At 67.3% G+C, this 111,755-nt stretch carries 109 protein-coding genes; 62 read left to right on the forward strand and 47 right to left on the reverse strand.

The window, feature by feature from the left end; all coding sequences use genetic code 11:
- Nucleotides 1-341: 341 nt before the first annotated feature.
- From LZD57_RS20405 to LZD57_RS20425, 5 genes are all read right to left on the reverse strand, one after another.
- Nucleotides 342-1,250: a class II glutamine amidotransferase gene (locus LZD57_RS20405; RefSeq protein WP_233721429.1), complete on the reverse strand. Its 909-nt coding sequence runs from the start codon at nt 1,248-1,250 to the stop codon at nt 342-344.
- 244 nt (nt 1,251-1,494) lie between these two features.
- A complete protein-coding gene (gene coaE, locus LZD57_RS20410) occupies nt 1,495-2,121 on the reverse strand; it encodes a dephospho-CoA kinase (protein WP_233721430.1) in 627 nt (208 codons plus the stop codon).
- A complete protein-coding gene (locus LZD57_RS20415) occupies nt 2,118-2,546 on the reverse strand; it encodes a nuclear transport factor 2 family protein (RefSeq protein ID WP_233721431.1) in 429 nt (142 codons plus the stop codon). Before LZD57_RS20415 ends, coaE begins: the two co-directional genes overlap by 4 nt.
- 2 nt (nt 2,547-2,548) lie before the next feature.
- The gene (locus tag LZD57_RS20420; RefSeq protein WP_233721432.1) at nt 2,549-3,526 is read right to left on the reverse strand and encodes a shikimate dehydrogenase; all 978 of its coding nucleotides are present in this window, start codon (nt 3,524-3,526) and stop codon (nt 2,549-2,551) included.
- Complete coding sequence (locus tag LZD57_RS20425) at nt 3,519-4,118, reverse strand: Maf-like protein (RefSeq protein ID WP_233721433.1); 600 nt, start codon at nt 4,116-4,118, stop codon at nt 3,519-3,521. Before LZD57_RS20425 ends, LZD57_RS20420 begins: the two co-directional genes overlap by 8 nt.
- 535 nt (nt 4,119-4,653) lie before the next feature.
- Between LZD57_RS20425 and hemE the strand changes: the two genes are divergently transcribed.
- Nucleotides 4,654-5,676: a uroporphyrinogen decarboxylase gene (gene hemE, locus LZD57_RS20430; protein WP_338034726.1), complete on the forward strand. Its 1,023-nt coding sequence runs from the start codon at nt 4,654-4,656 to the stop codon at nt 5,674-5,676.
- Nucleotides 5,677-6,148: 472 nt separating this feature from the next.
- Nucleotides 6,149-6,640 carry a protoporphyrinogen oxidase HemJ gene (hemJ, locus tag LZD57_RS20435; RefSeq protein ID WP_233721434.1) on the forward strand — a complete coding sequence of 164 codons (492 nt, stop codon included), beginning with the start codon at nt 6,149-6,151 and terminating at the stop codon, nt 6,638-6,640.
- A gap of 36 nt (nt 6,641-6,676) precedes the next feature.
- Here the strand turns inward: hemJ and LZD57_RS20440 are convergent, their stop codons facing one another.
- The 11 genes from LZD57_RS20440 to LZD57_RS20490 all read right to left on the reverse strand — a co-directional run bounded on the left by LZD57_RS20440 (nt 6,677) and on the right by LZD57_RS20490 (nt 17,298).
- The gene (locus LZD57_RS20440; protein ID WP_233721435.1) at nt 6,677-7,678 is read right to left on the reverse strand and encodes a dihydrodipicolinate synthase family protein; all 1,002 of its coding nucleotides are present in this window, start codon (nt 7,676-7,678) and stop codon (nt 6,677-6,679) included.
- 661 nt (nt 7,679-8,339) lie between these two features.
- A complete protein-coding gene (locus LZD57_RS20445) occupies nt 8,340-8,819 on the reverse strand; it encodes a F0F1 ATP synthase subunit B (protein WP_233721436.1) in 480 nt (159 codons plus the stop codon).
- A gap of 10 nt (nt 8,820-8,829) precedes the next feature.
- The gene (locus tag LZD57_RS20450) at nt 8,830-9,435 is read right to left on the reverse strand and encodes a F0F1 ATP synthase subunit B (RefSeq protein ID WP_233721437.1); all 606 of its coding nucleotides are present in this window, start codon (nt 9,433-9,435) and stop codon (nt 8,830-8,832) included.
- Nucleotides 9,436-9,511: 76 nt separating this feature from the next.
- Complete coding sequence (locus LZD57_RS20455) at nt 9,512-9,739, reverse strand: F0F1 ATP synthase subunit C (RefSeq protein WP_209595740.1); 228 nt, start codon at nt 9,737-9,739, stop codon at nt 9,512-9,514.
- 104 nt (nt 9,740-9,843) lie between these two features.
- Nucleotides 9,844-10,602 (reverse strand): F0F1 ATP synthase subunit A, encoded by a 759-nt coding sequence (locus LZD57_RS20460; RefSeq protein WP_233721438.1) that lies wholly within the window; start codon nt 10,600-10,602, stop codon nt 9,844-9,846.
- 95 nt (nt 10,603-10,697) lie between these two features.
- On the reverse strand, nt 10,698-11,132 hold the full coding sequence (locus tag LZD57_RS20465; protein WP_233721439.1) for an AtpZ/AtpI family protein: 435 nt from the start codon (nt 11,130-11,132) through the stop codon (nt 10,698-10,700).
- Nucleotides 11,133-11,241: 109 nt separating this feature from the next.
- On the reverse strand, nt 11,242-12,243 hold the full coding sequence (locus LZD57_RS20470) for a TerC/Alx family metal homeostasis membrane protein (RefSeq protein WP_233721440.1): 1,002 nt from the start codon (nt 12,241-12,243) through the stop codon (nt 11,242-11,244).
- A gap of 205 nt (nt 12,244-12,448) precedes the next feature.
- On the reverse strand, nt 12,449-13,279 hold the full coding sequence (gene eutC, locus LZD57_RS20475) for an ethanolamine ammonia-lyase subunit EutC (protein WP_233721441.1): 831 nt from the start codon (nt 13,277-13,279) through the stop codon (nt 12,449-12,451).
- 452 nt (nt 13,280-13,731) lie between these two features.
- The gene (locus LZD57_RS20480; protein ID WP_233721442.1) at nt 13,732-15,099 is read right to left on the reverse strand and encodes an ethanolamine ammonia-lyase subunit EutB; all 1,368 of its coding nucleotides are present in this window, start codon (nt 15,097-15,099) and stop codon (nt 13,732-13,734) included.
- 159 nt (nt 15,100-15,258) lie between these two features.
- Nucleotides 15,259-16,119 carry a 3-hydroxyisobutyrate dehydrogenase gene (mmsB, locus tag LZD57_RS20485; RefSeq protein WP_233721443.1) on the reverse strand — a complete coding sequence of 287 codons (861 nt, stop codon included), beginning with the start codon at nt 16,117-16,119 and terminating at the stop codon, nt 15,259-15,261.
- A gap of 111 nt (nt 16,120-16,230) precedes the next feature.
- A complete protein-coding gene (locus LZD57_RS20490) occupies nt 16,231-17,298 on the reverse strand; it encodes an enoyl-CoA hydratase/isomerase family protein (RefSeq protein ID WP_233721444.1) in 1,068 nt (355 codons plus the stop codon).
- A gap of 223 nt (nt 17,299-17,521) precedes the next feature.
- Here LZD57_RS20490 and LZD57_RS20495 point away from each other — a divergent pair, with 223 nt between their 5' ends.
- The 16 genes from LZD57_RS20495 to LZD57_RS20570 all read left to right on the forward strand — a co-directional run bounded on the left by LZD57_RS20495 (nt 17,522) and on the right by LZD57_RS20570 (nt 33,958).
- A complete protein-coding gene (locus LZD57_RS20495; RefSeq protein WP_233721445.1) occupies nt 17,522-18,244 on the forward strand; it encodes a class I SAM-dependent methyltransferase in 723 nt (240 codons plus the stop codon).
- Between the two features lie 245 nt (nt 18,245-18,489).
- On the forward strand, nt 18,490-18,885 hold the full coding sequence (locus LZD57_RS20500; protein ID WP_233721446.1) for a DUF1761 domain-containing protein: 396 nt from the start codon (nt 18,490-18,492) through the stop codon (nt 18,883-18,885).
- Between the two features lie 306 nt (nt 18,886-19,191).
- Entirely contained in the window at nt 19,192-21,012 is a 1,821-nt protein-coding gene (locus LZD57_RS20505) for an IlvD/Edd family dehydratase (RefSeq protein ID WP_233721447.1), read from the forward strand.
- A gap of 110 nt (nt 21,013-21,122) precedes the next feature.
- Nucleotides 21,123-21,875: an SDR family oxidoreductase gene (locus tag LZD57_RS20510; RefSeq protein ID WP_233721448.1), complete on the forward strand. Its 753-nt coding sequence runs from the start codon at nt 21,123-21,125 to the stop codon at nt 21,873-21,875.
- A gap of 363 nt (nt 21,876-22,238) precedes the next feature.
- Entirely contained in the window at nt 22,239-23,213 is a 975-nt protein-coding gene (denD, locus tag LZD57_RS20515; protein ID WP_233721449.1) for a D-erythronate dehydrogenase, read from the forward strand.
- A 109-nt stretch (nt 23,214-23,322) separates the two neighbouring features.
- On the forward strand, nt 23,323-24,222 hold the full coding sequence (locus LZD57_RS20520; RefSeq protein ID WP_233721450.1) for an NAD(P)-dependent oxidoreductase: 900 nt from the start codon (nt 23,323-23,325) through the stop codon (nt 24,220-24,222).
- Nucleotides 24,223-24,259: 37 nt separating this feature from the next.
- Nucleotides 24,260-25,075: a GntR family transcriptional regulator gene (locus LZD57_RS20525; protein ID WP_233721451.1), complete on the forward strand. Its 816-nt coding sequence runs from the start codon at nt 24,260-24,262 to the stop codon at nt 25,073-25,075.
- Between the two features lie 108 nt (nt 25,076-25,183).
- Nucleotides 25,184-25,927, forward strand: coding sequence for an SDR family NAD(P)-dependent oxidoreductase (locus LZD57_RS20530; protein WP_233721452.1), 744 nt, complete (start codon nt 25,184-25,186; stop codon nt 25,925-25,927).
- A gap of 316 nt (nt 25,928-26,243) precedes the next feature.
- The gene (locus tag LZD57_RS20535; protein WP_233721453.1) at nt 26,244-27,092 is read left to right on the forward strand and encodes a fumarylacetoacetate hydrolase family protein; all 849 of its coding nucleotides are present in this window, start codon (nt 26,244-26,246) and stop codon (nt 27,090-27,092) included.
- A gap of 143 nt (nt 27,093-27,235) precedes the next feature.
- A complete protein-coding gene (locus LZD57_RS20540) occupies nt 27,236-27,508 on the forward strand; it encodes a ribbon-helix-helix domain-containing protein (protein WP_233721454.1) in 273 nt (90 codons plus the stop codon).
- A gap of 103 nt (nt 27,509-27,611) precedes the next feature.
- Nucleotides 27,612-27,794 carry a type II toxin-antitoxin system RelE/ParE family toxin gene (locus tag LZD57_RS20545; RefSeq protein WP_233721455.1) on the forward strand — a complete coding sequence of 61 codons (183 nt, stop codon included), beginning with the start codon at nt 27,612-27,614 and terminating at the stop codon, nt 27,792-27,794.
- 272 nt (nt 27,795-28,066) lie between these two features.
- On the forward strand, nt 28,067-29,053 hold the full coding sequence (locus LZD57_RS20550; RefSeq protein WP_233721456.1) for a Bug family tripartite tricarboxylate transporter substrate binding protein: 987 nt from the start codon (nt 28,067-28,069) through the stop codon (nt 29,051-29,053).
- 316 nt (nt 29,054-29,369) lie between these two features.
- The gene (locus LZD57_RS20555) at nt 29,370-29,843 is read left to right on the forward strand and encodes a tripartite tricarboxylate transporter TctB family protein (protein ID WP_233721457.1); all 474 of its coding nucleotides are present in this window, start codon (nt 29,370-29,372) and stop codon (nt 29,841-29,843) included.
- Nucleotides 29,844-29,846: 3 nt separating this feature from the next.
- The gene (locus tag LZD57_RS20560; protein ID WP_233721458.1) at nt 29,847-31,349 is read left to right on the forward strand and encodes a tripartite tricarboxylate transporter permease; all 1,503 of its coding nucleotides are present in this window, start codon (nt 29,847-29,849) and stop codon (nt 31,347-31,349) included.
- Between the two features lie 83 nt (nt 31,350-31,432).
- Nucleotides 31,433-32,377, forward strand: coding sequence for a 2-hydroxyacid dehydrogenase (locus LZD57_RS20565; protein WP_233721459.1), 945 nt, complete (start codon nt 31,433-31,435; stop codon nt 32,375-32,377).
- A gap of 423 nt (nt 32,378-32,800) precedes the next feature.
- Nucleotides 32,801-33,958 (forward strand): M12 family metallopeptidase, encoded by a 1,158-nt coding sequence (locus tag LZD57_RS20570; RefSeq protein WP_233721460.1) that lies wholly within the window; start codon nt 32,801-32,803, stop codon nt 33,956-33,958.
- A gap of 329 nt (nt 33,959-34,287) precedes the next feature.
- Here the strand turns inward: LZD57_RS20570 and mscL are convergent, their stop codons facing one another.
- Nucleotides 34,288-34,725 carry a large conductance mechanosensitive channel protein MscL gene (gene mscL, locus LZD57_RS20575; protein ID WP_233721461.1) on the reverse strand — a complete coding sequence of 146 codons (438 nt, stop codon included), beginning with the start codon at nt 34,723-34,725 and terminating at the stop codon, nt 34,288-34,290.
- Nucleotides 34,726-34,933: 208 nt separating this feature from the next.
- Here mscL and LZD57_RS20580 point away from each other — a divergent pair, with 208 nt between their 5' ends.
- From LZD57_RS20580 to LZD57_RS20600, 5 genes are all read left to right on the forward strand, one after another.
- Complete coding sequence (locus LZD57_RS20580) at nt 34,934-35,884, forward strand: TAXI family TRAP transporter solute-binding subunit (RefSeq protein ID WP_233721462.1); 951 nt, start codon at nt 34,934-34,936, stop codon at nt 35,882-35,884.
- A gap of 192 nt (nt 35,885-36,076) precedes the next feature.
- The gene (locus LZD57_RS20585; RefSeq protein ID WP_233721463.1) at nt 36,077-36,370 is read left to right on the forward strand and encodes a BrnT family toxin; all 294 of its coding nucleotides are present in this window, start codon (nt 36,077-36,079) and stop codon (nt 36,368-36,370) included.
- The gene (locus LZD57_RS20590) at nt 36,357-36,710 is read left to right on the forward strand and encodes a helix-turn-helix domain-containing protein (RefSeq protein ID WP_233721464.1); all 354 of its coding nucleotides are present in this window, start codon (nt 36,357-36,359) and stop codon (nt 36,708-36,710) included. Before LZD57_RS20585 ends, LZD57_RS20590 begins: the two co-directional genes overlap by 14 nt.
- A 60-nt stretch (nt 36,711-36,770) precedes the next feature.
- On the forward strand, nt 36,771-37,046 hold the full coding sequence (locus LZD57_RS20595; protein ID WP_233721465.1) for a toxin: 276 nt from the start codon (nt 36,771-36,773) through the stop codon (nt 37,044-37,046).
- A gap of 26 nt (nt 37,047-37,072) precedes the next feature.
- Nucleotides 37,073-37,327: a DNA-binding protein gene (locus LZD57_RS20600; RefSeq protein ID WP_233721466.1), complete on the forward strand. Its 255-nt coding sequence runs from the start codon at nt 37,073-37,075 to the stop codon at nt 37,325-37,327.
- A 272-nt stretch (nt 37,328-37,599) separates the two neighbouring features.
- Here LZD57_RS20600 and LZD57_RS20605 read toward each other — a convergent pair whose 3' ends face one another.
- Complete coding sequence (locus tag LZD57_RS20605) at nt 37,600-39,636, reverse strand: thioredoxin domain-containing protein (RefSeq protein ID WP_233721467.1); 2,037 nt, start codon at nt 39,634-39,636, stop codon at nt 37,600-37,602.
- A 519-nt stretch (nt 39,637-40,155) separates the two neighbouring features.
- Between LZD57_RS20605 and LZD57_RS20610 the strand changes: the two genes are divergently transcribed.
- The 3 genes from LZD57_RS20610 (at nt 40,156) to LZD57_RS20620 (ending at nt 42,872) form a co-directional block, all read left to right on the forward strand.
- The gene (locus LZD57_RS20610; protein ID WP_233721468.1) at nt 40,156-40,797 is read left to right on the forward strand and encodes a LysE family translocator; all 642 of its coding nucleotides are present in this window, start codon (nt 40,156-40,158) and stop codon (nt 40,795-40,797) included.
- A gap of 110 nt (nt 40,798-40,907) precedes the next feature.
- Nucleotides 40,908-42,347: a tRNA uridine-5-carboxymethylaminomethyl(34) synthesis GTPase MnmE gene (gene mnmE, locus LZD57_RS20615; protein WP_233721469.1), complete on the forward strand. Its 1,440-nt coding sequence runs from the start codon at nt 40,908-40,910 to the stop codon at nt 42,345-42,347.
- 12 nt (nt 42,348-42,359) lie between these two features.
- The gene (locus LZD57_RS20620) at nt 42,360-42,872 is read left to right on the forward strand and encodes a GNAT family N-acetyltransferase (RefSeq protein ID WP_233721470.1); all 513 of its coding nucleotides are present in this window, start codon (nt 42,360-42,362) and stop codon (nt 42,870-42,872) included.
- A 35-nt stretch (nt 42,873-42,907) separates the two neighbouring features.
- Here LZD57_RS20620 and LZD57_RS20625 read toward each other — a convergent pair whose 3' ends face one another.
- A complete protein-coding gene (locus tag LZD57_RS20625) occupies nt 42,908-43,630 on the reverse strand; it encodes a gamma-glutamylcyclotransferase (RefSeq protein ID WP_233721471.1) in 723 nt (240 codons plus the stop codon).
- Between the two features lie 207 nt (nt 43,631-43,837).
- On the reverse strand, nt 43,838-44,089 hold the full coding sequence (locus LZD57_RS20630) for a hypothetical protein (RefSeq protein WP_233721472.1): 252 nt from the start codon (nt 44,087-44,089) through the stop codon (nt 43,838-43,840).
- Between the two features lie 312 nt (nt 44,090-44,401).
- Here LZD57_RS20630 and mnmG point away from each other — a divergent pair, with 312 nt between their 5' ends.
- From mnmG to LZD57_RS20655, 5 genes are all read left to right on the forward strand, one after another.
- Entirely contained in the window at nt 44,402-46,294 is a 1,893-nt protein-coding gene (mnmG, locus tag LZD57_RS20635) for a tRNA uridine-5-carboxymethylaminomethyl(34) synthesis enzyme MnmG (protein WP_233721473.1), read from the forward strand.
- Nucleotides 46,295-46,493: 199 nt separating this feature from the next.
- Nucleotides 46,494-47,063, forward strand: coding sequence for a 16S rRNA (guanine(527)-N(7))-methyltransferase RsmG (rsmG, locus tag LZD57_RS20640; protein ID WP_233721474.1), 570 nt, complete (start codon nt 46,494-46,496; stop codon nt 47,061-47,063).
- 97 nt (nt 47,064-47,160) lie between these two features.
- On the forward strand, nt 47,161-47,946 hold the full coding sequence (locus tag LZD57_RS20645) for a ParA family protein (protein WP_420844841.1): 786 nt from the start codon (nt 47,161-47,163) through the stop codon (nt 47,944-47,946).
- A gap of 76 nt (nt 47,947-48,022) precedes the next feature.
- Nucleotides 48,023-49,012, forward strand: a complete 990-nt coding sequence (locus LZD57_RS20650; protein ID WP_233721475.1) for a ParB/RepB/Spo0J family partition protein — start codon at nt 48,023-48,025, stop codon at nt 49,010-49,012.
- Between the two features lie 176 nt (nt 49,013-49,188).
- Entirely contained in the window at nt 49,189-50,109 is a 921-nt protein-coding gene (locus LZD57_RS20655; protein ID WP_233721476.1) for an aldose 1-epimerase, read from the forward strand.
- A gap of 121 nt (nt 50,110-50,230) precedes the next feature.
- Here the strand turns inward: LZD57_RS20655 and holA are convergent, their stop codons facing one another.
- The 4 genes from holA to LZD57_RS20675 form a co-directional block, all read right to left on the reverse strand.
- The gene (gene holA, locus LZD57_RS20660; protein WP_233721477.1) at nt 50,231-51,277 is read right to left on the reverse strand and encodes a DNA polymerase III subunit delta; all 1,047 of its coding nucleotides are present in this window, start codon (nt 51,275-51,277) and stop codon (nt 50,231-50,233) included.
- Between the two features lie 127 nt (nt 51,278-51,404).
- Entirely contained in the window at nt 51,405-51,989 is a 585-nt protein-coding gene (locus tag LZD57_RS20665; RefSeq protein ID WP_233721478.1) for a hypothetical protein, read from the reverse strand.
- Nucleotides 51,976-54,597: a leucine--tRNA ligase gene (leuS, locus tag LZD57_RS20670; RefSeq protein ID WP_233721479.1), complete on the reverse strand. Its 2,622-nt coding sequence runs from the start codon at nt 54,595-54,597 to the stop codon at nt 51,976-51,978. The genes LZD57_RS20665 and leuS overlap by 14 nt, the downstream gene beginning before the upstream one ends.
- Before the next feature lie 82 nt (nt 54,598-54,679).
- The gene (locus LZD57_RS20675; RefSeq protein WP_233721480.1) at nt 54,680-55,015 is read right to left on the reverse strand and encodes a hypothetical protein; all 336 of its coding nucleotides are present in this window, start codon (nt 55,013-55,015) and stop codon (nt 54,680-54,682) included.
- On the opposite strand from LZD57_RS20675, the gene LZD57_RS20680 reads away from it, so the two are divergent.
- Nucleotides 55,014-55,706 carry a YggS family pyridoxal phosphate-dependent enzyme gene (locus tag LZD57_RS20680; RefSeq protein ID WP_233721481.1) on the forward strand — a complete coding sequence of 231 codons (693 nt, stop codon included), beginning with the start codon at nt 55,014-55,016 and terminating at the stop codon, nt 55,704-55,706. The genes LZD57_RS20675 and LZD57_RS20680 overlap by 2 nt on opposite strands.
- 34 nt (nt 55,707-55,740) lie before the next feature.
- Here the strand turns inward: LZD57_RS20680 and LZD57_RS20685 are convergent, their stop codons facing one another.
- Nucleotides 55,741-57,981, reverse strand: coding sequence for a TonB-dependent siderophore receptor (locus LZD57_RS20685; RefSeq protein ID WP_233721482.1), 2,241 nt, complete (start codon nt 57,979-57,981; stop codon nt 55,741-55,743).
- Between the two features lie 713 nt (nt 57,982-58,694).
- Between LZD57_RS20685 and LZD57_RS20690 the strand changes: the two genes are divergently transcribed.
- The 5 genes from LZD57_RS20690 to LZD57_RS20710 all read left to right on the forward strand — a co-directional run bounded on the left by LZD57_RS20690 (nt 58,695) and on the right by LZD57_RS20710 (nt 65,272).
- A complete protein-coding gene (locus tag LZD57_RS20690; RefSeq protein WP_233721483.1) occupies nt 58,695-59,603 on the forward strand; it encodes a helix-turn-helix domain-containing protein in 909 nt (302 codons plus the stop codon).
- Nucleotides 59,604-59,780: 177 nt separating this feature from the next.
- Nucleotides 59,781-60,887, forward strand: a complete 1,107-nt coding sequence (locus LZD57_RS20695) for an AI-2E family transporter (RefSeq protein ID WP_233721484.1) — start codon at nt 59,781-59,783, stop codon at nt 60,885-60,887.
- 202 nt (nt 60,888-61,089) lie between these two features.
- Complete coding sequence (locus LZD57_RS20700; protein ID WP_233721485.1) at nt 61,090-61,488, forward strand: DUF1761 domain-containing protein; 399 nt, start codon at nt 61,090-61,092, stop codon at nt 61,486-61,488.
- 150 nt (nt 61,489-61,638) lie between these two features.
- Nucleotides 61,639-63,588, forward strand: a complete 1,950-nt coding sequence (gene acs, locus LZD57_RS20705) for an acetate--CoA ligase (RefSeq protein WP_233721486.1) — start codon at nt 61,639-61,641, stop codon at nt 63,586-63,588.
- Between the two features lie 655 nt (nt 63,589-64,243).
- Entirely contained in the window at nt 64,244-65,272 is a 1,029-nt protein-coding gene (locus tag LZD57_RS20710; protein ID WP_233721487.1) for an MBL fold metallo-hydrolase, read from the forward strand.
- A gap of 816 nt (nt 65,273-66,088) precedes the next feature.
- Here LZD57_RS20710 and LZD57_RS20715 read toward each other — a convergent pair.
- A complete protein-coding gene (locus tag LZD57_RS20715; RefSeq protein ID WP_233721488.1) occupies nt 66,089-67,093 on the reverse strand; it encodes a PRC-barrel domain-containing protein in 1,005 nt (334 codons plus the stop codon).
- A gap of 533 nt (nt 67,094-67,626) precedes the next feature.
- Here LZD57_RS20715 and LZD57_RS20720 point away from each other — a divergent pair.
- Nucleotides 67,627-68,238 (forward strand): alpha-ketoglutarate-dependent dioxygenase AlkB family protein, encoded by a 612-nt coding sequence (locus LZD57_RS20720; protein WP_233721489.1) that lies wholly within the window; start codon nt 67,627-67,629, stop codon nt 68,236-68,238.
- 57 nt (nt 68,239-68,295) lie between these two features.
- Here LZD57_RS20720 and coaA read toward each other — a convergent pair whose 3' ends face one another.
- Genes coaA through hisF form a run of 3 tightly spaced genes read right to left on the reverse strand, consistent with a single transcriptional unit; the run spans nt 68,296 to nt 70,413 of the window.
- Nucleotides 68,296-69,255, reverse strand: a complete 960-nt coding sequence (gene coaA / locus LZD57_RS20725) for a type I pantothenate kinase (RefSeq protein ID WP_233721490.1) — start codon at nt 69,253-69,255, stop codon at nt 68,296-68,298.
- A 1-nt stretch (nt 69,256) separates the two neighbouring features.
- The gene (locus tag LZD57_RS20730) at nt 69,257-69,589 is read right to left on the reverse strand and encodes a phosphoribosyl-ATP diphosphatase (RefSeq protein ID WP_233721491.1); all 333 of its coding nucleotides are present in this window, start codon (nt 69,587-69,589) and stop codon (nt 69,257-69,259) included.
- A 38-nt stretch (nt 69,590-69,627) separates the two neighbouring features.
- On the reverse strand, nt 69,628-70,413 hold the full coding sequence (gene hisF / locus LZD57_RS20735) for an imidazole glycerol phosphate synthase subunit HisF (protein ID WP_233721492.1): 786 nt from the start codon (nt 70,411-70,413) through the stop codon (nt 69,628-69,630).
- 49 nt (nt 70,414-70,462) lie between these two features.
- Here hisF and LZD57_RS20740 point away from each other — a divergent pair, with 49 nt between their 5' ends.
- Entirely contained in the window at nt 70,463-71,227 is a 765-nt protein-coding gene (locus tag LZD57_RS20740; RefSeq protein WP_233721493.1) for a DUF3800 domain-containing protein, read from the forward strand.
- Nucleotides 71,228-71,389: 162 nt separating this feature from the next.
- On the opposite strand, the gene LZD57_RS20745 is transcribed toward LZD57_RS20740, so the two are convergent.
- Together LZD57_RS20745 and LZD57_RS20750 are read right to left on the reverse strand one after the other, a co-directional pair.
- Nucleotides 71,390-71,950, reverse strand: a complete 561-nt coding sequence (locus LZD57_RS20745; protein ID WP_233721494.1) for a Uma2 family endonuclease — start codon at nt 71,948-71,950, stop codon at nt 71,390-71,392.
- Nucleotides 71,951-72,002: 52 nt separating this feature from the next.
- Entirely contained in the window at nt 72,003-72,560 is a 558-nt protein-coding gene (locus LZD57_RS20750) for a Uma2 family endonuclease (protein ID WP_233721495.1), read from the reverse strand.
- Nucleotides 72,561-72,770: 210 nt separating this feature from the next.
- Here LZD57_RS20750 and dnaQ point away from each other — a divergent pair, with 210 nt between their 5' ends.
- Nucleotides 72,771-73,508 carry a DNA polymerase III subunit epsilon gene (dnaQ, locus tag LZD57_RS20755; protein WP_233721496.1) on the forward strand — a complete coding sequence of 246 codons (738 nt, stop codon included), beginning with the start codon at nt 72,771-72,773 and terminating at the stop codon, nt 73,506-73,508.
- Nucleotides 73,509-73,648: 140 nt separating this feature from the next.
- Here dnaQ and secB read toward each other — a convergent pair whose 3' ends face one another.
- From secB to LZD57_RS20770, 3 genes are all read right to left on the reverse strand, one after another.
- Nucleotides 73,649-74,158: a protein-export chaperone SecB gene (secB, locus tag LZD57_RS20760; protein WP_233721497.1), complete on the reverse strand. Its 510-nt coding sequence runs from the start codon at nt 74,156-74,158 to the stop codon at nt 73,649-73,651.
- 266 nt (nt 74,159-74,424) lie between these two features.
- Nucleotides 74,425-75,435, reverse strand: a complete 1,011-nt coding sequence (locus LZD57_RS20765) for a DM9 repeat-containing protein (protein WP_233721498.1) — start codon at nt 75,433-75,435, stop codon at nt 74,425-74,427.
- A gap of 412 nt (nt 75,436-75,847) precedes the next feature.
- Nucleotides 75,848-76,387, reverse strand: coding sequence for an FxsA family protein (locus LZD57_RS20770; protein ID WP_233721499.1), 540 nt, complete (start codon nt 76,385-76,387; stop codon nt 75,848-75,850).
- Nucleotides 76,388-76,573: 186 nt separating this feature from the next.
- On the opposite strand from LZD57_RS20770, the gene LZD57_RS20775 reads away from it, so the two are divergent.
- The 19 genes from LZD57_RS20775 (at nt 76,574) to lpdA (ending at nt 93,792) form a co-directional block, all read left to right on the forward strand.
- Entirely contained in the window at nt 76,574-77,281 is a 708-nt protein-coding gene (locus LZD57_RS20775) for a Tim44/TimA family putative adaptor protein (protein ID WP_233721500.1), read from the forward strand.
- 18 nt (nt 77,282-77,299) lie between these two features.
- The gene (gene mltA, locus LZD57_RS20780; RefSeq protein ID WP_233721501.1) at nt 77,300-78,397 is read left to right on the forward strand and encodes a murein transglycosylase A; all 1,098 of its coding nucleotides are present in this window, start codon (nt 77,300-77,302) and stop codon (nt 78,395-78,397) included.
- On the forward strand, nt 78,394-78,957 hold the full coding sequence (locus tag LZD57_RS20785; protein ID WP_233721502.1) for a Smr/MutS family protein: 564 nt from the start codon (nt 78,394-78,396) through the stop codon (nt 78,955-78,957). Before mltA ends, LZD57_RS20785 begins: the two co-directional genes overlap by 4 nt.
- Nucleotides 78,954-79,361 carry a helix-turn-helix domain-containing protein gene (locus tag LZD57_RS20790; protein WP_233721503.1) on the forward strand — a complete coding sequence of 136 codons (408 nt, stop codon included), beginning with the start codon at nt 78,954-78,956 and terminating at the stop codon, nt 79,359-79,361. Before LZD57_RS20785 ends, LZD57_RS20790 begins: the two co-directional genes overlap by 4 nt.
- A 368-nt stretch (nt 79,362-79,729) precedes the next feature.
- Nucleotides 79,730-80,692 carry a malate dehydrogenase gene (mdh, locus tag LZD57_RS20795; protein WP_233721504.1) on the forward strand — a complete coding sequence of 321 codons (963 nt, stop codon included), beginning with the start codon at nt 79,730-79,732 and terminating at the stop codon, nt 80,690-80,692.
- A gap of 85 nt (nt 80,693-80,777) precedes the next feature.
- The gene (sucC, locus tag LZD57_RS20800) at nt 80,778-81,968 is read left to right on the forward strand and encodes an ADP-forming succinate--CoA ligase subunit beta (RefSeq protein WP_233721505.1); all 1,191 of its coding nucleotides are present in this window, start codon (nt 80,778-80,780) and stop codon (nt 81,966-81,968) included.
- Nucleotides 81,969-81,999: 31 nt separating this feature from the next.
- Nucleotides 82,000-82,617 carry a hypothetical protein gene (locus tag LZD57_RS20805; RefSeq protein ID WP_233721506.1) on the forward strand — a complete coding sequence of 206 codons (618 nt, stop codon included), beginning with the start codon at nt 82,000-82,002 and terminating at the stop codon, nt 82,615-82,617.
- Between the two features lie 150 nt (nt 82,618-82,767).
- Entirely contained in the window at nt 82,768-83,271 is a 504-nt protein-coding gene (locus LZD57_RS24260) for an STM3941 family protein (RefSeq protein ID WP_420844842.1), read from the forward strand.
- Between the two features lie 66 nt (nt 83,272-83,337).
- On the forward strand, nt 83,338-83,595 hold the full coding sequence (locus LZD57_RS20810) for a DUF6364 family protein (protein WP_233721507.1): 258 nt from the start codon (nt 83,338-83,340) through the stop codon (nt 83,593-83,595).
- Nucleotides 83,579-83,995, forward strand: a complete 417-nt coding sequence (locus LZD57_RS20815) for a PIN domain-containing protein (protein ID WP_233721508.1) — start codon at nt 83,579-83,581, stop codon at nt 83,993-83,995. The genes LZD57_RS20810 and LZD57_RS20815 overlap by 17 nt, the downstream gene beginning before the upstream one ends.
- A 45-nt stretch (nt 83,996-84,040) precedes the next feature.
- The gene (sucD, locus tag LZD57_RS20820) at nt 84,041-84,961 is read left to right on the forward strand and encodes a succinate--CoA ligase subunit alpha (protein ID WP_233721509.1); all 921 of its coding nucleotides are present in this window, start codon (nt 84,041-84,043) and stop codon (nt 84,959-84,961) included.
- Nucleotides 84,962-85,138: 177 nt separating this feature from the next.
- Nucleotides 85,139-88,123 (forward strand): 2-oxoglutarate dehydrogenase E1 component, encoded by a 2,985-nt coding sequence (locus LZD57_RS20825; protein ID WP_233721510.1) that lies wholly within the window; start codon nt 85,139-85,141, stop codon nt 88,121-88,123.
- Between the two features lie 59 nt (nt 88,124-88,182).
- Nucleotides 88,183-89,817, forward strand: a complete 1,635-nt coding sequence (gene odhB, locus LZD57_RS20830; RefSeq protein WP_233721511.1) for a 2-oxoglutarate dehydrogenase complex dihydrolipoyllysine-residue succinyltransferase — start codon at nt 88,183-88,185, stop codon at nt 89,815-89,817.
- A 13-nt stretch (nt 89,818-89,830) separates the two neighbouring features.
- On the forward strand, nt 89,831-90,133 hold the full coding sequence (locus tag LZD57_RS20835) for a hypothetical protein (protein WP_233721512.1): 303 nt from the start codon (nt 89,831-89,833) through the stop codon (nt 90,131-90,133).
- A gap of 41 nt (nt 90,134-90,174) precedes the next feature.
- The gene (locus LZD57_RS20840; protein WP_233721513.1) at nt 90,175-90,579 is read left to right on the forward strand and encodes a hypothetical protein; all 405 of its coding nucleotides are present in this window, start codon (nt 90,175-90,177) and stop codon (nt 90,577-90,579) included.
- Nucleotides 90,563-90,880 carry a pentapeptide repeat-containing protein gene (locus LZD57_RS20845; RefSeq protein WP_233721514.1) on the forward strand — a complete coding sequence of 106 codons (318 nt, stop codon included), beginning with the start codon at nt 90,563-90,565 and terminating at the stop codon, nt 90,878-90,880. Before LZD57_RS20840 ends, LZD57_RS20845 begins: the two co-directional genes overlap by 17 nt.
- Nucleotides 90,881-90,920: 40 nt before the next feature.
- Nucleotides 90,921-91,676 (forward strand): SDR family oxidoreductase, encoded by a 756-nt coding sequence (locus LZD57_RS20850; protein WP_233721515.1) that lies wholly within the window; start codon nt 90,921-90,923, stop codon nt 91,674-91,676.
- On the forward strand, nt 91,673-92,233 hold the full coding sequence (locus tag LZD57_RS20855; RefSeq protein WP_233721516.1) for a hypothetical protein: 561 nt from the start codon (nt 91,673-91,675) through the stop codon (nt 92,231-92,233). The genes LZD57_RS20850 and LZD57_RS20855 overlap by 4 nt, the downstream gene beginning before the upstream one ends.
- Nucleotides 92,234-92,382: 149 nt before the next feature.
- A complete protein-coding gene (gene lpdA, locus LZD57_RS20860; protein ID WP_233721517.1) occupies nt 92,383-93,792 on the forward strand; it encodes a dihydrolipoyl dehydrogenase in 1,410 nt (469 codons plus the stop codon).
- A gap of 626 nt (nt 93,793-94,418) precedes the next feature.
- Here the strand turns inward: lpdA and LZD57_RS20865 are convergent.
- Nucleotides 94,419-97,568: an efflux RND transporter permease subunit gene (locus tag LZD57_RS20865; protein WP_233721518.1), complete on the reverse strand. Its 3,150-nt coding sequence runs from the start codon at nt 97,566-97,568 to the stop codon at nt 94,419-94,421.
- Nucleotides 97,565-98,728: an efflux RND transporter periplasmic adaptor subunit gene (locus tag LZD57_RS20870; RefSeq protein WP_233721519.1), complete on the reverse strand. Its 1,164-nt coding sequence runs from the start codon at nt 98,726-98,728 to the stop codon at nt 97,565-97,567. The genes LZD57_RS20865 and LZD57_RS20870 overlap by 4 nt, the downstream gene beginning before the upstream one ends.
- 93 nt (nt 98,729-98,821) lie before the next feature.
- On the opposite strand from LZD57_RS20870, the gene LZD57_RS20875 reads away from it, so the two are divergent.
- Nucleotides 98,822-99,478, forward strand: coding sequence for a TetR family transcriptional regulator (locus tag LZD57_RS20875; protein ID WP_233721520.1), 657 nt, complete (start codon nt 98,822-98,824; stop codon nt 99,476-99,478).
- Nucleotides 99,479-99,561: 83 nt separating this feature from the next.
- Here LZD57_RS20875 and LZD57_RS20880 read toward each other — a convergent pair whose 3' ends face one another.
- From LZD57_RS20880 to LZD57_RS20890, 3 genes are all read right to left on the reverse strand, one after another.
- Nucleotides 99,562-99,936, reverse strand: a complete 375-nt coding sequence (locus LZD57_RS20880) for a BLUF domain-containing protein (protein ID WP_233721521.1) — start codon at nt 99,934-99,936, stop codon at nt 99,562-99,564.
- Nucleotides 99,937-100,125: 189 nt separating this feature from the next.
- Entirely contained in the window at nt 100,126-100,572 is a 447-nt protein-coding gene (locus LZD57_RS20885; protein ID WP_338034727.1) for a DUF1850 domain-containing protein, read from the reverse strand.
- Nucleotides 100,569-102,746, reverse strand: coding sequence for a TRAP transporter permease (locus tag LZD57_RS20890; protein ID WP_233721522.1), 2,178 nt, complete (start codon nt 102,744-102,746; stop codon nt 100,569-100,571). The genes LZD57_RS20885 and LZD57_RS20890 overlap by 4 nt, the downstream gene beginning before the upstream one ends.
- Before the next feature lie 247 nt (nt 102,747-102,993).
- On the opposite strand from LZD57_RS20890, the gene LZD57_RS20895 reads away from it, so the two are divergent.
- A complete protein-coding gene (locus LZD57_RS20895; protein ID WP_233721523.1) occupies nt 102,994-103,857 on the forward strand; it encodes a universal stress protein in 864 nt (287 codons plus the stop codon).
- 66 nt (nt 103,858-103,923) lie between these two features.
- Here the strand turns inward: LZD57_RS20895 and LZD57_RS20900 are convergent, their stop codons facing one another.
- Together LZD57_RS20900 and LZD57_RS20905 are read right to left on the reverse strand one after the other, a co-directional pair.
- Nucleotides 103,924-104,328 carry a MerR family transcriptional regulator gene (locus LZD57_RS20900; RefSeq protein WP_233721524.1) on the reverse strand — a complete coding sequence of 135 codons (405 nt, stop codon included), beginning with the start codon at nt 104,326-104,328 and terminating at the stop codon, nt 103,924-103,926.
- 178 nt (nt 104,329-104,506) lie between these two features.
- Nucleotides 104,507-104,848 (reverse strand): hypothetical protein, encoded by a 342-nt coding sequence (locus LZD57_RS20905; protein ID WP_233721525.1) that lies wholly within the window; start codon nt 104,846-104,848, stop codon nt 104,507-104,509.
- Between the two features lie 236 nt (nt 104,849-105,084).
- Here LZD57_RS20905 and LZD57_RS20910 point away from each other — a divergent pair, with 236 nt between their 5' ends.
- On the forward strand, nt 105,085-106,026 hold the full coding sequence (locus LZD57_RS20910) for a nucleoside hydrolase (protein ID WP_233721538.1): 942 nt from the start codon (nt 105,085-105,087) through the stop codon (nt 106,024-106,026).
- A 58-nt stretch (nt 106,027-106,084) separates the two neighbouring features.
- Here the strand turns inward: LZD57_RS20910 and deoA are convergent, their stop codons facing one another.
- The 6 genes from deoA to LZD57_RS20940 all read right to left on the reverse strand — a co-directional run bounded on the left by deoA (nt 106,085) and on the right by LZD57_RS20940 (nt 111,618).
- Nucleotides 106,085-107,398: a thymidine phosphorylase gene (gene deoA / locus LZD57_RS20915; RefSeq protein ID WP_233721526.1), complete on the reverse strand. Its 1,314-nt coding sequence runs from the start codon at nt 107,396-107,398 to the stop codon at nt 106,085-106,087.
- Nucleotides 107,399-107,494: 96 nt separating this feature from the next.
- Nucleotides 107,495-108,256, reverse strand: a complete 762-nt coding sequence (gene deoC, locus LZD57_RS20920; RefSeq protein WP_233721527.1) for a deoxyribose-phosphate aldolase — start codon at nt 108,254-108,256, stop codon at nt 107,495-107,497.
- Nucleotides 108,257-108,276: 20 nt separating this feature from the next.
- Nucleotides 108,277-109,098 (reverse strand): purine-nucleoside phosphorylase, encoded by an 822-nt coding sequence (locus tag LZD57_RS20925; protein ID WP_233721528.1) that lies wholly within the window; start codon nt 109,096-109,098, stop codon nt 108,277-108,279.
- Nucleotides 109,095-109,508, reverse strand: coding sequence for a cytidine deaminase (locus tag LZD57_RS20930; RefSeq protein WP_233721529.1), 414 nt, complete (start codon nt 109,506-109,508; stop codon nt 109,095-109,097). The genes LZD57_RS20925 and LZD57_RS20930 overlap by 4 nt, the downstream gene beginning before the upstream one ends.
- Nucleotides 109,508-110,476 carry an ABC transporter permease gene (locus tag LZD57_RS20935; protein WP_233721530.1) on the reverse strand — a complete coding sequence of 323 codons (969 nt, stop codon included), beginning with the start codon at nt 110,474-110,476 and terminating at the stop codon, nt 109,508-109,510. The genes LZD57_RS20930 and LZD57_RS20935 overlap by 1 nt, the downstream gene beginning before the upstream one ends.
- Nucleotides 110,476-111,618: an ABC transporter permease gene (locus LZD57_RS20940; RefSeq protein ID WP_233721531.1), complete on the reverse strand. Its 1,143-nt coding sequence runs from the start codon at nt 111,616-111,618 to the stop codon at nt 110,476-110,478. The genes LZD57_RS20935 and LZD57_RS20940 overlap by 1 nt, the downstream gene beginning before the upstream one ends.
- Nucleotides 111,619-111,755 lie beyond the last annotated feature (137 nt).

Raw genomic sequence — 111,755 nt, forward strand, 5'->3', positions numbered from 1 at the left:
ACTGTTCAGGTTGAACGAGCGAAGCGGGAAGGGACCAGGCCATGCCACGATCTCCCGAAGGGCGATCCGGATCCCGTCGGTCTCCTTCCCGCACCCTTCATACACCAAGCCAAACACACAGGATCCCGGCTCCGGGGCCGGGATGACGAGGTTTCGAGGCTGCCACCCATTCTGCTAGGTCGATGAGCCGCGCAATCCGCGGATCGCCGGACTGGTATGAGATGTGGGAATGCAGCAGGGACCGGGGCCCGAGAATGGCGACGCGTCGGGGCTGGCGAGTGCCGCTCGACTTGGACGACCGGCATTCGGCCGCGACGGCGACCCCCTCGGCAAAGCAGCCGTCACGCGGACGCGACCGAAGGCAGGATGCTCGTGCCGCGACGGGTGACGACTGCCGGCTCGAAGGGCCGCACCGTCATCCGCCCGTCCGGCCAGGCGGTCAGGACCGAGGACGGCGGCACGAGGTTCCAGCCGTCGTCGATCTCGTCGAAGGGCTCGGAGGCGATGACCGTGCCGGGCGCCGCAGGGTCGCCGTGGCGGCGCCAGTAGAGCGAGGGCGGCCGGCCGTCGTCGGCCCAGCGATAGGCGCTGAGGCAGCCGCCGTCGGCATGGACGGCGGCAAAGCGGATCGCTCCCGTCTCGTCGGTGCCGCAGGGGCCGCGCTCAATCCCGCGGCGCTCGCCGGCCGGCTCGTCCCTCCATGGCGGCGGGCGGCCGATCGCGGCGTCGCGAATGGCGGCGATGTCGGCAAGCGTCGCCGCGATCGCCCCGGCCGCATCCGTGCCGGGCCGGCTGCGGCGCGACGCGAGGAAGATCGCCTCGGAATCCGTCGAGCCCTGCCTCAGATGATAGAGATCGTCCGGGATCAGCGCCTCGACGGCGCGGCGCATTCGTCCGTAATGGCCGATCTGGCCGTTGTGGGTGAAGATCGCGCGGCCGTCGGTGAAGGGATGGCAGTTCGCCGTCGAGACCTCGCCGCTGGTCGCCGCGCGGACATGGGCCATGAATAGCGGCGAGCGGATCTGCCGGCAGAGCGAGACCAGATTGGCATCCGACCAGGCCGGCACGATCGAGCGGTAGAGGCCGGGTTCGGCCCGCTCGCCGTACCAGCCGACACCGCTGCCGTCGCCATTCACCGCCGTGCGCGCCTGGCGGGCCGCCATCGACTGGGCGATCAGCGAGGCGCGCGGCTCGACGAGCAGCGCGTCGAGGAAGATCGGCGGTCCGGCATAGGCGAGAAGGCGGCACATGGCAGCGGCAAACCGTTGGAGACATCGAGACGCTGAGTGGAAGGCCGGGGCCTTTTTTCGAACTGTCCGCCGCGATCATGTCTCGAAGCTGACCTGACGGTCGGCACACGCCGCTCATGATGGTGCGGAAGACGCCGCGCCGGTCCCCCCGACCGAGGAGGCCGACGCACCTGCCAGTCGCACACGATCGCGATTTTCGATGCCGAGGCCCGACGAAATTCGCGCCCCGGAGCCGGAGCCAGGGTCAATGGCTCCCGGGATCGCGGCCCCTCTCGGCCCGCCCGTCGCCACCGGTCAGGATTTCATCGAGGATCGCCTTCACCTGGCGCCCGGCATCTTCGATGCCGCGCGAGGTATCGACGACATGGTCGGCCCGCCCGCGTTTCTCGGCGTCCGGCGTCTGCTTGGCGAGGATCGCCTGGAACTTCGCCTCGCTCATGCCGGGCCGGGCGAGGACGCGCGCGCGCTGCACCGCGAAGGGGGCGGAGACCACGACGATGCGGTCGCAGCGTTTCTCGGCGCCGGTCTCGAAGAGCAGCGGAATGTCGAGGATCGCGGCCGGTGCGCCGCTTGCCTCCGCGGCTTCTAGGAACTGCCGCTCCGCCTCGCGGACCAGCGGATGGACGATCGCCTCGAGCCGTTTCAGGGCCGCCGGGTCGCCGAGGACGCGGTCGGCCAACAGATCGCGATCGACGACGCCCTCCCGGACGCTGCCGGGAAATGCCGCCTCGATCGCCGGCGCGGCCGCGCCGCGATAGAGCTCGTGCACCGCCGCATCGGCCGAATGGACCGGCAGGCCGGCTTCGGCGAATAGACCGGCGGTGGTCGACTTTCCCATGCCGATCGAGCCGGTGAGGCCGATGACGATCACTGCAGCGCCACCTCTTCCTCGTTGATCACCAGCGCGATCAGCCAATGGCCGGACAGATCGTTGCGCCGGAGGGCATAGCGACAGCGAAACTCCATCTGGACCTCGCCGTCGCCCCGTTCCTGCCGCCATGCCAGCGTGACGAAGGCGGCGTTGCCAGAAGACTGGGCCTCGAGGACCTTGAAGTCGGAATGCGCGATCTCCTCGCTCTCGAAGACGTCGAACAGCGCTTCGACGTTTTCGGCGAGATCGTCGGCATCGGCGAAGACGGTGCCCTTGCCCGATTGCCAGATGGTCACCGGATAGGCGAAGCAGTCGATCACCCTCCGCAGGTCGAAATCGTCGAAGCCCTCGGCATAGGCGCGAAAGAGGCTCTCCACCGCCAGTTTGAAACCCAGCGACTGGCCGGGCGGCGTTTCGTCGGCCATCCTCACATCCCGCTGGAGAGATCGGCGACGAGTCGTTCGCGGAGCGCGGTCGACACGGTGGGCTTCTCGCCGAACCAGCGTTCGAAGCCGGGGACGGCCTGGTGGAGCAGCATGCCGAGCCCGTCGGCGAATCGCAGCCCGCGTGCCTCGGCCGCTCTCAGGATCGGCGTCATCAGCGGCGTATAGACGATGTCGGTCACCATCGCCTCGTCGGGCAAGGCCGACAGATCCGGCAGCTTTTCCGGAAACCAGTCGGGCGTCTCGTCGTCGGGATCCTTCTCCGGGACCGGCACGGTGTTGACCAGAAGATCGGCCCGCGCCAGCAATGTGGCCTGCATCTCCTCCCCATGGCCGGCGACCCGACCGGGAAACGGACGGTCGAAACGGCCGGCGAGGTCCGCGGCATTGGCGACGGTGCGGTTGACGATCTCGACCCGCTTCACTCCGCGCGACAGGAGCGCATGGACCACGGCCCGCGCCGCGCCGCCGGCGCCGAGCACGACCGCCGTCTCGGCCCCCGCCCAGCCGGCGAGCCGCTCGTCGAGATTGGCGGCAAATCCATGGGCGTCGGTGTTGCCGCCGACGAGCCGGCCGTCCTCGAACCACAGCATGTTGACCGCGCCGATCGCCTCGGCCTCACCATCCCGTCGCTCGGCGGCGCGGAAGGCGGCGAGCTTGTGCGGGATCGTCACGTTGCCGCCGACGAAGCTCTTGTCTGCGAGGGTTTCGAAGAACTCGGCGATCTCCTCCGGCGGCACGCCCATGCGGACATAGGAGCCGGGAAGGCCGAGTTCCCTCAGCCAGGTCGCATGGATCAGCGGCGAGCGGGAATGCCAGACCGGCCAGCCGGTGATGAAGGCTTTCGGTCCCTCGACCGTCACCGGACGGTGATTCGGATCGAAGATCGAGCCTTCGCCCCGCGGCCGCTCGGCGCCGCTGACATAGGGCGCCGGCGTCCATTCGCCGCTTTCGTCAGCCATCGATTTCCCCCCTCCTTCTCAGTTCCTTCAAGAGCGGCAGGATCGGCAGGCCGATGATGGTGAAATAGTCGCCATCGATCGCCTCCATCAGCTGCACGCCTTCCCGCTCGATCTGATAGGCACCGACGCTGGTCAAGGCCCGGCCTCCCACCCCGGCGAGATAGCGCCCGACGAAGCCGGGATCGAGGTCGCGCAGGGTGATCCGCGCCACCGCGACGTGCCGCCAGACGACGGTGCCGTTCTCGACCAGCACGACGGCGCTGTTCAGGGTGTGCGTCCGTCCCGACAGCGAGAGAAGCGTGCGACGCGCCTCCTCCATGTTGGCGGGTTTGTGAAACACCCGGTCGTCCAGCGCCAGGGTCTGGTCGGCACCGATGACGATCTCGCCCGGATGGCTCTCCGAAACGTTCGTCGCCTTCGCCTCGGCCAGAACCTGCGCGACGTCTTCGGGCGTCGCGCCGCTGCCGAGAAGCGGCGCCTCGACCGCCCGCTCGTCGAGTTCGGCGGGACGGACGGTGAAGTCGACGCCGGCATTCTTCAACAGTTCGCGGCGATGGACGCTGCCGGAGGCGAGGACGATGCCTTTGGCCATGGATGGGACCTTTTTAATAAAATTTTCATCGATCCGGTGCTTCATAGCGGCATGCCCCCTCCGACCCAAGTGGGGCCGGATTCGATTCGCGCGGCCGACACAAGCTGCGGCGGACGATTCGCCCGGGATTCTCCGCCCCCTGTGGGCAAGGCCGGGGTAACCTCGCATGCCTTTCGAAAGCGAAGCGGGGCCTGTTCATCGAACCGTCGTTTATCCACATTTCGAGGCGCGGCTCCCCCTGTGGACCGGCTCGAGCGAATCTGTGGCGAAACCCGGTCAAGTCCTCGCCGCAAACGAGTCGATCGTTCCGCCTGAACGCACAGCGTGCGTCGTCGGCAAGTGGTTTCGGGCACTGGCAAATCGCCGTTCGTCCCCGATTTTCGTCTTCTGCCGCCGCACGCCGCGGCGAGGCGGTTCGGCCGCGACCGTCCGGTCGGCCCCGAATTGGCGCGAGATGTGAATCCCGGCTATCCACCGAGTCATAGAATCATAAATCTCCTTTCGAAGAGATTCTTGAAGATTTGGGAGAAGGCCGGTGACGGAACGGCGCAAGCTGATGAGGGTACTCGAGGGGGAGACGGTGTTTCCTCCGCCGGTCTGGCTGATGCGTCAGGCGGGCCGCTATCTTCCCGAATATCGGGAAACCCGGGCGAAGGCCGGGGGCTTCCTCGAACTGTGCTACGACCCGGACTTCGCCACGGAGGTGACGCTGCAGCCGATCCGCCGGTTCGGCTTCGACGCGGCGATCCTGTTCTCCGACATCCTCGTCATTCCCGACGCGCTCGACCGCGGGCTGCACTTCGTCGCCGGCGAGGGGCCGAAGCTGACGCCGCTGCGCGAGGACGAGGTGGCGAGCCTCGATCCGAGCCGGGCCGAGACCCATCTCGCGCCGGTGATCGCCACCGTGGCGAGACTGCGCGAAGAGCTGCCGGAAGAGACGACGCTGATCGGTTTCTGCGGCGCGCCCTTCACGGTCGCGACCTACATGATCGCCGGCCACGGCACGCCCGACCAGGCGCCGGCGCGGCTGTTCGGCTATCGCCACCCCGAGGCGATGGAAAAGCTGCTCTACCTCCTCGCCGAGATGAGCGCCGACTATCTGATCCGCCAGCTCACCGCCGGGGCCGACTGCGTCCAGATCTTCGACAGCTGGGCGGGGGTCCTCGACGAGGCCTGTTTCGAAGCTTACGCGATCGGGCCGGTTCGCCGCATGGTCGAGAAGATCCGTGCCGCGAGGCCCGACGCGAAGATCATCGGTTTCGCCAAGGGGGCCGGGGCGTTCCTCTCGACCTACCGCGAAAAGACCGGCGTCGACGCCGTCGGCCTCGACTGGCAGATGCCGATGGACTTCGCCCGCAGCATCCAGACCGGCGGGGCGGTGCAGGGCAATCTCGATCCGCTGCGGCTGATCGCCGGCGGCAGGGCGCTCGACGAGGGCGTCGACCGGATCCTCGAACATCTGGGCGGGGGCTCGCTGATCTTCAATCTCGGCCACGGCATCACCCCCGACGCGCCGATCGAGCACGTCGAGGCGCTGCTGAAGCGGATTCGGGGGTGAATGCCCGGCGAATGCGCTTGGCGGCGAGGATCTTGCCAGGCGAGGGTCCGCCCCCTGCGGCGTCATCCTCGGGACGAGCCCGAGGATGACGCGGTTTCGATGGTTCGGCGAGTTGGAGCCATCGGTGCAGGCGAGAGACATTCCGAGCCGACGCAGCGCTTCAGATGAGGCGGAGACCTTGCGGAGCCGAGGTCGAGATCGAGCTGCAGTGGCGGGCACCGCTTCCCGGCGACGAGCGCCGACCCCCTCTGGAGGTCCGCTGGGGACCTCTCCACCAACAGCTTACCCACAGCCCCGACTGTATGAGCGGGGTTTCGTCGACGGAGTTCCGCAGGCGAATTGACTCGACGGCAGCGTCCGAGTCACCAACGGGGCCGGCGGCGATCGGGGGCGACTCGGCCGGTGCCGAGCCACAGACGACCCGGACCGCCGGCCATCCAAGGAACCGCCCGCAACCCCGATGAAAAACGCGATGATCGCCCTTGCCGTGACCTGCCTCATCGCGGCGCTGATGTTCCTTCTGCTGCCCGATTCGGCCTATCTGTGGGTGAAGTCGGTGCATGTCTTTTCCGTCATCGCCTGGATGGCGGGCATGCTCTATCTGCCGCGGCTGTTCGTCTATCACGCGGGCGCGGAGGTGGGTTCGGTGCAGTCGGAAACCTTCAAGGTGATGGAACGGCGGCTGCTCAAGGGGATCATCAATCCCTCGATGATCGGCACCTGGGTGGCAGGCCTGTGGCTCGCCGTCGCCGGCGGATGGCTGACCGGCGGCGACGTCTGGCTGCACGTGAAGATCCTCCTCGTCCTGGTCATGTCGGGGATCCACGGCATGCTGACGGGCGCGACGCGGCGCTTTGCCGAAGACCGCAACGAGAAGTCCGCGCGCTACTGGCGGGTGCTGAACGAGGTCCCCGCCCTCCTGCTCGTCGGGATCGTCGTCCTGGTGGTGGTGAAGCCGTTCTGAGGCCGCGTCGCCGGGCTCCGGCGACGCCGGTTCGGATCACCCGAGATAGCCTTTGCCCCCGACCGGCAGGAATTCCCCGGCGATCCCGGCCGCCGCCTCTATGAGGCTCGCCGACAGGGGATTGCCGTCGACCTTCAGCGGCGGCGGCGCCTCGCGCCAGCCGGCGCCATGGGCGGCGATGTGGTCCATCGCCCGGTTGGCGTTGGAAAAGGCGTTGGCGCCGCCCTCGCCCTGGGCCCTGGCGAAGATCGCGGCCACCGCGTCGGACAGTCGCGCCGACAGGGCCGCGGCGTCGGCCAGCCGGCCCTCGGCCTTGAGGGCGAGGAGCTGGCGCAGGGGCTCGCCGAGGACGTTGCCGGTCGACAGCAGCCAGCCGTCATAGGGCCCCTCCGGCTTCAACGCTTCGAGATAGCCGCCCTCGGCACCGCGCACGAGCGCGACCTGGCCGAAATCGAGCCGGCTTTCGGCCACCCGGTCCTCGCCGGAGGAATCCTTGAACAGCGGCACCCGCGGTGATCCGGAGAGCCTGGCGAGGGTTTCAGGAGCGATCCGGCAGCCGGTCACCTGCGGCAGCTGATAGACCGCGATCGGCAGCCGGCTCGCGTCGAAGACCGCCTCGTAATGGGCGAGGATCGTCTCCCGGCTGGCATCGGCGTCGACGGGCGGGCAGACGACGGCCGAACTCACCCGCGCCGCCAGGGCGGCATCCGCGTCGAGCCGCCGTTCGAGATGGGTCAGGCGGGCGATCACTGCGTCGGTCGAGGGGCGCAAGGCGCCGAAGATCAGCGAGACGTCGAGGTCGCCGACCGCGTCCGAGGCCGCGAGGTCGATCAGCGCGTCGAAGGTTTCGTCGCTCGCCTCCCAGCCGTCGCCGGTCGAGCCGGCGAGCATGATCTGCCGCACGCTCGGACGGATGGCGCGGATGTGGGCGAGCGTGCGGGCGGGATCGAGGGTGCCCGGGCCACCGGCGGCGTAATGGCTGAGGACCGGCACGAAGAGGGCGTCGGCGAGACGGCTGGCATGGGGCTCGGGGATCATGTCGGCAGGTTCCTTTCGGCTACGGCATCGGCCCGAAAATCGGCCTCGATATTCGGAAAGCACGATGCGTCGATTCAATGGCTTGGAGCGTCCATCGTGCGTCCGATCGGACGCACGGCGCTCCAAGCGCCATCGTGCTTTGCTGCAATGGAACATGGGCGGCAAGAGGCCGCAATCCACCGCCCGCACCGGACAGGGCGATCGCTTGAAGGCAAGTGCCATCGGTGACGCTTCGATCTCCCGCCTTGCGGTGGAGATGGGTGGCAACCCAGAGGGGGGTCTCGCGCCACCCTCCAGCAGTCCGGAGCGAGGTCACCCCCCTCTGCCTGCCGGCATCTACCCCGCAAGGGGGGAGATCAGGCCAACCGCCAGCCCGGGCCCGGCTTCGAGCGATCGCCCCGAGGCACCGGACCTGACGCGGCGGGATCGATGCGCCGGGCGTTCGCGAGACCCCCGCGGTCCGCCCTTCGACCATGGCCGATGTGGCAAGGGCATGATCCCGAACAGTGGGAACCGGTTTTCGGAAAAGATCATGCGGGAACAGGAAGATGGGGCGGGAGGATGGGCGAAGCCCATTTCATCCCGCCAAGTCCCGACACGAAAAAGCCGGACCAAAAGGCCCGGCTCGTTGCGTTCGATGCGTCGCCGAAAGGCGGGCGGGTCAGTTCAGCCGCTTGCGTACCTCGGCGATCGAATTGTCGATGAACAGGCCGCTGGAGCCGCCGGAATTGCGGTCGGCGATGACCTTGGCCGAGGCGGCGACCGCGATGTCGACGGCCGCGGCGCGCACCTCGGCGATGGCGTCGCTCTCGGCCTGGGCGATCTTCGTCTCGGCCATGGCGGTGCGGCGCTGGACGTATTCCTCGTTGCGCTGGCGGGTTTCCTTGAGCATCGCGTCGGCCTCGCGCTTGGCGGCGGCGACGATGTCCTTGGCTTCCTCTTCGGCCTCGCGGCGGCGGCGCTGATATTCGGCGAGCTGCTGCTTGGCCTCTTCCTTCAGTTCGCGCGCTTCCTCGATCTCCTTGCGGATGCGGGCGGCGCGCTCGTCGAGGTTCTTGCCCACCTTCGTCGGGGTCTTCACGTAAAAGACGACGGCGAAGAACAGGATGAGGCCGACGAATGTCCAGAATGTATTGTCCATGTCGTCCCCCTCAGCGTCCGGCGGCCTGGACGGCGCCGGCGATCTCGTCCTGGCTCGCTTCGATATTGGCGACTTCGCGCAGAATGGTGTCGGTGACGTCGCGGGCGATGCCGTCGACCTCGCCGAGCGCCGAGCGCTTGACCTCGCCGATGCGCGCCTGGGCGGCCTCGAGCTTCTCGTCGAGCTCCGCGTCGAGGCGCTTGCGCTCCTTCTCGGCGTCGGCCTTGGCCGATTCGCGCGCCTCGTGACCGATCGAATGGGCGCGATTGCGGGCTTCGGTAAGTTCCTGCTGATAGGCGGCCTGCGCCTCGTCGGCGTCGGAGCGCATCCGCTCGGCCGCTTCGAGATCGAGCGCGATGCGATCACGCCGATTTTCCAGGATTCCGCCGATCCGCGGCATGATCACGGTCTTCAGCAGCCAGTAGAAGATGCCGAAGGTGATCGCCAGCCACAGGAGCTGCGAAGGGAAATATTCCGGATTGAACGGGGGAAAGCCTCCCCCGTGCTCGGCCGTGGAGGTCGTGCCCTCGTGAAGGGGCTCGGCGGCGCCCTCGGCCGTCACCGGCTGGTGTACCGCCGTTTCCCCGTCCTGGGCGTAGGCTTGCGTCACGAACATCGCGGGTCTCCGGCAAGAACGACCGGCGGCTGTTGAGGCCGCCGGTCAGAAAGGTCGGGTCGGCTCTCGTCTCGCCTCAGACGGCGAAGAGCAGGAGCAGCGCGACGAGGAGCGAGAAGATGCCGAGCGCTTCCGTCACCGCGAAGCCGAAGATCAGGCGACCGAACTGGCCGTCGGCGGCCGAGGGGTTGCGCAGGGCGCCGGCGAGATACTGGCCGAAGATCGTGCCGAGGCCGATTCCGGCGCCGCCCATGCCGAGGCAGGCGAGACCGGCACCGATGAACTTTGCTGCATCCGCTTCCATGTGAGTACTCCTTTGAATGGGTTTGCCGAGCGGCGGTGATTTGGGCGCCCAGGCGCCCGGCGGAGAGATGGCCGGGCCGGCCACCCTCGAACGGTGTCGGGGGATCAGTGGCCCGGGTGAATGGCGTCGTTGAGATACATGCAGGTCAGCACCGCGAAGACGTAGGCCTGCAGGGCCGCGACCAGGAATTCCAGCGCCGTCAGGGCGACGACCATCAACAGCGGCAGGATCGAGCCGAGGATGCCGAGCGCGCCGAAGGCGCTGAGCGAGACGATGAAGCCCGCGAAGACCTTCAGCGTGATGTGGCCGGCCAGCATGTTGGCGAAGAGACGAACCGAGAGCGAGACCGGCCGGGACAGGAACGAGACGACCTCGATCAGCACCACCAGCGGCAGCAGGACACCCGGCACGCCTTCGGGAACGAAGAGTTTGAAGAAGTGCAGGCCGTGCTTCATCAGGCCGTAGCCGACGACCACCGCCATCACCAGCATGGCGAGGGCGAAGGTGACGATCAGATGGCTGGTGACCGTGAAGAAATACGGGACCATGCCGAACAGGTTCGCCACCAGGACGAAGGTGAAGATCGAGAAGACGAAGGGAAAGAACCGCATCCCCGCCGTGCCGGCGGCGTCGCGCAGCATGTTGGCGGTGAACTCGTAGGTCAGTTCGGTGATCGACTGGCCGCGCGAGGGAACGAGGCCGCGCCCGCGCGTGGTGTAATAGAGGAACGCGGCGGTGACCGCGACGGTCAGCACCATGAACAGGGCGGAATTCGTAAAGGAGAAATCCCAGTCGCCGATCTTGATCGGCACGATACGATTGATCTGGAACTGGTGAATCGGATCTGTCGGGTCGTGTTCCAAACGGCCTGGTCCTTCGTGGAATGCGTTCGCCCAAATTTGAGACGCTCAGCCCATAGCGTTCCCGAAGGCGCGAAGCAACACCTTATCGCCGAGTTTCACGCCCGTTTCGATCCGCTTTCCTCTTTGCGGGCCGAAGCTTCGTCCGGCTCTGCGGAAGCATCCGGCCGAGGGGGCGGGGCGGGCGAGACCGAGCGCAGCACGTTGCGCACGCCGGCGGCAAATCCGATCATCAGGAAAACCACGAGGCCGAGCGGCATCGTCCCGGCGAGACGGTCGATGCCATAGCCGATGGCGGCCCCGACGACGATGCCGGCGACGAATTCCGAGGCGAGCTTCAGCCCCTCGGCGATGCCCTGGGAGGTGCCGGGGCGGCGCCGCTTTTCGGCCTCGACGTCGCTGCGCGCGCGGTGCGAGGCGAGTTTGGCGTCGAGCGCGGCGCGCCGGGCATCCCAGGCGGCACGATCGGCCGGCGACGGCGCCTCGACCGCCCGCTGCCCGCCGTTCTCCGCCTGCCCGTCTTCCTCAGCCACGATCGTCACTTTCCTCGTCGGTCCGCGGCCCGTCGCCGCGCTCGGTCGGCCCGATGCCGCGTCTTGCACGTCAGCACTCGCAGGAGCGCCGCGGCGATGCAAGCCGTTCCTACTTCGAGGATTCCTCCGAAACGCCGCCCATCGAGCGGCTCTTCAAGAGGCTGGCGACCGTGGTGATCGCCAGAATGGCGACGATCACGCCGAGGGACAGCGGCGTCGAGATGTGCGGCAGGCCCTCGACCGCCTGGCCGCCATTGATGAAGGACAGGTCGTTCTCCTCCAGCGCATGGAAGATCAGCTTGACGCCGATGAAGCCGAGGACGAGGGCGAGCCCGAGGCCGAGATAGACCAGCCGGTCGAGCAGCCCGCCGAGCAGGAAGTAGAGCTGCAGCAGGCCGAGCAGGGCGAAGGCGTTGGCGGTGAAGACGATGTAGGGCGCGTCGGTGAGGCCGTAGATCGCCGGGATCGAGTCGAGGGCGAAGAGGATGTCGGTCATCCCGAGCGCGATGATGACGATGATCATCGGCGTATAGAACAGCTTGCCGTCGAGCCGCACGGTAAGAGCATTGCCGTGATAGTCCGAGGTGATCGGCAGGTGGCCCTGCACCCATTTCACCACCGCGTTCGGCTCGTATTCCTCGTCCGTCGACTTGTGCCCGACGAGACTTTCCTTGGCGAGCTTCCAGGCGGTCCACAGGAGGAACAGGCCGAAGATGTAGAACACCCAGGCGAAGCGCTCGATCGCCGCGGCGCCGATGCCGATGAAGATGCCGCGCATGATCAAAGCGAGCACGATGCCGATGAGCAGCGCCTTCTGCTGGTCCTCCCCCGGCACGCGGAACGACTTCATGATGATGACGAAGACGAAGAGATTGTCGACCGACAGGCTCTTCTCGGTGATGAAGCCGGCGAAGAATTCGACGCCGTGGACGTGGTCCCAGAACCAGAAGACGCCGCCGCCGAAGATGCAGGCGATGGCGACGTAGAAGACCGACCAGAAGGTCGCTTCCTTGAAGCTCGGCTCGTGGGCCTTCCTGACATGGGTGACGAAATCGAAGACGAAGAGGGCCGCAATGCCGCCGATGGTGGCGAGCCACACCCAAACCGGCACCGCGCCGGATCCGCCGCTTGCGGCGCCAACGTCCATCGCTTCCACTCAACTCTCCCAATTCTGACGCCGGAGCCATTTCGTCGCCCGTAGATGTGAAGGGCGCCGACGAATTGAAAGCCCCGGCAGCCGGTCCGGCGAAACGAGCGGTGTCGCATTGTCGTGTGGTCGGTGGAGAAAGGTCGCGCAGAGCCGCCGACGACCGGCGTCAGCTTTCGCGTTCCGCGCCGGCCGGCAGCGCCGCCGCCGGCGCGGCGAGCGCCGGCCGGTCGTCCGCGTCGTCCTTCAGCCTCGTCCCGGACAGGCCGAGTTCGGCCGCGCGGAGAACGAGGCCGGCGAGCTTTTCCCCGGCGATCTGCGGCGACAGGCCGCCCGGCCGGATGTTGGAGACGCAGTTGCGATCGGCGTCGGACCGGCCGGTCTTCGGGCCGAAGGTGAGATAGGCGCCGAGGCTGTTCGCCGCCGAAAGACCGGGCCGCTCGCCGATCAGCATCAGCGCGATCTTCGCGCCGAGGGCTTCGCCGATGGGATCCGACAGCGCCACCCGGGCGCCGGTCGCGACGACGACGGGGGCGAGGGTCCACTCCTTCGGCAGCGCCGAAAGGAGGCCGCCCGCGACCTCGGCGCCATGGGCGTTCACCGCCGTCGCCGACAGGCCGTCGCCGACGACGACGACGAGATCGAAGCGTGGGCCCGCCGCCGCCCGAAGCTTCTCCCGCGACGCCTCCGCCAGCCGCCGGCCGAGATCGGGGCGCCTCAGATAGGTGGCACGGTCCTGTGCCCGGCTCTCGACCGCAAGGGTTTCGAAACCGGCATCCGCCAGCGTCCTTGCGATCGCCTCGGCCCGAAATTCCGAATGCACGGCGTCGCGGGCCTTGGCGTGGGCCTCGGCGAAATCGAGACGGGCCGCCGTCGGCAGGCCCGCCCCGCGCCGGCCGAGGCCGATGCGCGCCTCGGTGAATTTGCTGAGGCGTTTCAGCGGGTGGTCGCTGCGCTCGACCGGGGCGAAGGACGGGTCACGTGGCTCGTCGACGGACATTCCGGTGCTTCCCATTCATGGTCGCATGAGGCTCAGGCGAGCGGCGAGCCGGACAGGGCTTCGACATCGGGCTTCCATGCCTTGCCATGCCAAGCAGAAGCTTCGCTGTGGAAGCGCGTGGAAGGATGGCCGCATCCCCCAAAACTTCGTCATCCCGGCCCCCGAGCCGGGATCCATTCCAAACCGTCGACACTGCCAAGCCGGTCGACCTCCAGCCAAGAGTGTTTTCTGCCCTGAGAGGGCGGTTTCAACGCGGAGGGATGGATCCCGGGTCAAGCCCGGGATGACGAGGTTTCGATGTTCCCGCCTCACCTGCCATGTCGATTCATCACGCGAGCCAGCGGCCGACGGAGCCTTGCACCAGAGGGGCAAATGACGTCGATGCCGAGCCCGAGGGCGACCGTAAGCAGGGGGCGGCGCCTCGAAATTCGCGTCCGGCCCCGCCCCGCCCGTCATTGTGCCGCCTCGAGCAGCTTCGACCGCGCGATGAGGCCGGCATCGCCGCGGCGCGTCTCGGGCAGGAGGTAACCCGCCTCGTCGAACACGCCGGCCTGCCTCAGCCACGCCTCGAATTCCGGCGCCGGCTTGAGGCCGAGCGCCCGGCGGACATAGGCGGCGTCGTGATAGGAGGTCGACTGGTAGTTCAGCATGACGTCGTCGGAGCCCGGCACGCCCATGACGAAATTGACCCCGGCGACGGCGAGCAGCGTCAACAGATTGTCCATGTCGTCCTGATCGGCCTCGGCATGGTTGGTGTAGCAGACGTCGACGCCCATCGGCACGCCGAGCAGCTTGCCGCAGAAATGGTCCTCGAGGCCGGCCCTCGTGATCTCCTTGCCGTCATAGAGATATTCCGGGCCGATGAAGCCGACGACGGTGTTGACCAGCAGCGGATCGAAAGCGCGCGCGACGGCATAGGCCCGCGCCTCCATGGTCTGCTGGTCGATGCCGAAATGGGCGTCGGCCGACAGAGCCGCCCCCTGCCCCGTTTCGAAATACATCACGTCCTCGCCGATCGTGCCGCGCTTCAGGGATTTCGCGGCGTCCTGGGCTTCCTTCAGCATGGCCAGCGAAATGCCGAAGGAGGCGTTGGCCTTTTCCGATCCGGCGATCGACTGGAAGACGAGATCCACCGGCGCACCGCGGGACATGCAGTCGATCGCCGTCGTGACGTGGGCGAGGACGCAGGACTGCACCGGACAATCGAGCCTGAGGCGCAGCTCCTCGATCAGTTCGAGCAGCCGGCGCATGGCCGACGGGCTGTCGGTCGCCGGATTGATGCCGATCACCGCGTCGCCGCAGCCGAAGGCGAGACCGTCGAGGATCGAAGCCGCAACGCCCTTGGCATCGTCGGTCGGATGGTTCGGCTGGATGCGCACCGAAAGCCGCCCCGGCAGGCCGACCGTGGTGCGGAACTTCGTCACCACCGGCCGTTTCCTCGCGATGGCGATCAGATCCTGGTTGCGGCAGATCTTCGAGACGGCCGCCACCATCTCCGGTGTCAGCGCCCATTTCAGCGCGCCGATCGCCTCGCTCGTCGCCTCGTCCGACAGGAGCCAGTCGCGGAATTCGCCGACGGAAAAGCCGGCGATCGGCCGGAAGGCCGCATCATCGTGCTGGTCGAGGATCAGCCGCTGAACCTCGTCGTCTTCCGGCTCGATCAGGGGGGTGGCGAGGATCTCGGCGAGGCCGGTGTCGGCCAGTCGCCGCTGCGCCTTCACCCGCGCTTCCTGGCTTTCCGCCGCGACACCGGCGAGGAAATCGCCGGAGCGGGCCGGCGAGGCCTCGGCGAGGAGGGTCCTGAGCTGTTCGGGGGCCATGGCGGAGCCTCGTCCTTGCAAAGCGCGGCAGAGCGCGCATCGGCGACCGCGCTCTGCCAGGAGAGGATCGGGCCGCCGGTAGTTGACCCATGGAACGGCATTTTTCGTCGGTGGTCAAACGCTGTGCAGGATCGAACGCCGGGTCTGCCGGCCGTCGCCTCACTCCGCGCTCAGCTTCTCCAGGATCGCCGAAAAGTCCCTGCCCTTGCCGCCGGCTTCGACGAAGGCCCTGTAGACGTCCCGTGCATGGCGGCCGAGTTCGGTGGAAGCGCCGTTCTTTTCGGCGGCGGTCTGGGAGAGGTCGAGGTCCTTCAGCATCAGCTCGGCGGCAAAGCCCGGCTTGTAGCCGCGGTCGGCGGGGCTTTCGGGACCGACGCCCGGCGCCGGGCAATAGGTGTTGAGCGACCAGCAGGAGCCCGACGAGGTGGAGGCGACGTCGAACATCGCCTGTCGGTCGAGGCCGAGCTTGTCGGCGAGGTGAAACGCCTCGCAGACGCCGATCATCGAAATTCCGAGGATCATGTTGTTGCAGATCTTCGCCGCCTGGCCGGCGCCGGCCTCGCCGCAATGGACGACCTTCGCCCCCATGATCTCGAACAGCGGCCGGCCCTTGGCGAAGGCTGCCTCGGACCCGCCGACCATGAAGGTCAGCGTGCCGGCGGCAGCGCCCCCGGTGCCGCCCGAGACCGGCGCGTCGAGGGACATCAGCCCTTTGGCGTCGGCGAGATCGTGGACGGCGCGGGCGCTCTCGACGTCGATGGTCGAGCAGTCGATGATCAGCGCCTCGGGCTCGGCCGCAGCGACGACGGCTTCATGCACCGTTCTGACGATCGCGCCGTTCGGCAGCATGGTGACGATCACCTCCTGCCCGGCCACGGCCGCTTCCATCGCCGCGGCGGGGGCCACCCCCTCGACCGTCACCCCGGCCGTGTCGAAGCCGGTGACCGCGTGGCCGGCCGCCGCGAGGTTCTTCGCCATCGGCGCGCCCATGTTGCCGAGACCGATAAATCCGATCTTCATGGCATCTCCTCCCCTGTTGTCCTGCGGCGGCGCCTTCGGCCGCCCACGCTGATACGAGTCGGGAAGCTAGCGCCTCCGTCCGCCCGACACATCATCGAAATTCGGCGCCGGTCAGAACGCCAGCTCGTCCTTTCCGAGCGGCGCCAGCATCGCCGCGACGCTTTCTTGCGGCAGATCCTCGACGCGATCGGCGGACCAACGGGGATTTTTGTCCTTGTCGATGACGACCGCGCGGGTGCCTTCGAGAAAGTCGCCCATCGACTGGGCGCGATGGGTGTAGCGGTATTCGCGCTGCAGCGCCGTCTCGATCGCCGGATCGGCTCTGGCCGCGCGCACGAGCTCCAGCGTCACCGCCACCGAAAGCGGCGAGCCGCGGCGGATGGTCTCGGCGGTCCGAAGCGCGAAGTCGCCGCCATCCGCCTCCAGCGCCGCGAGGATGCCCGGAGCGTCCGGCTTCCCGAAGAACCGGTCGATCTCGCCCATCCGGCTCTCCAATATGCCGGGTTCGGGCGCCTCGAAGAGATCGTCGAGGGCTCGCGGATCGCCGGTGGATTCCAGCCGGCCGATCGCCTCGCCGATCTTCGCCGAGGGCAGATACCGGTCGGCGAAGCCTGTGAGGATCGCGTCGGCGGCCTTCATGCGAAAGCCGGTGAGGCCGAGATATTCGCCGAGCCGGCCGGGCGCTCTCGCCAGGACCAGCGAGCCGCCGACGTCGGGGATGAGGCCGATGCCGCATTCGGGCATCGCCACCATCGAGCGCTCGGTGACGATCTTCAGGTCGCCATGGGCCGATAGGCCCACGCCGCCGCCCATGACGATGCCGTCCATCATCGCGACATAGGGCTTCGGGAAGCGGGCGATCGCCCGGTTCATCCGGTATTCGTCGGCAAAGAACCGCCGCGCCGGGTCGAACCGGCCGGCCTTGCCCTCGTGATAGAGCGCGGCGATGTCGCCGCCGGCCGAAAACGCCTTCTCGCCGACGGCATCGATGACCACCAGCTTCACCGTCTCGTCCTTCGCCCAGGCGTCGAGGGCCGCATGGATCGCCAGCGCCATGTCGTGGTCGAGGGCGTTCAGCGCCTTCGGCTTGGCGAGGGTGATACGCCCGGCCTGCCCGGCCTTCCGCAGGACGACGTTGCCGCTCGCCCCCATGCCAGCCTCTCCGACGCCTTGTGTCATGGCTCGATTCCCCGTTTGGCCTTCGTTTCGGCTTTCGTGCCAAGATGTCGTCTTCGCCCGGCTTGTCCAACCGAAAGGCCGCCGAGTCCTGCCCTGCGGCATCCACACGGCTCGGTCAGGCTCGTTCCGCGAACTGCGAAACGCGGCCGAGGGCGGTGACTGGCGGTGAGGACGCGTTGACGCGGCTGGGCGGCAGGGCGACACGAAGGACATGGAAGATCCCATGATCGACGACGATTCGCGTGCCGGAACGGAGACGCCGGCCGCCACAGGACGGCTCGACCCCCGCCGGGCCGAGGCCTTCATCCTGGCGAACACCTCGGTCTCCAGCCCGCCGCACGTTCCGGAAATCCGGCTTCGGCTCGCCTCGGAAGCCCACGAGATCTGGCTGAAGAGCGAGGCGGAGCTGGAGGCGATCGGCCTGCCGCCGCCCTTCTGGGCCTTCGCCTGGGCGGGCGGCCAGGGGCTCGCGCGCTTTCTCCTCGATCATCCCGAGCGGGTGCGCGGTCGCACCGTCCTCGACTTCGCCTCGGGCTCCGGCCTCGTCGCCATCGCCGCCGCGGTGGCCGGCGCGAAAGCGGTGACGGCCGCCGACATCGACCCGTTCGCCCAGGCGGCGCTCGCATCCAATCTCGCGCTCAACTTCGAAGACGGCACGGCGAAGGTGCGGTTTCTTCGCGGCGACCTCGTCGGCCATCAGGTCGAAGCCGACCTCGTCCTTGCCGGCGACGTCTTCTACGACCGCGGGATGGCCGAACGGCTGGTCCCCTGGTTCGATCGGCTGGCGGCCGGCGGAACCGGCGTCCTCGTCGGCGATCCCGGACGGGCCTACCTGCCGCACGGGCGCCTCGACCGGCTGGCGGAATACAGCGTGCCGGTCAGCCGGGCGCTGGAGGACCAGGAGATCAAACGCGTCGCGGTCTGGCGATGGATCGGGCAGGCGTGACGACGACGAGCGAGGCGGCGACGCTTCGATTTCCAACCCAGAGGGGCTACCGCGCTATCGTTTGATGGTCCGGCGCGAGGCCACCCCCCTCTGCCTGCCGGCATCTTCGCCCTTGTGGGGAAATCGGACCAATCGCCGGCCCGGGCCCCGGCTTCGACCGCCCGTACCGAATGGTAATGTTCGGTTGACGAAACGACCATGGAATCGCAAGCTCTCTTCCGGGGAAACGAGGGGTTGGACGACCGATGTCGCTGGCGACGGTCGATTATTTTGCCGTCGTCCTGGCGACGGTGGTCTCGATGATCGTCGGAACGATCTGGTACACGGCGCTCGCCCGCAACTGGCGGCGCGCGGCGCGCCTCGAATTGCTCGGCGGTATGGAACGCCCCGGCAATTTCGCCCTCGCCGCCTTGTCCGAACTGGTCATGGCGACGGTCTTCGCCCTGCTTCTCGCTCATTTTCAGGCGGTGACGCTCGGCGGCGCCCTGCTGGCGGCGTTCTATCTCTGGCTCGGCTTCGTCGCGACCACCATCGTCGTCAACCGCCGCTTCCAGCGCTTCGGCTGGGATCTGGCGTTGATCGACGCCGGCCACTGGCTGTTGGTCCTGCTCGGCCAGGGCCTGGTCTTCGGAAGCGTCTGAGCCTCACATTCCCGGTTCGGTCCCGGCGCTCTTCGGACGAGGCGCCTTCGCGTCTGGGGTCTGCCGGCGCCGGCGACAGCGTATTCGCTATCGCCGAATGCATCCTCCGTCGCGACTGGCAGAAAAGGCCGCCTTTCTCGCGAGCATTCGGGCCCGTCCACCCCGAGCGCGCCTCATTCCTGTGCGATCCATGGTCGGGGAATCGTCCGGGCGCCAAGGAAGGCTTTGCGCTTGCCGGCGCTTATTGTATACGTCGTTTCATGAAAAATGAGGCCTCCGCCAGCGGCGGACGTGCCGGGAGCCGCAATGACCGATTCGAATTTCCCCAAGATCCCGCTCAGGTCCCGTGCGTGGTTCGACAATCCCGACAATCCGGACATGACGGCGCTCTATCTCGAGCGCTATCTGAATTTCGGTCTCAGCCAGGACGAGCTCCAGTCCGGCAAGCCGATCATCGGCATCGCCCAGACCGGCTCTGACCTGTCGCCCTGCAACCGGCATCATCTGGAGCTGGCCAAGCGCGTGCGCGAGGGCATCCGCGAGGCCGGCGGCATCGCCATCGAGTTCCCGGTCCATCCGATCCAGGAGACCGGCAAGCGGCCGACCGCCTCGCTCGACCGCAACCTCGCCTATCTCGGCCTCGTCGAGTTGCTCTACGGCTATCCGCTCGACGGCGTCGTGCTGACCATCGGCTGCGACAAGACCACGCCCGCCTGCCTGATGGCGGCGGCGACGGTGAACATTCCGGCCATCGCGCTCTCGGTCGGGCCGATGCTGAACGGCTGGTTCCGCGGCGAGCGCACCGGCTCCGGCACCATCGTCTGGAAGGCCCGCGAGCTGATGGCCGCCGGCGAGATCGACTATCCGGGCTTCGTCAAGCTGGTCGCCTCCTCGGCGCCCTCCACCGGCTACTGCAACACCATGGGCACGGCCTCGACGATGAACTCGCTGGCCGAGGCGCTGGGCATGCAGCTTCCGGGCTCGGCGGCGATCCCGGCGCCCTATCGCGACCGCCAGGAGATCTCGTATCTCACCGGCAAGCGCATCGTCGAAATGGTCCACGAGGACCTGAAGCCGACCGACATCCTGACCAAGGACGCATTCGTCAACGCCATCCGCGTCAATTCGGCGATCGGCGGCTCGACCAATGCGCCGATCCATCTCAACGCCCTCGCCCGCCATGTCGGCGTCGAGCTGTCGATCGACGACTGGCAGACCTATGGCGAGGAGATCCCGCTGCTCGTCAACCTGCAGCCGGCCGGCGAGTATCTCGGCGAGGACTACTATCATGCCGGCGGCGTGCCGGCGGTGGTCAACCAGCTGATGGAACAGGGCCTCATCAAGGAGGACGCCCTGACCGTCAACGGCAGGTCGATCGGCGACAACTGCCGCGGCGCCGTCATCGAGGACGAGAAGGTCATCCGCCGCTTCGACGATCCGCTGAAGCCGCATGCCGGCTTCCGGGTGCTGAAGGGCAACCTGTTCTCCTCGGCGATCATGAAGCTGTCGGTCATCTCGCCCAAGTTCCGCAAGACCTATCTGGAGAGCCCCGAGGACCCGATGGCCTTCGAGGGCAAGGCGGTGGTGTTCGACGGGCCGGAGGACTATCACCACCGGATCGACGACCCGGCCCTCGACATCGACGAGAATTCCGTCCTGTTCATGCGCGGCGCCGGCCCCATCGGCTATCCGGGCGGCGCGGAGGTCGTGAACATGCGCGCGCCCGACTATCTGATCAAGCGCGGCATCACCGAGCTGCCCTGCATCGGCGACGGCCGCCAGTCCGGCACCTCGGGCTCGCCGTCGATCCTCAACGCCTCGCCCGAGGCGGCGGCCGGCGGCGGCCTGGCGCTGCTTCGGACCGGCGACCGGGTGCGCATCGATCTCGGCCGCGGCACGGCGGACATCCTCGTTTCGGACGAGGAACTGGCGACCCGGCGCAAGGACCTCGAGGCGAACGGCGGCTACCACTTCCCCGCCCATCAGACGCCCTGGCAGGAGATCCAGCGCGGCATCGTCTCGCAGTTCGAGACCGGCATGGTGCTGCAGCCGGCCGTCACCTACCAGCGTCTCGCCCAGGGCGGCGCGAGCGGCGACATGCCGAAGGTGCCGCGCGACAACCACTGAGCGGCAAACGAGCCGGTCGGTCCGCGACCCTCCGGCCCGCCGCAGACCGGTTTTCCGCCCGGCCCGGGTGTGGCCGGGCACCGGACAGATGACATGAAGGAATGCCGACCATGACAGGACGCCTCGAGGGCAAGGTCGCCGTCTGCACCGCCGCCGGGCAGGGCATCGGCCGCGCCGTCGCCGAAGCCTTCGTCGCCGAGGGCGCGACGGTCTACGCCACCGATCTCGACGCCCAGAAGCTGACCGGCCTCGACCACGCCGGCAACGCCCATCTCGCCGCCCTCGACGTCACCGATTCGGCGGCGGTGAAGGCCTATCTCGACACCGTCGAGACGCCCGACATCCTGTTCAACTGTGCCGGCTACGTCCATCACGGCACGGTGCTCGACTGCGACGAGGCGGCCTGGGACTTCTCCTTCGACCTCAACGTCAAGGCGATGCACCGGACGATCGCGGCGCTGCTTCCGCGCATGCTCGAAAACGGCGGGGGCTCGATCATCAACGTCGCTTCGGCCGCGTCCTCGATCAAGGCCGTGCCGAACCGCTACGTCTACATGGCCAGCAAGGCGGCGGTGGTCGGCCTGACGCGATCGGTCGCCATCGACTTCGTCAAGCGCGGCATCCGCTGCAACGCCATCTGCCCCGGCACGATCGAATCCCCCTCGCTGGACGGGCGCATCGCCGACCTCGGCCAGTCGGTCGGCGGCGTCGACAAGGCGCGGGCGGCCTTCGTCGAGCGCCAGCCGATGGGCCGCATCGGCCGGGCGGCGGAAATCGCCCATCTCGCGGTCTATCTCGCCTCGGACGAAAGCGCCTTCACCACGGGCACGACGCAGGTGATCGACGGCGGGTTTTCGCTGTAGGACGTAAGAGGGATCGGGACACGGAAGCGACGACGGTCGGACGATGTCAGGATGGGCGAGGGCATAACCACTTTCGTCATACCGGCTCGGTGGCCGGGATGACGAAGCGTTGGAGTCTTCGGCTTCTTCGGAATGGGCAGCCGTTCGCATCGAAGTTGGCGCCGCGCAGTCGCTGGCAAAAGGGCAAAGGCGCCGAACACGGTTCAATTCCCCCTCGTGGGGAGATGTCCGCCGTAGGGCGGGCTCAGGAGGACGGACGGGGGCACGCCGGCCGCGGACGCTTCCGACGATCCGGCCGGCCAGGCGAAACGAATGCGCGTCCAGGCGAAGGCCGGCGCGCCGAATGCATAAGGGAGGAAGAACATGCGGATCCTGGTACTCGGCGCGGCCGGCATGGTGGGGCGGCGGCTGATCGACCGGCTGCTTGCCGAAAAGACCATCGCCGGCGAGACGATCGGGGCGATCGACGCCTTCGACGTGGTCGAGCCGCAGATCGCGGCGCCGGAGGGCGTCGAAATCCATTCCAGCGCCGGCGACATCGCCGATGCGGCGACGGTGAAGGCGCTGGTCGCAAAGCGGCCCGACATGATCTTCCATCTCGCCGCCATCGTCTCCGGCGAGGCCGAGGCCGATTTCGACAAGGGCTACCGGATCAACCAGGAGGGCATGTCGCATCTCCTGGAGGCGATCCGCGCCGAGGGCGAGAACTACCGGCCGCGCCTCGTCTTCACCTCCTCGATCGCGGTGTTCGGTGCGCCCTTCGAGGAGAAGATCACCGACACCTTCCTCGCGGCGCCCTTGACCAGCTACGGCACCCAGAAGGCGATCTGCGAGCTTCTGCTGAACGACTACAGCCGCAAGGGCTTCGTCGACGGCGTCGGCATCCGGCTTCCCACGATCGTGGTTCGCCCCGGCAAGCCGAACAAGGCGGCGTCGAGCTTCTTTTCCGGCATCATCCGCGAACCGCTGGCCGGCGAGGAGGCGATCCTGCCCGTCGCCGACGACGTCCGCCACTGGGTGGCGAGCCCGGCCTCGGCGGTGGGTTTCCTGATGCATGCGGCGACGATGGACACCGACGTCCTCGGCGCGCGGCGCTGCCTGACGATGCCCGGCCTGTCGGTCACCATCGCCGAGATGATCGAGGCGCTGCGCGAGGTCGCGGGCGACGCGGTGGCCAACCGCATCCGCCGCGAGCCGGACGCGGTGATCGAGAAGATCGTCGCCGGCTGGCCGCGCGACTTCGACGCCGGCCGCGCCGAGAGCGTCGGCTTCTCCGCCGACAAGAGCTTTTCCGACATCATCCGCGCCCACATCGCCGACGAGGCGGCGCGGGGGTGACAGATCGTCGGATGGTGCCGGCATACCCCGCGCTGCCTTCAGAATGCGGACACCCGATACCAGACCGCACGAAAACAAGCCGACTAATCAAATCCGGGAGAACCGATCCATGACCGACAAACCGCATATCGGCTTCATCGGCGCCGGGCTGATGGGCCACGGCATGGCGAAGAACCTCGTCGAGGCCGGCCATCCCCTCTCCGTCCTCGCCCATCGCAACCGCGAGCCGATCGAGGACCTCGTTTCACGTGGAGCAAGCGAGGCCAAGAGCATCGCGGCCATCGCCGAGACGGCCGACCTCGTCTTTCTCTGCCTGCCCGGCAGCCCGGAAGTCGAGGCGGCGGTCGATGCGATCCTCGGCGCGAAGGGCACGGTGCGGACGATCGTCGACAGTTCCACCGCCAATCCGGTGTCGACCTTCAAGGTGGCCGAGCGCTGCGAGGCGGAAGGCGTCACCTTCGTCGACGCGCCCCTGTCGCGGACGCCGAAGGAGGCGTGGGAGGGCAATCTCGACCTCATGGTCGGGGCGAGCGAACAGGTGTTCGAGCGGATCAAGCCGATCCTCGACGTCGTCGGCGGCAAGGTCGTGCGGGTCGGCGCGGTCGGCGCCGGCCACACGATGAAGCTCCTCAACAACTTCCTGTCGCTCGGCTATGCGTCGATCTACGCGGAAGCCCTCGCCATCGGCGCCAAGAGCGGCGTTTCCGCCGAGGTCTTCCATTCGGTCATCGGCGGCGGCCGGATGGATTGCGGCTTCTACCAGACCTTCATGGACTATGTCGTCGGCGGCAATCCGAACGCCCACAAGTTCACGCTGAGGAACGCCCACAAGGACATGCGCTATCTGGTGTCGCTGGCCAACGAAAGCGGCATTGCCAGCAACGTCTCCTCGGCGGTGAAGAACGGGCTCGCCACCGCCGAGTCGATCGGCCACGGCGGCAACTACCTGCCGACGCTCGCCGACACCGTCGCCGAGCTCAACGGCGTGGCGAAGACGAAGGGATCGTGACCTCGGGTGCCCGAGGCGAAGGGGACGTGACGATGCGATGGCGGAGATGACGCCCGACGATCGGCAGAAGACGACGCCGCGACCTGAGATCGCGCCGGGCGAACCGGACCGGGCGAAGAAGGCCCGTCCGGGTCCAAGCCCGGCGCATGGCGGCTCGCGCCCGCGGCCGACGCTGGCCGGCGTCGCCCGCATGCCGGCCCGCGACCGGGCCTATCACGACCTGAAGTTCCGCATCCTGGAAGGCCGGCTGCCGCCCGGCACGAAGCTCCTCGAGGCCGAGGTCGCCAGCCTCCTCGGCCTCTCCCGCACGCCGGTGCGCGAGGCGCTGATCCGACTGGAGGAGGAGGACCTCGTCGAGGTCCGGCCCCGCCACGGCATCACCGTCAAGTCCCAGTCGCTCGACGACCTCGCCCAGATCTACGACGTTCTCTCGCCGCTGGAGGTGCGGGCCGCGGCGCGGCTCGCCCGGCGCGGCCTCGACGACGAGGAGGCGCGCCGCCTCTCCGCCCTGCTCGACCAGATGGAGCGCGAGACCGAGCGAGGCGACATCGTCCAGTGGTCGCATCTCGACAACGTCTTCCATTCCGAACTCGTCGGCCTGTGCGGAAACCGGCGCCTGCAGGCCGCGCTGCGGCTGTGCTGGGACCAGCAGTACAGGGCGCATATGGCGATCGTGAAGCTGAGGCCCCGGCCGACCCAGTCGGACCGCGAGCACCGGGCGATCTTCGAGGCGATCCGCGCCGGCGACGAGCGCCTCGCCTCGCATCTGCACGCCCAGCACCGGGAACGGGCCGACCGCATGGCGCTGTCCATCCTGCGGCGACAGGCGGGGGAGTTTTCCGGCCAGGGCTGAGCGGAAGAACGCGGGCCTGGTCTCGACGTATACGTTGATTGCGATCGCCCGATATGCCATGGCGGGCCGCATCGCGGCGGAGGCGACCGCGACAGGGAGTGAACGAAAATGAACCGCATCGACCTTTCCGGCCGCAGGGCCGTGATCACCGGCGGGGCGCGGGGCATCGGCCTCGCCACGGCCGAGCGGATGATCGCCAGCGGCGCCGCCGTGACCCTGTGGGACGTCGACGCCGCGGCGATCGACGAGGCGCTCGCCAGGCTCGGGGCCAAGGCGAGCGGCCAGATCGTCGAACTCACCGACGAGACGTCCGTCGACACGGCGGCGGCCGCGGCGCTCGCCGCCGGAGCGGTCGACATCCTCGTCAACAATGCCGGCATCACCGGCGGCAACGGCAAGACCTGGGAGCTCGATCCGGCGATCTGGCGCAAGACCCTCGAGGTCAATCTCGTCGGGCCCTATCTGACCGCCCGGGCGCTCGTGCCGTCGATGATCGCCGCCGGCTACGGCCGCATCGTCAACGTCGCCTCGATCGCCGGCAAGGAGGGCAATCCCAACGCCTCGCATTATTCCGCCTCGAAGGCCGGGCTGATCGGCCTCACCAAGTCGCTCGGCAAGGAACTCGCCGGCGCCGGCGTCCTCGTCAACTGCATCACCCCGGCCGCGGCCCGCACCGCCATCTTCGACCAGATGAGCCAGGAGCACATCGACTACATGCTGTCGAAGATCCCCCTCGCCCGCTTCGTCGAGCCATCCGAGGTCGCCGCGATGATCGCCTGGCTGTCGTCGGAAGACTGCTCGTTTTCCACCGGGGCGGTCTTCGACATCTCCGGCGGGCGGGCGGTGTATTGAGGCGATGGGGGAGGCAGGGCGGCGTGTCCTGGTCTTTCGACCATTCCGCGGCAACGACCCTGCCGCATCAGGCGCCAGCGATTGCAGCGTCGTCATCCTCGGGCTTGTCCCGAGGATCTACCGCCGTCACCAAGACCTCTTGGTCTCGCGACGATATGCCTGCCTGTGAGGATTCTATCGCGGGGGTGACAGTAGATCCTCGGGACAAGCCCGAGGATGACGGCGCGTTGGGGTGGCAGTCTTTTCGGCTACGTCCGAGCCGCTTCAAACTCGGGCCCGACATCATCCACCAACGTTCACATCTCGAAAGGACACCATGAAACTCGTTCGTTACGGCCCGCTCGGCCAGGAAAAGCCCGGCATGATCGACGCCGATGGCAAGCTGCGCGATCTCTCCGGCCATGTCGCCGACATCGCCGGCGACGTGCTCTCCCAGAAGGGCCTCGCGGCCCTGAAGGCGATCGACCCGGCGTCGCTGCCCGTGGTCGAGGGCAGCCCGCGCTTTGGCTCGCCGGTCGGCGGCGTCTCGAAGATCCTGTGTATCGGCCTCAACTATTCCGACCACGCCGCCGAGACCGGCGCCGAGCCGCCGACCGAGCCGATCATCTTCACCAAGCAGATCAACGCGCTCTGCGGCCCGAACGACGACGTCGAGATGCCGCGCGGCTCCGACGCCCTCGACTGGGAGGTCGAGCTCGCCGTGATCATCGGCTCCAGAGCGAAATATGTCAGCGAATCCGACGCGATGGATTATGTCGCCGGCTTCGCGGTGATGAACGACATGTCCGAGCGCAGCTTCCAGATCAAGCGCCAGGGCCAGTGGACCAAGGGCAAGAGCCACGACACCTTCGGCCCGCTCGGCCCGTGGCTGGTGACGAAGGACGAAATGTCCGATCCCCACGACCTCGACATGTGGCTCGACGTCAATGGCGAGCGCCGCCAGACCGGCAACACCAACACGCTGATCTTCAACGTGCCGCATGTCGTCTCCTACGTCTCGCAATTCATGACGCTGATGCCCGGCGACGTCATCACCACCGGCACGCCTCCCGGCGTCGGCATGGGCATGAAGCCGCCGCAATATCTGAAGGTCGGCGACGTCATGACGCTGGGCATCGCCGGTCTCGGCGAGCAGAAGCAGACGGTGATCGCCGCGCGGGACTGAGCCGGGCCGAGGCTTCGTCGGCTTCCGCCGACACCGGCGAGGCGCCCCGCGGCGCCTCGCCGGCGTTTCGGGCTGAGGCGCCGCTGGCGCGATATGAGAACATATGTGAATATTCCTTGTGTTCGCCCTCCAGGAGCAATGCCGTGGCATCCGTGACCCCATCCATGCCCGACGCCATGAAGGAATGGATCGACCGCCGGATCGTCGACGGCGAATATGCCAGCACCAGCGACTACATCCGTGATCTCGTGCGCCGCGACCGGGAGCGCCGCTCGCATCCCGACCTGACGCTCGACGATCTGCGTCTGATGGTCGAGGAGGCCCGTGCCAGCGGGATCAGTGACCGTTCGATGGAGGACATCAAGGCTGAGGCGCGCCGCCGCGCCGCGGCGAGACGGGGCACGGCTGCCGAGTGAGGCGTTTTCGTCTTTCACGTCGCGCCGAAGACGACGTCACGGAGATCTTCGCTTTCGGTTCCGAATTGTTCGGGGAGACCCGGGCGGACCGCTATACGGTGGGATGTTCGAGGTCTTTGCTCTGCTTGCGCGGAATCCGCGGCTGGGACGTCCGGCGGAGGCGATTGCACCGGGCGTCCGGCGTCACGAATATCGTTCGCACGTGATCCTCTACGAAGAGATGCCCGATGGCGTTCTCATCCTCGCCGTCGTTCACGGGAGAAGCGTTCGACGCCTTTCGCTTTGACGCCCGCGCCTGCTCATGGGGCGGGGCGGCGTCTGGCCTCGCCTCGTTCTGTGATGGCCCGGGGGACGGGAGCTCCCCCGTGGACCGTTAAATCACGCCGATGGATTTTCCACGTATACGTTGACACCTGCCGGCGCGGGCTGAATAGTGCGCAGCGAATGCGACCGTCGTATCCGGCGGCCCGATCGTCCGGCACTGGGAGGTGCGGGCGGTCGTCAGGGGCCGCGAGGGGGATGAAGCGGCGGTCCATCGACCTCGGGAGGAAAATCGACATGCAGAGACGTTCGCTTCTCGCCGCCGCGGCGGCCATCACGCTCGCCGGCAGCTTCGCCATGCCCGCTGCCCAAGCGGCCGACGACTATCCGAGCCGGCCGATCCAGATGATCGTGCCCTGGGGCGCCGGCGGCGGCACCGATGCGGTCGGCCGCGTCATCGCCTCGCTGCTGCAGGAAGAGCTCGGCCAGCCGGTGACCGTCGTCAACCGCACCGGCGGTTCGGGCGTCGTCGGCCACAGCGCCATCGCCAATGCCGAGCCCGACGGCTACACCCTCGGCATCATGACGATCGAGATCGACATGATGCACTGGCAGGGCCTGACGGACCTCACCTACGAGGATTACGACATCCTCGCCCTCGTCAACGCCGATCCGGGCGGCGTCATGGTCTCGGCCGATTCCGGCTACGACAACGTCCAGGGGCTGCTCGACAAGATCAAGTCCGAGCCGAAGGGCACCTTCAAGGCGTCGGGCACCGGCCAGGGCGGCATCTGGCATCTCGGCCTCGCCGGCTGGCTCCTCTCGGAGGGCCTCGAGCCCGACTACGTCACCTTCGTGCCGAGCCAGGGCGCGGCCGCCGGCATTACGGATATGGTCGCCGGCGGCGTCGACATCGTCCCCTCCTCCCTCGCCGAGGGCCGCTCGATGATCGAGGCCGGGCGGGTGAAGCCGCTGGCTTCCATGTCGGACGAGCGCCAGGCGCTGTTCCCGGACGTGCCGACCCTCAAGGAAGGCACCGGCTCCGACTGGACGCTCGCCGTCTGGCGCGCCGTGGTGGCGCCGGACGGGCTGCCCGACGACGTCGAGGCCAAGCTCGAGGCCGCCGTCGAGAAGGCCTACAATTCCGAGGAATACCAGAGCTTCATGAAGGAGCGCGGCTTCGGCCTCCGCTGGGCCAAGGGCGAGGAGGCGACCAAGATCGTCGCCGAGGACGACAAGTCGCTCGGCGAGGTGATGAAGAAGGCGGGGCTGGCGAAGCAATAAGACAGGCAAGCGGAGGCCTTGCGCCTCCCCGTATAGGCTTCGCCTCCGCCTCTTCATCCGCGATGTGGCGGCGAGGCACCCCCCTCTGCCTGCCGGCATCTCCCCCTCAAGGGGGGAGATCAGTCTCTCGGCCGCTGCCTGTGCTCTTTGATCCATCGTTCGTTCCCACTCAGACACGTAAATCATGAACGGCGCATGGCGGAAGGGTCGATCTCCCCCCTTGAGGGGGAGATGTCCGGCAGGACAGAGGGGGGTGCCTCGCGCCCACCCTGAACGACCCGTCTGCAGCCGCGCCTCGCCGCCACGGACAAACCCGATGAAATTCAACGATCTCCTTCTCGGCATCCTCGTGCTTCTCGGCGGGATCGCGATCTACGTTTCGGCCCTCGGCTTCACCGACATTCCCGGCCAGGCCTATGGCGCCGGGACGATGCCGCGGGCGATCGCGATCTTTGCCGGCTGTCTCGGCCTGTTCATGATCGCCAAGGCAGCGATCGCCGGCACGCGCATGCCCCGGCTGGAGCTTTCCGGCTGGGTCCGCTCGCGCCGCTCGGTCCTGTCGGTCGTCGTCGCGCTTGTCCTCATCGTCTTCTACATCGTCGCCGCGCCCTCGATCGGCTTCGTGCCGGCCTCGCTCGTCGTCATGGCCGTCCTGATGCTGACCCTGAAGACCCGCCCGCTGACGGCGATCGCCGTCTCGGTGCTCGCCTGCGTCGTCATCCAGCAGGCCTTCGGCCGGCTGTTGCTCGTGCCGCTGCCGCGCAGCGAATTCCTCGAGTTTCTCTGGTAGCCGATGTCCATTCTCGCGGAGGCCTTCGGCCTCGTCCTCCAGCCCTATGTGCTGCTGGTGATCCTCGCCTCCGCCGCCTTCGGCATGTTCGTCGGCGCGATCCCCGGGCTGACGGCGACCATGGCGACGGCGCTGCTCGTGCCGGTCACCTTCTTCATGGACCCCGTGCCGGCGATCGCCGCGATCGTCACGGCGACGGCGATGGCGATCTTCGCCGGCGACATTCCCGGCACGCTCCTGAGGATGCCCGGAACGCCGGCGAGCGCCGCCTATGTCGAGGACGCCTACCGGATGACCCGCTCCGGCCGGGCCGAGGAGGCGCTCGGCGCCTCGCTGGTGTTTTCGGCGATCGGCGGTATCTTCGGCACGATCGTCCTCGTCACGGCCGCCCCCGTGCTTGCCGAAGTGGCGCTGAAATTCTCCTCCTTCGAATATTTCTGGCTGGTCGTCCTCGGCCTTTCCTGCGCGATCTTCGTCTCGCCGGGCTCGGTGCCGCGGGGCATGATCTCGCTGGTCATCGGCCTCTTCGCCGCCACCATCGGCATCGACAATCCGGCCGGCCAGCCGCGCTACACCTTCGGCAGCGTCGAGCTTCTCGCCGGGGTCCAGTTCATCCCGGCGATGATCGGCCTCTTCGCCGTCTCGGAGGTGCTGCGCTCCGTCGCCTCCGGGGCTGACATGCCGGCGGTCGAAAAGGGCGGCCGGACCGGCGTCTTCAGCCGCCAATGGGGCAATCTGAAGCGCTATCCGGTGCAGGCGCTGCGCGGCTCGGTCACCGGCACGGCGATCGGCGCCCTGCCCGGCGCCGGCGCCGACATCGCCGCCTGGATCTCCTACGCGATCTCGAAGAAGTTTTCCCGGCAGAAGGAGAAGTTCGGCACCGGCCACGTCGAGGGCCTCGTCGAGGCAGGCGCCTCGAACAACGGCGCCGTCAGCGGCGCCTGGATTCCCGCCCTCGTCTTCGGCATTCCGGGCGATTCGATCACCGCGATCGTCATCGGCGTCCTCTACATCAAGGGGCTGAACCCCGGCCCGACGATCTTCATCAACCAGCCGCAGCTGATCTACGCCGTCTTCATCGTCTTCTTCCTCGCCAACATCATCATGCTGCCGATGGGCTGGGTGGCGATCAAGGCGGCGCGCACGATCCTGTCGATCCCCGCCCGGGTGCTGATGCCGATCATCCTGATGTTCTGCATCGTCGGCTCCTTCGCCATCAACAACTCGCCCTTCGGCATCCTGTTGATGCTGATCTTCGGCGTCGTCGGCTTCCTGATGGAGGAGAACGACATCCCGATCGCCCCGGCGATCCTCGGCCTCGTCCTCGGTCCGATGCTGGAGCAGAACTTCGTCACCTCGATGATCAAGGCCGACGGCAGCTTCCTCGCCTTCTTCGAGCGGCCGATCGCCGCCGGCCTCGGCCTCTTCACCATCGCCATCTGGTGCATCCCGCTGGTTCTGGCGGCGCTGCGTCGGCGCCGCCGCGCCAGCCCGGCCGGCGCCTGACCGCGCCACTTTGCACTTTCGTTGCGGGTGTGTTCTGTCCAAGTGGGAATCGCCCGCGGTATTCAGCCCATCAAGGACCGACCATGGCCAAGCCCGATCTTTTGCAAATCTGCCCCTTCGCCGCGCCCGTCGAGGCAGCGTTGGCCGAGGACTTCACCTGCCACCGCTATTTCGAGGCCGACGACAAAGAGGCTCTTCTGGCGAAGCTCGCGCCGACGACGCGCTTCGTCGCGACCGGCGGCCATCACGGCGCCTCGCGGGAGATGATCGCGGCGCTGCCGAATCTGGAGATCGTCTCCTCCTTCGGCGTCGGCTACGACGCGGTCGACGTCGCGGCGGCGAAGGAGCACGGCGTTTCCGTCACCAACACGCCGGACGTGCTCAACGACTGCGTCGCCGAGACGACGCTCGCCCTGATGCTGGCGCTCTGCCACCGGGTGCCCCAGGCGGACGCATACGTGCGCGCCGGCCGCTGGGAAACAGACGGCACCTTCGGCCTGACGGACGAACTGACCGGCACCCGTGTGGGCATTCTCGGCCTCGGCCGCATCGGCAAGACCATCGCGAAGCTCTGCCAGGCTTTCAACATGGAGGTGGTCTATCACGGGCGGCACCGCCAGGAGCACCAGCCCTATCCCTATTACGCCGACCTCGCCGAGATGGCGAAGGCGGTCGACTGGCTGGTCGTCATCGCCCCCGGCACCGAGGAGACCAGGGGCATCGTCAGCCGCAAGGTGATGGAGGCCCTCGGCCCCAAGGGCAAGCTCGTCAATATGGGCCGCGGCACGCTGGTCGACGAAACGGCGCTGATCGAGCTTCTGGAATCCGGCGCCCTCGGCGGCGCCGCCCTCGACGTCTTCGAAAAGGAGCCGCATGTGCCCGAACGGCTGCGGGCGCTCCAGAACGTCGTGCTCCTGCCGCATCAGGGCTCGGCGACGCACAAGACCCGGGCCGCCATGGGCCAGATGGTGGTGCGGAACCTCAAAGCGCATCTGAGGGGCGAGCCGCTGATCAGCCCGGTGGTTTGAGGAGCGGGGGTCGGCGGCGCGCTCGTCCGGAAGCTCCCATCAAGACGCCGCGCCGCCGCCACATCGCAATTGCCGTCCGGATTTTACCTCGACCGCACGGCGGCTTTCGACCCAGTGCGGTCATTCAGGCCCCACTCGGCGAATGTCCGCTCCGAGCCCACATTGACCGATGCTGCACTTCGCGCGAACGTCTGCTCTTTGGAGGCAGGTCAAAAAACGCGACAAAATCAAAGATGGCTTTGCTACGAGTTTGTGGCACATAGTTTTTCTATGATCGCGGGCACTGGACACCTCATGCCGAAAACGACCGTTTTTGGCGCAAGGGTTCTGATCTAAGGTTTTTGCCACATTCTTTGGCTGTTGCCCAAGCATGCACTCAACGCTTAACATCCAAACAAGAGCAATGCTTGTTTGGTGCCCGTCATGGATGCAGAAGATCTGAAGCTTCTTTCCAATGAGAAAATCCCGGAAAGTGTGCGAACCACAATAGCCGAGAAAATATTGGGGGCGTCGGACCGTGCGGCTGAGCGGGACATAGAGACTAAGCGCCTAGCACAAGAAAAGCAGAAACTACTGTGGAACACACCATTAGTCGCTGCTTTGGCGGGACTTCTGACCTTATCCGCGACATTTATTTTTAATCGCATCACTGCAAGCGACGAAACAGATAGAACGATAACTGTTGATCAAGTACGAGCCGAGCTTAAAAAGAGCGAGGCGCGACTAACGCAAGAGTTAGAGGTCGCAGCCAGCGAAAATCTCGCCAAGCTTGAGGCTAAAGCTAGAGAACGCGAATTCCAATATGAAATAGTTCGCTCAGAGCTTGAGAAACAGGGAAAGACGAATGCCGAGCGCGCGGCAGTGTTGCTCTTCCTGGTGCGAGCTGGTGTTCTCAACGCCTTGGATCGTGACGAGCTAGTAATTATGGCCAGAGAACAGCAGGAAAACCCTGAGAAGACAATCATCCCAGAGCTTTCGGTCGGTGGACCTGGTCGAGTTGGTCGCCAACTATTATTTGAAAATGGCTCAACGCTAACCTATTCTTTCCTGGCGGAACCCACGGAAGCAACTCGAGAGGCGGTCGAGGCGGCTGCGAACGAGTGGTCCCAGCATATGAACCTCACCATTGTCTCCACTGACGACCCTAGCGATGCTGTCATTCGAATAATGCCTAGGAGCAATAGAAATTCGGCGATGGTCGGACGAAATGCTCTTAACGTGCCCTCCGATAATCCTACTATGTGGTTGCAGACAAATGTTCCCCAAAGAACTGCCCTCCACGAATTTGGCCATGCGTTGGGACTTGTGCATGAGCATCAAAATCCACGTAGCCGCATATCCTGGAACTACGAGACTACTTATGATTTTCTCCGTAGTAGGTATGGCTGGACTAGGGCAATGATTGACAGCGAACTACTGTCAAAAAGTAACTCTTACCCATGTGTTCGAGATTTTGATCCACACTCTATTATGATGTTCAGTATACCATCCGAGATAACGACAGATGGCGCTTCGTACAGGCAAGCGAACACGTTATCCGAATCTGATAAACTATGCGCTTCGCAGATGTATCCAAAATGAATTCGAGTTGAACTCATTCAGGTTGGTCAAAAATAGTACGTTTTTGTTACTGCCGGAAACGACCGTTTTGGCAATCACAGATTTCCGGAAGCGGACCTTGGCACAGCCGCAGCGAATTGGGGCTGTGTCCGCATAGCCGCCATTCCCTCGCCGTTTTGCGAACGGCAGCTTACCACCCCAAGTCGCCGCTCGCCGCAGACACAGCGGTCACATCTCGGCCGGCGGAGAAGGCCGGCATTCCTGCCGGCGTTTGCCTGCAAAAAAGCGGCTCCGTATCGATGGCTGGCACAGGACACGCAAATCGGAGGCGGGGGAGCCCAATTCCCGCCCTACACCCGCCGCTCTGCCCCGGCGCTCGTCGCCAGGATGTCGCGGATCTCCTCCAGGAGCTTCTCCTCCCGCGGCACTTCGGCGACCGGGGCCGGCTTTTCCTCCTCCTTGCGCTTCAGCCGGTTCATCATCTTGACGACGAGGAACAGGATGAAGGCGACGATGACGAAGTTGATCGCCAGGGTGATGAAGCGGCCATAGGCGAAGACGGGGCCCTGTTTGCGGGCCTCCTCCAGCCCCGCGGCGGTGACGCTGCCGGAGAGGGCGACGAACTTGTTGGAGAAGTCGACGCCGCCGGTGATCACCGCGACCAGCGGCATGAAGAGATCGGAGACGATGGAGTTGACGAGGCCGGAAAAGGCCGCGCCGATGATGATGCCGATGGCGAGATCGACCATGTTGCCCTTCAGGGCGAATTCGCGGAATTCCTTCAGCATCGCGGCTCCGGCAAAAGCGTTCGTTTTCCGGCCATCTAGGGGAGGCCGGTGGATTTGCCGCATGGCGACGCGGCGTTTCACGTGAAATCGGCCATCGCCTCCTCGCGCCCATCAGACGAAGGTCGGGCAGAGGCGGGGTTGAGCTTTCGCCTTCGGCTGTGAGAAGCTCCGCCCATGGGCCGCCCTTGGCCCGAACGGGAGGAAATCCATGAGACTTTTCACGCGCCTCGCGGCGTCCGCCGTCGTTGCCGGCCTCGCCCTTGCGCCCGCCGCCGCCTCGGCCCAGCAGTTCATCAACGTTTTGACCGGCGGCACCTCCGGCGTCTACTATCCGCTCGGCGTCGCGCTGGCCAAGGTCTACAGCGACAACATCGAGGGCGTGAAGACGCAGGTCCAGTCGACCAAGGCCTCGGTGGAGAACATCAAGCTCGTCACCCAGGGGCGCGGCGAGATCGGCTTCGCGCTCGGCGATTCGGTCAAGGCGGCGGCCGAAGGCGACGCCGAGGCGGGATTCCCGGAAAAGGTCGAGAAGCTGCGGGCGATCGCGGCGATCTATCCGAACTACGTCCAGATCGTCGCCTCGAAGGATTCCGGCATCACCGATCTCGAAGGCCTGAAGGGCAAGGCCCTGTCGGTCGGCGCGCCGGCTTCGGGGACGGAGCTGAACGCCCGGGCGATCTTCGAGGCCGCGGGCATGAGCTATGACGATCTCGGCAAGACCGAATATCTGCCCTTTGCCGAGTCGGTCGAGCTGATCAAGAACCGCCAGCTCGACGCGACGCTCCAGTCCGCCGGCCTCGGCGTCGCCTCGATCCGCGACCTCGCCGCCTCGCTGCCGATCACCGTCGTCGCCGTTCCCGCCGCGATCGCCGAAAAGCTCGGCGCGCCGTTCCAGGCCGTCGAGATCCCGGCCGGCACCTATGACGGCCAGGACCAGGCGGTGCCGACGCTCGCCATCACCAACATCCTCGTCACCTCTTCGGACGTCGACGAGGAACTCGCCTATCAGATGACCAAGCAGCTCTTCGAGCACCTGCCGGAGCTCGTCGCCGCCCACAATGCTGCCAAGGCCATCGACCCCAAGACGGCCGCGAAGAACCTGCCCGTGCCGCTGCATCCCGGCGCCGAGCGCTACTACAAGGAAGCGGGGCTGCTGTAAGGCGCAGTCAAGTGAAAAGCAAAGGGTGGCGAGGCTTTTCTCGCCGCCCCTTTCGTCTGGTACGGGCCGCTCACGGTCGCAACTCGACCATTGATCGAAGCGGGACGAACGGGTGGGCGCGCCCCTATGTGCGTACTCACCTAAAGCCCGGGATACATCGGTGAGTTGCCATAAATACGGCATTGCCGTACGATGTCCATCGTAAGAACTCCGCGCTATTTCGAGTGGGACGACGACAAAGCCGCGCAGGTCGAAGCGCTGCGCGGTATTGCTTTTCAGTTGGCTGCCGGAGTCTTCCTCGATCCCAATCGCCTCGACATGATCGACGACAGGCGGGACTACGGTGAGGAGAGGCGTATCACCATTGGTAGCGCTTCGGGTATCGTTCTCGCCGTTGTCTATACGATGCGGGGCGACACCTGCCGGATCGTCACGGCTTGGCCCGCCAGCCGGAAGCAGAGGAAAGCCTACCATGGCGACGTTTGAACTCGATCCTTTGGATCCACCGCGCCCCTCGGCAGAAGCCAGTCGTCGCCTTGCCGGGCTGACCGAGGAAGCCATCGATGCACTGCAGGCGTCTGACACCGACGCGGCCCCTCCCTCGGACGCCATGCTCGAGCGCGCCGTCGTCGCCCGCCGCCTGAAGCGGCTCCGTGAACGGCTCAATTTCAACCAGGTCGAATTCGCCACCCGCTATCGAATCCCGGTTGCCACCCTGCGCGATTGGGAACAGGCGCGCCGCTCGCCGGATGCGCCGGCACTCGCCTACCTCGCCGTCATCGAGGCGGAGCCCGAGGCCGTCGATCGCGCTCTCGGCGGTGCATGAAGGCAGCACTGGCGTGCTGCTCGGCTTGCTCGTAGCACTGGTCGAGCGCATACTTGCGCCATGAAGATCGCATGGAGCGACGAGAAGGACGCCATCCTCAAACAACAGTATGGCTTTGGTTTCGATCGCGTCCTGGTCGCCCTGTCGATGGAGCGCTTTCTCGATGAAAGAGCGCATCCGAACCCCGTCCGATATCCACATCAGTATCAGTGGATCGTCGAAATCGACGGATATGCTTGGGTCGTTCCCTTTGTTCGCCGCCCGGATGGCGTGTTTTTCAAGACGATGTATCCCAGCCGAAAGGCGACGAAACAATATCTGGAGAGCCGGAAATGAACCCCCGAGAGGAACCGGTACCGGTTTTGGAGACCGACGAGGAACGGGCCGAATACGTGTTCAATGAAGCCGGCGGCTGGGTCTCGACCGGCGGCATCGAAGAAAAACGTGCAATCCTGAAACATGCCGCGCTTCGGATGCTCGACGATACGGCACGCCGGCAAATCTCGATCTCGCTCTCCGAGGGCGATCTTGCCCGTCTCAAGACGAAGGCGGCGGAACGCGGGGTGCATTATGAGACGCTGATCGATACGATCCTGCACGAATACGCAAAGGGATAGAGCGCGGCCACACGGCTTCGGTGTGAAAGCGCGGTCCGACCGCCGCAGGATAATCGCTCGAAGCCGGGCTGGCGATTGGCCTGATCTCCCCCCTTGCGGGGGAGATGCCGGCAGGCAGAGGGGGACGAATTCGCGCCGGACTTCTCGAAGATGGCGCGACACCCCCCTCTGGGTTGCCACCCATCTCCCCCGCAAGGGGGGAGATCGAAGCGTTGCAGATGGCACTCGTCTTCAAGCGATAGCCCTGCCGCCCTCCCCGATTGCAGCGCAACTCATGCGTCCGGCTCGAGCAGCCCCGCCAGTTCTTCTGCCGAGAACACCGGCGCCCTGCACACCCGCGCCTCGCACAGAAGCGCCGCAGGCAGGCGCTCGGGCTTGATGCCGGCGATGGCGAGTTCAGGCGGCAGTTCGTCCGGCGAGGCGGCGAGAAGGTCCAGCCGGTCGAGGTCGACGCTTTTTAAAGCCGTCCTCCACAGGCCCTCCCGGGTCGCGTCGCCCTCGGCGCCGAAGATCGCCAGTTCGGAGCCGCGCACCAGCCGTCGTGCAGCCGCGAGGATGCCCGGATGGCCGAAGACGTTTTCGCCGAGCCGGCCTGCCGCCCGTTCGGCGGCGCGCTCGCCCGCTTCGGTGACGGCAATGCGGCCGCTCGCCTGGCCGAGCATGGCGAGGCCCTCGATGACGAGGGCCGTGGCGCTCGGCACCGCCTCGTCCTGATCGCCGCGCAGGCGGAACAGGACGTCGGCGGAATCCTTGGCGTTCAGCGTATGACAGCCCTCCCCGTCGCCGTGCCAGCGCTCCAGCTCATCGGCGAGCCACAGGCCGCGGTCGAGATAGCCGCCGTCGAGCGTTGCGGCAAACAGCGCGGCGGCAGCCGACATCAGCGCGCCGTAATCCGACGACAGCGCCAGCCCCGCCGTCCGACCGTCGCGGGCCGCATGGCGGAGCCGGCCGTTTTCGACCATCTCGCCCGTCACGAAGGCGAAGGCGTCCCTGGCCATGGCAAGCGCGCGCTTGTCGCCGAGGATCTGCGAGACCTCGCACAGCGCCCGGATGGCGAGGCCGTTCCAGTCGGCCAGCACCTTGTCGTCGCGGCCCGGCCGGGACCGTGTCTCGCGCGCTGCCAGAAGCTTCGCCTTGGCCTCGTCGAAGTCCGGATCGTCGCTGCGGGCGCCGGGATGCAGGCGGTGGAGGATCGTCTTGCCCTCCCAGTTGCCGCCGGCCGCAACGTCGTAGGCGCGCTTGAAGGCCTCGGCGTCGGCGCCGAGAAGGCCGCCCACCTCCGCTTCCCGCCAGACATAGAAGGCGCCCTCCTCCGGATGGCCGTCGGCATCGAGGCTGTCGGCATCGAGCGAGGCGGCGAGACCGCCTCCATCGAGCCGCATCTCGCGGTCGAGCCAGCCGACGGTCTCTTCGATCCGCCGGCGGAAGAGGTCGTCGCCGGTGGCGCGGTAGGCCCAGGTCAGATGCCGCAGGAACTGGGCGTTGTCGTAGAGCATCTTTTCGAAATGCGGCACCAGCCAGCGATCGTCGGTGGAATAGCGATGCAGCCCGCCGCCGAGATGATCGTAGATGCCGCCCTCGGCGAGGGCTCGGGTTGTGCCGAGGAAGGCCGAACGATGCGCCGCCTCGCCGGTCTCGAAGCCGGCCCGGGCGAGGACCTCCATGAAGGGCGCGTTGGGGAATTTCGGCGCGCCCTTCATACCGCCGCGGGTGGGATCGATCAGCCCGCCGATGCGCGCGGCGGCAGCCGCGAGGTCCAGCTTGGCCAGTCCCCCCGACGGTACGGTTCCTGCCTCGAGCGTTCCGCCGATCACCGACTGGAGGTGGCCGGCGATCGTCCCGGCGCTTTGTTCGATTTCCTCGCGCCGCTCGGCCCAAGCTTTGGCGATCGCCTCCATCACCTGGACGAAGCCCGGCCGGCCGTAGCGCGGCTCTTTCGGAAAGTAGGTGCCACCGAAGAAGGGGCGCCCGTCCGGCGTCAGGAACATCGTCATCGGCCAGCCGCCCTGCTCGCCCATGGCATGCAGCGCCGACATGTAGAGGTGGTCGATGTCCGGCCGCTCCTCGCGGTCGACCTTCACATTGACGAACAGCCGGTTCATCACGCCCGCCACGGCCTCGTCCTCGAAGCTCTCATGGGCCATGACGTGGCACCAGTGGCAGGCGGCATAGCCGACGGACAGAAGGATCGGGCAGTCCCGCGCCTTCGCCTCGTCAAGGGCCCCGGGAGACCATTGCCGCCAGTCGACGGGATTGTGCTCGTGCTGCAGCAGATACGGGCTGACCGCATCGCCAAGCTGGTTGCTCATCTCGTTCGCTCCGGCTCGGGTTTCGCGTGTGTCTCGCCACATTCGACCCCCGAAGCTAGGCGAAGCCTGGCGGTCTTCGAGGGGTGGAAGGGTATTCGACCGTCTGCCGGAGTTTCGCTCCCACGGGCGACGCGGCCGCTCGGCGGAGGCAGAATGGCGACCGCCGGGTCGCCGCGCCGCCGGGAGAGGCTTTGGATCGAGATCGGCAAAGGCGGCGTCCGGTCCGCGGTGCGGTCGCTCGAAGCCGGGTCGGTCGGCGGTTGGCCTGATCTCTTGCGGGGGAGATGCCGACAGGCAGAGGGGGGCGACGTCGCGCCGGACTGCTGGTGGGTGGCGCGGCACCCCCCTCTGTGTTGCCACCCATCTCCACCGCAAGGGGGGGAGATCGAAGCGTCGGCGATGGCGCTTGCCTTCGAGCGATTGGCCTGTTCGCTCCGGCCGGGGACGGACGATTTTCGGGCTGCGCTCGGCGCGGCGCAGGTCTATGGATCGGGGATCGGACAGCCTCACGAGGACGACATGACCGCGATTGCTCCCTATCTCGCTTACGCCGCGGCGCTCGGCGTTGCCGCCTTCATCCCCGGCCCGGGCGTCGCCGGCCTCGTCGGCCAGTCGCTCGGCAACGGGCTGAGAGCCTCGCTGTTTTTCCTCGCGGGGCTGGCGCTGGGCGATCTCGTCTATCTCGCCGTTGCCGTCGCCGGCCTCGCCGCGCTCGTGGAAATCTTCGCCGAAGCGCTGCTCGTCGTGAAGATCCTCGGCGGGGCTTATCTGGTCTATCTCGGCGTCGTCTTTTGGAACAACCGGGGCGGCCTGGCGAACCTCAGGGCGGCGAAGGCGCGCAGCGGTCTCAAGGCCTTTCTGGCCGGATTCACCCTCACCCTCGGCAACCCGAAGACCATCGTCTTTTATCTCGCCTTGCTGCCGACGGTCCTCGACCTCCACGCCGTCGGCGTCTCCGAATGGTCAGTGCTCTCGATCCTCACCGTCCTCGTCCTCTTTGCCGTGCTGTCGCCCTATGCCCTCGTTGCCGCCAAGGGCCGCGCACTGATGACGCAGCCGGCGGCGCTGCGCCGGCTCAATCGGATCGCTGGCGGCATCATCGGCGGTGCCGGTGCGCTGATCCTCGGCGAGGCGGCGGTCTCGACGATGAGGCGGGTGTAGGGGGCCGCGGGTGGCCCGCGACCTCCCGACGAAGGACCCGGTCGCGCGTTCCGCTCCGATCGCGTAAGGTTGGCCGAAACCCACCACCGACGCGATTCAAGGACGCCGGGATGCATTCCGACACCATCGCCGCCTTGTCATCCGGCGCGCTGCCCTCCGGCGTCGCGGTCGTCAGGGTCAGCGGGCCGGACGCGGCGGGCGCGCTGACGCGGCTTTGCGGCGCGGTTCCGCCCGAGCGCCGGGCCAGCCTTCGCACCTTCCGGGACTCGGCCGGCGCCGTCATCGATCGCGGCATCGCGATCTTCTTTGCCGGGCCGAACACCGTCACCGGCGAGGACATCGCGGAGTTCCACCTGCATGGCGGTCCGGCCGTCGTCGCCGCCTGTCTGGAAGCGATAACCGCGACCGTCGGCACACGGCTGGCCGAGCCCGGGGAGTTCACCCGGCGGGCCTTCGAGAACGGCCGCATCGATCTCACCGAGGCGGAAGGCCTCGGCGATCTCATCGCCGCCGAGACCGAGGGCCAGCACCGGGCGGCGATCCTCCAGGCGGGCGGCGCGCTGCGGGCGCTCTACGAGGGCTGGATGGCCCGGCTCACCGAGGCGCGGGCGCATCTCGAAGCCTCCTTCGACTTCTCCGACGAGGGCGACGTCGGCGACGACGTCGCGGCGACGGTGCACGAGCGGGTGGCCGAAATCGTCGCCGAGATCCGCGACCATCTCTCCCGCGCCGATCGCGGCGAGATCCTGCGCTCCGGCTACAAGGTCGCCATCGTCGGGGCGCCCAATGCCGGCAAGTCGAGCCTCCTCAATGCCCTGGCCGACCGGGAGGTGGCGATCGTCACGGAGGTTCCCGGCACCACCCGCGACGTCATCGAGGCGACGCTCGATCTCGGCGGCATCCCGGTGCGGTTTTCCGACACGGCCGGGATTCGCGAGACTTCCGACAAGGTCGAGGCGATCGGCGTCGAGCGGGCGCGCGAGGTGATGGCGAAGGCCGATCTCGTCCTCGCTCTGGTCGACACCCAGCAGGGGCACGGCCCCCTCGCCCGCTTCACCGAGCTTCTGTCTCACGTGAAACATCCGATGATGCTGGCCGCCGACGCCTCGCTCGAAGACCTCGCCGAAGGCACCGCCAGGGGCCGGCGCCGCATCCTCACCGTGCGCACCAAGGCCGACCAGCCGGCGCCGAGCGGCCTCGCCGCCCGCTTCGGCAACGAATGGACCGACTTCCGCTTCGACTTCGTCGTTTCGGCGAAGACCGGGGCGGGACTCGACGCTCTGACGGACAGGATCGCCGAACTCGCCGCGGCGGCCGCAGGTCTCGAAGGCGGCGGCGAGGCGGCGATCCCGCTGCGCACCCGGCAGCGCGACCTCGTCACCGAAACCCGCGCCATCCTCGAAGAATTCATCGGCAATTCGGCCCTGCCCGCGGAAGTCGGCGCCGAAACCCTGCGCCGGGCCTCCGACACGCTGGGACGGCTCACCGGCACGGTCGGCGTCGAAGACCTCCTCGACGTGATCTTCTCGCAGTTCTGCATCGGCAAGTGAGGGAGGGGCTCCTTGGCGGACCTACACGTCACCATCCGCTCCGCCCGAGAGACGGATCTCAACGGCGTTAACGCGCTGATGAATATGCCGAACTATCGCCGTGGCACGCTGCGCCTGCCCCATGAGAGCCTTGCGACGACGAAACGCCGCCTGCTCGAACCGGCACCGAACGTGACACTCCTAGTCGCGGAAGAAGCTGGCGCGATTCTTGGCACGGCGAATCTCACTCGACTGACCAACCGGCGCTCCCATGTCGGTCAGGTCGGCATCGGGGTGCATGACGGCCATCTGCGCCGGGGCATCGCTGCGGCGCTGCTCTGCGAGCTCCTGTCGCTCGCCGACGATTGGCTTGGCCTTGTCCGGCTCGAACTCGATGTGATGGCAGACAACCTTCCTGCGATCGCGCTCTACGAAAAGCACGGCTTTGCAGTGGAAGGTCGGCTGAGGGCTACTGTGCTGCGAGAAGGCGACTTCGTCGACACGCTATCGATGGCACGGCTGAGGGAGCCGCCGCGCCGGGTCTGATCGATATGGCGACCGCGATTTACCGCTACGCCCCGTCAAGCCGCCCGGCTGTGGATCGCCCGGATCTCCTCGGCGACGAGCTGTTGCAGACGCCAGAGATTGCGGTCGCGGATGCCGAAGTCTTCGAGGTGACGGACGGTGTTGTGCAGATATTCGGCGCAGGAGCCGGCGTGGCCGCAGGCTCTGGCGAGGATGGGCGCGACGTCCTCGAGCGGCAGCCGGCTGGCGATCCGCTCGCCCTTCGGCCCGGCCCAGAAGGTCAGCGCCCTCAGCCTGCCCTCGCTGGTGCGCACGGGCACCCAGCGGGCCATCGAGGCGGCCTGATGGAAGCGGATTTCGCGATAGAGGACGCGCCGCAGCTGCGCCCGGCGGTCGGCATCCCTCAGCCGATAGATCACGCCGTTGCAGCGGCCGCCCCGCTCCAGCGCCATCATCAGCCCGGGCTGCTCGGGCGAACCGCGCCAGCGGGTCATCTTCAGGCAGAAGGACCGATGCCAGCCGTAGGCGGTGGCGAGCTTGTGATCGACGGCGTCGAAATCCGGCTTCCAGATCAGCGATCCGTAGGCGAAGACCCAGACGGGCTCGCCGCCGCTCTCCTCGTCGTAGCGCTCGGCCAGCGCGTCCAGCTCCCCGTCGCTCAACAGGGTCCAGCCCGGCTCATGTCCGCGCTCCGGTTCCGGCCGGATCGTCAACGCGACGAGTTCGGGGGTGAGGGAAAGGGAGGAGGACGAGATGGTCGGGTCGGGTTGGTCGGTCATGAAGTCCTGTCGCCCGGTGATGGTTTCGCAGCCACTCGACAGGTCTGCCGCGAAAACAGGCGGAACTGCCTGGAGGAACACTAACGCGACGGGTCCGCCGGTCCACGCTCTTTCTGTTCGACGGTGCGTTTCCGATCACCGGCCGAAGTCGCCGGATCGCAGATCCGCGCCGCCCGGAAATGCGCCGGGAGGAAGCGGTCGCCGGCCTCAGGCTTCGAAGCTCGGCCGATCGTAGAGTTCGGCGAGCGTGGGAACGAAGCCGACGACAAAGACGATCACGAGAAGGCTGAACCACTGGCCGGTATAATGGCATTCGACAGGCGCCCCGATCACCGTCTTGATGCAGGCATAAAACTCGTCCTGCGGATTTTGGGCGAGCGCAATCTTGCCGATGATGGTGGCGAGGCCCACCCCCGCGAGAGCTGCAATGGCCGACGAGATCAGAACGAGACGCTTCATCTTTCCCCCGTGCTGCCGCTCGGGCCGCGGCGTCGATGCCCAGGGCAATCGCTTGAAGGCAAGCGCCGTCTGCGGCGCCTCGATCTCCCCCGCATGGCGGGAGATCAGGCCAACCGCCAGCCCGGGCCCGGCTTCGAGCGATCGCCATGCATCGATGCCGCAAACGTTGTTCCGGTCTGCATCTTATCCTATAGCAGAGCACGAAACGGGCCCACCTTTGCTGCAACTTGAACGACGTCGGCCGCGGCCGACGGCCTCGTTCCCGGCGGTGACCCCGACGCAACCCGAATAGTCCGGATCGATCCCGCTGTCATGACCGAACGAGCCCAGACCCCCTTCCCATCCGCCTGCGACGTCGTCGTCGTCGGCGGCGGGCATGCCGGCTGCGAGGCGGCGAGCGCCGCGGCGCGGGCCGGCGCGGCCACCGTTCTCGTCACCCATCGCTTCGACACGATCGGCGCGATGAGCTGCAATCCCGCCATCGGCGGCATCGGCAAGGGGCATCTGGTGCGCGAGATCGACGCGCTCGGCGGGCTGATGGGGATCGCCGCCGATCGCGGCGGCATCCAGTTCCGCATGCTGAATCGCCGCAAGGGGCCTGCCGTCTGGGGCCCGCGCACCCAGGCCGACCGCAAGCTCTATCGCGCCGCCATGCAGGGCCTGATCCGCGAGACGGAGGGGCTGACCGTCGTCGAAGGCGACGTCTTCGACCTGTCGCTCGATGCGAGCGGCGCCGTCAGGGCCGTGGTTTTCGCCGATGGGCGGGAGATCGCCTGCCGGGCCATGGTGCTGACCACCGGCACGTTCCTCGGCGGGCTGATCCATATCGGCGACCGGCAGATCCCGGCCGGCCGTATGGGCGAGGATCCCTCGCTGGGGCTTTCGGGAACACTGAAGCGCCTCGGTCTGTCGCTCGGACGGCTGAAGACCGGCACGCCGGCGCGGCTCGACGGCAGGACCATCGACTGGGCGAGCCTCGACAGCCAGAAGCCGGACGAAGATCCGGTGCCCTTTTCCTTCCTGACGGAGCGGATCGACAATCCGCAGATCGATTGCGGCATCACGCGGACGACGCCCGAGACCCACGCAATCATCCGCGACAATCTTTCCCGCTCGGCGCTCTATTCGGGCAAGATCGAGGGCGTCGGCCCGCGCTACTGCCCGTCGATCGAAGACAAGATCGTCAAGTTCGGCGACCGGGACGGCCATCAGATCTTCCTCGAGCCCGAGGGCCTCGACGACGACACGGTCTATCCGAACGGCCTGTCGACCTCGCTGCCGGAGGATGTGCAGGACGCCTTCCTGCGCTCGATCCCGGGGCTGGAAAAGGTCCAGATCCTCAAGCCCGGATACGCCATCGAATACGACCACGTCGACCCGCGCGAACTCGACCGGTCGCTCGCCGTCCGCAAGGCGCCCGGCCTGTTTCTCGCCGGCCAGATCAACGGCACCACCGGCTACGAGGAGGCGGGCGCGCAGGGGCTCGTCGCCGGGCTGAACGCGGCGCGGCTTGCGGGCTGGTCCGAGCCGGTCGTCCTCGGCCGGGCCGACGCCTATATCGGCGTGATGATCGACGACCTCACCCGCACCGGCGTCACCGAGCCCTATCGGATGTTCACCTCGCGCGCCGAATTCCGGCTGTCGCTGAGGGCCGACAACGCCGACCGGCGGCTGACGCCGCTGGCGATGGACCTCGGCATCGTCTCCGGCGAGCGGGCAGCCCGCTTCTCGCAAGGGGAAGCCGCCTTCCTGGCAGCGCGCGCGGCGCTGGAAGCGGCGAGCCTGACGCCGGCCGAGGCGGGCCGGCACGGCATCGCCGTCAACCAGGACGGCCGGCGGCGCAGCGCCTGGCAGCTGCTTGCCCAGAGCGCGGTCGAGCCCGACCGGCTCCTCACGGTGTTTCCCGACCTCGCCGCCATCGACGACAAGACCTTCGCGCGGGCGCGGATCGAGGCGGCCTACGACGTCTATCTCGACCGCCAGAAGAAGGATCAGGAGCGGCTGCGAAAGGACGAGGGCCGGGCGATCCCGGGCGATCTCGACTATGCGGCGATCCCGGGGCTCTCCAACGAGCTGCGGCACAAGCTCATGGCGCGGCGGCCGGGCAGCGTCGCCGAGGCCGAACGCATCGACGGCATGACCCCGGCGGCGCTCGCGCTGGTCCTTCTCGCCATCCGCCGGAGTTCGCTCGCCGATGCGGCGTAATCGTCCCGGCCGCTCGCGCGCCGGAACGGGGGAGCGAACCACGCGACCCGCGGGGAACGGCGACCTCTCCTCCCGTCTCGCCGCTTCATCCGGCACGGGCGAGCGACCGCCGAAACCGCTCGATCTGGCCGATATTGCGCTGCAGCAGGCGGCCGGGCGCACCTGGCTTCGCGAGCATTTCGCCGTTTCACGTGAAACAATGGAGCGGCTGGACGTCTACGTCGCCATGCTGACGGATTGGCAGACGCGGATGAACCTCGTGGCGCCCTCGACGCTGGGCGACGTCTGGCGGCGGCACGTCGCCGACTCGCTCAGCCTCGAACGGCTGCTTCCGGAGTTCGCCCGATCGGTCGATCTCGGCTCCGGCGGCGGCCTGCCTGCTCTGGTGATCGCCGCCTGCCGGCCGGACCGCGCGGTGGACATGGTGGAATCGAGCCGCAAGAAGGCGGCCTTCCTGGCTGCGGCCTGCGCTGAGATGGGCGTTACCGGCTCGGTCCATCCGATCCGGATCGAGACCGCCGGCGCGGTTCTGGGCCGCGCCGAGGTCGTGACCGCCCGCGCATTGGCGTCGCTGGACGATCTTCTCGCCATGGTGGCCCCGCATATTTCACGTGAAACACCCTGCTTCTTCCAGAAGGGGCGCAGTCATGAACAGGAAATCGCGGCGGCGACTGCCAATTGGAAATTCACCATGGTAATTCATGAATCACAGGTGGAGGCTGATTCGGTCATCCTCGAAGTCGCCGGGATCACGCGGCGCCAAGGCTGAGACGCCCCGATCGACGGGCGATGGCGCGATCTGCGGCCTGCGGCGCGACCGACACCTCGAAAGACATGGAATGCAGCCGATGGACGTGGCGGAGCCTATGCGGATCATCACGATCGCCAACCAGAAGGGCGGTGTCGGCAAGACGACCACCGCCATCAATCTCGCCACGGCCCTCGCGGCGATCGACAAGCGCGCCCTCCTGATCGATCTCGATCCTCAGGGCAATGCCTCGACCGGGCTCGGCATCGACAAGGAAGATCGCGACCTCTCCTCCTACGACGTCCTGAAGGAAGACGCCTCGATCAGCCAGGCGGCGATGCGCACGGCCGTTCCCAACCTGTCGATCATTCCCTCGACCATGGATCTTCTCGGCCTGGAAACGGAGATATCCGGCGTCCATGGCCGGGCCTACCGGCTGCGCGACGCCCTGCATTTCCACCAGCAGGCGGGCGCCGACTACGATTTCGTGCTGGTCGACTGCCCGCCGTCCCTCAACATCCTGACGATCAACGCCATGGCCGCCGCCGACGCCGTGCTGGTGCCGCTGCAATGCGAGTTCTTCGCTCTGGAGGGTCTGTCGCAGCTCCTGCAGACGGTCGAGCAGGTGCGCGACAGCCTCAACCCGATGCTCGGCCTGCACGGCATCGTCCTGACCATGTATGACAGCCGCAACAATCTCGCCGCCCAGGTGGTCCGCGACGTACGCTCCTATATGGGCGAGCACGTCTACGACACGGTCATCCCCCGCAACGTCCGGATCTCCGAGGCGCCCTCCTACGGCAAGCCGGCGATCCTCTACGACCTCAAATGCCCCGGCAGCCAGGCCTATATCCAGCTCGCCTCGGAGGTGATCCGGCGCGAGGAAAGGCTCGTCGCCGCATGAGGCGGTCGGGCGTGACGGACGGGACGGCGGAAGCGCAGCGAGCGCGGCCGGCGAGACGGAAGATGGGAAGAGGCCAATGACCGAAGACAGATCGCGCCAGAGACTGGGACGGGGCCTCGCCTCGCTGATCGGCGGCGGCGCCTCCGGCCCGTCCCGCCCGGTGCCGGGCTTCGATCCGCAGCCGGCCGCCCCCTCGGTCGCGCCCGAGCGCTCGGTCCCGACCGCCAGCATCGCCCCCAATCCGCACAATCCGCGGCGCCATTTCCGCGAGGAGGAACTCTCAGAACTCGCCGCCTCGATCCGCCAGCACGGCGTCGTCCAGCCGCTTCTGGTGCGCCCGCTCGGCGGCGATCGCAGCCGGTTCGAGCTCGTCGCCGGCGAACGCCGCCTGCGTGCGGCGATCCTCGCCGGGCTGGCGGAGGTGCCGGTCGTCCTGCGCGAACTCAACGATCGCCAGTCGCTCGAAATCGCCATCATCGAGAACGTCCAGCGCGCCGATCTCAACGCCATCGAGGAGGCGCTGGGCTATCAGTCGCTGATCGACGAGCATGGCTATACCCAGGCCGATCTCGCCGAAATCCTCGCCAAGAGCCGCAGTCATGTCGCCAACACCTTGCGGCTGTTGAAGCTGCCGCCCGAAGTGCGCGCGATGGTCGAGGAGGGCACCCTTTCGGCCGGTGCCGCCCGCACGGTCGTGACCGCCGATGATCCGGTCGCTCTCGCAAGGCGGATCGCCTCCGAGAACCTTTCGGTGCGCGAGGCCGAGGCCCTCGCCCGCGATCCGGCAGCGGCCGAAGAGGCGGCCTTGCCGAAGCCCGGAACCCGCCGCCGCGGCCGCAGACCGGCCGAGGCTGCCGACGAGGCGAAGAGCGATGCGATCCTCGCCTATGAGCGTCGGCTGCGCGAGGCGACCGGCTTCGACGTCTCGATCGCCGTGTCCGGTGGGCGGCCGATGGTCCAGTTCGACCTCGATCGCGAGGCCGATCTGGAGGCCCTCCTCCAGCGCCTCGAGCACCATGGCGGTTATACGGCGGCATTCACGGGTCCGCGTCTGCGCTCGCTTTGAGGGCGGGATTGCGGCCGAGGGTGGGGACCACGGGATGACACCTGAACGCACCGTGACGCCTCGTGCGAGCCAGAACGTCTCACGGGCTTCGACGTCATACGGATCAGTATCCGTTTGTTCGGTCTCTGCAGAGACCCGGTTGCTCGGCCTTGGAAGCTGCATGACGGCCGGCTGACATGGCGGGTGCGACCGCAGCGGACGGCACCCTCGCTCTGGCGGCCGGCGATCTGAGCCTGCGTGTCGCGCCGGCCGTCGGCGGCGCCATCGCGGCCTTCGCAGCGGGGGACGTGCCCCTCCTCCGCCAGACGCCGTCGCATGCCCTGGCCGAGCGACGGGCGGGCCTTTGCGGCTCCTATGTGATGATCCCCTATTCCAACCGCATTGCCGACGCCGCCTTCGAATTCGGCGGCGCGCGGCATCGCCTGGCGAGAAATTTCGGCGAGAACCCGCACTGCCTGCACGGCAATGGCTGGCAGCGCGCCTGGCGGGTGGTCTCGGCGACGCGGTCGGAGGCCGTGCTGGGGCTCGACCACGATCCCGCCGAAAGCGCTGCAAGGGCGACCGAATGGCCCTTCGCCTATCGCGCCGAACAGCGCTTTTCGCTGACGCCGGAGGGGCTTGCCGTCACGCTCCGCCTCGAAAACCGCGACGACCGGCCGGCGCCCGCAGGCTTCGGCCTCCACCCCTATTTCGACCGGGCGGGCGCGCATCTGCGCTTTGAGGCGGATCGTGTCTGGCAGAGCGACGCGCGCGTTCTGCCGACCGTTCGCACGAAAGTCCCCGCCGGCTGGGACTGTCGGACGATGCGGCCGGTGGATGGCGTCGGCGCGGTGGACCACTGTTTCGAAAAATGGGACGGGACGGCCGAGATCGCCTATCCGGATCGTCGGATACTGATCCGTATCGAGGCCGACCCGGTGTTCGGCAAGGTCGTCGTCTTCCGCGCCGACGAGCGCGACTTCTTTGCCGTCGAGCCGGTGAGCCACATGGTCGACGCCGTCAATCGGATGGCGACGGACGATCACGGGTTGAGGGTGCTGGCGCCCGGGGAGCGGATGGAGGGCACCGTGCGGTTCGGGATCGAGCGAGTCTCCTGATCCCGTCATCACCTGATCGGTGATGATCGAGCCTCTCGGCCGATCGTGCCCGCGGAGGACGTTTCCCCATCCGCCGGCATGTCGAAACGTCCGACCGCGCCGCTTCGGGCCTTCGTCTCCCTCATCGCCGCCCGCGGGCCCGCAGCCGCGCCGCCTCCACCGCCGTATCCATCAGCGTCTTGTGGGTGATCGTCAGGGCCAGGCCGGAATCCTTGCGGCTTGCCAGGATGTCCGCCTCGATCGCCTGGACGCGCCGGTCGATCGCCGCCAGCGGCCAGGCGGTGAGGGCGGCTTCGAGGGCCGGCTTGCGGCGGAAATGCGGGCGGCGGCGCTCCACCGCGCGGGCCACCGGCTCGCCGTGCTTCTCGACGCTGTTCCGCAGCGCCTGAAGCTGCTGGAAATAGCGCAGCAGCGCCTGATGGAGCTGAAACGTCGCCGTGCCGGCCGTCGTCAGCCGGTCGATCAGATGCGGCAGGCGCTTCACTTCCCCCGCGGCGGCCGCGTCGATCGCCTCGTCGAGCGCGTCGGCCGAGACGTCGCCGACGATCGCCGCGACGTCCTCTTCGGTCACGCTCGCCGTCCCGAGGGCATAGAGGCAGAGCTTCTTCACCTCGCCGCGCGAGGCGATGCGGTCCGCCCCGAGCCGGGCTTTCAGCGCTTCGCGGGCCTCCTTATCCATCGACAGGCCCGCGGCGGAGAGCTCCTCGTCGATCATCAGATCGAGCGCCCGGCCCTCGTCCTGATAGCAGGGGAGGGCCATGGCATGGCGCCCGCGCTCGACATTCGTGCGAAGGCCGGCGCTCTTCTTCAGATCGCCCGCCTCGACCACGATCAGCGTCTCGGCGAGCCGCATCGCCGCCAGTTCGCCGATCGCATCCGAAAGGGCCCGGCCGGCGCCGGCGCCGCGCACCCGGACGAGCCGCTTGCCGCCGAGGAGCGACAGCGTGTTCGCCTCGTCATAGAGCCGGCCGATGTCCTTCTCTATGTCGTCGGCCGCCAGCGTGACGGCCGAGAACGGATCGATCGGATCGACGCCGAAGGCCTTAGCGAGCTTGGCCGAGCGCTCCGCGACGAGGCCGGTGTCGGGCCCGTAGAAGAGCACGACCGAGAAGGCGAAGTCCGGCCGGTTGAGAAAGGCTTCGACTTCGCCGGCTTTTTTCTGGGCCAAGGGTCGGCTCTCCGTATGGGAATGCGGAAGGGCGGTTTCGCCTCGCATTCTATCCCGTCAGGGGAGGGCGAAGTGTCGAGGTCTCGGCGGCGCCGGCACGCGGTTCGCGCCCATGCCGGCTCCGAACTCACCCCGTCGTGCGCGACAGCGACGCGGCGATGGCGATCTCAAGCTGGGCGGCGAGCTGTTTGCTGGCTTCCTCGCGGGCGTTCTTCAGCGCGCGCTGGCTGGCATAGAGCTGCACCGTCTGATCGTAGGGAACCGTCGCAGAGCGCTCGCCCGAGGCGACCACCACCTTGTCCGAAAGACGGACGAGCTGGTATTTCGCCGTTTCGATGTAGATCACCGAGCGCGACACGCCGTTGCTCTGCACCACCACGCCGCGGGCCTTGCCGTCCACTGCGAGACGAAGCTCGTAGAGCGGATCGGCGACCGGCGCGCCGCGGTTGAGGCGGAACAGCAGCTCGTTGCGCACCAGCTGATCGGTGCGGGTGTCGGCTTCGGTGATGGCGATGCGCCCGGCATAGGGCAGCCGCATGGCGCCGGCGCCGACATCGGTTCCGCCGACCCCGTAGGTGCCGTAGAGCGGGCCCGCCGTGCAGCCGGCGAGGAGGGCGGCGCCCAGCATCGCGGCGGCGAATGCTCTCAGCGGAGCGGGGACGGATCGGCCGGCCTTCGGGGCGGCGCGCCCGGCGCGGTCAGACGACGACATTGACGATTCTCCCCGGCACCACCACCAGGCGTCTGGGCGCCTGGCCGGCCAGCGCGGCGACGACGAAATCGAGCGCCAGCACGGCCTTCTCGATGTCAGCTTTGCCGGCGTCCGCGGGCAGGGTCAAGTCGCCTCGCTTCTTGCCGTTGATCTGCACCGGGAGTGTGACCTGATCGTCAGCCAGAAGGCTCTCGTCGACCTGCGGCCAGGGCGCGGAGGCGGCGAGGCCGGCGCCGCCGATCGCCGCCCACAGGCTCTCGGCGAGATGCGGCATCATCGGCGCGACGATGCGGGCGAGCATCGACATGGCTTCGCGGGCGGCTCCGGCCTCGCCCCGGTCGGACGGGTTCACCCTCGCGAAGGACGCCGCCAGCTCGTTGACGAGTTCGTGGACCCTTGCGATCGCCTTGTTGAAGGCGAGGCGCTCGATGTCGTCGGAAACGCCGGCGACGGTGCGATGGGCGGCCTTGCGGATGTCGAGGGCGAGACCTTCGCCGCCCGGCACCGGGCCGTTGCCCTCCGCCGGACCGAGCCGCGCGGCGGTCTCGGTGACGAGCCGCCACAGCCGCTGGACGAAGCGATGGGCGGCCTCGACGCCGGCTTCCGACCAGATCACGTCGCGATCGGGCGGCGAGTCGGACAGGACGAACCAGCGGGCGGTATCGGCGCCGTAGGAGGCGATGATGTCGTCGGGATCGACGACGTTCTTCTTCGACTTCGACATTTTCTCGATGCCGCCGATCTCGACCGTGGCACCGGTCGACAGGCGGGTCGCGACGCGCCTGCCGTCGGCTTCCTCGATCCGCACGTCTTCCGGCGGCAGCCATTCGCGGCCGTCGCGATAGGTCTCGTGGACGACCATCCCTTGCGTGAACAGGCCCTTGAACGGCTCGTCGAGGTCGAGATGCCCGCATTCGCGCATCGCCCGCACGAAGAAGCGCGAATAGAGCAGATGCAGGATCGCATGCTCGATGCCGCCGATATACTGGTCGACCGGCAGCCAGGCGTTCGCGGCCTGCGGGTCGGTCGGCTCGTCGGCACGCGGCGCGGTGAATCGCGCGAAATACCACGAGGAATCGACGAAGGTGTCCATCGTGTCCGTTTCACGTGAAGCATCGCCGCCGCATTGCGGGCAGGTGGCCTTTCGCCAGGTCGGGTGTCGGTCGAGGGGATTGCCGGGCTTGTCGAAGTCGATGTCGTCCGGCAGCCTGACGGGGAGGTTCTCGCGCTTCTCCGGCACGACGCCGCAGGCCGCGCAATGCAGAACCGGGATCGGGCAGCCCCAATAGCGCTGGCGCGAGATGCCCCAGTCGCGCAGGCGATAGTTTACCTTGCGGCTCGCCTGCGGCGCGCCGAAGAGATCGGCTTTCTCCAGCTTTTCGGCGACGGCGTCGAAGGCCTCGTCCGGCATCTTGCCGTCGAGAAACTGCGAATTGTAGATGACGCCGTCGTCGACATAGGCCTTGTCGGCGACCGAGAAGCCGACCGGATCCTCATGCGGCGGCAGCACCACGGGGCGGACCGGCAGGCCGTATTTGCGGGCGAAGTCGAGGTCGCGCTGGTCGTGGGCAGGGCAGCCGAAGACCGCGCCGGTGCCGTATTCCATCAGCACGAAGTTCGCCACGTAGACCGGCACGCGCCAGCTCTCGTCGAGGGGATGCACCGCCTCGATCGCCGTCCGGTAACCTTTCTTCTCCGCCGTCTCGATGGCTTCGGCGGTGGTGCCGGTCCTGCGGGTCTCGGCGATGAACGCCTCGAGTTCGGGATCGGTCTCGGCGGCCTTTTTCGCCAGCGGGTGATCGGGCGCCACCGCGACGAAGGACGCGCCGAACAGCGTGTCCGGCCGGGTGGTGAACACCGTGACGTCGTCGATGCCCTCGGGGGCGGTGTCCCTGGCCAATGCCCAGCGCAGCATCAGGCCTTCCGACCTGCCGATCCAGTTCCGCTGCATCAGCCGGACCTTTTCCGGCCATTCCGGCAGACGGTCGAGGGCGGCGGCGAGATCCTCGGCGAAATCGGTGATCTTGAAGAACCACTGGACGAGCTCGCGGCTCTCCACCTCGGCGCCCGAGCGCCAGCCCTTGCCGTCGATCACCTGCTCGTTGGCGAGCACCGTCATGTCGACGGGATCCCAGTTGACCTTCGACTTCTTGCGATAGGCGAGGCCTTTGTCCAGCATGTCGAGGAAGAGCATCTGCTGGCGGTGGTAGTATTCGACGTCGCAGGTGGCGAATTCGCGCGACCAGTCGAGCGACAGGCCCATCGACTTCAGCTGCTTCCGCATCGTGTCGATGTTCTGGTAGGTCCATTTCGCCGGATGGACCTTGTTCTGCATCGCGGCGTTCTCAGCCGGCATGCCGAAGGCGTCCCAGCCCATCGGATGCAGGACGTTGAAACCCTTCGCCCGCCTGTAGCGCGCCACCACGTCGCCGAGCGCATAGTTGCGCACGTGGCCCATGTGGATGCGGCCCGACGGATAGGGGAACATCTCGAGGACGTAGTATTTCTCGCCCGCAGCCTCGGTCTTCGTCTCGAAGAGCTTCGCCTCGGCCCAGGCGGACTGCCATTTCGGCTCGGCGGTGCGGGGATTGTAGCGTTCGGTGGTCATGTCGGGCATCTCGTCGGAAAAGTCGGCGCGGGAGCAGAATTGGCCCCGTCAAAATCTCCGCAAGGGGTTATCCGCGCGCGCGTCAAAGCGCAACGCCGGCCTTCCCAACACGCCTTCGACTGCGCATAAATGATTTCATCGAGGGCAGAAGCAGATGCGCCGAGGCCAGCCGGCGCTGCTGCGGAGGATGAGCCGCCGCAGCCTTGGCAAGGGCTTTGCCTTCATTCGGAGTGACAACGATGTGGATGATTCCGCTAAGTGTCACGCTTAAGGTGAAACGGACCCGGAGCGGCAGGCTGGTCGAACTCCGGGTCCAGATCATCACTTGAGCGACGGGCGTCGGAGCAATCGCTTCGGCGTCCACTCCGACAAGATAGTCCGGAAATCCTTCCGCATCAAGAAAGCGTCCCCCAAGCATGACGACGACAGATCGACTCAACGGCTACCGCGGCGTCCGCCAGCGCATCGCCAAGGCCGCCGCCGACGCCGGCCGCTCCGCCGACGCCGTCACCCTCGTCGCCGTCTCCAAGACCCACGGCGAGGAGGCGATCCTGCCGGTCATCGAGGCGGGGCAGCGGGTTTTCGGCGAGAACAAGGTGCAGGAATCGCAGGCCAAGTGGCCGGCGCTGAAGGAGCGGTTTCCCGACATCGAATTGCGGCTGATCGGGCCGCTGCAGTCGAACAAGACGGCGGATGCCGTGGCGCTGTTCGACGTGATCGAGAGCGTCGACCGGGAGAAGATCGCGCGGGAAATCGCCAAGGAGATGAAGAAGCAGGGGAGGGCGCCCCGGCTCTACGTCCAGGTGAACACCGGCGAGGAACCGCAGAAGGCGGGAATCCTGCCGACCGAGGCGGTCGCCTTCGTCGAGCGCTGCCGCAGCGAACACGGCCTTTCCATCGAAGGGCTGATGTGTATCCCGCCGGCGGAGGAAAATTCCGGCCCGCATTTCGCGCTGCTCAGGAAATTAGCCGGCGAAGTAAACGTCGATAAGCTCTCCATGGGCATGAGCGGCGACTTCGAGATCGCCGTCGAGATGGGCGCCACCTCGGTGCGCGTCGGCTCGGCGATTTTCGGCGCGCGGAACTACGGCAGCGACGAGGCCAGATAGGGCCGCCGGCCCTGCGGGACCGGGCTTTCCCCCTTCACCACGTGTAGCGCAGCGTGCCGCGGACGGTGCGGCCGTCGTTGTAATAGGCGGTGTCGCTGAAGGTATCGACGTGGGCGACGTAGCGCTTGTCGAAGATGTTGGTGGCGTTGACCTGCAGCGCGGCGTTGTCGGTGATCTTGTAGGTCAGCGCCGCGTCGACGGTGGTCCGGGCGTCGAGGTCGATGGTGTTGGCATCGTCGGCATAGCTCGGGCCGAAATAGCGGACGCCGGCGCCGATCGTCAGGTCGCCGATCCTGCCCTCGCCGGGGATCGTGTAGTCGGCCCAGATCGAGGCGATGTGCTCGGGCACGAGCTGCGGGCGATGACCGGCATTGCCGAGGACGTCCTCCTTGATCTCGGCGTCCCAGTAGGAATAGCCGAGGGTGAGGTCGAGGCGGTCGTCGAGCGCCATCTTGCCTTCCAGCTCGACGCCCCGGACGTTGACTTCGCCGAGCTGATACTGCGCCGTGTAGTTCGGGTCCCACTGGGTGACGTTCGACTGGGTCAGATCGAACAGCGCCAGCGTGAACAGGGCATCGACGCCCGCCGGCGCATATTTCGCGCCGACCTCGTACTGGGTGCCTTCCTGCGGCTCGGCCGGCTCGGCCAGCGAGGAGCGGCTGGTGCCGATCGGCTGGAAGGATTCGGAGTAGTTGGCGTAGAGCGAGACCTCGTCGGTGGCCTTGTAGGTCAGGCCGAGGCGGGAGGTGAAGGCTTCGTCGGTGACGGCGTCCGTCCCTTTCGAGACGAAGCCGCCGCCATAGTCGTAATCGTAGTCGTCGATCTGCCTGACGTGATCGTAGCGGCCGCCGAAGGTGAGGATCCAGCGATCGTCGATGGTCAGCTCCTCCTGCGCGTAGAGGCCGACGATCTCGATCTCGGTGTCGTCGATCAGCTGCCGGTAGGGGACGACGCAGCCGCGGCCGCAGTCGGCGGGGCTGGCGATGTCGATCGGGCTCGCGGTGCCGTCCTTGCGGGTCTCGGTGATGTCGTAGTGCGAATAGTCGATGCCGACGAGGGTGCGGGTGTCGAAGAGGCCCAGCGACGCGTCGTATTGCAGCTGGTTGTCGATCAGAAAGCTTTCGCTCTTGCCGTAGATTCCGAGAGAGGAGCGGGCGAGGCTGGTCGTGCCCGGGCCGAGCGGCGCGCCGGGATAGACCGACTCGTAGGTGAGGTCGAGATTGGTATAGCGGGCGTTCGAGCGAAACTGCAGGCCGTTGTCGAAATCGTGGCTGAACAGCCAGCCGAGGTTGAACTCCTCGGTGTCCATGTTGTCGTAGTCCCTCACGCCGAGGAACGTGTCCGGATCGAGGCCCGAGCCGTAGGGGATGCCGTGCGAGGTGTTGCCCTTGCGCTTGTCGTAGTCGCCGAGGATGGTCAGGCTGGTGGCGGCATCCGGGCTCCAGGTGAGAGCCGGAGCGACGTAGAGCCGGTCGTCCTGCGTGAAGTCCGCGCCGTTGTTGCCGTCCTGCCATTTGGCGGTCATCCGGTAGGACCAGTCGCCGGTGGCCGTCAGCGGCGCGCCGAAATCCGTCCCGGTCTCGATGTGGCGGTCGCCGAAGCTGGTGTAGACTTCGCCGAACGGCTGGTCCTGGGGCCGCTTGGTGATCGCGTTGACGAGGCCGCCCGGCCCGTTCAGCCCGAACAGCGTCGAGGTCGAGCCTTTGAGGACCTCGAAGCGCTGGGCGCCGTAAGGCTCGATCCGGCTGCCGGTGAAGTTCCAGGTCCGGTTCGGCAGGCCGTCGCGATAGGATCCGTAGTTGGATTGATAGAAGCCGCGGATGAGATAGAAATCGTAGCGGTCGTCGGACCCGTAGATGTCCGAGGACACGCCCGGGGTGTAGGCGAGCACTTCGTCGAGATCGTCGACGTCGCGCTGGCGCATCTCCTCTTCGGTCACGACCGAGACGGCGGCCGGCAGATCGAGGATGGGCGTGTCGGTCTTCGAGCCGACGGCGGTGTTTCTGGCGACGATGCCGGTGTCGGGGCCGACGGCACCGCCCGTCCCGCCGTCGATGACGACGGTGTCGAGATCGATCGTTGGACCATCGGAGGCGGCAGACTGGGCGAAGGCGTAGGACGGCTGGATCAGGGCGAGCGCCGATCCGCAGAGGAGAAGCGCCGCCGTCGGCCGGCTGCGCTTGCACGGTCTCTCCCAGCGGGCGGCGGCGCCCGGCGTCTTCGGATCGCTATGGGTCCCATTGCCTGCGCGGCTCAGCCCGTCCTTGGCGTCCATGATCAGATCCAATCTCGTCGCCCGGCAGGCGCGGAGGATGCGCCGCGTCGCCGGGAGGGTTTCGTCGGGCCGATGCCGGCCGATGCCCGTCGATCGGGCCGCCGGCGGCGATTGCTGCGCCTTCGCAGCATCCGATCCGGTAACTTGACCGAATTCATCCGGTATTGAAGAATCCGCAAGGTTTGTAGGAATCGCCGCTCACTTTCCATCGGTGCGGGTCGGGTGTGTCCTTCAGGACACGGTTCGTCCGATCCCCTTGGCCCCGACGCGCCTTGAAACGGCATCGCGCGCCCGGATGGCGAACAGTGGCTTCACGTGAAACCTTCGGACGATTTCGCCGCTCCGACGCGACGACTGAGGGCCGACCGGCGAGGGATGCAGGGCAATCGCTTGAAGGCACGCGCCGTCGGCGACGCTCCGATCTTCTCCTTGCGGAGGAGATGGGTGGCAACCCGGAGGGGTGTTGCGCCATCTTCGAGAAGCCCGGCGCGAGGCGAACCCCCCTCTGCCTGCCGGCATCTCCCCCGCAAGGGGGGAGATCAGGCCAATCGCCGGCCCGGCTTCGAGCGATTGCCATGGGAGCACGGCTTGACTCGGAATTTGAACATGATGATAACGATCATGTTTTATCGGGGACCGCGCGGCGGCGCCGGTTGGGCCCACGCTCGGCCGGCGATCCGGCCCGATACCATCAGCGCAGGCGGCTTGCGACGTTGAGCTTCAGTCACTCCATGCTCACCCGGACCGAGGGGATCCGCGCGACCGAGCCGGTCCGGTGGCGCGGCCTCGACGGCATGGCGGGGGTGTTCTGGGTCGCGGAGGGGCAGAAGCGGGCGACCGGCTACTACGTCTCCCCGGATCCGCGGATCGTCGTGTTCTTCAACGAGGTCGCCTCACATGTCCGGATGTGCGACCGGAAGGGCAGCCCGCGCTCCGGCTACCGCCCGATGCGTCGGGCGATCTACGTTCCGGCCGGTATGCCGCTGTGGACCGAATTCGAGGCGACGCATCGCTTCTCCCATCTCGATCTCCACATCCATCGCGACCGGATGCTGAAGCTCCTCGCGCCGTCGCTCGGCAGCTCGGCAGCCGAGGCAGCCCTCAGGCGACCGGCCGAATCCGAGGAGGTCGGGGCGATCGACGACCTCGCGCGGCTGCTCGTCGAAGAACTCTCCGCCCCGTCGAGACCGGCGATCTATTCCGAATGCCTGGTCGGCGGCATCGCGGCGGCGCTCCTCGACCTCTCCGGGCCGGAATGCGACGCGACGACCCTCGGCCGTCTCGGCCGGGCGCAGATGGACGCGCTGGTCGCGCGGTTCGACGAGGCCGGCGACCGGCGCCTCCCGGTCGCCGAGATGGCTGCGACGGTCGGCCTGTCGGAGACCTGGTTCTCCGTGCTGTTCAAGCGGACGACGGGTCAGACGCCGCTGCAATGGCAACTGACGCGGCGCATCGCTGCCGCCAAGACCCTGCTGCTCGACGGCGATCTCACCGTCGCAGGAGTCGCCTCGCAGCTCGGATTTGCCGACCAGGCGCATTTCACCCGGGTGTTCCGACAGGTCACCGGGGAGACGCCGGCGGCCTGGCGGCTGGCGCACCGGGCCCTGGCGCGGGGCGGCTGACCGCTTCTCCCGATGACGACCCGGCAGCGGCGAGCGACGGGTCTTGCGAAGCCGCGGCCGGCCGGCCGAAGGCCGGTCGGGCATTCGATCCGGCATGCGAAGCGCGAGCCGCCGGCCCGCGGCTTCACGTCGTGACCAAGCTCTTTCGGGCCTGTCGCACCCGGACGCGAGCGCCATATGGCGGGCAAACGGACGCGAGGACGCCGGGGGGAGCGGGTGAAGGACAAGGTCGAGGCGGAGCTGACGAAGCGGGCGACCGTCGTCACGGCGGTGGTCATCGCCATGACGGCGACGGTGGCCCTCGCCTGGGTTGCGTCGGGCGCGCTGCTTCTGATCTTCGGCGGGCTCCTGCTCGCGGCGATCATCGGCGCGCTCGCCCGGCCGCTGCAATGGGCCGGGCTGAAGCGCGGCTGGGCCTTCTCGATCGTCATCCTGTTCCTGTTCGCGGCCATCGGCGGCGGGCTGTTCTACGGCGGCGTAACCCTCGTCAGCCAGTTCAACGACCTGTGGCACCAGCTGCGCGAGCAGCTTCAGGCGCTGGCGAAGACGATGTCGGAGATGGGCGTCGGCCCGGATGCCTCGGGGGGCGGGGAGGCCGGCGAGGAGATCGGCCTCGATACCCTGCTGCCCAATCCCTCCGGCATCTTCTCCTCGGCCTCCAAAGCGATGTTCTCGGTGCTCGGCACGCTCGGCAACGTCTTCATCGTCGTGTTCATCGCGATCTTCGTGGTGATCCAGCCCGAACTCTATCGCCGCGGCCTCGTCAGCCTGGTTCCACCGTCGAAGCGGGCGCGCGTCGACGAGACGCTCGGCGACGCTGCCGAGGAGCTGGTGCTCTGGGTCTGCGGCACCGGCATCTCGATGGTGACGGTGTTCGTCGTCACCTGGATCGGGCTGATGATCGTCGAGATGCCGAACGCCTTCGTGCTGGCGCTGCAGGCCGGCCTCCTCGCCTTCATCCCGACGCTCGGCCCTTTCATCGCCGGCATTCCGATCGTCCTCGTCGGCCTGTCGGAATCGATGTCGCTGGCGCTGTGGGGGCTCGGCGTCTACGTGCTCGTCCAGGCGGTGGAGAGCAACGTCTCCCAGCCCGTCGCCCAGCGCTACACCAGCGCCCTGCCGCCGGCGCTGACGCTCGCCGCCCAGGCGGTGTTCGGTGTCCTGTTCGGCACGCTCGGCATCGCGCTGGCGGTGCCGCTCGTCGCCGTCCTGATGGTTTTCGTGCGCGAGCTCTACGTCAACGACACCCTCGGCGGGCCGCATGACGAACCGGCCTCGACATAGGCCGCCTGCCGGGTCTCGCGTCTGAGGCGGCACCGCGGCACATCGACCAAAGCTGCCGGCGGCGGCCGGGCCGAGGAGACGGAAGGCGGGTCGGCCGCTTAAGCCGCATCGCTCGAGCCCGTCGGTCCAGAGGGGGAAACGAAGCTCCGGCTGGCGCGTTGCGAGGGCAGTCACGCAATCATCCGACGATGAGGACATCTTCATGGGCTTTGCCGCCGCGGCCAATCCGCTGACCTGCCTTCTCGCCGCCGCTCTCGCCTTCGGCTTCGGCTTCCTCTGGCACCGGCTGTTCGAGAAGCGCTGGATGACCGCGCCGGGCTATCGGGGCAAGCCGGCCCTGAAGCTCGCCCCGCTCGTCGTCGTCTTCATCGCCTATTTCGTCGTCGCCGAGATGCTCTCCGGCATCACCGCCCATATCGGCGGGATCACGCTCGGCAACGCGCTGACCAACGCGCTTCTCGTGTGGGCCGGCTTCGTCCTGGCGACGATGGTCGTCGACCACTCCTTCGAGGCGCGGCCGCGCAAGCTGACGCTCGTCAATGCCGGCCACTGGCTCGGCGCCTTCGTCATCATGGCGGTGGTCATCGGCCTCGGCGGATAGGTGCGACCGGGAGGAGGAATGGCGCGGCGGTCGAAGCCGGGCACGGCGAAAGTCTAACCTTTCGTCAACTGGACCTTTGCCGCCCCTTCGTCCTAAATCTCGCGAGGAGACCGCCGTCAGGCGGCGAGGCAGGCAAACGGGAGGAAAGCCATGACCACCATCCCCGTCAAGGACGAGTGGAAACAGCGCGCCAAGATCGACGACGACACCTATCGCGCCTGGTACGAGAAGAGCGTTGCCGACCCGGACGGCTTCTGGGCCGAGCACGGCAAGCGCGTCGACTGGATCAAGCCTTATTCCACGGTGAAGAACACCTCGTTTGCGCCCGGCAACGTCGACATCCGCTGGTTCGAGGACGGCACGCTGAACGTCGCCGCCAACTGCATCGACCGGCATCTCGCAAAGCGCGGCGATCAGGTGGCGATCCTCTGGGAAGGCGACGACCCGAAGGATTCCCGCGAGATCACCTATCGCGAGCTTCACGAGGAAGTCTGCCGCATGGCGAACGTCCTCAAGGAGCGCGGCGTCAAGAAGGGTGACCGCGTCACCATCTACATGCCGATGATCCCCGAGGCGGCCTATGCGATGCTCGCCTCGGCGCGGATCGGCGCCATCCATTCCGTCGTCTTCGGCGGCTTTTCGCCGGATGCGCTGGCCGGCCGGCTCGAAGGCGCGCAGTCGAGCGTGCTCATCACCGCCGACGAGGGCCTTCGCGGCGGCAAGAAGGTGCCGCTGAAGAAGAACGCCGACAAGGCCTGCGAGATTGCCGCCAAGGCCGGGCAGACGGTGGAGACCGTCCTCGTCGTCAAGCGCACCGGCGGCGACGTGCAGTGGTCCGACGGCCGCGACGTCTGGTGGCACGAGGCGCGCGAGAACGCGGCGACCGACTGTCCGCCGGAAGAGATGAAGGCCGAGGATCCGCTGTTCATCCTCTACACCTCCGGTTCCACGGGCAAGCCGAAGGGCGTCGTCCACACCTCCGGCGGCTATCTCGTCTATGCCGCGATGACCCACGAATACGTCTTCGACTGGCACGAGGGCGACATCTACTGGTGCACCGCCGACGTCGGCTGGGTCACCGGCCACAGCTACATCGTCTACGGCCCGCTCGCCAACGGGGCGACGACGCTGATGTTCGAGGGCGTGCCGAACTATCCCGATGCCGGCCGCATGTGGGAGGTGGTCGACAAGCACAAGGTCAACATCTTCTACACCGCGCCGACGGCGATCCGGGCGCTGATGGGCGCCGGCGACGACAAGGTCACGCGTGCTTCACGTGAAACGCTGAAGGTTCTGGGCTCGGTCGGCGAGCCGATCAATCCGGAAGCCTGGAACTGGTACTACCGGGTGGTCGGCGACGAGCGCTGCCCGATCGTCGACACCTGGTGGCAGACCGAGACCGGCGGCATCCTGATCACCCCGCTGCCCGGCGCCACGGACCTCAAGCCCGGCTCGGCCACGCGGCCGTTCTTCGGCGTCAAGCCGCAGCTCGTCGACAACGAGGGTGCGGTGCTCGACGGCGCCACCGAGGGCAATCTGTGCATCACCGATTCCTGGCCCGGCCAGATGCGCACCGTCTACGGCGACCACGAGCGCTTCGAGCAGACCTATTTCTCGACCTACAAGGACAAGTACTTCACCGGCGACGGCGCCAAGCGCGACGAGGACGGCTACTGGTGGATCACCGGCCGGGTCGACGACGTGATCAACGTTTCGGGCCACCGCATGGGCACGGCCGAGGTCGAATCGGCGCTGGTCTCCCACGCCAAGGTCTCGGAAGCGGCCGTCGTCGGCTATCCGCACGACATGAAGGGGCAGGGCATCTATTGCTACGTCACCCTCATGGAGGGCGAGGAGGGCTCGGACGAGTTGCGCAAGGAACTCGTCGCCCATGTGAGGAACGAGATCGGACCGATCGCCTCGCCGGACAAGATCCAGTTTGCCCCCAGCCTGCCGAAGACCCGCTCGGGCAAGATCATGCGGCGCATCCTCAGAAAGATCGCCGAGGACGATTTCGGCGCGCTCGGCGACACCTCGACGCTGGCCGATCCCGGCGTCGTCGACGATCTGATCGAAAGCCGGCAGAACAAGAAGGGGTGAGGGAAAGCGCGCCCGGAATTGGATGACCGGCCGCCCGTGGCTGCCGGTCCTGCGCGGGATGACAGCCGAGGAAAAGCGCTGCCGTCCGGCGTGAAGCCGCGACGACTTTCGGCGCGGCCTCCCCGAGGCGCCATGGCTTGGGCGCGGGCCGCGTCCTCACGAGATCGCCATACGGCCCAAGCCAGCACGGCGCCGCTCAATGGCTTCGACCGCTGCCCCGAATGACGCGGTTTCCATGGTTCGCCTCGACCCGTCCACGGAGACGTGGGAACGCACGGCGATCGCCTGAAGGCCATCGGCGACGCTTCGATCTCCCCCCTTGAGGGGGAGATGGGTGGCAACCCAGAGGGGGGGTGCCGCGCCATCGTCCCATTGGTTCGGCGCGGGGAACCCCCCTCTGCCTGCCGGCATCTCCCCCGCAAGGGGGGAGATCAGGCCAATGGCCAGCCCGGCACGGGCTTCGAGCGATTGCCTCGTCTTGGACTGCCGCCGGGGCGGGCGCCATTCGCACGAACCCGTGTCGAAGCCCGTTTCGTCCGATGATCGGGGCGGGCGGTCTTGCCGTTTCTCCCCCGCCTGCCGACATGGTCCAGTCTCGGTGATCGCTCAGTTGCGGACGTCGCTGCCACCCTCCGCATTCGGATGAGTTTCCCTTTTGGCCAAGAACCCCTACCACTCCGGTCCCGTGACCGACCATTTCGACGGGACCCGCTTCCACAATCTCGGGCAGCGGGCGCCGGATCGCTCCTTCCGGGACCTCCTCAAATGGCAGTTCGCCGGCGAGCGGGCGAAGTGGCCGGATCATGTGCCGGTCGAGCCCGCCATTCCCGAGCCCCGCGTCGACGGCCTCAGGGTGACCATGGTGGGCCATGCGAGCGTCCTGATTCAGGTCGCCGGGCTCGCCGTGCTCACCGATCCGGTCTGGTCGGAGCGCGTCAGTCCTTTCACCTTCGCCGGGCCGAAGCGGGTGGCCGAACCGGGCATCCGCTTCGAGGACCTGCCGCCGATCGACCTCGTGCTTCTGTCGCACAATCACTACGACCACTGTGACGTCGCGACCCTGCGGCGGCTTCACGAACATCATCGGCCGCAGGTGGTGACGGCGCTCGGCAACGACGTCCTGCTGAAGCGGGCGATCGCGGACATCGACGTCGTCGCCGGCGACTGGGGCGACGAGATCGCCGTCGGCGAGCGGCCGGGCGTCGGGGAGGGGAACGGCCGGGCGGGGGGCGGCCCCGCGTCGGTCGCCATCGTGCCGGCCAACCACTGGTCCCGCCGGGGGTTCGGCGATACGCGGCAGTGTCTGTGGTGCGGCTTCGTGCTGAAAGCCGGCGGCTGGACCGTCTATTTCGCCGGCGACAGCGGCTATGGCGGCGGCGAAATCTTCCGCGCCATCGGTGAACGGTACGGTGCGCCGGACCTCGCGCTGATCCCGATCGGCGCCTATGCGCCCCGCTGGTTCATGGAGCCCCAGCACATGAACCCCGAGGAGGCGGTGAGGACCTTCGCCGACGTCGGTGCGCGGCAGGCGGTCGCCATCCACTGGGGAACGGTGCAGCTGACCGACGAACCATTTGATGAGCCGGCTCACTTATTGGGTCGCAGCCTGTCGGAGGCCGGAATTTCGAGCGAACGCTTTCGTCCCTTGGCGCCCGGCGAAAGCCTTCATGTGCGTAGGCCGTAACAACCGGCGACGAGGAGAGGGCGGGCAGGCCTGGCCTCGATCATCGGCCCGAATTTTGAACGTTGCCCGAAGCTGACGAAAATTTCGGCAGCCACTTGCATTGCCCGAATCCGCGCACCATACTCTCTCTCGTGTTCAACGAAGCGAAAGGAGGTGATCCAATGTCGAGTGATTGTCTGAAGCCGGTTGGGTCTTTGATTCTCGGTGTCCCGATGGAGCAGTCTCCTCGCTTCGCCTGAGAATTGCAGACGCCGTTCAGCGGTCTCTGACGACCGCCGGCTGACGCCCATCACGGGGCCGCTATCCTCTCCAGGGAAGCGGCCTTTCGTTTGTCCGTCTCCTGTCTTCCGTCCGCAGGCGAGCCGTCCGCTTGCGAAAACCGGCGCGCCGTTCAAATGCCCGCCACACCCTCCCGCGCCGGATTGCCGGGACGGTTCGGTCGGCCCGTCATCCTGCCGGGTGGAACCGCGCCCATGTCACCACGCGACAGCCGGCCGCGACGGGGATTCGCCGATATCGTGAAAACCTCCGCGGGACAGCCCTGACGGCGCGATCCGGTGAGGCTCCGTGGCTGCGGCAGCTCTTCGGTCGTGAGACGCGCCGTCGAAGTGGAGGCCGGCTTTCCCGCGGTCTCCGACGCAAAGACGATCATGCCCGGTCCAAAGATGCCTCTGCTCCAATCTCGGACCGGCTCGGTGTTCATGGGCCATCGTGCAGGGCCCCCGTGGCCGGACGACGCGAGAAGGCCCGCCCCGTTGCCGGAGCGGGCCTGTTTCCTGAAGCCGCGTGGCCGATCTTTCGGATCGGCCTCGACCGTCAGTTCGCCGGGGCGGTGCCGCCCGCGGCAGGCTGCGACGCCTCGCCGGCGGCCGGATCGGTCGGCGCGGCGTCGTCGGCCGCGTCGTCTTCGCCCTCGGGCTCGCCATAGGCCGGCGCGTTCTCGAGCTGCTCACGCGAGACGTTGAGCACGATGCGGTCGGGCAAGTTGTCCTCGCCGACGACCGGCTCCTCCGGCTCGGCCGATGCCGCGGGCGCCGGGGCTGCGCCACCACCGGCGGTGCCACCGGCCATGCCGGTTCCACCGGCCGTGCCGCCGGCCATTCCGGTGCCGCCGGCCGTGCCCGAAGCGGCGCTCGCCTCGGCGTTGGCCTCTTCCTCGGTCTTCAGGCCTTCGGTCTTGCCCGGGCCGAATTCGAGGGCGCTCATCGAGACGGCGACGTCCTTTTCGCCGATCCCGAGGAAGCCGCCGACGCCGACAAGCACGGCGATGACCTTGCCGTCCTCGGAGACGAGCACGTCGGTGATTTCGCCGATGCTCTCACCCTGGGTGTCGTAGACGTCCTTGCCGTCGAGATCCGTGGCGCGCCAGGCGCCGCTCGGCGGAACCGTCACGAAGGGGCCGCTGTCGGCCATGGCGCTGTCGGAGGAAGCGGCGCCATCGGTCGCGGCGCCGTCTGCGGGAGCGGCACTGTCGGATGACGCGTTATCTGCGGGAGCCGCTGCACCGTCCGCTGGAGCCGCTGCACCGTCGGCCGGCGCCATGCCGCCGCTGCCGTCCGCGGCACCGGACGAGCCCGTCGAATCCGACGAGGCGCCGGAATCCGGCGTGTCGCTCATCGTCCCGGCGTCGCTGCCGCCCGCGGTGCCGGCTCCGGAATCGCTTGCGGGCGCGGTGTCCGAAGACTGGGGAGACGTGCCGTCGGAGGCTGCAGGCGGCGTGGTTTCACCGCCGGCCGGCGGGGTCGTGCCGGAGTCCTGAGCATAGGCCGAAAGCGGCAGGGCAACGCCGGCGAGCAGGCTGATGAAAATTGACTTGCGCATGTCGAAGTCTCCCGATTGGTTATCGAACGAGAGAATTTCCCGGCCACCGATCCCGTTCCTTCACGCTTTGTATGAGATCGTTACAAAGCCTCGCGAGAAGCGGCCGTTCTTTCGTTGCTGCTCGGCACTCGCGTATCCTTCGCAGCTGCGGAAAGGCTTTGGAAATGCTTGTCGGCGTTATGGTTGCGCTGCACAACCGATGCGGCGCCCACGACGAACGGCGCGCAGCCGTTTCGATCACGAAGCCTCTTGCGGCCCGGGGCACGGGGCATACCGGCTCCGGCATGCCGTCGGGGCGCGGCGCCGTCGCCCTCGCTCCCACGCGCGCGGAACCGAGTGGCGCCGCCGATGGCGCCTAACCGAAGCGCCTCGATATCGTGTCGGGCGATCCCACCTGGTAGGGCACCCGCGAGATCGTATCGAGGAGCCTTTCCGAGCGTCATGACCATATCGCCTGCCGACAGCACGACAGACCTTACGCTCCGGCCGCCGGGTCTGGCCTCGCCGGGCTGCGTATGGCCGGGGAGCGGGACATGACGGGCCTGCCCGAGGATGCGCGGCATCTGCCCGGCCATTTCGATCGCGCGGCCCAGGAGGCGCTGGTCGAGGATGTCCGCGCCGTCGTCGCCGCAGCGCCGCTCTATCGGCCGGTAATGCCGCGATGGGGCCGGCCGTTCTCCGTCCGGATGACCAATTGCGGCACGCTCGGCTGGGTCTCCGACAAGTCGGGCTATCGCTACCAGCCGCAGCACCCGGTGACCGGCGAAGCCTGGCCGACGATCCCCGGGGCGTTGCTCGAGCTTTGGGACGAGGTCGCCGGCTATCCGCACCCGCCGGAGGCCTGCCTCGTCAACTTCTACGACGACGCGGCGAAGATGGGCCTGCATCAGGACCGGGACGAAGCCGATCTCGGCGCGCCCGTAGTCTCGGTGTCGCTCGGCGACGACTGCCGGTTCCGCGTGGGCGGAACGGAGCGGGGCGGTCCGACGGCCTCGATCCGCCTCGCTTCGGGCGACGTCTTCGTCCTCGGCGGCGCGGCGCGCCTCGCCTATCACGGCGTCGACCGGATCTATCCGCAGAGTTCGACGCTCCTGAAGAACGGCGGGCGGATCAATCTCACGCTGAGGCGGGTGACGCGGGCGTGAGGGGGTGATGGAGCGGGATCGCCCGGCAGCATTGCCGCAGCCGCGGCGAGGCGCGCCTCACAGCTTGCGGAGCGCCACCTGCTCGATCAGGTGATCCTTGCCCTTGCGCAGGATGAGGTCGGCGCGCGGCCGGGTCGGCAGGATGTTCTCGTGGAGGTTCTTGGCGTTGATCTCGGCCCACAGATCCTCGGCGATCCGCAGCGCCTCCTCGTCGGAGACCTGGGAATAGCGGTGGAAGAAGGAGCCCTCCTGGCGGAAGGCGGTCTCGCGCAGCCGCATGAAGCGGTCGATGTACCAGCGGTGGATGTCCGCCTCGTCGGCATCGATATAGATCGAGATGTCGAAGAAGTCGGAGACGAAGGGGATCGCCTTGCCGTCCTTCGGCATCTCGCGCACCTGCAGGACGTTGAGCCCCTCGAAGATCAGGATGTCGGGGCGGTCGACCACGACCTTCTTGCCCGGCATCACGTCATAGACGAAATGCGAATAGACCGGCGCCTCGACCTTCGGCCGGCCGGCCTTGATGTCGGAGAGGAAGCGCAGGATCTTGCCGACGTCGTAGCTCTCCGGGAAACCCTTGCGGCGCATCAGCCCGCCGGCCTCGAGCACGGCGTTCGGATAGAGAAAGCCGTCGGTGGTGACGAGATCGACCTTCGGCGAGGAGGTCCAGCGGGCGAGAAGCTCCTTCAGGATGCGGGCCGTGGTCGACTTGCCGACGGCGACCGAGCCGGCGATGCCGATGATGAACGGCGTCTTGCGGCCCGGCTGGTCGCCGAACAGGAAGCGCTGGCGCTGGCGGAACAACAGCTGCGTCGCCTCGACATGCGCGTAGATCAGCCGCGAGACGGCGAGATAGATGCGCGCCACCTCGTCGAGATCGATCGGATCGCCGAGCGAGCGCAGCCGCGTGACCTCGTCCTCCGTCAGCGTCAGCGGCGCGTCGGCGCGAAACCGCGCCCATTCTTCGGCGGTGAAGGAACGGTATGGCGAATATTTCGCCGGCGCGAGCTGGTCCATGTCAGTGGCCCGGATCGCTCGGGCGGCGCGCCTTTTCCTCGAGCCCGGTCATCGCCGTGCGGCGTGCGAGTTCGGCCGTCACCGCCGAGAGCGGCACGTGCTTGAGGTGGAGAAGCACCAGGAGATGATAGAGAAGGTCGGCGGCTTCCGAGGTCAGCCGGCCGTCGTCCTCGGAGACGGCGGCGATGATCGTCTCGACCGCCTCCTCGCCGAGCTTCTTGGCCGTGTGCGAGACGCCCTTCGCGGCGAGGGTCGCGGTATAGGAGGACGCGTCCTGCGACGACGCGCGCGCCGCGACGATCGTCTCGAGATCCTTCAGGGTGAACTCGCTCATGCCTTCCCTTTCCTCACGTCCATGCGCGCATGCCAGCTTCAGCCGGCCTTGTCGAGGCGCATCGGAATGCCGGCGGCGGCCATGTGGGCCTTCGCCTCGGCGATCGTGTGGGTGCCGAAATGGAAGATCGAGGCGGCGAGCACCGCCCCGGCATGGCCGTCGCGCACCCCCGCGACGAGGTGATCGAGGGTGCCGACGCCTCCCGACGCGATGACCGGCACGTGGACCGCATCGGCGACGGCCCGCGTCAGATCGACGTCGAAGCCGGCCTTGGTGCCGTCCCGGTCCATCGAGGTGAGGAGGATCTCGCCGGCGCCGTTTTCGACGACCAGCCGGGCGAAGTCGACGGCGTCGATGCCGGTCGCCTGGCGCCCGCCATGGGTGAAGATCTCCCAGCGGGGCGTCTCGCCGCCATCCGTGACGCGGCGCGCGTCGATGGCGACGACGATGCACTGGTCGCCGAACTTGTCGGCGGCTTCCTTGACGAAATCGGGGTTCTTCACCGCCGCGGTGTTGATCGAGACCTTGTCGGCACCGGCGAGCAGCAGCTTGCGGACGTCGCCGACCGTCCTGACGCCGCCGCCGACCGTGACCGGCATGAAGCACTCTTCGGCGGTCTTAGCGACGACGTCGAAGATCGTGTCGCGCTCGTCGGAGGAGGCGGTGATGTCGAGGAAGCAGAGTTCGTCGGCGCCGGCCGCGTCGTAGGCCCTGGCGGCCTCGACCGGATCGCCGGCATCGACCAGCCCTTCGAAATTGACGCCCTTGACGACGCGGCCGTCCTTGACGTCGAGACAGGGGATGATGCGGGCCTTGAGGGTCATGGATCCGGTGTTAAGCTGATATCGACGCCAGTTCATAAAGGCACATCGATTGGACCGCGAGGACTTTTCCGATTTCGTCTTCTATGCCGACGAGAGCGGCGATCATTCGCTGACGTCAATCGATCGCGGCTATCCGATCTTTTGCCTCGCCGTCTGTGCCTTTGACAAGCGGATCTATTCGAGGTCGATCGTCCCGGGGTTTCAGTCCCTGAAGTTTCGTTACTTCGGCCATGACGCCGTCATTCTTCACGAGCGGGACATCCGAAAGCAGATCAACGATTTCACGATTTTGATCGATAGAGAGGTCGAGACGCAATTTCACGCCGAACTGGCGCGGTTGGTCGAACGATCGCCATTTCGGATCTTTGCCTGCGTGATCGAGAAAGAGCGCATCAGCGCGGACATGTTTCCCGAGCACCCGTATCACGTCTCTCTGAAAATGTGCCTGCAATGCGCTGATCGATTCCTGGAGATGCGCTCCCAGCAAGGCCGCATCTCGCATTTCATCTTCGAACGGCGTGGTGCCAGGGAAGACAAGGAACTGGAACTCGAATTTCTGCGCATCGTTTCCGGTCAGAACGACTTCGAACGCCGTTTCGACGGATTTCGCCTGGTTTTCGTCGACAAAAAGGCAAATTCCACGGGGCTTCAGATCGCCGATCTCGTGGCGCGCCCGACCGGAGTGCATGTCCTGAGACCGGGGCAGGGGAGCCGGGCATTTGCCGCGTTTCGATCCAAGTTCCAGGGAATGCCTGCGAACGCCTACGGAAAACGCGGAATTCATGTCGTGAAAAAAGCGAAAGGCCCCGGATAGCTCCAAGGCCTGACGCCGACCGGGAACCCCCAATCCACTTCGGATCGAAAGTAGAGCCGACGGCGATAAATGTCAATTTTGCTCTTGACTTTTTCGAAAAATCGAGTCCGTGGAATCACTTGTTGGCAATGCTGCCCAAGCGAATCGTCGAGACGGCCAAGTTCAGGCGATATCCCGGTAGAGCGAGGCGAGGGCGAGCGTGACGCCGAGGCCGGTCAGTTCGACGCTCTCCTCTCGTCCCGCAATCATCTCCGGCTTGCCGAAGGCCCCGTCCTCTCCGCGCGACCAGAGCCAGACGCGCGGCTCCTCCTCGGAGAGGACGAGATAGTGCTTGAGACTGTCGAGCGCGGTGTATTCCTCGGCTTTTTCGCTGAAGTCGGTGGCGAGGGAGGAGGGCGAGAGGATTTCGGCGAGGAGGAGCGAATCCGTGGTTGCGAGGCTGGCGGAGGTTCCATCTGTCCTTGGCTTTACAAGGACGTCTGGATAGCGCACGCCCCACGGCGTCTTCACGGCATAGTCGGACGCCGTCACCACGTAATCGTCGGCCGCAAGACGCGATCTCATTGCCATCGCCAGTAGCAGCATCAATTCGGCGTGGCGCTCGGTGCCGCCGGTCACCATCTCGACGATCCTCCCGTTCACGAACTCGCGCTTGCCCTCGCGCCCCTCGTTCCAGCGCAGGAAGTCTTCGACGGTGCGGATGGCGGGAGCCTGGATGTTCATGTGGTCCATCCTTTCTGATCCGGCCCGGGGTCGTGCAGTGATCGTTCGCCTGTCAGGCAATGTCCCGGTAGATTTCGGCAAGCGCGAGGGTGATGCCGAGGCCTTTCAGCTCGACCGTCTCCTCTTCTCCCGCGATCATGTCCGGCTTCATGAAACCGCCGTCCTCGCCGCGGGACCACAGCCAGACCCGGGGCTCGTCCTGGGCGAGGACGAGATAGTGCTGGAGGCTGTCGAGCGCGGTGTATTCCTCGACCTTCTCGCCGAAGTCGGTTGCGAGCGAGGAGGGCGAGAGGATCTCGGCAACGAGGAGCGGCTGGTCCGTGGCGAGACTGTCGCCGGCGCTTGCCCGGGATGGTTCGACGAGCACGTCGGGATAGCGGATGCCGAGGGGCGTTCGGACCGCATAGTCGGAAGGGGTGACGGAAAAGCCCTGCGGAAGCGCGGATTCCAGCGCCGCTGCCAGGCGCAGCATCAATCTGGCGTGGCGCTTCGTTCCCCCTGTCATCATGCCGGTGACCCTCCCGCGAACGAACTCATACCGACCTTCGCGCCCCTCGTTCCAGCGCAGGAAGTCGTCGGCTGTGCGGATGGCGGGTGCCTGGATGGTCATGGGCGCCTCCGTTGTGTTCGACAGGCCCTTGCTCGGGTGACGTGCCGGCGCGGCCTTGCGGACCTCGCGCCAAGCCTCGTCGCTTGCCCGAAGTTCATAGTCGCATGCTATCCGAAATCGATCCCCTGTGGAATGAAAGGGCAATCTGCAGCGGACCATTGCCCCTCTCGCGGCTTTTTGCGACGGAAGGACGAGCGGGGAGCCAGAACCATGCGCGAGATCGTCTTCGATACGGAAACGACCGGCCTCGACCCTTCGGTCGAGCGGGTGATCGAGATCGGCGGCGTCGAACTGTGGAACCACATTCCGACGGGCCGCGAATTCCACGTCTTCATCCGGCCGGAAGGGCGCAAGGTCGATCCCGCCGCCTTCGACGTCCATGGCATCTCCGACGAGTTCCTGCTCGACAAGCCGGTGTTTTCCGAGGTTCTGGAGGAGTTTCTCGACTTCTTTTCCGAAGGCCGGCTGATCGCCCACAACGCCACCTTCGACATCCGCTTCCTGAATGCCGAGCTGCAGCGGCTCGGCCAGCCGCCGATCGGGCCGGAGCGCGTGCTCGACACCCTGCCGATGGCGCGGCGCAAGTTCCCGATGGCGCCTGCCACCCTCGACGCGCTCTGCTCGCGCTTTTCGATCGACACTTCGCGCCGCGACAAGCACGGGGCGCTGCTCGATTCCCAGCTTCTCGCCGACGTCTATATCGAGCTGATCGGCGGCCGGCAGGCGGCGCTCGGCCTGACCTTCGGCGCCGACCAGGGCGTCGGGGCCGAGAGCGGCGGCGGGACCGCCCGTCAGGTTGCGCAGCGGCCGACGCCGCTGGCGCCGCGGCTCAGCGACGCGGAGGCGGCGCGCCATCTCGCCTTCGTCGAAAGCCTCGGCGCGGAGGCGATCTGGTGGCGCTATCTCGAACGCCCGGAAAAGGCGGAAGTGGCGGCCACGGCCGGTTGAGACGACATCCGTTCGCTCGCGCCGCGATCGCGGGGGGCCCGGCACGCCCGGTCGTCCGAAAGAAAACGCCGGCGCGAGCGATCGGCCGGCGTTTCGCTGTGTCGGATCTGCGTCGCCCCCGGCTGGAGGCGGCAGGGCGATCAGGCGGTCTGGACCTGCTGGCGGGCGCGCTCTTCGGCCATGCGCTGCTGGAACAGCTTGGCGAAATCGATCGGGTCGATCATCAGCGGTGGGAAGCCGCCATTGCGGGTGACGTCGGCGACGACCTGCCGGGCGAAGGGGAAGAGCAGCCGCGGGCACTCGATGAAGAGCAGCGGCAGGAGGTGCTCCTGCGGGAAGTTCGCCAAGCGGAACACGCCGCCATATTCCAGTTCGACGGCGAACAGCATCTCGGCGCCTTCGCCCGCCTTGGCATTCAGCGTCAGCCGCACGTCGAACTCGTTCTGGCTGCCTTCGATCTGGTTGGCGCCGACATTGACGCCGATGTTGATCGCCGGACCGCGCGCCTGCGAGCGAAGGATGGCCGGTGCGTTGGGGCTCTCGAAGGAGAGGTCCTTGATGTACTGGGTGAGGATGTTGAGGGCCGGCGGCGTGCCTTCCTGGCCCGTGGCCGCGCCCTGGGTGCCGTTGGCGTCGCTCGTCTGAGACATGTCTGACCTTTCTTTCTCGGTTCCTCTCGGCGCGCGGCAAAGCCACGACGCCGGGCATGGTCGGGCCGATATTTGGGGAAACGACCCGACCGGGAATTCGTTCGAGCCGAGCGCTATCACGCAGAGTTGGTGATCTCAAGCAGCGGGCGCGGTGCAATTGCGCTGCGTAAGATCTTGAAGCGCCATGGGGCCGCCCGCCATCGCAGACGGCCCGAATCCCTCGCGGCCGATGGTGCCGGGACCGGCCCGATCGGCCGCCGCGGCCCTCAGCGCGTCAGCACCTCGTAGAAATACTCGGTCCGCTCGACGCCTCCGTAGGTGACGTTGCAGCCGCCCGTCGAGGCGCCGACCTTGCCGGGATGGACGCCGTTGTTGAAGTCGGCCCGGCAGACGTAGAGCGGACTGCCGTTCGCTTCCTCGCCGCCATTCACTCCGATCCTGTCCAGCCGGTCGGTCGGCACGCCGCTCTGCCAGCGACCATGGCCGATCAGCGTCGAATACTGCCCGACGGTGTATTCCTTGCCGCCATAGCCGACGACGCAGCCGCCGAAGCCCTGGCGCAGCTTGCCCGGATGGACGCCGCCGTTGAAGCTCGCCGCGCAGACGTAGAGCGGCTCGCCGTTCGCCTCCTGGCCGGCGCGCTCGGCCCGCCGGTCGATGCGGCCGCCGGACTGATTGACCCAATCGAGGTCGGCCGGGCGGGGCGGACGCGGTCCGCCGCGGGGGGAGGGAGGCGGATCGGGCGAAACGACCGGCGCCGGCGAGGCGTAGCCCCCCGCATCGACCCGGCCTTCGGCGCATTCCTCGACCATCAGCGTCGCCGCCGTGACCCCGGAAAGGGAAAAATCGACGTCGAACTTGCCGACGGACAGGATCGCGGTGTGGCCGGCGCGCATGGCGTCGAGTTCCGGCAGGCCAATCCAGGCGAAGGTCCAGCCGCGACGGGCCGTGCCGCTCGCGCCGATCGTCCGGCCGTCGATCTCGAGCTGCCCGTACCAGTCGGGCCGGGTCCGGACGGGGACGGCGATCTGCCACTGGCCGGAGCCGTAGCCGATCCTGACGTCGTCGCCATTGCCGTCCCGGTCGACGGCGGCGTAGCAGTAGCGGACCCGGCCGCGCTCCCGACCGGAGACGATCTCCCAGCCCCGGACGCTGCCGTAATGGGTGTTGCGCACCCCCGGCGCCGCGCCGATGTCGTAGACTTCCTGGCCGGCGGCGATTGCCGGTGCCAGCGTGAGGCCGAGGCAGAGGAGCCCCGCGCCGAACCATGGATGCATGATCGTTCCCCTGCGTCGCCCGGCCGCCCGTTTCGGCCGGCCCGTCGTCATCGCCCTCGGGTGACGTAACGGAAGAAAGTCACCCGGTCGCCTGTTCTGCACACAAATGCGTGAATGGCAATGCGAAACTTCGGGGAACGACAAGCGCGATCGGCGATGCTTCGAATTCCGCCCAGCGGGGGAGATGGGGGGCAACCCAGAGGGGGGCGCTATCGTTCAATGGTCCGGCGCGAGGTCACCCCCTCGGCCTGCCGGTCTCTCCGCCGCAAGGGGGGAGATCAGGCCAATCGCCTGGCCGGCGCAAGGCTTCGAGCGGTTGCCTTGCCTTAAGAAGGAGGATGCTTCGTCTCGACGGCGGCCCAGTCGGCGGGACGACCGCGGGCCGGAAAGCCGCCGGCCCGCGAAGGCGGAATCAGTGGATCGTGCGGTTGGCCGGCCCGTCGTCCCGTTCCCCGCCACGCCAGGGCGAGTCCGGGTCGGGGCGGCGGTGGTAATCCTCGCCGGAAAGATCGACCACGTCCGGCGCACGGCGGCGCTGCCACTCCTGCCCGCCGCCACCGCGCCCGAAACCGTGCGACCCGCTGCTCTGCGCCATGACGACGACCCGCTTGGCGAAGAAGCTGCGGATCTGGCCGCGAATGCCGGGTACGAACAGGAGGAAGCCGATCGTGTCGGTCACGAGGCCCGGCGTCAAAAGCAGGATGCCGGCCGCCATGATCATCGCCCCGTCGACGAGTTCGCGGCCGGGAACGCGGCCGGCGCTGGTCTCGGCCTGGATGCGCCGCAGTGTGCTCAGCCCCTGGCGCTTCAGGAGGAACGAGCCGACGATCGCCGTCAGGACGACGAGACCCAGCGTCGGCCAGAGGCCGATGAGATTGCCGACCAGGATGAACACGGCGATTTCCATCACCGGGATGATCAGCAGAAGAAACGGAATGATCGCGAAAGGCATGATGGTCGTTCCTTGCGGCCTTAGGGCCGGCGATGGACGGGTCGGGCCCGTCGTCCGGGAGAGATCGGCGGTCTGCCGCCTGTTCCGATCGCGAAGATAGGAAACCGGAACGACGATTTGAATGCATGGCCCGTCGTCTCTATATGAGGCGAGTTCTGACAGGCGGAAACGAGGTGACGGCGCGCAATGAGCTTTGGGACGATTTTTTTCATAGTGCTTGCGGCGATCGTCCTGTTTCAGCTGCGCAACGTGCTGGGCCGCAGGACGGGCAACGAGAGGCCGCCCTTCGATCCCTATACGCGCACCGAGGCCCGGCGGGAGGAGGCGGCGTCGAACGGCAACGTCGTGACGCTGCCGAATCGTCGTTCGGAAGAGGCCGAGGGCATGCCGCCCCGCATTCTCTACGAAAAGGTCGACAAGGTCGCGACGCCCGGCTCGCCGCTCAACGGCGAACTGCGGAAGATGCGCGACGCGGACCCGGAATTCGATCCCGCCGAGTTCCTCGACGGTGCTAAGATCGCCTATGAGATGATCGTCAACGGGTTTGCCGACGGCGACCGCCGCGTGCTCAAGGGACTTCTGTCGGCGGACGTCTATGCCGATTTCGAAAAGGCGATCACCGAGCGCGAGACCGCCGGCCAGAAGATGAATTCCTCCTTCGTCGGCATCGACGACGCCAAGATCGTCGCTGCCGAGATGAAGGAGCGCGACGCGCACATCACCGTACGCTTCGTCTCGCAGCTCATCAGCGCCACCCTCGGCCCGAACGGCGAGGTCGTCGACGGCGACCCGGAATCGGTCGTGGAAGTCCGCGACGTCTGGACCTTCGCCCGCGACATCCGGTCGCGCGATCCGAACTGGAAACTCGTCGGCACCGAATCCGACGAAGTCTGACGTTTCGGAGGGCGGGCGATGGCCACCTTCCTGCGCCGCAGCTTCGCCGACCTGCAAGGCTTTGCGTCCGGCGATCACGGAGCGGCCTTCGGCGCGTTCCGCGCCAGTGCCGGCCGGCTTCTCGAGGGTGCATTCCCGACGGGCGCCCTGCGCCTTCGAACCGAGGCCTATCACGGGGCGGCGCAGGCCGCGCTCGACGCCGGCGCGATCACCGATCCCGAGGCCGCGCGGCGCTTCTTCGAGACCCATTTCGTGCCGCTGGCGATCGTTCCCGACGCGGGCGCGGGATTCCTCACCGGCTATTACGAGCCGGTCGTCGAAGCCGCCGCCGCGCCCGACGCGCGCTTCCGCTTTCCCCTCTACGGCCGGCCGGACGATCTCGTCGCCATCGACGACGTCAATCGGCCGCCGGGTTTCGATCCGGAGTTCCGCTTCGGCCAGCGGCTGCCCTGCGGCATGATCGGCGAGTATTTCGATCGCGCGGCGATCGAGGCCGGTGCGCTGAAGGGCCGGGGGCTGGAGATCGCCTGGCTCGCGGACAAGGTCGAGGCGTTCTTCATCCACGTCCAGGGATCGGCGCGTCTCGTCATGCGGGACGGGCGGCAGATGCGCGTCGGTTATGCCGGCAAGAGCGGCCATCCCTTCACCGCCGTCGGTCGCAGCCTCGTCGAGGCCGGCGAGCTGACCCTCGCCGAAGCCGACATGGCCGGCATCAGGGCGTGGTTCGCCCGGAACCCGGCGCGGGTCGACGAGGTGCTCGACCGCAACCGCTCCTTCATCTTCTTTGGAGAGTTCCCCGTCGAGGACCCGACGCTGGGGCCGGTCGGCGCCGCCAAGGTGCCGCTGACGCCGCTCGCCTCGATCGCCGTCGACCGGCTGCTCTCGACCTACGGGATTCCCTATTTCATCGCCTCGGACAGTCTGGCGATCGGCGGCGAGCCGTTCCGGCGGGTGATGATCGCCCAGGATACCGGCTCGGCAATCCTCGGGCCGGCTAGGGCCGACATCTTCGTCGGCACCGGCGACGCCGCCGGGGCCATCGCCGGGACGATCCGGCACGAGGCGGACTTCTTCGTTCTCGTTCCGCACGATCTGGCAGGCGAGCTGACGCGATGAGGCGTCGGCGCATCCTCAGCGAGGAGGACCGGCGGCTGTGGGCGAGCGTCGCGCGCCAGGCGGTGCCGCTGAAGGGGCGGGCCGGCCTCGATGCGGACGAACCGGTCGCGACGTCGGCGGCGAAGATCGCCTCCTTGCCGACCGTCCCGGCACCGGCGGAGGCGAAATCCGCGACGCTCCTGAAGGCTGCGAGCGAGCCGAGGAAGCCTGCCCTCCCGCCGCCACCCTCCCAGCATCCGATCGAGCGGCCGACCCGGCGCAAGCTCGCCAAGGGCCGGCTTCCCATCGAGGCGCGGCTCGACCTCCACGAAATGACCCAGCTCGCCGCCCATGCGGCGCTCGCGCGCTTTCTCGCCCAAGCCCAGTCGATGGGTCTTCGCCACGTCCTCGTCATCACCGGACGGGGCATGCCCGGCGGCTCGCGCGGGATCCTGCGCCGGGTCGTGCCGCAATGGTTCGCCAGCCCGCAGTTCCGCGGCCTCGTCTCCGGCTTCGAGAGCGCCGAACGCCACCATGGCGGCGACGGGGCGCTCTATGTCCGGGTGAGGCGGATCCGATGACCCCGTTCGGCGAGCGCGTTCGCGAGCTTCGGCGCGAACGCGGCGTCACCCAGCAGGACATGGCGCGCGCCCTCGGCGTCTCCTCGGCCTATCTTTCGGCGCTGGAGCACGGCCGCCGCGGCCGCCCGACCTGGGCGATGCTGCAGCGGATCATCGGTTATCTCGGCGTCATCTGGGACGATGCCGAGGAGCTCGAGCGTCTCGCCGAACTCTCCCATCCGAAGATCGTCGTCGAGACCGCCGGGCTGTCGGCCGAGGCGACGCGACTGGCCAATCGCTTGGCGGAGACGATTACCTCGCTAGATCGTCCGGAAGTGGAGCGCGTGCTGGCCGAACTCGAACGCGTCGCCGAAGACGCCGAGGCGCGTCGAAAGGCGAAGCGGACGGCGCGGCGGGGCCGCTGAGCCGCGTGCCTCCGGGGCCCGCGGCCGCCGGCGCGCCGAGGGAGAACCGACAGCCACCGCTGGTCGCGCACCGGCACGGCATCATCGTGGAATCGCGCTAATTCTTACTTTTACGTAAGCCGCGATCAATCTAACCGATTGTATTTCCTCTAGGTCGATTTTGCGTGTTGCAACCCGCTGCCGAGAGGGCTAAGCGTGCGCTCCGACGGGGGCACCGTTGCATTGCAGCATCGTGGTTCGGCCTTGCCGGCCGACCGACGGGCTGGGTCTCGATGCCCGAGGCGCGGAGGATCGTCCGCCCGCGCGAGGCTTCAGGCGGCGGACCGGTCGAGACGACCGGCCGTCCCGACAAGGAAGGGATATCGGACTTGGCCCGCAACAAGATCGCACTCATCGGTTCCGGCATGATCGGCGGCACGCTCGCCCATCTGGCGAGCCTCAAGGAACTCGGCGACATCGTCCTGTTCGACATTTCCGAGGGCACGCCCCAGGGCAAGGCGCTCGACATCGCCGAGAGCGGCCCCGTCGAGGGCTTCGATGCGCATCTGTCGGGCGCCAACGACTATGCCGCCATCGAGGGCGCGGACGTCTGCATCGTCACCGCCGGCGTTCCGAGGAAGCCCGGCATGAGCCGCGACGACCTCCTCGGCATCAACCTGAAGGTCATGGAGCAGGTCGGCGCCGGCATCGCCAAATACGCGCCGAACGCCTTCGTCATCTGCATCACCAACCCGCTCGACGCGATGGTGTGGGCGCTGCAGAAGTTCTCCGGCCTGCCGAAGGAAAAGGTCGTCGGCATGGCCGGCGTCCTCGACTCCGGACGCTTCCGCACCTTCCTCGCCGAGGAATTCAAGGTCTCCGTCGAGGACGTGACGGCCTTCGTGCTGGGCGGCCACGGCGACACCATGGTGCCGCTGCCGCGCTATTCGACGGTCGCCGGCATTCCGCTGACCGACCTCGTCAAGATGGGCTGGTGCTCGAACGAGCGGCTGGAAGAGATCATCCAGCGCACCCGCGACGGCGGCGCCGAGATCGTCGGCCTGCTCAAGACCGGCTCGGCCTATTACGCCCCGGCGGCCTCCGCCATCCAGATGGCCGAATCCTATCTGAAGGACAAGAAGCGCGTGCTGCCCTGCGCCGCCGCGCTGAGCGGCCAGTACGGCCTCTCCGACATGTATGTCGGCGTTCCCTGCGTGATCGGCGCTGGCGGCATCGAGCGGGTCATCGAGATCGACCTCGACGGCGACGAGAAGGCGCAGTTCGACAAGTCGGTTAATTCGGTGAAGGGCCTCATGGAGGCCTGCCAGGGCATCGCCCCGAACCTCAAGTGACGTTTTCGAAAAGCCGGGACGCAAGTTCCGGCTTTCTTCCATTTTCTCCGCCATCGAGGCTCAACGAGAGGCCGGACGCTTTCCCATGAACATCCACGAATATCAGGCCAAGGAAGTCCTCAAGGGCTATGGCGCCCCCGTCGCAGAAGGCGTTGCGATCACCTCCGCCGACGAGGCCGAGGCCGCGGCGAAGCAGCTTCCCGGCCCGCTCTACGTCGTGAAGAGCCAGATCCACGCCGGCGGCCGGGGCAAGGGCAAGTTCAAGGAGCTCTCGCCCGACGCCAAGGGCGGCGTGCGCCTCGCCAAGTCGATCGAGGAGGTGGTTTCCAACGCCAAGGAAATGCTCGGCAACACCCTCGTCACCAAGCAGACGGGCGAGGCCGGCAAGGTCGTCAACCGGCTCTATATCGAGGACGGCGCCGACATCGACCGCGAGCTCTATCTCTCGCTGCTCGTCGACCGCTCGGTCGGGCAGATCGCCTTCGTCGCCTCGACCGAGGGCGGCATGGACATCGAGACCGTCGCCGAAAAGACGCCGGAGAAGATCGTCACCGTGCCGATCGACCCGATTTCGGGCGTGACGGCGGCCGATGCCGAAAAGCTCTGCACCGCGCTGAAGCTCGGCGGGGCCGCCAAGGTCGACGGGATGCAGCTCTTCCCGATCCTCTACAAGGCCTTCACCGAGAAGGACATGAGCCTTCTGGAGATCAACCCGCTGATCGTCATGACCGACGGCCACCTGCGGGTTCTCGACGCCAAGGTCTCCTTCGACGGCAACGCGCTGTTCCGCCACGACGACATCAAGGCGCTGCGCGACGAGAGCGAAGAGGACGCCAAGGAGATCGAGGCCTCGAAATACGATCTCGCCTATGTGGCGCTCGAGGGCGACATCGGCTGCATGGTCAACGGCGCGGGCCTCGCCATGGCGACGATGGACATCATCAAGCTCTACGGAAAAGAGCCGGCCAACTTCCTCGACGTCGGCGGCGGCGCCAACAAGGAGAAGGTCACCGCGGCGTTCAAGATCATCACGGCCGATCCGAACGTGAAGGGCATTCTCGTCAACATCTTCGGCGGCATCATGCGCTGCGACGTCATCGCCGAGGGCGTCGTCGCCGCGGTGAAGGAAGTGGGCCTGAAGGTGCCGCTGGTGGTGCGCCTCGAAGGCACGAACGTCGAGAAGGGCAAGGCGATCCTCAACGAGAGCGGCCTCGCCATCACGGCGGCCGACGACCTCGACGACGCGGCGAAGAAGATCGTCGCGGCGGTGGGGTGAGCCCGTCGCGTGTTCTTGAGAGGAAAATGACATGACCGATCGGCGGTCGCTGGCGACGGCCCGGGGTGCTTCCCGGGCCGTTCTGGCATTCGGATTTTCGCTGACATTGACGGCAGAGGCGCTCGCCGCCGGCCCGAAGCTGCCGCTGACGCCGCCCGAGGGCGCGTCGAAGACGCTGGCCGACTACATCGAGATCTGCTCGACGGGGATGACCAACATTCCCGCCGCGGGCAGTCTTGCCCTCGAACGCGGGTGGAAGTCGATGGACGCGAACGGCGGCGGGCTCGCCGCCGGGATGGCCGCCGCCGCGGGCCTGTTTTCCGCAACCAAGGACGACGGCAGCTTCCTGACGATCAGCCGGGTGCAGTTCCCGCATGTCGTCGCATCGAGCTGCCAGATGGTTCTGGCGGCCAAGCCCGAGGATCTCGATACCGGCAAGCTCGGCGCGATCGAGGGGATCGAGGGCGGTGGCGGCGTCGTCGGCATCGCGCAGCCCGGCGCCGGCTTCTGGAGCCTCGTCGACGATCGGGGTGAGGTCGTGACCATCACCGCAATCCCCGCCGGCGGCAGCGGGCGGTTCGTGCTCAACATGGGCCGGGCGGAGCTGACGGAGCTGGGCAAGAAGGCCGGGGCCGAGCCGGCGGGTTAGGCGACGAAGCGCTGATTCCCGGGCATCAGGCTTCTCAGCACAATTGTTCGCTTGCGGATGGACCTGTGAGGAGGCCCGAGAACGGTGTCGCAGGAAGAAAATGCCGGAGCCCCGGCTGTGGTCGATACCGCCCGAGCCACCGAAATTGAGATGTCGCTGACGAGATTACGTTTGTTTGCGGTCGGGTGTTTCTTAGCCTCGCTTGGCTCGCTTGCCCTGGTTCTAACCTGGGATGAGCCACCTTCGGAGGATTTCAAGTATTGGATGATATGGCTTGGGGTTCCATTTTTCGGGTTTGGAGCCTGCGTTTTATTCTCGCGGATGACATGGTCCGGACCGGTGGTCGTGCTGTCTCCGGAGGGCCTTCGGGACCGGCGTATGTCGCCGGCGATCATCCCCTGGACCGCCATTCGATCGCTTAAGCCCCGGTCGTACAGAGGCGCAAAGCTTCTGGTTCTGGAAATTGACCGCGACCTTGAACGCCGTGTGCCTTGGTCACTCACTTTCAGGATGAACAGATGGCCAAACGCGATTTTGGGCGCGAAAGGACCATGGATCGTGTGCTCCGACCTTCAAATAACCCACGAACGTATGGTGGAGGTTGTCGAGGCATATTGGCACACGTTTGGTCCGATGAGGCAGGATAACGGTTGAATTCAAATCGAACACAGGATATGTGCTCCACATAACCCGTGTGGACGCTGATCGGCTCGAAACGCCATGGCCAAGAACATCACCCTCGCCATCGACGAAGACCTTCTCGACAAGATGCGCGTCCTCGCCGCGATGCGGCGGACGAGCGTCAACGAGATGGTGCGCAGCTATTTTCAGAAGCTGGTGGAGCAGGAGCAGGAGCGCGACGAGGTCACCGAAGAGCTGTTGAAGCTGTCGCGCGAGAGCAAGGCCGGCATGGGGGATTGGCGCCCCAGCCGCGAGGACACCTACTCCGGAGAGCCGCGGTTTGATCGCTGGCGCTGATGTCTTTCTCGACACCAACATTCTCATCTATGCCGCCACCGGGCACGCCGACGAGCCGGCCAAATGGGAGGTTGCCCACGGCCTCCTCACCGCGCCGTTCGGAACGAGCGGGCAGGTTCTCGCCGAGTTCTACGCCAACGCGACCCGGAAGGCGAAGCCTCCGTTGCCTCCGGATGAAGCGCGCCGCTGGGTGTCGCTGCTCGGGCGAAAACCCTTCGTCACGGTGGACGAGCGTCTGGTCCTTGCCGGCATCGACATCTCCCAGCGCTACCAGATTTCCTACTGGGACGGCGCCATCGTCGCCGCCGCCGAGCGCCTGGGAGCGAAGACGCTCTACACCGAAGACCTCAGCCACGGTCAGGCCTACGGGTCGGTGACCGCGATCAATCCGTTTCTGTAACGCCCTTCTCCCGCAGTCGGGTGACCTTCAAGGAGTAGCAACACCATGTCCATTCTGGTCGACAAGAACACCAAGGTCATCGTGCAGGGGCTGACCGGCAAGACCGGGACCTTCCACACCGAGCAGGCGCTGGCCTATTTCGGCACCAAGATGGTCGCCGGCATCCATCCGAAGAAGGGCGGCGAGCGCTGGACGGCGGGCGAGGGCGCCAGGGAGAAGGCCGGCACCGAACTGCCGATCTTCGCCACCGTCGGCGAAGCGAAAGAGGCGACCGGCGCCACGGCTTCGGTGATCTACGTCCCGCCTTCGGGCGCTGCCGCCGCCATCGAGGAGGCGATCGACGCCGGCATCGATCTCATCACCTGCATCACCGAGGGCATCCCGGTCTCCGACATGGTGCGGGTCAAGGCCAAGCTCGACAAGTCGAAGTCGCGGCTGATCGGCCCGAACTGCCCGGGCGTGCTGACGCCGGAAGAGTGCAAGATCGGCATCATGCCGGGGTCGATCTTCAAGAAGGGGAACGTCGGGATCGTATCGCGTTCGGGAACGCTTACATACGAAGCGGTCTTCCAGACGACCAACGAGGGTCTCGGCCAGACGACGGCCGTCGGCATCGGCGGCGATCCGGTCAAGGGCACCGAGTTCATCGACGTCCTCGAGATGTTCCTCGCCGACGAGGCGACGAAGTCGATCATCATGATCGGCGAGATCGGCGGTTCGGCGGAGGAGGACGCGGCGCAGTTCCTCGCCGACGAGGCGAAGAAGGGCCGCAAGAAGCCGATGGTCGGCTTCATCGCCGGCGTCACGGCCCCTCCGGGGCGCACCATGGGCCATGCCGGCGCGGTCGTCGCGGGCGGCAAGGGCGACGCCAAGTCGAAGATCGCGGCGATGGAAGCGGCCGGGATCAAGGTGTCGCCGTCGCCGGCACGGCTCGGCAAGACGCTGGCCGAGGTTCTGAAGGGCTGAGCGCGCTCCGCTTGCCCACGGAAACCAAAACTGAAGGCCTTGCCGCTATCAGCCTCGGCAAGGCCGCATTCGCGGTGTCGATACCGCGGCGTTCGTAACCGGCAGAATGGGGATTCGCCCGGGCCGGATTTGGAAATTCGATAGGAGGCGGCGCCGGCACGCGCCGCGAACTTGACCATGTCACGCAGCCAAGCGAACGACCATTTCGCTCTCACCTCCTTCCTCTATGGCGGCAATGCCGACTATATCGAGGAGCTCTATGCGGCCTATGAGGCGGACCCGTCTTCCGTCGATGCTGAGTGGGGCGCGTTCTTCAAGGAACTCGGCGATCCGCGCGAGGACGTGAAGAAGAACGCCGACGGCCCGTCCTGGGCGCGTGACAACTGGCCGATTCCGCTGAACGGCGAGCTGGTCTCGGCTCTCGACGGCAATTGGGGCCCGGTCGAAAAGCGCATCGAGACCAAGGTCAAGGAAAAGGCCCAGGCTGGCGGCGCCGAGCTTTCGCCCGAGGCGGTCAACCGGGCGACGCGCGATTCCGTCCGCGCGCTGATGCTGATCCGCGCCTACCGGGTGCGCGGCCATCTCCACGCCAAGCTCGATCCGCTCGGCATCGCCAAGCCCGCCGACGACGACTACAACGAATTGTCGCCCAAGGCCTACGGCTTCACCGAGGCGGACTACGACCGCAAGATCTTCATCGACAACGTGCTCGGCATGGAGTTCGCGACCATCCGCCAGATGGTCGACATCCTGGAGCGCACCTACTGCTCGACCTTCGGCATCGAGTTCATGCACATCTCCAACCCGGACGAGAAGGCCTGGCTGCAGGAGCGCATCGAGGGTCCGGACAAGGGCGTCGCCTTCACCGAGCAGGGCAAGCGAGCGATCCTCAACAAGCTGATCGAGGCGGAGGGCTTCGAGAAGTTCCTCGACGTCAAGTACAAGGGCACCAAGCGCTTCGGCCTCGACGGTTCGGAAGCGCTCATCCCGGCTCTCGAACAGATCATCAAGCGCGGCGGCCAATTGGGCCTGAAGGAAATCGTCCTCGGCATGGCTCACCGGGGCCGGCTGAACGTTCTCGCCCAGGTCATGGCCAAGCCGCACCGGGCGATCTTCCACGAGTTCAAGGGCGGTTCGTTCAAGCCGGACGACGTCGAGGGCTCGGGCGACGTCAAGTACCATCTCGGCGCCTCGTCCGACCGGGAATTCGATCAGAACAAGGTGCATCTGTCGCTGACCGCCAACCCGTCGCATCTCGAGATCGTCGATCCGGTGGTGATGGGCAAGGCGCGCGCCAAGCAGGACGCGCTCGCCGGCCGTTCGCGCAACGAGGTCGTCCCGCTGGAGACCCGCGCCCAGGTGCTGCCGCTGCTTCTCCACGGCGACGCGGCCTTCGCCGGCCAGGGCGTCGTCGCCGAATGCTTCGGCCTCTCGGCGCTGCGCGGCCACAGGGTCGCCGGCACGGTGCATTTCATCATCAACAACCAGATCGGCTTCACCACCAATCCGCGCTTTTCGCGCTCCTCGCCCTATCCCTCGGACGTCGCCAAGATGGTCGAGGCGCCGATCTTCCACGTCAATGGCGACGATCCGGAAGCGGTGGTCTATGCGGCGAAGATCGCCACGGAATTTCGCATGAAGTTCCACAAGCCGGTGGTGGTCGACATGATCTGCTACCGGCGCTTCGGCCACAACGAAGGCGACGAGCCCGCCTTCACCCAGCCGATCATGTACAAGACCATCCGCAACCACGCTTCGACGCTCGAGATCTACTCGAAGAAGCTGGTCGACGAGGGGCTCTTGACGGCCGAGGACATCGAGGCCCGCAAGGCGGAATGGCGCAAGAGCCTCGACGAGGAGTTCGAGGCCGGACAGAGCTATCTGCCCAACAAGGCGGACTGGCTGGACGGCGCCTGGTCGGGCCTCAGGAAGGCGGAAAAGGAAGACGAGCCGCGGCGCGGCATCACCGGCGTTCCGACGAAGACGCTGAAGGAGATGGGTGCCAAGCTGAGCGCCGTGCCGGAGGGCTTCAACGTCCACCGCACCGTCAAGCGTTTCCTCGACAACCGCGCCCAGATCATCGACACCGGCGAGGGCATCGACTGGGCGACGGCCGAGGCGCTCGCCTTCGGCACCCTCGTCACCGAAGGCCATCCGGTGCGGCTTTCCGGCCAGGACGTCGAGCGCGGCACCTTCTCCCAGCGCCATTCGGTGCTCTACGACCAGGAAGACGAGAGCCGCTATATTCCGCTCGCCAACCTCGCCAAGGGCCAGGCGGTCTACGAGGTCATCAACTCGATGCTCTCGGAAGAGGCCGTGCTCGGCTACGAATACGGCTACTCCCTCGCCGAGCCGAACGCCCTGACGCTCTGGGAAGCCCAGTTCGGCGACTTCGCCAACGGCGCCCAGGTGGTGATCGATCAGTTCATCTCGTCGGGCGAGCGCAAGTGGCTGCGCATGTCCGGCCTCGTCCTGCTCCTGCCGCATGGCTACGAGGGGCAGGGACCGGAGCATTCCTCGGCCCGCCTCGAGCGCTTCCTGCAGATGTGCGCCGAGGACAACATGCAGGTCGCCAACTGCACGACGCCGGCGAACTACTTCCACGTCCTCAGGCGGCAGATGAAGCGCGACTTCCGCAAGCCGCTCGTGCTGATGACGCCGAAATCGCTGCTGCGCCACAAGCGGGCGGTCTCCAAGCTGTCGGAGATGGCCGGCGAGACCAGCTTCCACCGGCTTTTGTGGGACGACGCCGAGCTCGACAAGAACGCGGCGACCAAGCTCGTCGCGAACGACAAGATCAAGCGCGTCGTCATGTGCTCGGGCAAGGTCTATTACGACCTTTACGAGGAGCGCGAGAAGCGCGGGATCGACGACGTCTATCTCCTGCGTCTCGAACAGCTCTATCCGTTCCCGGCGAAGGCTCTGATCACCGAACTCTCCCGCTTCAAGCAGGCGGAGATGGTCTGGTGCCAGGAAGAGCCGAAGAACATGGGCGCCTGGTCGTTCATCGACCCTTATCTCGAATGGGTTCTGGACCATATCGACGCGGAGAAGCGCAGGGTTCGGTATACCGGCCGTCCGGCCGCCGCTTCGCCCGCCGCCGGCACGATGGCGAACCACCAGAAGCAGCTTGCCGACTTCCTCGAGGACGCGCTCGGCTGAAAGCCGGTCGCGCGTCCATCCAAACCCGCCCTTGAGCCCAGATCGAACGATTGAGACAGATGGCTACCGAAATCAAAGTGCCGACCCTCGGCGAATCCGTGACCGAAGCGACGATCGGCCAATGGTTCAAGCAGCCCGGTGATCGGGTGGAGCAGGACGAGACCATTGCCGAACTCGAAACCGACAAGGTGACGGTGGAGGTGCCGGCGCCCGCCGCCGGCGTGCTTCAGGAGATCGTCGCCAAGGAGGGCGAGACCGTCGGCGTCGGCGCGCTCATCGGCTCGATCGGCGAGGGCGAAGGCAAGGCCGCCGGCACGGCGGCCGCCACCGAAAAGCCGAAGAGCCAGGCGGCCAAGGCGGGTCAGGCAGCGGAGACCACGTCCGATTACGGCGGTGGCGCATCCGGCGACGAGAAGGCTTCCGGCAATGGCGCGGCTTCCGCCGCCGGGCCGTCGGGCAAGCTCGTCGAGGTGACCGTTCCGGCGGCGGGCGAATCCGTCACCGAGGCGACCGTCGGCTCGATCTTCAAGAAGGTCGGGGACGCCGTCGCGGTCGACGAGTCGCTGCTCGAACTGGAGACCGACAAGGCCGCCCAGGAAATTCCGTCCCCGGTCGCCGGCGTCATCCGCGAGATGGCGGTCGCCGAGGGCGACGAGGTGAAGGTCGGCGCGCTGCTCCTGAAGATCGAGGAGGGCGCGTCTTCAGGCTCGGGCGCTTCGGCGTCGGGTCCGCAGGCGTCCGGCTCGACGGCCGTCGGCGGCGGCACCGACGAGACGCCGCGCCGCCAGGTCGAGGCGCAAGAGGGACGCCCGCCGGCGCCTTCGGCCGCCAAGATGATGAAGGAAAAGGGCCTGAAGGACGGCGACGTCGACGGCTCCGGCCGGAAGGGCCAGGTGCTGAAGAGCGACGTCCTCGACGCGATCGCCCGCGGGGCTCCCTCCTCGCCGCAGGAAAAGCCGCAGGCCGCCCGCGCGCCGTCCGCCCCGGACGATGCCTCCCGCGAGGAGCGGGTGAAGATGACCCGGCTTCGCCAGACCATCGCCCGGCGCCTGAAGGACGCCCAGGACACCGCCGCCATGCTGACCACCTTCAACGAGGTGGACATGAAGGCGGTCATGGACCTGCGCACCAAGTACAAGGATCTCTTCGAGAAGAAGCACGGCGTGAAGCTCGGCTTCATGGGCTTCTTCACGAAAGCCGTGTGTCACGCGCTGAAGGAGATCCCGGCGGTGAACGCCGAGATCGACGGCAACGAGATCGTCTACAAGAACTTCTGCCACGTCGGCATGGCGGTCGGCACCGACAAGGGCCTCGTCGTTCCGGTGATCCGCGACGCCGACGAGATGTCGATCGCCGAGATCGAGAAGGAGCTGGGACGCCTCGCGCGCGCCGCCCGTGACGGCAAGCTCGGCATGTCCGACATGCAGGGCGGCACCTTCACCATCACCAATGGCGGCGTCTACGGCTCGCTCATGTCGACGCCGATCCTCAACGCGCCGCAGTCGGGCATCCTCGGCATGCACAAGATCCAGGAGCGGCCGATGGCGATCGGCGGCAAGGTCGAGATCCGGCCGATGATGTATCTGGCGCTTTCCTACGATCACCGGATCGTCGACGGCAAGGAAGCCGTGACCTTCCTCGTGCGGGTGAAGGAGAGTCTGGAGGATCCCGAGCGCCTCGTGCTCGACTTGTAAAGGAAAGCCGCTCATGGGCAGAAACCGGATCAAAACGACAGCAGCGTTTGTGACGGTTTCTGCCATAGGCTATGGTGCGACGGCATATGGAGCGTTTCTTTTTGGACAGCTCCTCCAATCGATCGACGATACGGGTGATCGAGCGATCTCTGATCTCGTTTTCGGGTCAAACTACACGATCGAAATTCTCCTTAGCATGATGGCCGTATCTGCCGTTTCAGCTCTTCTTGCGCTTTGGCTGTTCGTCACGGTTCAGCGGGAGCCGGAATTGGAGCGCAAGATCAAGAGAGAGGAAGGACCTGATCGGTTGGCCTAGGCCATTGCCAGTGGGCTGCTGGGCGGTGATGGGATCATGTCATGGAGACGCTGGTCGACCTCTCGGAGATCCTGCGCAATCTGGCGCTGACGGCGGCGGCCGCCGTCGGCGCATACCTTGCCTGGAAGAAGCTCGGGCCGGAGACGACGCAGGCGGGATCGGCCGTTTTCCAGGCGACGCTCGCAAGACGTGCCCATGTCATGGAGCTGTTCAACCGTGCGCCGGGGCAGCTTGCCGACGAGAAAATGGAAGTGCGGCTCGCGGCGATCTATATCCTCGGTGAGATCACCGTGGATTTTCCGGATCTTTCCGAACCGGTTTTCAAATTGCTCGAACACCATCTCGATGCAACCATGGCGAAGTTCGACGGCGAGGACGTTCCATTGGACGCCAGCGCAATCATGGAAGTACTGCGAAGGAGGGTGAGCGATGAGTTCGATCGTTGACAACGGCCGCACAAGGGAGCCGCACCGGTTCAGCTTCGTCGGCACTGTCCTTCGCACGCTCGATTTCACCGGGGTCAATCTCACGGCAGCCAATTTGAAGCGGGCCGACGCTCGGGAGACGATTTTCGTTCGCGTCAATTTTTTGAATGCAGACCTGACCGATGCCGACTTGCGCGGCGCGGATCTCACCGGTGCCAGAAATCTCACCATAGAGCAGCTGCAGAGCGCCGTGATCGACGAGACCACGAGGCTACCCGACTATATCGACCGTACGAAGCTGACGCCGGCTGCGGCGAGCTGACGGCAACGGGCAACAGCAAACGGGCAGGAAACCGGACACCATGCCAGACGTCATGATCGTCACCGGCGGATCGCGCGGTATCGGCGCGGCGACCGCCATCCTCGGCGCGAAGGCCGGCTACGCCGTCGTCGTCAACTATGCGTCGAACCGGGACGCCGCCGACAAGGTCGTCGCCGCGATCGAGACGGATGGCGGCAGCGCCGTCGCCGTCAAGGGCGACGTCGGCGTCGAGGCCGACATCCTTGCGCTCTTCGAGGCGGCCGACGAACTCGGCACGCTGAAGGTTCTCGTCAACAATGCCGGCATCGTCGACGCCCTCGGTCCCGTCGCCGAGATGAGCGCCGAGCGGCTGGAGCGCATCTTCCGGATCAACGTCACCGGCAGCTTCCTCTGTGCCCGCGAAGCGATCCGGCGCATGTCGACCAGGCGCGGCGGTTCGGGCGGCGCGATCGTCAATTTGTCCTCCGCCGCCGCCAAGCTCGGCGCCGGCGGCTCGCGGGTCGACTATGCCGCCTCGAAGGGCGCGATCGACACCTTCACCGTCGGTCTCGCCAAGGAGGTCGCGGACGAGGGCATCTCCGTCACCGCCGTGCGTCCCGGCATCATCGTGACCGACATCCACGCCTCGGGGGGCGAGCCGGACCGGGTCGAACGGATTTCCGCGAGCCTGCCGATGAAGCGCGCGGGCACGGCCGAAGAGGTCGCCCGGGCGATCCTCTGGCTCGCCTCGCCGGACGCTTCCTATTCGACCGGCGCCATTCTCGACGTGTCCGGCGCAAGGGCCATCCTGCCATGACATCGCGTTCTTTTCTGCTGCTCTGCGGGCTGCTTCTCGCCGAGGCGGGCTTCGTCGCGCCGGCCTTCGCCATCGATCAGAACCTGCCGGCCGCGCAAACCGGGAGGCCGGACGAAGGGGCGGCGACCTCAGCGGCGGAGGACTATCTCGACGACCGGTCGACGCCCGTCTCGCTGATCGGCTCGCTCTACAACGCCATCGATCGCCACGAATATCTGCGCGCCTGGAGCTACTTTTCGGACGAATCCGGCCGGCCGGACTTTCCGGCCTTCGAAAAGGGCTACGAGACCACCGGCGGGGTCCGGCTGAAGCTCGGCGAGCCCGTCAGCGACGGTGCGGCGGGCTCGGTCTACACGTCGGTGCCGACCGTGATCGAGGCGACCGGCACCGACGGCTCCGTGCGGGTGTTCTCCGGCTGCTACGTCACGCGCTTCGTCCAGCCGGCCAACCAGGCGACGCCGCCCTTCGTGCCGCTGCAGATCGACAAGGCGACGCTGCGGCCCGCCCGCACCAAATTCGACGAGACCTCGGGCGACTGTCCGGCCGATGGCGGCTGAGCGGCGATCGGCCCAGCGCGATTTCCCGGCCGGACCATGCGCCGGCGGGGGTTGCAAGCCGCGCCGTCCCGTCGGAAACAGGGCCCGGCTTTCCTCCCCCACAGCGGCCTCGTCGCCCGACCCGAAAACAGACTGGAAGAACACTCCCCATGGCTGACACCTTCGATCTCGTCGTCATCGGCTCCGGCCCCGGCGGCTATGTCTGCGCCATCAAGGCGGCGCAGCTCGGCCTCAAGGTCGCCGTCGTCGAGAAGCGCAAGACCTATGGCGGCACCTGCCTGAACGTCGGCTGCATTCCGTCGAAGGCGCTGCTCTACGCCTCGGAGAGCTTCGCCGAGGCCGGCCATTCCTTCGCCCAGCTCGGCATCGAGGTCGAGCCGAAGCTCAACCTCGACCAGATGATGGCCCACAAGGACAAGACGGTGAAGGCCAATGTCGACGGCGTCGCCTTCCTGTTCAAGAAGAACAAGATCACCGGCGTCACCGGCACCGGCAGGATCAAGTCGGCGGGCGAGGTCGAGGTGACGAAGGACGACGGCTCCACCGAGACGCTTGCCGCCAAGACCATCTGCATTGCCACGGGCTCCGACGTCGCCGGCATTCCCGGTCTCGACGTCAAGTTCGACGAGACCACCATCGTCTCCTCCGACCACGCGATCGCGCTGCCGAAGGTGCCGGAGAAGATGGTCGTCGTCGGCGGCGGCGTCATCGGCCTCGAACTCGGCTCGGTCTGGGCGCGGCTCGGCGCCAAGGTGACGGTCGTCGAATTCCTCGACAAGATCCTCGGGCCGATGGACCAGGAGGTCTCGACCGCCTTCCAGAAGCTGCTCGTCAAGCAAGGCCTGGAGTTCAAGCTGGGCGCCAAGGTGACCGGCGTCGGGAAGACCGAGGCGGGGGCGAAAGTCACCTTCGAGCCGGTCAAGGGCGGCGAGGCCGAGACGCTGGACGCCGACGTCGTCCTGGTGGCGACGGGCCGCAAGCCCTACACCGAGGGCCTCGGGCTCGAGGAAGCCGGGGTGAAGCTCGACGAGCGCGGCCGGGTGGAGATCGACGGCCACTTCAAGACGAATGTCGACGGCATCTACGCCATCGGCGACGTGGTGAAGGGCGCGATGCTCGCCCACAAGGCCGAGGACGAGGGCGTGGCGCTCGCCGAGATCCTCGCGGGGCAGGCCGGCCACGTGAACTACGACGCCATTCCCTCGGTGGTCTATACCGAGCCGGAAGTCGCCTCGGTCGGCAAGACCGAGGAAGAGCTGAAGAAGGCGGGCGTCGACTACAAGGTCGGCAAGTTCCCCTTCATGGCGAACGGCCGCGCCCGCGCGATGCTGAAGACCGACGGCTTCGTCAAGATCCTCGTCGACGCCAGGACCGACCGGGTACTCGGCGCCCACATCCTCGGCGCGGATGCCGGCGACCTCATCGCCGAGGCCGCGCTTCTGATGGAGTTCGGCGGCGCGTCGGAAGACCTCGCCCGTGTGTCGCACGCCCATCCGACCCTGTCGGAAGCGGTGCGCGAGGCGGCCTTCGCGGCCTTTGCCAAGCCGATCCACATCTGATCGACTCGTCCCGACCCGCTCATCCGATCGTCGATCGGGTGAGCCTCGATGCACAGAGTGTCGCTCGCACGACCCCGTCGTCGTCGGCGCAGTGCCGACGACGGTCCGGCTCGCCCCGACCGTCCACGGCGGTGGAGAGACCCACGGCTTCGTGCCGACGTTGATCGCCAAGGCCCCCGAGAGCGGCGTGTCGGCCCATCCCGCCGACGGCGCGAACCGCTGGGCGGCGTCCACCGGACGGATGCCGCGAGGCTCTACCGGTTCGTTCTCGAAGATGGCGCCTCGTCGCCCGTCTATCACGCCGTCGTGGAAGAGGCATTCCCAGCAAGGTCATCGCCGAGGCGACCGGGCGCGGCCATGGCCTGCCGGTGCAACCGCGGGACGAGACGCATTTCGGCTGGCTCGGCGGCTTCGTCGGGGCCAATCTCGCGGCGACGGACGACGGCACGCGCCGGAAGACGGGCTGATCGCCGAGCGGCCCGACGCTCGGCGAGGACCTGCGCCGGGAGGGATATTTCACGGCCTGATCGCATCGGCTCGAAGGCCGGTGACGCGGGAACGGAAAACGGGCGGGCGCTGGTCAGGCAGCACCCGCCCGTCTGTTCCGGGCCGGCCGGCGATACGCGTTACTCGGCCGGTTGCGGCGCCGGAAGCTGGTTGGTGCGGCCCTCGCTGCCGCCCGCCGTCTTCCGGTCCCGCGAGAGCAGCCGGTAGAACAGCGGGATGAAGAAGATCGCGACGAAGGTGGCGGCCAGCATGCCGCCGATGACGCCGGTGCCGATCGAATGGCGCGACGCCGAGCCGGCGCCCGTCGAGATGGCCAGAGGCACGACGCCGAGGATGAAGGCGAGGGAGGTCATGACGATCGGCCGGAAGCGCAGCTTCGCCCCTTCCAGCGCCGCGTCGAAGGCGGACAGGCCCTCCGCGCGCTTCAGCACCGCGAACTCGACGATCAGGATGGCGTTCTTCGCCGCCAGCCCGACCAGCGTCACGAGACCGATCTGGAAATAGACGTCGTTGTCGAGGCCCCTCAGCCAGATCGCCAGGAGCGCGCCGAAGACGGCGAAGGGCACGGCGAGGAGGACGGCGATCGGCAGGGTCCAGCGCTCGTACTGCGCCGCGAGGATCAAGAAGACCATCAGGATGCCGAAGCCCATGGCGATCGCCCCGGTGCCGCCGGCCTGGATCTCCTGATAGGCCGAGCCCGTCCAGGCGATCTCGTAGCCCTCGGGCAGGTTGTTCGCCGCGACCTCCTGCATCGCGGCGAGCGCCTGGCCCGAGGAATAGCCCGGCGCCGGACCGCCGGAGATCTTCGCCGCGTTGAAGGCGTTGAAGCGCTCGATGAGGTCCGGCCCGACGACCCGCTTGACGTCGAGAAGCGTATCGAGCGGGATCATCGACCCGTTGGTCGACTGGACGTAGACGAAGCGCAGGTCCTCCGGCGTCTTGCGGAAGTCGGCTTCCGACTGCAGCGTCACCCGGTAGTTGCGGCCGAGCAGGGTGAAGTCGTTGACGTAGAGCGTGCCGAAGGTCGCCTGCATGGTGGTGAAGATCGACGAGATCGGAACGTTCAGCGACTTCGCCTTCTGCCGGTCGACGTCGATGCGGTATTGCGGGACGTTGGCCGAGAAGGAGGTTCTGACGCCGGCGAGTTCGGGCCGCTCGGACGCCGCCGCGACCATGGCGTTGGCCGCCTCGAGCAGCGCTTCGGAGCCGCCGCCGCGCCGGTCCTGGACGAACAGGTCGAAGCCGCCGGTGGTCGACAGGCCCTGGATCGGCGGCGGGTTGAAGGCGAGGATCATGCCGTCCTGGATCCCCGCATTCATGCCGATGAACGGCCCGACGAGGTTGCGCGCGTCGAGCGAGGGATCCTCGCGCTCACCCCAGTCCTTCAAGGAGACGAAGGCGACGCCCGCCGAGGTCTTCTGGACGCCGGCCAGAAGGTCGAAGCCGGCGAAGGCGGTGACGTCCTGGACCGCCGGATGCTTGCGGAGATTGGCGACCATCTCGTCCATGACGTCGGTCGTGCGCTGCAGCGAGGCGGCCGGCGGCAGGATGGCGACGGCGAAGTTGACGCCCTGGTCCTCGTCGGGGACGAGCGAGCCGGGCAGCGTCTGCATGAAATGCCAGATGCCGAAGCACAGCGCGCCGAACAGGACGAGCGCCAGCACCGCGCGGCGCATGATGAAGGCGACGCCCGCCCCGTAGGCGCTGGTGAGCTTCGCGAAGCCGGCGTTGAACCAGCGGAACGGCGCGATCGGCCGGCCGTGCGTCGGCTTGAGGAGAACCGAGCAGAGCGCCGGCGTCAGCGACAGGGCGACGATGCCGGAGATCGTCACCGAAACGGCGATGGTCAGCGCGAACTGCCGGTACATGGTGCCGGCGAGGCCGCCGAGAAACGCCACCGGCACGAAGACCGCGCAGAGCACCAGCACGATGGCGATGACCGGGCCGGTCACCTCGCCCATCGCCTTGGCCGTCGCCTCCTTGGGCGACAGCCCCTCGCTCGACATGATGCGTTCGACGTTTTCCAGGACGACGATCGCGTCGTCGACGACGATGCCGATGGCCAGCACCAGGCCGAACAGCGTCAGAAGATTGATCGAGAAGCCGAAGGCGAGCAGCGCGCCGAAGGTGCCGAGGATCGACACCGGCACGGCGAGCATCGGGATCAGCGTCGCGCGGAAGGACTGCAGGAAGACGAAGACGACGAGAAACACCAGCACCATCGCCTCGATGAAGGTGTGGACCACCTCGGTGATCGAGGCCTGGATGAACTTCGTCGTGTCGAAGGGGATCGCCCAGGTGATGCCCTGCGGGAAGGCCGCCTCGAGTTCGCCCATCCGGGCGTTGACCGCCTCGAGGGTGGCGAGCGCGTTGGCGCCCGGCTGCAGGTAGATGCCGATCGGCACCGCCGGCGTGCCGTTGTAGGAGCCGTTGAAGCCGTAATCCTGGGCGCCGAGTTCGACGCGGGCGACGTCCTTGAGGAGCAGCGACGAGCCGTTCGAGTCCGATTTCAGGATGATCTTCTCGAAGGACTCGACGTCCGGCAGCCGGCCCTCGGTCGTCACCGAATAGGTGAAGGCGAGGTCGCCGCCCGAAGGCGGCGCGCCGAACTGGCCGGCGGCGAACTGGGAGTTCTGGTCGCGGATGGCGGTGGCGACGTCGGTCGGCGTCAGGCCGTATTGGGCCAGCCGGTCCGGCTGCAGCCAGATGCGCATCGAATAGTTGCGGGCGCCGAAGAGCTGCGCCTCGCCGATTCCGGGGATGCGCTTCAACTCGTCGAGGACGTAGAGAAGGGCGTAGTTCGACACATAGGTCGAATCGTAGCGCGGATCCTTCGACGCCATGGTGATGACCGCGAGGATCTGCGAAGAGCGCTTGGCGACCGTGACGCCGAGCCGCTGGACCTCTTCCGGCAACGAGGCCGACGCCTGCTGGACGCGGTTGTTGACGTTGATCGTCGCCTGGTCGGGATCGGTGCCCGAGGCGAAGGTCACCGCGATCGACGCCGTTCCCGTGGAGGAATTCGTCGACTGCATGTAGATCATGTCCTCGACGCCGTTGATCTGCTGCTCGATCGGCGCCGACACGGTCTGGGCGAGGGTTTCGGCGCTGGCGCCGGGATAGCTGGCCGTGACCACCACCTGCGGCGGCACGAGCTGCGGATATTGCTCGATCGGCATCGCGTTCATGGCGAGGACGCCGCCGAGCGTGATGATGACCGAGATGACGACGGCGAAGATCGGCCGGTCGACGAAGAAGCGGGAATTCATCGCTGCGCCGTCTCCTTGGGGGCCGCCGCCTCCTTGCCGCCATCGGTCGCGACCGGCTCGACCGGCGCGCCGGGACGCACCTTGACGACGCCCTTGGTGATCAGCCTGTCGCCGGCCTTCAGGCCCGACTTGACGAGATAGCCGTCGGCGATCTGCCGGTCGATCTCGATCGGGGCGACGGCGGCGACGTTCTCGTCGTCGACGGTGTAGACGAAGACGCCCTGCGGGCCCTGCATCAGCGCCTCGGCGGGAATGAGGATCGCATCGCGGGCGACGAGGCCGTTGAGCTTCAGGCGGACGAACTGGCCGGGCAGGAGCTTGGCGTTCGGATTGGGCATTACCGCGCGCGACAGGATGGTGCCCGTCTCGGTGTCGATCGAGGTCGAGGTGAAGTCGATCTGACCGGTCTCGCCATAGGTCGCTCCGTCGCCGAAGACGATTTCCACCGTCAGGCCGGAGGCTTCGTCCACGCCCTCGAGCGTGCTTTTCTCGATCATGTCCCGGATCGTCGCCGCTTCCGTGTCGGCGGCGGAGAAATTCGCATAGACCGGATCGATCTGGCTGATCTTGGTGAGGAGGTCGCCGGTCGACAGCAGCGATCCCTCCGGCACCTGTTCGAGGCTGGTGATGCCGGCGACGGGCGCCGTCACGGTGGCGTAGTCGAGGGAGAGCTGCGCGGTGCGCAGCTGCGCCTCGGCCGCCTCCACCTGCGCCTCGGCGAGTTCGCGCGCCGAGACCGCGTCGTCGAGGGTGGACTGGCTCGAGGCGCCGCGCTTGGTCAGGGCGAGCGCGCGCTCCTCGCTGCGCCGCGCCTGGGACAGCTGCGCCGCGGCCTGGGCGACCTGCGCCTTGGCGAGCGCGACCTGGGCCTGATAGGTGGCCGGATCGATCCGGAACAGGAGGTCGCCCTTCTTGACCCGGGCGCCCTCCTCGAATTCGCGGCCGAGCAGGATGCCGCCGACGCGGGCCCGAACCTCCACCTCGCGGGAGGCGACGATGCGGCCGGGATATTCGTAGACGACCGGAACGTCCCTGGTCTCGAGCGTCACGACCGTGACCTGCGGCGGCGGCATGTTGGGTGCCTGCGCTGCGGCGCGAACAGACATCGACAGGACGGCGGTCAAGACGAGGACCGCCCTGCTCAAGCTAAACGATTGCATGGAAAAGCCTTTCCGCGGCCGGAGAATGACGTCGGCCATGTTGCAATGCAAACAAGATACATGCATGTATGTATGGGGGCAAGGAGGTATCGGTTGCGCAAGACGAAGGAATGCGCGGACAGGACGCGGGAGGCGATCCTCGACGCGGCGGAAGCGGTGTTCTTCCGCCAGGGCGTCGCCACGACCACCTTGTCGCAGATCGCCGCCGCGGCCGGCCTGACGCGCGGCGCGATCTATTGGCATTTCGCCAACAAGCTCGAACTGTTCAAGGCGATGCAGGACCGCGCCCATCTGCCGAAGGAGCGGTTCTTCGACGCCGACGAACTCCTGGCCGCGGACGACGTCCTCTCGGCGCTGTTCGACGCCACGATGGAGGTCCTGCGCTTCGCGCCGACCGACGAGCGTGGCAAGAGGGTGTTCACCATCCTGTTGTTCCGCTGCGAATATATCGGCGAAATGCAGGAGGCGCTGGCCCACATGCGCGCCAGCGAGACGGACTTCGGCCTGCGCATCGAGCGGGTCTTCGCCAAGGCGAGGGCGGAAGGCCGATTGTCGGAGAATTGGAGCGTCGAGACCGCCTCCAGCGCCTATTGCGCCGCCGTCCACGGGCTCTTCGCGCAGTGGCTGAAGACCGACGAGGGCATCGATCTCCTGGCGACGGGCCGGCCGATGCTGTCGGCGCTGTTCGCGAGCTTCCGGCCGTTGCCAACGGGCGCCGTCGCGGGGGCCTCCCGCCCCGACGCGCGATGAGACGGGCGCCGCCCGTCCCGCGCCATCGTCCCGTCTTCGCATGATCCTTCCGAAGACCGGCCGCCGCTTTCCCTGATCGCGATCTAGCTGGAGCGCCGGACGAGAGGTTCGGCGGAACTGTCGCCTGCGCCGTATTTCTGCTCGATCGCCAGGGCGATCATGTAGAGATCCGACGGCGACATGCGGGTCAGCCCGAACCCCTCGAACTGCGAGGCCTTGATGTCGGCCCGCGACTGCAGGACGACGCCGGAATGGCGCTGATCGGACCGGATCTTCAGGAAGAGCTCGTCCACCCTGTGGCGAGGACCTTCCAGGATCTGGGTGATCATCCGCCCGTCGAAGGCGATGGCACCGCTGATCTGCCATTCGCGATTCTTCTGCCGCGCATGGTCCATGATGTCGGCGAATTCGTCCGCCGTCAGTCCGTCCGCCATGCTGGTATAGGAAATATGCCGCATCTGCGCCCCATGCGAATACGATCGCGGATCGTCCGCGATGCCAGACCTCGCGGACGCGGCGGCGCCGCATCCCGATTCGAGCTGTCCTCTCGAGGCATGATCGAACCGGCCTCGACACAGCGGGCCGGCATCATGCTTCACGGATGGCGCCAACTCCAACGATGTCCCGACATCAGCGCGGCTGGGATGCTAAGGATCTCGGACGGGCAAGTCCACCCTCGGCTCGTTGCCCGGCTTACCGCCGGCGCTTTCCGGCGTGGCCGTCTCCGGGTTCGGCGCCGGGCACCAGCGGAGGACGATCGGCGGCCCGGGGTCCCGGCCGAGTTCGAGGCAGGGCCGGTCCTCGGGGCAGAGCCGCCAGCCGCCGCCCGTCGCGCCCGAGGCGGCGAGGACGAGTTCCGGCACCGGCGCGCGGTCGAGGTCGTAGACATAGGCGCCGCCCTCCAGCCGGGCGTCGTCCGGCGGCTCCATGCCGGCGCCCGAACCCTCGATCCGTCCTTCCGTGACCGTCAGACCATCCGGCCCGGCGAGCCAATGCTCTTCCCAGCGGGCCTTTTCGACCGAATGGGTCCAGGTGAGGGTGAAGGCGGTGGCGGCGATCGCCGTCGCCTTGCCGGCGGACAGGATGCAGATCATTCGGCCGGCGAGCGCCCCGTGCGCCGGCCCGCCGGTTTCGGCGCGCTGGCGACGCCGTTTTCCACCGGTCGCCTGCCGCCGAGAAAGAGGTGGGCGCCGATCACCGCGGCGGCGAGCGCGAAGCCGATCTCGTCGGTCAGCGGCAGGGCCGCGATGAGGGTGAAGGAGGCGGCCGCCGCGCCGAGGCGCTGCCACCAGGGCATCGGCTTGACGAGATAGCCGATCGCCGCCGCGCCCCACAGGCCGATGGCGAGGCAGGCCTTGACGACGATGTAGACGACGGCGAGCAGATAGCCGATCTCGGCCGCCAGCGGCCCGCCGTCCTGCAGCATCAGAGCGGGGGTGTAGACCGCCATGAAGGGGATGACGAAGCCGGCGAGCGCCACCTTGATCGCCTCGAAGGAAATCCGCAGGCCCGGCGCCTTGGCGATCGGAGCCGCCGCGAAACAGGCGAGCGCGACGGGCGGCGTCAGGTCGGCGAGGATGCCGAAATAGAAGACGAACATGTGGGAGACGATCAGCGGCACGCCGAGCGCCAGAAGCGCCGGCCCGGCGATCGAGGAGGTGATGATGTAGTTCGGGATGGTCGGGATGCCCATGCCGAGGATGATGCAGGTGATCATCGTCAGGACCAGCGACAGGAACAGCGAGGTGTCGCCGACCGAGACGATGAACTGCCCGAAGGTGTTGGCGACGCCGGTGAGCGTCATGGTGCCGACGATGATGCCGACGATGGCGCAGGCGATGCCGACCGGAAGCGCCGTCTTGGCGCCGTCGGCGAGTGCATCGCGCACCGCAATCAGCGTCTCGCGGCCGCCCTTGAAAACGGCGCAGGCGGCGACGAGGACGGCGAGGGCGACGACGATCGGCATGATGCCGTATTCGAAGAAGGCGGCGGCCGAAACGCCGACGGCGATCCAGAAGACGATGCGGACCGCCAGCCCCGGCATGCGCATGGCGAGCGGCGCGCCGAGGATGAGGAGGGCCGTCAAGGCGAGGCCGATGGTGCCGGCATAGAGCGGCGTGTAGCCGGCGAAGAGCAGCCAGACGAGGACGGCGAGCGGCAGGATCAGATACCAGCCGGTCTTCAGTGCGCCCCAGGCCGAGGGGAGTTCCTCCTTCGAAAGGCCGAGCAGGTTCCGCTTGCCGGCTTCCAGATGCACCATCCAGAACACCGAGGCGAAGTAGAGGACGGCGGGAATGACGGCGGCGGTCACCACCTCGGCATAGGCGACGTCGAGGGTCTCGGCCATGATGAAGGCGACGGCGCCCATCACCGGCGGCATGATCTGCCCGCCCATCGAGGCCGTCGCCTCGACGCCGCCGGCAAATTCCGCCCGGTAGCCGAAGCGCTTCATCAGCGGGATGGTGAACTGGCCGGTGGTGACGACGTTGGCGACGCCCGAGCCCGAGATCGTTCCCATCAGGCCGGAGGAGAACACCGCGACCTTGGCCGCGCCGCCCTTGGCGCCGCCGACGAGGCCGAGTGCGACGTCGGTGAACAGCGTGATCATCCCGGCCCGCTCCAGGAAGGAGCCGAACAGGATGAACAGGAAGATGTAGCTCGACGAGACGTAGGTCGGGATGCCGTAGATGCCTTCGGTGCCGAAGGCCATGTGGTCGATCACCTGGGAGAAGTCGTAGCCCCTGGTGACGAAGGGCGAGGGGAGATATTCGCCGAACAGGCAGTAGGCGAGGAACAGGCCGGCGATGATCGGCAGCGCCGGCCCCATGATCCGCCAGGTGGCGACGAAGAGGACGGCGAGCGCCGCCACGCCGACGACGGTGTCGGCCATGACCGGCGAGCCGGCGCGGAAGATCAGCGCCTTGTATTCCCACCACTGATAGGCCGCGACGGCCATGCCGAGGACGCCCAGCGCCCAGAAGACCGCCCGCAGCGCGGTCGGCTCGCGCCGCACGGCCGCCACCAGCGGCAGGCCGAGGAGGCAGAGGAAGCCGACATGGACGGCTCTGACGATCTGGCTCGGCAGGTCCCACAGATGCGCCGCGGTGAGCAGCTGGAAGGCGGAAAAGGCGATGGCGATCAGAAACAGGAGGCGGCCTTCCGGGCTCTTCGGAAAGCTGGAGGCGAGGGGATCGTGCAACTCGGCCTGTTCCCCGCCGCTCGCGAGGTCGCCTGCGGGGCTCTGATGGCTCGTCTCCTGGTGGCTCATGCCGTCCCACCCCCTCCCAAGACATTGGACGGGCCGACACTACCGGCAGGCCGGGCGGAGGGCAAACGGGCAAGTCGTTCCGGGAGCGATCGAAATCGTCGCGGCGTCCGTCGGGGCTCCGGGACGGCCGGAGGCCCCGTGGCGGCCTCGACGATCCCGGCGCTGTTGCAAGGCGCGGGTCTTTCGGATCATGCTGTGCGCTGCGGCGAGGGTCGCGAACCATCTTCGGGGGAAGAGGCGAGGGCAGATGAAGACGATTCTGGTTCCGGCGGAAAGCCATGACGACAGCGAACATGCGCTGCGCATGGCGGCCGCGGTCGCGCGGCGGTTTGCCGGGCGCGTCGAGTGCTTCGCCCTGCAGATGCCGCCGCTGGTCAACCTGACCTGGGATCCTGCCGGCGTCGCCATCATGAGCGGCGCCGATCTCGACCATCGCCGCACCCGCGAGGAAGCGCGGCGCCTCGCCGCCCGCGTCATGTCGGACGAGGAGGTGGCGCTCGAGCCGCTGCCGGACGAATCGGCCGGCGACGACACCGGCGCCGTTTCCGGGCCGGCCTGGTCCTGGAACGACAAGACCATGGCGGGCGACGCCTTTCTCGGCGCCTATGGCCGGGCCTTCGATCTCACGGTCGTCTGCCGTCCGCGCTCGGACGGCGCCTCGATCACCACGCTGGAATCGGCCCTGTTCGAAAGCGGCGGGCCGATCCTGATCGCACCGCCGCGCCGGGTGTCGAGCGACTTCGGCGAGACCATCGCCGTCGCCTGGAACGGCTCCAGCGAGACGGCCCGCACCATCGCCTTCGCCCGGCCGTTCCTGCGCGCCGCCAAACGGGTGATCGTCCTCGCCGACGACGGCGGGCTGAACGACCAGCCGTCCGGTGCGATGATCCGGCGGCGTCTCGCCGCCAGCGGCGTTCCGGTCGAACTGAAGACGATCGCGGGAGGCGGCATCCGCTCGGGCGAAACGATCCTGAAGGAGGCCGCCGCTCTCGGCGCCGATCTTCTCCTGAAGGGCGCCTACACCCAGAGCCGGCTACGCCAGATGATCTTCGGCGGGGCGACCAGCCAGATCCTGGCGAAGGCCGAAATTCCGGTGTTCATGGCGCATTGACGCCGGGCCGACGCCCGAACCGGCGATCGGCCGGCAAAGCCGGCTCCGCAGGCTGCCGCCGGCTCGTCAGCCGCCGTGCAGGCGGTCGGCTTCCTGCGCGGTGATCTCGCCATTGACCTCCGTCAGGGTCTCTTCCATCAGCGCGAGGACTTTTTCGAGCTCCCGGCATTGCTCGCGCAGGAGTTCGCGCTGGTCGGACAGGCGCGAGCGCAGGCCGTGGAGATTCTTGCGCCGGCCGCGCGGGGCTTCCAGCAGCTCGACGATCTCCTTCACTTCGACCAGCGGGAAGCCGAGCGCCTTGAACCTCGTGATCAGCTTCAGCCGCTCCCGATCCCTGGCGGAATAGACCCGCAGCGCTCCGCGCCGGACCGGACGAACGAGGCCGCGCTCCTCGTAGTAGCGGAGCGTCCGCAATGTCAGGCCGAACTCGCGTTCCATGTCCTTGATCGAGTAGGTCGTGTCTTCTTGCATGGTCTCGTCAGTCGCTGCCGCACGTGGCACTCATATTGCAAATTCCGCAGATCGTCGCCCGGGAATACCGAAGGAAAGCTCAAGATAATCGCTAGAATTCGACGTGATGCAGATGAGATCATCACCCTGACTGATGGCCTCGTGGGACGGCGAAGCTGCTTGCGGCACTGATGCCGGTCTATTGCATGACGGTCGACACGACGTTCTCGGACGGTTCGCCCTCGGCCCGCCAGGCGAGCTTGAAGAAGGGTTCCAGGAAGTCGAGCCACTCCCGATCGACGTAGGTGATGGCCAGCTGGCCCTTGTGGTCGTGCATCGCCACGATGATCCTGGGCGGCAGGCGCCGGCCCTCGACATGCAGAAACAGCGTCTGGGCCAGGAAATAGCTTCGGCGCAGGCGTTCGATCCGGTCGGGCTCGTCGTTCTGCCGATGGGCTTCCAGCACCGGCAGATATTCGGCCGAGATCTGCCGCTCCTCGACGCCGTCGCAGTCCTTCAGGTGCCATTCCTCGAGTTTCATGTCGTGCAATCCCAGTCCGCCCCGAATCGACCCTACAGCGGCGGACGGAATTTGAAACCGTCGATCGGCGATCGGACGTCCCGCCCGGCGACCGCATGGCCATGCCGCGCTATCCAAATGCCCGAAAACTTGCCATAGGCAACGGCGAAAGGCGGTTCGTCGGCGGGGGCCGGCGGCGGCGAGACACAGTGTTCGCCAAAGCCGCGACGATCGCGATGGGACAGGAGACCGAGACCATGGGCACCCGCGCCGTCATCTTCGACACCGATCCCGGCCAGGACGACGCGGTGGCGATTCTCGCCGCGCTCGCCTCCCCCGAACTCGACGTCCTCGGCATCTCGACCGTCGCCGGCAACATCCCGCTCGACCTCACCACGAAAAACGCCCTGAAGCTCGTCGAACTCGCCGGCCGGACCGACGTGCCTGTTCACGCCGGCTGCGACCGACCGCTCGGCCGCGCGCTCGTCACCGCCGAACACGTCCATGGCGAGACCGGCCTCGACGGGCCGGACCTGCCCGAGCCGGCGACGAAGCCGGGCGCCGCCCACGGCGCCGACTTCATCATCGAGACGGTGCGGGCGCGAGAAACCGGCACGGTGACGCTGCTGACCCTCGGGCCGCTCACCAACGTCGCGCTCGCCTTCGCCAAGGCGCCGGACATCGTCAAGCGGCTGGGCGGCCTGGTGATGATGGGCGGCGGCTGCTTCGAGGGCGGCAACATCACGCCGGCGGCCGAGTTCAACGTCTATGTCGACCCGGAGGCCGCCGCGATGGTGTTCCGCTCGGGCGTTCCCGTCACCGTCCTCCCCCTCGACGTCACCCATCAGATGCTTTCGACGCCGGAGCGGATCGACGCCTTCCGGGCGCTCGGCAACAAGGCTGGTGCGGCGGTGGCGGCGATGCTGTCCTTTTCCGAACGCTTCGACGTCGCCAAATACGGCTCCGCGGGCGCGCCGCTGCACGACCCGTGCGTCACGGCCTTCGCTCTCGAACCGGGGATCTTCCAGGGCCGTCCGGTCAATGTCGAGGTGGAGACCGGCAGCCCGCTCACCCGGGGCATGACCGTCACCGACTATTGGGGCGTGTCCGGCCGCCCGAAGAACGCCTTCTGGGTCCGCTCGGGCGATTCCGACCGGTTCTTCGCGCTCCTGACGGAGCGGATCGGGCGGCTGCCATAGGGCGGCGGGGCAACCCAAGGAAGGGCGCGTCAGGCGGCGCACGGGGCACCCACCCGCTTCACCCGATCCGTCCCAGCACCGGCACGCCTTTCCCCGTCACAGTGTCGCTCAGCCCATACGCCGCTCGCACTCGTGCCGCGGCGCGCTGAAAGCCTGGCTCGTCGCGGGCGTGGATGAGCGCGAGCGGCTCGTCCCTTGCGACGGCCTGTCCGATCTCGGCGAGCCCCGTCAGCCCGACGGCATGGTCGATCGCGTCCTCCGGCAGGCGACGGCCGCCGCCGAGTTCGACCACCGCGAGGCCGAGCGCCCTGGCGTCGACGGCGTTGACGAAGCCGGCCTCGGCGGCGGAAACGGGCCGCACCAGCGGCGCCCGCGGCAGGTAGGCGTCCGTCCGCTCGACGAAATCGGCCGGCCCGCCGAGGCCCGCCACCATCCGGCCGAAGCGCTCGGCGGCGGCGCCGGAATCGAGGGCTCGGCGCGCAGCGGCGAGCCCGGTTTCGGCGTCGGGAGCGAGGCCCGAAAGCGCCAGCAGTTCGGCGGCGAGCGACAGCGTGACGGTCTCCAGCCGGGCGTCGCGACGGGTGCCGGTGAGGAACTCCACCGCGTTCCGCACCTCGACGGCATTGCCGGCGGACGAGGCCAGCGCCTGGTCCATACGGGTGATCAGCGCGCTCGTCTTCAGCCCGGCGCCGTTCGCCACCGCGACGAGATCCTCCGCCAGATCGCGGGCCGCCGCCTCCCCGGCCATGAAGGCGCCGGAGCCGGTCTTGACGTCGAGGACGAGGGCGTCCAGGCCCTCGGCGAGCTTCTTCGACAGGATCGAGGCGACGATCAGCGGCACCGATTCCACCGTCGCGGTGACGTCGCGCACCCGGTAGAAACGCCCGTCGGCGGGGGCGAGCCGTGCCGTCTGGCCGACGATGGCGCAGCCGATGTCGGCGACGGTGCGGCGGAACGTCTCTTCGTCCGGAACGATCGTGTAGCCGGGGATCGATTCGAGCTTGTCGAGGGTGCCGCCGGTGTGGCCGAGGCCGCGGCCGGAGATCATCGGCACGGCGGCGCCCGAGGCCGAAAGGATCGGTGCCAGCATCAGCGAGACGTTGTCGCCGATGCCGCCGGTCGAGTGTTTGTCGACCACCGGCCGGTCGAGGCCGGGCCAGGCCATCACCGCGCCGGAATCGCGCATCGCTTCGGTCAGGGCGACGGTCTCGCCGCGCGTCAGGCTGCGGAAGATCACCGCCATGGCAAAGGCGGCGATCTGGGCGTCGGAGATGCTACCGTCGGAAAAGCCCGCGACGAAGGTCTCGATCTCGTCCGGGGAGAGGGATTGGCCGTCGCGCTTTTTCGCGATGATCTCCTGCGGGAGCGTCACGGCCGTACCCGTCTTGGCGGGTCGCTGGACACGGCAGCGCTAGTAACCGGCGCGCTGCCGTCGATGTCTGGCGGACCAGACGTCGGACCCCTCATCTCAATACCCCGCCTTGCCGCCCGGCCGCTCGGTGCCGCCCGCGACCGCGAGGAGGTCGGCCAGCACTCCCGATGCGCCCAGCCGGAAGCGCTCCGGCGTCGGATAGTCCAGCCCGCAGATCGTTTCGGCGAGGCGCATGTAGCCATCGGCGTCTTCGAAGGTCCTGATGCCGCCGGCGGGCTTGAAGCCGACCGTGCCGCCCGCCTTGGCGATCTCTTCGAGGAGGATCGTCGCCGAGGCGGGCGTGGCGTTGACCTCCACCTTGCCGGTCGAGGTCTTGAGGAAATCGGCACCGCCCGCAAGTGCCGCGCGGCAGGCGGCGCGGATGGTGGCTTCGTCGTAGAGCCGGCCGGTTTCGAGGATCGTCTTCAGCCGGGCCGGGCCGCAGGCGGCCTTGATGGTGCGCACCTGCGCCTCGACGAAGCCGGGGTCCGTGGCGACGCGGTCATAGGCGACGACGAGGTCGATCTCGTCGGCTCCGTCCGAAACCGCCTTGCGGGTTTCGGCGAGCGTCGCGTCGACGTCGGCGCCCCCGAGCGGAAAGTTGACGACCGTCGCCACCTTGATCCGGCCGGAAAGTTCGCGCCGGGCGAAAGCGACGAAGTCCGGCCAGATGCAGATCGCCGCGACCGGGCCGAACGGCGTCTCGGCCCTTTCGCAAAGGGCGGCGACGTCGGCCTCGCGGCAGTCGTCGCCGAGATTGGTGAGGTCGAGCCGGGCGATCAGTTCGCCGGCACGCCGGGGCGATGTTGCGTCAGCCATCCTGGTCTCCTCCCGCCTCGTCACCCGTCGAACGCGCCGTCCCGCAGCATGGTTTCGACGATGCGCGAGAGCTTCGCGCCGCCTTTCGGGGCCATCGTCTTGGTCTCTTCATGAGAGAGTTCCGTGCCGGTCATGCCGGCCCCGTAATTGGTGATCACCGAGGCGGCGACGACCTTCAGGCCGACGAAGCGGGCGAGGATCGTCTCCGGCACGGTCGACATGCCGACGGCATCGGCGCCGAGGATGCGCGCCATGCGGATTTCCGCCGGCGTCTCGAAGGAGGGGCCGGAAAACCACATGTAGACCCCGCCGAAGACCGGTTCGCCGAGGCGCTCCGCCGCCGCCGCCATGCCGGCGCGAAGTCCGGGGTCGTAGGCGCTGGTCATGCCGACGAAACGGGCGTCCGAGGCCTCGCCGATCAGAGGGTTCATGCCGGAAAAGGCGATGTGGTCCTCGACGATCATCACCGAACCCGGCGGGATGTCCTGCCGCACCGAGCCGGCGGAATTGGTCAGGAGCAGACTTTCGATGCCGAGGCCGGCGATCGCTTCGATCACCGGGCGCATCGCCGCCGCATCGCCGCTCTCGTAGTAGTGGACGCGGCCGGAGACGATCAGCACCGCGCGTCCGCCGAGCTGGCCGACGATCACCTCGCCGGCATGGCCGGACACGGCGCTCACCGGAAAGCCGGGGATCTCGGCGAAGGGAATGCGGGCCGCGACCTCGACCCTTCCCGCGAGATCGCCGAGGCCGGAGCCGAGCACCATCGCCACGGTGGGCGGGGCGATGGGCGGCCGGGCGCCGCCGAGCCGCGCGCGCAGGAGATCGGTGGCCTGGCTCATGCCGCGGCGTCGCCGAGGGAATTTGTGGCGAAGGAATGCGGGAGCAGGTCCTCCATCGTCACCGTCTCGACGATCCCTTTCGCCACGTCGCAGAGATGAATCTTGGTGTTCGGACTGGAAAACTCTGCGAGGCGCTGGCGGCAGCCACCGCACGGGCTGCAGGCGACGAGCTTTTCCGCCACCACCACGACCTCGGCGATCCGCGAGCCGCCGGCCATCACCATGTGGGCGATGGCGCTGGTCTCGGCGCACCAGCCTTCCGGGAAGCTCACGATCTCGATGTTGCAGCCGGCGTGGATTTGCCCGTCCTCGGTCAGGATCGCCGCGCCGACGGGAAAGTTCGAATAGGGCGCATGGGCCTTGGCCATGGCGGCCTTGGCGGCGTCGAAGAGGCTGTCGGTCGTTGCCATCATCGTTCCTTCACATAGGGCACGCCGCCGGCCCGCGGCGGGGTCGCCTTGCCGACGAAGCCGGCGAGGAGAATGACGGTGAGGATGTAGGGCAGGGCGGAGACGAACTGCACCGAGACCTCGCCGACGAGCGGCAGCTCGACGCCCTGGATGCGGATCGACACGGCGTCGAGAAAGCCGAAGAGCAGGCAGGCGAACATCACCGGCACCGGCTTCCAGTTGGCGAAGATCAGCGCGGCCAGCGCGATGTAGCCCTTGCCGGCGGTCATGTCGCGGGTGAAGCCGGCGGCCTGGCCGGTGGAGAGATAGGCGCCGGCAAAGCCGGTGAGGACGCCGCAGATGATCACCGCCCGGTAGCGCAGGAAGGTGACCGAGATGCCGGCCGTGTCGACCGCCGCCGGGTTCTCGCCGACCGCCCGGAGCCTGAGGCCGAAGCGGGTGCGGAAGAGCACCCACCAGGTCAGCGGCACCATCGCGAAGGCGACGTAGACGAGCGGCGTCTGGCCGGAGAGGACACCGGAATAGATCGGACCGATCACCGGCACGTCGCGGACGGCCTCGGCGAAGGGCAACTCGACGGCGGTGAAGCGTCCGCCGCCGAAGAGGCTCGGCGTGCGCCCGCCCTGGCCGAACCAGGCCTGGCCGAGAATGATCGTCAGGCCCGCGGCGATGAAGTTGATCGCGACGCCGGAGACGATCTGGTTGCCGCGATAGGTGATCGAGGCGAGGCCGTGGACCAGCGAGAAGCCCACGGCGGCGAGGATGCCGAAAACCAGGCCGAGGAGCACCGAGCCCCAGACCGCGGCGGCCGAGGCCGAGGCGAAGGCGGCGATCAGCATCTTGCCTTCGAGCGAGATGTCGAAGATGCCCGACCGTTCGGAATAGAGCCCGGCGAGCGCCGCGAAGAGCAGCGGCGTCGACAGGCGGATGGTCGAATCGATCAGGTCGAGCAACGAGGCGAGATCCATCACCGCGCCTCCCCGACGTTTGCGCCCGCCGGCTCCTCGGTGCGGAATCGCACCCGCTGGTAGGCGGCGCCGATGCCCGGCCGGAACATGTTTTCCAGCGCTCCGGCGAAGAGGATGACGAGGCCCTGGATGATGACGATCATGTCTCTGGAGATCGCCGGCATGTCGAAGGCGAGCTCCGCCCCGCCCTGATAGAGCATGCCGAAGAGAATGGCGGCGGGGACGATGCCGGCGGGATGGCCGCGGCCCATCAGGGCGACGGCGATGCCGACGAAGCCGGCGCCTTGCGGAAAGTCGATGGCGAGACGGTACTGGTCGCCCATCACGGCGTTGAGCGCCATCATTCCGGCGAGGCCGCCGGAGATCATCATGGTGACGACGATCACCCGCGTCTCGGACATGCCGGCATAGCGGGCGGCGCGGGGCGAAAAGCCGAGCGTGCGGATCTCGTAGCCGAGCCGCGTGCGCCAGATCAGCACATAGACGAGAACGGCGGCGAGAAGCGCGACGAAGACCGAGACGTTGAGCGGCGCGCCGCCGAGATTGAAGCCGAAGAGTTCGAACAGGCCCCTCAGCTTCGGCAGCTGGCCGCCGGCGTCGAAGGTGCGGGTCTCGGGCGCCATCGAGCCGACGGGCTTCAACACGCCGACGAGGAGATAGACCATCAGCGCGGCGGCGATGAAGTTGAACATGATCGTGGTGATGACGACGTGGCTGCCGCGCTTCGCCTGGAGATAGGCGGGGATGAAGGCCCAGAGCGCCCCGCAGGCGAAGGAGAGGGCGATCGCCAGCGGCAGGTTCAGCCACCAGGGCAGCACGGCGCCGAGCGACAGCGCCACCGCCGCGACGCCGAGCCCGCCGACATAGGCCTGGCCCTCGCCGCCGATGTTGAACAGCCCGCCATGGAAGGCGACGGCGACGGCAAGCCCGGTGAAGACGAAGTTGGTCGCGTAATAGAGGGTGAAGCCGAAGCCTTCCGCGTATCCGAACGCGCCGCGCAGCATCAGCGCCGCGGCCTGAAGCGGGCTCTCGCCGACGGCGACGACGACGAGCCCGGCGACGAGGAAGGCGACGACGAGATTGATCAGGGGGATCAGGCCGTAATCGATCCAGGCCGGGAGTTTGGCGTAGGGACGGCTCATCGACGCGACATTCTGCGTTGGAGGGCGGGATGAGCCGCGTGGAAGGAGGATCGACGAAGCGAGGGAGCACGCGGATGGTGGCGCTTGAGTCCAGGCGCGAACACCGAAGCGGCGTCATCCTCGGGCTTGTCCCGAGG

The organism is Jiella avicenniae, from assembly GCF_021390325.1.
In the GTDB taxonomy this organism is placed as follows: Bacteria; Pseudomonadota; Alphaproteobacteria; order Rhizobiales; family Rhizobiaceae; genus Jiella; species Jiella avicenniae.

Bases quoted from the DNA above. Each gene is read 5' to 3' on its own strand.
- LZD57_RS20405 (WP_233721429.1), bottom strand. From the start codon at position 1,250: ATGTGCCGCCTTCTCGCCTATGCCGGACCGCCGATCTTCCTCGACGCG.
- LZD57_RS20415 (WP_233721431.1), bottom strand. From the start codon at position 2,546: ATGGCCGACGAAACGCCGCCCGGCCAGTCGCTGGGTTTCAAACTGGCG.
- LZD57_RS20420 (WP_233721432.1), bottom strand. From the start codon at position 3,526: ATGGCTGACGAAAGCGGCGAATGGACGCCGGCGCCCTATGTCAGCGGC.
- LZD57_RS20425 (WP_233721433.1), bottom strand. From the start codon at position 4,118: ATGGCCAAAGGCATCGTCCTCGCCTCCGGCAGCGTCCATCGCCGCGAA.
- hemJ (WP_233721434.1), top strand. From the start codon at position 6,149: ATGATCGCCCTTGCCGTGACCTGCCTCATCGCGGCGCTGATGTTCCTT.
- LZD57_RS20440 (WP_233721435.1), bottom strand. From the start codon at position 7,678: ATGATCCCCGAGCCCCATGCCAGCCGTCTCGCCGACGCCCTCTTCGTG.
- LZD57_RS20445 (WP_233721436.1), bottom strand. From the start codon at position 8,819: ATGGACAATACATTCTGGACATTCGTCGGCCTCATCCTGTTCTTCGCC.
- LZD57_RS20450 (WP_233721437.1), bottom strand. From the start codon at position 9,435: ATGTTCGTGACGCAAGCCTACGCCCAGGACGGGGAAACGGCGGTACAC.
- LZD57_RS20455 (WP_209595740.1), bottom strand. From the start codon at position 9,739: ATGGAAGCGGATGCAGCAAAGTTCATCGGTGCCGGTCTCGCCTGCCTC.
- eutC (WP_233721441.1), bottom strand. From the start codon at position 13,279: ATGTCCGTCGACGAGCCACGTGACCCGTCCTTCGCCCCGGTCGAGCGC.
- LZD57_RS20480 (WP_233721442.1), bottom strand. From the start codon at position 15,099: ATGGCCCCCGAACAGCTCAGGACCCTCCTCGCCGAGGCCTCGCCGGCC.
- mmsB (WP_233721443.1), bottom strand. From the start codon at position 16,119: ATGAAGATCGGATTTATCGGTCTCGGCAACATGGGCGCGCCGATGGCG.
- LZD57_RS20490 (WP_233721444.1), bottom strand. From the start codon at position 17,298: ATGACACAAGGCGTCGGAGAGGCTGGCATGGGGGCGAGCGGCAACGTC.
- LZD57_RS20495 (WP_233721445.1), top strand. From the start codon at position 17,522: ATGATCGACGACGATTCGCGTGCCGGAACGGAGACGCCGGCCGCCACA.
- LZD57_RS20500 (WP_233721446.1), top strand. From the start codon at position 18,490: ATGTCGCTGGCGACGGTCGATTATTTTGCCGTCGTCCTGGCGACGGTG.
- LZD57_RS20505 (WP_233721447.1), top strand. From the start codon at position 19,192: ATGACCGATTCGAATTTCCCCAAGATCCCGCTCAGGTCCCGTGCGTGG.
- LZD57_RS20510 (WP_233721448.1), top strand. From the start codon at position 21,123: ATGACAGGACGCCTCGAGGGCAAGGTCGCCGTCTGCACCGCCGCCGGG.
- denD (WP_233721449.1), top strand. From the start codon at position 22,239: ATGCGGATCCTGGTACTCGGCGCGGCCGGCATGGTGGGGCGGCGGCTG.
- LZD57_RS20520 (WP_233721450.1), top strand. From the start codon at position 23,323: ATGACCGACAAACCGCATATCGGCTTCATCGGCGCCGGGCTGATGGGC.
- LZD57_RS20525 (WP_233721451.1), top strand. From the start codon at position 24,260: ATGGCGGAGATGACGCCCGACGATCGGCAGAAGACGACGCCGCGACCT.
- LZD57_RS20530 (WP_233721452.1), top strand. From the start codon at position 25,184: ATGAACCGCATCGACCTTTCCGGCCGCAGGGCCGTGATCACCGGCGGG.
- LZD57_RS20535 (WP_233721453.1), top strand. From the start codon at position 26,244: ATGAAACTCGTTCGTTACGGCCCGCTCGGCCAGGAAAAGCCCGGCATG.
- LZD57_RS20545 (WP_233721455.1), top strand. From the start codon at position 27,612: ATGTTCGAGGTCTTTGCTCTGCTTGCGCGGAATCCGCGGCTGGGACGT.
- LZD57_RS20550 (WP_233721456.1), top strand. From the start codon at position 28,067: ATGCAGAGACGTTCGCTTCTCGCCGCCGCGGCGGCCATCACGCTCGCC.
- LZD57_RS20555 (WP_233721457.1), top strand. From the start codon at position 29,370: ATGAAATTCAACGATCTCCTTCTCGGCATCCTCGTGCTTCTCGGCGGG.
- LZD57_RS20560 (WP_233721458.1), top strand. From the start codon at position 29,847: ATGTCCATTCTCGCGGAGGCCTTCGGCCTCGTCCTCCAGCCCTATGTG.
- LZD57_RS20565 (WP_233721459.1), top strand. From the start codon at position 31,433: ATGGCCAAGCCCGATCTTTTGCAAATCTGCCCCTTCGCCGCGCCCGTC.
- LZD57_RS20570 (WP_233721460.1), top strand. From the start codon at position 32,801: ATGGATGCAGAAGATCTGAAGCTTCTTTCCAATGAGAAAATCCCGGAA.
- mscL (WP_233721461.1), bottom strand. From the start codon at position 34,725: ATGCTGAAGGAATTCCGCGAATTCGCCCTGAAGGGCAACATGGTCGAT.
- LZD57_RS20580 (WP_233721462.1), top strand. From the start codon at position 34,934: ATGAGACTTTTCACGCGCCTCGCGGCGTCCGCCGTCGTTGCCGGCCTC.
- LZD57_RS20585 (WP_233721463.1), top strand. From the start codon at position 36,077: ATGTCCATCGTAAGAACTCCGCGCTATTTCGAGTGGGACGACGACAAA.
- LZD57_RS20590 (WP_233721464.1), top strand. From the start codon at position 36,357: ATGGCGACGTTTGAACTCGATCCTTTGGATCCACCGCGCCCCTCGGCA.
- LZD57_RS20595 (WP_233721465.1), top strand. From the start codon at position 36,771: ATGAAGATCGCATGGAGCGACGAGAAGGACGCCATCCTCAAACAACAG.
- LZD57_RS20605 (WP_233721467.1), bottom strand. From the start codon at position 39,636: ATGAGCAACCAGCTTGGCGATGCGGTCAGCCCGTATCTGCTGCAGCAC.
- LZD57_RS20610 (WP_233721468.1), top strand. From the start codon at position 40,156: ATGACCGCGATTGCTCCCTATCTCGCTTACGCCGCGGCGCTCGGCGTT.
- mnmE (WP_233721469.1), top strand. From the start codon at position 40,908: ATGCATTCCGACACCATCGCCGCCTTGTCATCCGGCGCGCTGCCCTCC.
- LZD57_RS20625 (WP_233721471.1), bottom strand. From the start codon at position 43,630: ATGACCGACCAACCCGACCCGACCATCTCGTCCTCCTCCCTTTCCCTC.
- LZD57_RS20630 (WP_233721472.1), bottom strand. From the start codon at position 44,089: ATGAAGCGTCTCGTTCTGATCTCGTCGGCCATTGCAGCTCTCGCGGGG.
- mnmG (WP_233721473.1), top strand. From the start codon at position 44,402: ATGACCGAACGAGCCCAGACCCCCTTCCCATCCGCCTGCGACGTCGTC.
- rsmG (WP_233721474.1), top strand. From the start codon at position 46,494: ATGGAGCGGCTGGACGTCTACGTCGCCATGCTGACGGATTGGCAGACG.
- LZD57_RS20645 (WP_420844841.1), top strand. From the start codon at position 47,161: ATGCGGATCATCACGATCGCCAACCAGAAGGGCGGTGTCGGCAAGACG.
- LZD57_RS20650 (WP_233721475.1), top strand. From the start codon at position 48,023: ATGACCGAAGACAGATCGCGCCAGAGACTGGGACGGGGCCTCGCCTCG.
- LZD57_RS20655 (WP_233721476.1), top strand. From the start codon at position 49,189: ATGGCGGGTGCGACCGCAGCGGACGGCACCCTCGCTCTGGCGGCCGGC.
- LZD57_RS20665 (WP_233721478.1), bottom strand. From the start codon at position 51,989: ATGTCGTCGTCTGACCGCGCCGGGCGCGCCGCCCCGAAGGCCGGCCGA.
- leuS (WP_233721479.1), bottom strand. From the start codon at position 54,597: ATGACCACCGAACGCTACAATCCCCGCACCGCCGAGCCGAAATGGCAG.
- LZD57_RS20680 (WP_233721481.1), top strand. From the start codon at position 55,014: ATGACGACGACAGATCGACTCAACGGCTACCGCGGCGTCCGCCAGCGC.
- LZD57_RS20675 (WP_233721480.1), bottom strand. From the start codon at position 55,015: ATGCTTGGGGGACGCTTTCTTGATGCGGAAGGATTTCCGGACTATCTT.
- LZD57_RS20685 (WP_233721482.1), bottom strand. From the start codon at position 57,981: ATGGACGCCAAGGACGGGCTGAGCCGCGCAGGCAATGGGACCCATAGC.
- LZD57_RS20695 (WP_233721484.1), top strand. From the start codon at position 59,781: ATGGCGGGCAAACGGACGCGAGGACGCCGGGGGGAGCGGGTGAAGGAC.
- LZD57_RS20700 (WP_233721485.1), top strand. From the start codon at position 61,090: ATGGGCTTTGCCGCCGCGGCCAATCCGCTGACCTGCCTTCTCGCCGCC.
- acs (WP_233721486.1), top strand. From the start codon at position 61,639: ATGACCACCATCCCCGTCAAGGACGAGTGGAAACAGCGCGCCAAGATC.
- LZD57_RS20715 (WP_233721488.1), bottom strand. From the start codon at position 67,093: ATGCGCAAGTCAATTTTCATCAGCCTGCTCGCCGGCGTTGCCCTGCCG.
- LZD57_RS20720 (WP_233721489.1), top strand. From the start codon at position 67,627: ATGACGGGCCTGCCCGAGGATGCGCGGCATCTGCCCGGCCATTTCGAT.
- coaA (WP_233721490.1), bottom strand. From the start codon at position 69,255: ATGGACCAGCTCGCGCCGGCGAAATATTCGCCATACCGTTCCTTCACC.
- LZD57_RS20730 (WP_233721491.1), bottom strand. From the start codon at position 69,589: ATGAGCGAGTTCACCCTGAAGGATCTCGAGACGATCGTCGCGGCGCGC.
- hisF (WP_233721492.1), bottom strand. From the start codon at position 70,413: ATGACCCTCAAGGCCCGCATCATCCCCTGTCTCGACGTCAAGGACGGC.
- LZD57_RS20745 (WP_233721494.1), bottom strand. From the start codon at position 71,950: ATGAACATCCAGGCTCCCGCCATCCGCACCGTCGAAGACTTCCTGCGC.
- LZD57_RS20750 (WP_233721495.1), bottom strand. From the start codon at position 72,560: ATGACCATCCAGGCACCCGCCATCCGCACAGCCGACGACTTCCTGCGC.
- dnaQ (WP_233721496.1), top strand. From the start codon at position 72,771: ATGCGCGAGATCGTCTTCGATACGGAAACGACCGGCCTCGACCCTTCG.
- secB (WP_233721497.1), bottom strand. From the start codon at position 74,158: ATGTCTCAGACGAGCGACGCCAACGGCACCCAGGGCGCGGCCACGGGC.
- LZD57_RS20765 (WP_233721498.1), bottom strand. From the start codon at position 75,435: ATGCATCCATGGTTCGGCGCGGGGCTCCTCTGCCTCGGCCTCACGCTG.
- LZD57_RS20770 (WP_233721499.1), bottom strand. From the start codon at position 76,387: ATGCCTTTCGCGATCATTCCGTTTCTTCTGCTGATCATCCCGGTGATG.
- LZD57_RS20775 (WP_233721500.1), top strand. From the start codon at position 76,574: ATGAGCTTTGGGACGATTTTTTTCATAGTGCTTGCGGCGATCGTCCTG.
- mltA (WP_233721501.1), top strand. From the start codon at position 77,300: ATGGCCACCTTCCTGCGCCGCAGCTTCGCCGACCTGCAAGGCTTTGCG.
- LZD57_RS20785 (WP_233721502.1), top strand. From the start codon at position 78,394: ATGAGGCGTCGGCGCATCCTCAGCGAGGAGGACCGGCGGCTGTGGGCG.
- LZD57_RS20790 (WP_233721503.1), top strand. From the start codon at position 78,954: ATGACCCCGTTCGGCGAGCGCGTTCGCGAGCTTCGGCGCGAACGCGGC.
- sucC (WP_233721505.1), top strand. From the start codon at position 80,778: ATGAACATCCACGAATATCAGGCCAAGGAAGTCCTCAAGGGCTATGGC.
- LZD57_RS20805 (WP_233721506.1), top strand. From the start codon at position 82,000: ATGACCGATCGGCGGTCGCTGGCGACGGCCCGGGGTGCTTCCCGGGCC.
- LZD57_RS24260 (WP_420844842.1), top strand. From the start codon at position 82,768: ATGTCGCTGACGAGATTACGTTTGTTTGCGGTCGGGTGTTTCTTAGCC.
- LZD57_RS20810 (WP_233721507.1), top strand. From the start codon at position 83,338: ATGGCCAAGAACATCACCCTCGCCATCGACGAAGACCTTCTCGACAAG.
- sucD (WP_233721509.1), top strand. From the start codon at position 84,041: ATGTCCATTCTGGTCGACAAGAACACCAAGGTCATCGTGCAGGGGCTG.
- LZD57_RS20825 (WP_233721510.1), top strand. From the start codon at position 85,139: ATGTCACGCAGCCAAGCGAACGACCATTTCGCTCTCACCTCCTTCCTC.
- odhB (WP_233721511.1), top strand. From the start codon at position 88,183: ATGGCTACCGAAATCAAAGTGCCGACCCTCGGCGAATCCGTGACCGAA.
- LZD57_RS20835 (WP_233721512.1), top strand. From the start codon at position 89,831: ATGGGCAGAAACCGGATCAAAACGACAGCAGCGTTTGTGACGGTTTCT.
- LZD57_RS20840 (WP_233721513.1), top strand. From the start codon at position 90,175: ATGGAGACGCTGGTCGACCTCTCGGAGATCCTGCGCAATCTGGCGCTG.
- LZD57_RS20845 (WP_233721514.1), top strand. From the start codon at position 90,563: ATGAGTTCGATCGTTGACAACGGCCGCACAAGGGAGCCGCACCGGTTC.
- LZD57_RS20850 (WP_233721515.1), top strand. From the start codon at position 90,921: ATGCCAGACGTCATGATCGTCACCGGCGGATCGCGCGGTATCGGCGCG.
- LZD57_RS20855 (WP_233721516.1), top strand. From the start codon at position 91,673: ATGACATCGCGTTCTTTTCTGCTGCTCTGCGGGCTGCTTCTCGCCGAG.
- lpdA (WP_233721517.1), top strand. From the start codon at position 92,383: ATGGCTGACACCTTCGATCTCGTCGTCATCGGCTCCGGCCCCGGCGGC.
- LZD57_RS20865 (WP_233721518.1), bottom strand. From the start codon at position 97,568: ATGAATTCCCGCTTCTTCGTCGACCGGCCGATCTTCGCCGTCGTCATC.
- LZD57_RS20870 (WP_233721519.1), bottom strand. From the start codon at position 98,728: ATGCAATCGTTTAGCTTGAGCAGGGCGGTCCTCGTCTTGACCGCCGTC.
- LZD57_RS20880 (WP_233721521.1), bottom strand. From the start codon at position 99,936: ATGCGGCATATTTCCTATACCAGCATGGCGGACGGACTGACGGCGGAC.
- LZD57_RS20885 (WP_338034727.1), bottom strand. From the start codon at position 100,572: ATGATCTGCATCCTGTCCGCCGGCAAGGCGACGGCGATCGCCGCCACC.
- LZD57_RS20890 (WP_233721522.1), bottom strand. From the start codon at position 102,746: ATGAGCCACCAGGAGACGAGCCATCAGAGCCCCGCAGGCGACCTCGCG.
- LZD57_RS20895 (WP_233721523.1), top strand. From the start codon at position 102,994: ATGAAGACGATTCTGGTTCCGGCGGAAAGCCATGACGACAGCGAACAT.
- LZD57_RS20900 (WP_233721524.1), bottom strand. From the start codon at position 104,328: ATGCAAGAAGACACGACCTACTCGATCAAGGACATGGAACGCGAGTTC.
- LZD57_RS20905 (WP_233721525.1), bottom strand. From the start codon at position 104,848: ATGAAACTCGAGGAATGGCACCTGAAGGACTGCGACGGCGTCGAGGAG.
- LZD57_RS20910 (WP_233721538.1), top strand. From the start codon at position 105,085: ATGGGCACCCGCGCCGTCATCTTCGACACCGATCCCGGCCAGGACGAC.
- deoC (WP_233721527.1), bottom strand. From the start codon at position 108,256: ATGGCTGACGCAACATCGCCCCGGCGTGCCGGCGAACTGATCGCCCGG.
- LZD57_RS20925 (WP_233721528.1), bottom strand. From the start codon at position 109,098: ATGAGCCAGGCCACCGATCTCCTGCGCGCGCGGCTCGGCGGCGCCCGG.
- LZD57_RS20930 (WP_233721529.1), bottom strand. From the start codon at position 109,508: ATGGCAACGACCGACAGCCTCTTCGACGCCGCCAAGGCCGCCATGGCC.
- LZD57_RS20935 (WP_233721530.1), bottom strand. From the start codon at position 110,476: ATGGATCTCGCCTCGTTGCTCGACCTGATCGATTCGACCATCCGCCTG.
- LZD57_RS20940 (WP_233721531.1), bottom strand. From the start codon at position 111,618: ATGAGCCGTCCCTACGCCAAACTCCCGGCCTGGATCGATTACGGCCTG.